The following is a 115,343-nucleotide window of genomic DNA, read 5'->3' on the forward strand; positions in this document are numbered from 1 at the left end:
CAAGCGCCCGATGATGGGGGAGGTGGCGGCGCGTTTGGCGGATGAGGCCATCGTGACCTCGGACAATCCGCGTTCGGAAGATGCCGAAGCCATCGCGCAGGAAATTCTGCTCGGAATGAAACAGGCCTCGCCGCGGGTTCAAGTAGACCGTGCTGCGGCCATCACCGATGCAATCCGGCGAGCTGGGGCAGGTGACCTGGTGGTGATTGCCGGCAAGGGCCACGAAACGACTCAAATTTTCAGCGACCGAACCGTTCACTTCGATGACCGGGAAGTGGCTCGCGCCGCCTTGGCGGAGCTGTCTGCCGCGGGCGTTTGAGCGTCCGGCCCCCGCGCCGCCGATTCCATTTGCCGCCTCGGACCTCTCGGACCGGTGGGGGGCATCACCGAATTTTGTGGCATAACGCTGGTAATCTTGTGACGGTTAACGCGTATCGGAGCTGCCATGAGCAACGACCGCCTATCGACGCCAGAGGCATCGAAGGCCCTCGGCATCCCCGTTCACGTCATCTCCTACTGGCTCGGACAAATTCCCTACCCGGCGGAGCAGGACGAGAATGGTGAATGGCGCCTCACCCCTGAGGCGCTATCGGTGCTGCAAACCGTCAAGGAACTCAAAGAGCAAAACCATTCGATGGAGACCATCCGTCGAATGGTGCGGGAACTCGTTGATACGCCCCCGCCCCCTCCGCCCTCGCCCGAGCGGCCATCTTCACGCCATTCGGCCTCGTCCCCGGCGCCACGCCTTGAGAAGCCCGCTGCTCGCTCGGCGCCACTCGAGTCACCGTTGCCTCGAGTGGAATCCCCATCGGGGGGGGCGCCTACCACCCAGGCTCCCGCGGCGCAGGCCGAGTCCACCGCTTCGGCCGCTGCCTCCCGGAAGCCGGCGGCCCCGCGACAGCAGACGGCTGCCGTGCCGCAGAAATCGCCCGCTCCCCTGGCGCCTCCCACCATCCCTGCGGGGGATGCCGGAGCGATCGCCTCTTACGTGGCCCGCGCCGTGGCGGAGGCCGTACGCCAGGAGACGGTGCTTTCCCATCGCTACGCGCACGCCGCTCACCAGATCGGCAAGCTTGAAGCGGAGAACGAGCACCTACGGACGATGCTCAACAATGCCCAGCGCCGCCATCAACGGGAGATGGAGGATGCGCGTCAGCGCATCGCCGACCTGCAGGACCGCCAGCCCGAGCGAAAAGGCTGGGGGGCGTGGTGGACCTGGCTGGCGGCGATCGCCCTGCTCTGAAGCCGACAGGCGACGCGGCGGGCCCAGGGCCAGCACGGCTGGTCTTGCCAGGCGGCTGACCCTCCTGTCAGGGGCGGTTCTTGACGGTGATACGACCGATCTCAGGCGTCACGGTGCCCTTGGCACGAATGTGGTCGATCAGGGCGTCCCGTTGCAGCACGGTGGTGTTTTGCCGCGGGCATCCCGGCAACATGGTGAAGCCGCTGCTTCCATCGGCCATGTAGTCGTTCACGGCCACCCAGTACTTGGCATTCGGGTCGATGGGCTGACCTCCGATGCGGGCATCCTCAATGGGGCCGGCGTTGCGCAGCAACGTATAGCTCGCGTTGGCGATCGCGTGGCGCTTGTGGTCGGTGGGGCGGCGCTGGATGGTCAGCATGTCGATGGCTTGCTTGCCCGTGACCTGCATCAGCACAATCCGGTTGTCGAACGGCAGGGCGTAGAAACAATCCTCGACTTTCAAGCGGCCTTGTGGCAGCGGGTTGCGCGGGGTGCCGCTGCTCATCACCGCGAACGCAGTCTCGGCCTTGAGCTTGCGAGCGGCTGCAAGGCAAGCGTCGGCAATCAGGTTGTTGAGGCTGCTCTCGACATCATTGGTCCCATAACGCTTGAAGACGCCAGTGGCCTCCCCGATTTCCTGCCCGATCGAGCGGTTCACCACCTCCCGGTAAGGCGTGATGATTCGCTCCACGTCCGGTGCCGCCGGCACATTGCCGGTGAGTGGCAACATGGCGTTGACGAGACGGGTGACGCGGCCACGTTCGAGGGTGAGCGTGGCCTGGCCCAGATATCCGCCGCCCATGCCGGACGAGATGATATGCGTGGCGCCTCCCCCGGGCTGGCGAACCACCAGGGGGCGTTTGATCATCACGTGGGTATGTCCCGAGATGATCACATCGATGCCGGGCACGCGCTTGGCGAGCACCTCATCGGTGATTTGCTCAGGTTCCACTTCGTGGTCATGAGCCAGTTCCGTCTCGGGTGCTCGCGTGTCTGATTCGCTCCACGGCGGGGTTGACCCCATGTGCGAGAGCAGAACCACCGCATCGGCTTCCTTGCGCAGTTTGGCGACTGCGGCCGCGGCGGTCTTGACCGGGTCGTAGTAGCGTGCCCCCTGGAAGTTGGGAGCGGAGACCAGGCCGTTCACCTCCGTGATCAGGGCGAACATCCCCACGCGCACCGCGCCGACTTTCTTGACGGCATAGCGGATACCGAGTTCCCGATCGAACGTCATGTTGGTGGTGATCAGTGCCCCCTTGTAGTGCGGCAGCACCGCTTGCAACTGGGTGACGCCGTTGTCGAATTCGTGGTTTCCAATCGTGATGGCATCGAAGCCGGCCGCGTCCATCAGGCGCATTTCGGCTTCTCCCTTGAAAAAATTGAAATAAGGAGTGCCTTGGAGGTAGTCTCCGGAGTCGACGGCCAGCGTGTTGGGAAACCGACTCTTGAAGTCGCGGATGGCGGTCGTCAGACGCCCGAAACCACCCTTCCCGGCATAAAAACTGTAATAAAAGTTTTGCGGAAAAGGGTCGATGCGGGAGTGGATGTCGTTGGTGTACAGCAGGTTGAACTGGACGGTGCCATCCAGCGCCGGGTCACGCGGCAAAACGGCCTGTTGGCCAAGCTCGGGCACGCCCGGCGTGAGCGGAATCTCGCGTTTCTCCGCTTGCTTGGCCCCCCAGGCAGCTGGAACTCGTCCTGCTCCCAGGATGGGGCCCGAAGTCCGGCCACATCCCACGCCCACCAGCGTGAAAGCGGTGGTCATCGCCACGCTGAGAGCCAGGCTCACGCGGCGAACCAGGACCGTCTTGCGCCCCGGTTGCGTGTTCGAATCGGCCGCCATACCCACACACCTTCCCACTGAAGACATGGCCCCACCCGGGGCCCTTGATATTATCTATAGATAGCCCCGTGTTAATCTTGTGTGAAATTGGCAATCTCGAGGACAATTTTGGTTTAAGCCCTGTGCAACGATCTGGTGATGATGAGGGAGGCCTGGCGGAGGCCCTGCGCAATCTCCTTGAAACCATCGGGGTCCGGCCTTCTGGTGGCCCGATTCTGGTGGGATTGAGTGGCGGTTCCGATTCGATGGCGCTGACGTTGGCACTGCGGGAGGCGGGATATTCGCTCCAGGCGGCGCATCTGGATCACGGCTGTGCTCCTTCGTCGGCGCGGGATGCCGACTGGGTTGAGGACTGGTGTCAGCAGCAGAACATCCGTTTGTTTCGCGCACGGATGGCGTTCGACCCGGGGGTCGGCTTCGAGACGCGAGCGCGAGAAGCACGTTTGGCCTGGCTTGCAAATTGCGCCCGGATGCACGGATGTCCGTGGGTGGCGCTCGGCCACCAGCGTGAGGACCAGGCCGAAACCCTGATCTTCCGCCTGGCGCGGGGCACGGGCCCGGAGGGGCTGCGGGGCATCCTCCCCGTGCGGCCGCTCGCGGAGGGCGTTCAGCTCTTGCATCCGCTGCTCGGATTTTCTCGCGATCGCCTGCAGCATTATTTATCCGCGGCCGGTCACACCTGGTTGTCCGACCCCAGCAATGACTGGCGCGAACGCAGCCGGAATCGGATCCGCCATGAGGTGTTACCGGCGTTGAGGCAGATTCATCCCGAGGCCGTTGCGAAGGTGGCCGAACTGGCCGCCTTGGTGCGGGAGGAGGAGGCAGAGGCCGCTGGACGGACGGCGCGCTGGCTCTCGTACTGTGTCGAGCCACTTGATTCGGAGACCTTTCTGCTGGATCGACTGGCTTGGCTGAGGCTATCGCCCCTCGAGCGTGCCCGAGCCTTGCGGTTCCTCTCCGCCCGCGCCGCGGGGCGCGTGTTGGGTCGCGAGGCGCTGCGGCGCGCGGAATGGGCTTTTCAGCAGGGGCTCCGAGCAGACCTCGGTGGTGGCTGGTCGCTGTCGGCGTGTCGAGAGGGCTTGCTCCTGGCCAGGCAGTCAGGTGATTCCCTCTCGATACCTTTCTCCCCGGAGGTTGAATGGCAGCCGACGGAGCGATGGGGCTGGCGGGTGCGTCGCATCCTAGAGCCGTCCGCGGCGTCCACAGGGCTTGGCCTGCGCTTGGCAGCGACCACCGCCAGCGGGGCTGAATTGGCGTGGCGGAGTGCTCGCCCGGATGAAGACCAGTTCTGTCCGGGTCAGGGGCGGCGCCTGCGTCGTCTGAAGCACTGGTTGACCCGACGGGGGATTCCGCGCTACCGGCAGGCACACTTGCTGGTGCTGGCCGAAGGGAGTCGGGTGCTGTGGGTGGTCGGGTATGCCGTTGCCTGGTCGGAAGGCTCCCCGGCAGCGGCTGCGGATTGCTTTGAAATGCAGGCGACACCCTGTTTTCAGGTTTGACATTCACCTGGGGGTTGGCTAAGATTCTGAGGCGATCGCCGGCGTTTGCGCCGGCGTGCGGTGTTCTGAGGAGAGGCCTGTTGAGCAAAATTTTTAAAAACGCTGGGGTGTATTTTCTATTCATCCTGCTCGGGGCTTCTTTCCTCCTCTCGGTTTTCTTCAACAAGCCGGAAGAGACGACCAAGCCCGACTATAGCTCCTTCCTTCGTCAGGTGGAGGCGCGCGAGGTTCTCAGTGTCGAGCTCTCGAGCACGTCGAATCAGGTGCGCTACAAGACCAAGGATGGGGAACGCAGCGTCTTCGTGCCGGAAGACCCCCAACTCATCCCGACCTTGAAGGCCCGCAACATTCCGATCGTGGTCAAGGCCCCGGACCAATCGAGCTGGTGGGCCTCGGTCATCTCCAGCATCCTGCTGCCCGTGCTCATCATCGTGGGCTTGTGGATCTTCATGCTGCGTCAGGCCCAGTCCGGCTCCAGTCAGGCCATGAGCTTCGGCAAGAGCCGCGCCAAGATGATGGTGGAGAACAAGACCAGGGTCACCTTTGCCGACGTGGCCGGTGTGGAGGAAGCGAAGGTCGAATTGGCGGAAATTGTCGACTTCCTGAAGGCGCCTGAGAAGTATCAGGCCCTCGGTGCGCACATCCCCAAGGGCGTGCTGCTGGTGGGACCGCCCGGAACGGGCAAGACCTTGCTGGCTCGGGCGGTGGCGGGCGAAGCTGGGGTGCCGTTTTTCAATATTTCGGGCTCTGACTTTGTCGAGATGTTCGTGGGCGTCGGCGCGAGCCGCGTGCGCGATCTGTTCGAGCAGGCGAAGAAGCATTCACCGTGCATCGTTTTCGTGGATGAAATCGATGCCGTGGGGCGTCAACGCGGCGCGGGCATGGGCGGCGGCCACGACGAACGTGAGCAGACCTTGAACCAGCTGCTGGTCGAGATGGATGGCTTTGAGGCCAATGTGAGCGTCGTGGTGATCGCCGCCACCAACCGTCCAGACATTCTCGACTCGGCCTTGCTGCGACCGGGTCGGTTTGACCGCCAGGTGGTCGTGGATGCGCCAGATGTGGCCGGACGGGAGCAGATCCTCAAGGTCCACACGAAGAACAAACCGCTCGGCAACGACGTGGACCTGAAGATTCTGGCGCGTCGTACGCCTGGTTTTACAGGCGCTGACCTCATGAACCTGTCCAACGAGGCGGCCTTGATTGCCGCGCGCCACGACCGCAAGGAAGTCTCCATGTCGGACTGCGAAGCGGCGATCGACCGCGTTATTGCTGGTCCAGAGCGCAAGAGCCGACTGATCTCGGATCAGGAAAAGAAGGTGATTGCTTTCCACGAGGTGGGGCACGCGCTGATCGCCAAGCTGCTGCCGAACTGCGACCCCCTCCACAAGGTGACGATCGTGTCGCGTGGCATGGCGCTGGGCCTCACCATGACCCTTCCCACCGAAGACCGGGTGTTGACCAGCCGTTCCCAGATGATGGACCGCATCACCATGATGCTGGGAGGTCGGGTGGCGGAAGCCCTGGCGTTCAACGAGATCACCACGGGGGCCAGCAACGACCTCGAACGGGCCACCGGGTTGGCCCGGCGGATGGTCACGGAGTTTGGTATGAGTGATCAGGTGGGGCCCGTGACCTTTGGAAAGCGGCACGAGCACATCTTTCTGGGGCGAGATTTTGGCGAGGACCGAAACTTCTCCAATGAGATTGCCAGTCTGATCGATCACGAGATCAAGGCGATTGTGCAGGACTGCTACCAACGTGCGCAGACGCTGTTGACCCAGCATCGGGAGCAATTGGATCTGATTAGCTACGAACTGATGGCGCGGGAAACCTTGGACGCCGATGAATTCGACGACCTGTTCAACCGCGGTTCCGAGGCCGTTCAGGGCGTAGCCGTCTGACCGTATGCGCGTGAGAGGACGCCGGACAGGGGCGTCCTTGGATGCGAGCGACGCTGCGAATGACCGACGGGCCTTAGAGCGTCAGTCGCTCAGGCGTGATGGCGACTCGCCCGTTCTGGTCGACATCGACGCGGACCCAGTGGTGGAATCCACCGCGATGGGTTGGGAGGGAGGGGCGTGCGCCTCCTCCCCCGGTGGTCACCAGGCGAATGCCCTTCCTCGTCTCGCTTCCGAAAAAGCGCAGATGGCCACCAAAGACGCTGTGGACGCGATGTTTCGCAAACAACGCCAGCAATCGGCGGACCTGGGTGCGGTCCTGCATCGCTAGGCTCTTGCCGGGGCGGATGTCCACCAGGGGCCGATTGGCAAACACAAAGATGTTGCGAGCTCCGCTCCGTCGACCTTCTGCCAGGGTCGTGGAAAGCCACTTTTCCTGGGAGGGTGACAGCACGCCTGACCCGTTTGCGATGGTCACGAAGCGGTCCGGTCCCACACGAAAACTGAACTGGGGCTCGCCGAAGTGTTGTGACCACGCCTTCAGCCCACCGTTTCGCTCCTCTGCTTCGCCCGGCAGGCAATAGGTCGGAAACTTGAAGGTGCTCAGATTTTGGCGAAACTCGGCCAATTTCGCCGCTTCTGGCTCGCGAACTCCATCGCCCAAGTGCATCAGAAACAGGGTATTGCGTGCGGCGATCCCTCGGGCCAGGCGATTGAACACCGCTTCCCCTGGAAGGGGTGCGTAAGTGCTGGCGATCACCCCGAAACGATAGGCACCGGTGACATTTGGACGCGCTCCCCAGCTTTGGCGCTCGCCGGGTTGCAGGGTCACCGAAGCCGTGATCGGCGACCCGTCACGACTCGTGCCAATGACCACCCCTTCGGGTGTTGAAACGAAGGATCCTGCCAGGCAGTTTTCCCAGCGGAGGTGCCACGTGAAGAATCCGCGACTCTTGCCGTTGTCGATCGCCACGGACACTTCGGGGCTATTGGCCCAGATGCGCAGGCGGTCATGGGCCAGTTGTTCGCTGCTGCCCTCCGCCGTGGAGATGGCAGCCGTCTCCGCGAAGACCTGTGTGGGAGACAGCCCGAACGCCAGGGCCACAAGCAGCAGGGTCGTGACGCGGACCATGGACTTGGCCGGCGGGCGCACGGGGGACCTGGACCTCTCCGGTGATGGGGGCCGAACGGCTGAGTTCGGGGCGGACGTGGCGTGACAAGTGACGCGCAAGGGAAGGGCTTTCCTCTCCTGGAAGGCCCCCATTCTATCACCACTCCGATGAGTCAGCCGGTGATCTGATCCATGGCCCTGCCCGATCAGGGGGCCAATGCTTTCTGTGCGTTGATGCGCCCCCAACCGAAGCGTTCGTCAAACCCTTTGGCACCGAGGTCGTCTGCGGAGCGTTCGATGCGTACCTTCACCTGAGGCGCCGTCAACTGGGGATAGGCGGAGCGGACCAGCGCGGCGAGCCCCGCGACGAATGGGGCAGCCATGCTGGTGCCGTCCATGAGGTCCTGGTTGCGCGACTTGCCCTCGTTTCGGTTCACGCTCACCGTTTGGGTTGGCAATGTCGACAGGATGGCGACCCCCGGTGCCGCGACGGAGATCCAGGAGCCGTAATTGGAGAAATCGGCCAGGCGGTCCGCATCGTCCGTCGCCCCGACGGCCATCACGCCCGGGTATCCGGCTGGGTATTCCTGGGCATTTTCTCCCTCATTGCCCATGGCGGCCACCACCAGCACGTCCTTGCTTTGGGCGTATCGCACGGCCTCCATGAGCGCTCGTGACCCCCCCGTGCCGCCCAGGCTCATGTTGACCACCTTGGCTCCGTGGTTGACCGCCCAGATGAGGCCCGCCACGATATCCCCGGTGTCACCCTTCCCCTCGTGATTCAGCACCTTGACCGGCATGATCCGGCAAGCAGGCGCCACGCCGTAGACGCCCCTGCCATCCATCCGGTTGGCGGCTATCACGCCGGCCACGTGGGTGCCGTGGCCGTGGTCGTCCTGCGGGCCCGTGCTTCCGCCAATCAGGCTCGTGCCAGGAACAATGGTCCCAGCCAGGTCGGGGTGCATGGCGTCTACCCCGGTGTCGATCACGGCGACGGTGACCGCTGGGTGGCCCGAGTGTGCGTTCCAGACGGCTGGCAGGCTAATCTTACCCAGCCCCCACAAATCGCCGAAAGGGCTCAGGGCTGAGGCGCCCACGGCGCTGAGGCTCCGTCGGATGCTGGCAGCCCTGCGGGTTGCGGGACGATTCGGCAGGCTGTAGAGATAATCTGGCTCAACGAAGTCGACGGCTGGATGACCTTGGAGCTTGCCGATGGCCGCCTCCGCTGTCAGCTGCGAGGGCAGGGCCAGCACGCCCAGGGCAAGGGTCCCGATTTCGCGCTGAGAGGTCAGCGAAAAGCGCTGGTGCAAGGAGCGAATGGCACTGCTGCTGGCTGACGCTTTGTAGCGAATCACCAACCGGTTGGCGTAGCGCGGGGCCGAGGCCGCGCTGGTCGAGATGGTACGGATTGGCGCACTTGCGGCATGCGGCGAGGTGGCGATGGGGTGGTTGCCGCAACCCGACAGCAGCCAGGAGGAGCCCAGCGAGATGCAAATGGCGCGGCGCAAGGACAACCTCCTTTCCAGGGACTTGGGGGCAGACCGACCTGGTCAGGCCACCACTGACTCAAGCTGGTTATAGGGAGCTCCGCTTCAAAGTTGAGGTAAGGTTGGTTTAAACCCTGGTGTTGAACTTCGATGGTAGTGAAAACACTTATGGAGAGTTAAATCGAAATTAAGCCAGGTCGGGAAGGCCTGTCCGTGGCCTATAAAGGGAAGAGGAACTTGGAGCACCGCACCGCGGTTCAAGTTGCTGGCCGAGGCGTTCGGCCTTCTCCCGCGCACTGGAGCATCGGTTCATGCGTGTCAGGATGAAGATCGCACACAAGTTGGGGGGCACCTTTGCCGCGTTGACCCTTGTCATCGTGGCCTTGGTGACGGTGATCGTGTCCGTGGTGGTGGCCAACAAGCTCAAGGCCGAAGCGTTCAAGCGCCTGAACAACGACCTGGACGTCACCCTCCACACGTTCGCTTACTTTTCAAACGATGCCTTGAAGACCGCCAGCATGCTGGCTGAGAATCCAACCCTGGTCACCGACCTCTCGCAGCGCGAGTCCGCGCGGGTGGCGCTGGTGTCTCATCATTTGCATGGCCTCGCCCAGGACTCCATCGTCAGCGTTTACGACCGGGAGGGGCGCGTGCTCTATGACGGCGGAGACGTCGCCACGCTGCATAACCCCCGGCGGCATCCGGCCGCGCTGGGGCTGGCGCTGGCAGGTGAACCCTCCAAAGGGGTCTGCGTGCTACCGACCGGGGCGCTGGCCATCGAGGCCACGGTTCCTGTCGTGCGCGGTCAGACGATCGTTGGCGCTGTCCGGGTCGGAACCAAACTGGACAACCGCTTCGTCGACCAGCTGAAGGGCATCACTGGGATCGAAGTCGGTATCGCAGAGGGCGTGGAGGTCGGCATCGCCGAAGGGAACTCCCTCAAGGCGCGCTGGCTGGCGCAGACCATCGAACTATCGCCGGGACAGCGAGTCCAGGGCGAGGTTCCCACCGACCTGGTTCGTGAGGCACGCCAGCAGGCTGAACCCGTCAGGCGCACCGTCGTGATCGGGGGTAAGGAATTTTTGGCCGCGATGGCGCCGCTCTATGGTCCCCTGGGCGACTTCGTCGGGACTCTGTTCGTGGCTGAGCCCAGCACGCCCTTGCTGCAGGCAGTCCAGGACACGGTCGGAATGATCGTGGCAACCGCCCTGAGTCTTGGCCTGCTGGGGGCCTTGGCGGTCAAGTCTCTGGCGAAGGCCATCACGGAACCGATCCGGCAGCTCGCGCAGCAGAGTCATGACATCGCCAAAGGCCACCTGGACCGGCGGGTCGAGATCAGCAGCGGGGATGAACTGGAGCAACTTTCTCACAGCTTCAACAAGATGTGTGATGCCTTGGTCGAGATGCAGTTCCGCGACCAGAACGCCAATCCGCTGACCAAATTGCCCGGCAATCTCATGATCGAGTCGGAGGTCAACCGGCGTATCGGGGCCGGGGAAGGCCTGGCCGTGCTGTACCTTGACCTGGATCATTTCAAGGCTTTCAACGATAAATATGGATTCGAGCAGGGCGACCGCGTGCTGCGCTTGACGGCAGACATCCTCAAGAGCATTTGTGGCGAGAACGCCCCTCACAATGCGACCTTCACCGGACACATCGGCGGCGACGACTTCATTGTGGTGTGTCGCCTCGAGCGGGCCGAGGAACTTTGCCAGCTGGTGTGCTCGGAGTTCGATCGCCGCATCAAGGAGCTGTATCCGACCGAGGATCGCGACCGTGGTTACATCGTGAGCGTGGACCGGCAAGGCAAACGTCAGCAATTTCCGCTGTGCTCCGTCTCGATCGCCTGGGTGGACAACGAGGCCCGCGCGATCGCCGACTTCCTGGAGCTCTCAAGCCTGGCGGCTGACGTGAAGAAGTATGCCAAGAGCCTCGCTGGCAGTTCCTACGCGCGCGATCGCCGTGGGGACCGCGACGCCGCCTTCTTGAAGGACTGGTAACGCCGTCAGAGGGCGAGCCTCGGGCGGGTCAGGCCTGGTCCCGTGCGTGCAGGTGCGCGGGGGGATGGGTCGCTTCCACGGCGCTGAAGTTTTCCAGAATCCGATAGCGATGCAGGGCCCCGCGCGGCACCACCCAGGAATCGCCTGGCGAAAGGTGCAGGTGCTGGCCCTCCACCTCGAGTTCGGCCTCTCCCGCCAGCACATAGCCGACCGTCTCGTAGTCACGTCGGCTGTATGGCTTCTCGAAGCCTGCTTGCTCCTGTTCCCACAGTCGCATCGCGATCCCGACTCCTGAAGCCAGATATTTCTGACCGTGTTCGCCGCGAGGCGAATAGGCGGCACAGACTTTGGTCACGCTGGTGTCTGCCATGGGGCGTCTCCTTCTCCCGACACCTCTCATCGTGGGGAACGGCACGACGTGACACAAGCATCGAGCCTCCGTTTGGGCACATCGTTTCCCCGGATGGGTACAAAAAATAGGTGACGCGGCGTTCCGTTTTTACCAGAGGGGCGTTCTGGAAGCTGGTATTACCTGGCCTCCTGCTGTGCGGCTTGGCGGCGTGCGCAGCCTCTCGGCAGACCGCCTCTTCGCAGGCCGAATCGCTGGGCGGTGTCCTGCCAGGCTTGGATGAGGTCAGGCAGGCCCGTTTTGCGATGGGCAAGACCAAGTTTGCCAGGCCATTCAGCCCGCAAACGGGTCTGGGCCCTTTGTTCAACGACAATTCGTGCCTGGCCTGTCACGGGGATGGCGCCTCTGGGGGCCACTCCGAGCGCACGGTGTTGTTGGCGGGCGCCATGCTGAATGGTGGACCGAGCCTGCTCGAGCACGTCGGTGGTCCGATGATCCAGGACAAGGTCCTCACCGGCTTCGCGCCCGAACGGGTGCCGGCCGAGGCGACGGCTCTGACCCGACGCATCTCACCACCCGTCTGGGGGCTCGGCCTGATCGAAGCCATTCCGAAGGAGGCCATCCTCGCTCAGATGCGGCCCGACGAAACCAAGCGGGCGTTGGGCATTCGCGGGCTGGCCAACTGGGAAAAGGGGGAGTTGGGGCGGTTCGGCTGGAAGGCCCAGAAGTCCAGTGTGGTGACCTTCACCGAGCAGGCCTTCAGTTGGGAACTGGGGATCTCCACGCCGGGGCGCTTGGAGGAACCGGTGCCCAACGCGCCGCCCCGACAGGTCGCCAAGCCTGATATCTCCCGCGCCGAATTCGAAGATGTGGTGGCCTACCAGCGGTACCTCGGAGCGCCGCCCCGGGGAGAGGTCTCCTGGAAGGCCCAGCGTGGTGAGACGCTGTTTTCCGGGGTCGGGTGCGTCCATTGCCACGTTCCCAGCCACACCACGGGGCCCAATGCCTGGGGCATTCCCACGGGGCTGACGGTCGAACTGTATTCTGACCTGCTGTTACATCAGATGGATGAAGCCTTGGCCGATCACATGGTCCAGGGGGCCGCGACCGGTCAGATGTTTCGCACCCCACCGCTCTGGGGCCTGCGCCTGCGGAAGCGCTTTCTTCACGATGGTCGGACGACGGACCTGGCCGAGGCGGTTGCGCTCCACGGCGGCGAGGCGGCGCAGGTGGTGGCTAACTGGCGTCGCTTGTCGGATGACGAAAAACGAAGTTTGGAGACTTTCCTGCGGACGCTGTAGCAGGCGCTCTTCGGTGAGAGCGCCGTTTTTGGGGACATGCCAGCACCACGCTCAAGCGAGTGGCGTGCGCGTTTCCTTCAGCACCCAGTTGGCGTAAGCGGCAGACACGTGGGTAGGCTCGACCACGAGCAATTCCGGGACCTCGTAGGGATGCGCCTCCTGCAGATGGGTCAGCAAGGCGTCGAGCCGATCATCCGCCGACTTGAACAGCAGCAAGCATTCCTCATCGCTGATCAGTTCGCCCTGCCACCAGTAGGTGCTGGTCACCGGTAGGCGGCTGCAGCAGGCAGCCAAGCGACGTTCCAGTGCTCCACGCGCCAAGTCATCTGCGACGGAACCAGGGCAAGTCGTCAGCAAGACCTTCACGGCGCCTCCCCAGTGAACCAGGTCCGGCTATTCGTCAGACCGTCGCGGAGGCGCCAGCCAGCGCGTAATTCTGAAAGACATAACCCGTGCCGCGGGCCGTCAGGATGAGTTCCGGCGACGAGGGGTCGTCCTCCAATTTGCTGCGCAAGCGGGAAATGTGCACGTCGACGACGCGTGTGTCGCTGTACTGACTGAGTCGATATCCCCACACCTGATGCAAAATTTCGCTGCGGCTGTAAGCGCGGCCCGGATTGGTCGCCAGTAACTCCAACAGATTGAATTCCATCTCGGTGAGTTTGACCTTCTCGCCGGCTTTGAACACCTGCCGCTTGCCGGTGTCGATGGTCAGGCGTTCCACCTGAATCAGCGTTTGCTTGGCCTGGTCCGTCTGGGTCCGACGCAGCACGGCCTTGATCCGGGCTTCCAGTTCCCGCGGACTGAAAGGCTTCACCACGTAATCATCGGCTCCCAGTTCGAGGGCGGCGATGCGGTCGGTGATGTCTCCCTTGGCCGTCAACATGATGATGGGCGTGGTCATGTTTTTGCGGAGTTCGCGGCAGACCTCGAATCCATCCATCTTGGGCATCATCACATCCAGCACAATCAAGCTGGGGTTGTGGGTCGCCGCCTGTTCCAGGGCCTCGACGCCGTCCGCCGCAGTCAGCACCTCGTAACCCGCCAGTTTCAGGCGCGTTTCCACGATCTGACGAATGCTGGCTTCATCGTCGATGACGAGAATTTTTTGCCTGTCCATGTCACACCTTTGGTGGGTTAAAAACCAGCTTCCACACCCAATTCCGGCCCGGCTGAGCGGATGGTGGAATTGCCCTCCCAGCCTCGCCACCGGAGGGCGACGGCCGTGAACGGGATCAAGCTTATCTTGGCCCCGACCGAATAGGGAAGCGCCAAGCTGTTGTTGATCCAGGCTGCGCCCGCTTGAGCCTCGAACGCGAACGGCAGCAGGAAGGGGGCAAAGCGACCTGTCACGGACGCCATGGGGCCCAGGGCCGTCTGAGTGGGGCCGCCGAGCCCAGCAACGCCGACTCCGGGCATGATGGATATCATCGGAATGGGAGACACATTTTTGCGGACTTGCAACGCCAACCAGTGGTCCGGCGTGGTGCTGAGACGCCGCCAGAAATGGCCCGCGACGCCCCAGCCGAACGCGTCTGCCGAGCCCCAGAGCGACCCTGCCAGGCCGTCTGAGGGCGCATGGATGCCGGCCCCAGCCGCGACCGTGACCCCCATCAGGGCATGGGCCGGTTTAACCGGCAGGAGCAGGCTTCCTGCCAGAACCAGGGCGAAGAGACTGGTTCGGGAGGCGCGGCGCGAGCAGATCATCGAGGAACTCCTTTGCGGCAAGGGCCGTGGCAGCTTGGTCTTGTTGGTCGACCGCGAGCGCGGGACCGGTTCGTCCATCGGCAGTCCGGGACCATATGATAGACCCTCGATTTGCGTCCAGCAAGCGCAGGGCCACGACCAGCTCACAGCCGACGACCGGGTCCGCCCGTCGAAAGGCCAGAACCTGTCCCGTGAGCAGGGCATCCACGTGGTGTTGCGCCCCCAGGCGTCTGGCCTGGTGGATGCCGAGGAGCCCCACATCGGGGCCTTGGCCGGCGATCGCCACGACCGCGAAGGGACCGAACGCCTGTCGCAGTTCATCGGCAAACCCCGCGGCCACCCGGGCACCCATCCCCTGAAAGGTGGCATCGGCAAAGTCCACCACGGCCAGTCGGTTCAGCCCCCATTGACTCACGCGCGTGTTGGCGTGGGGGTGAAAGGGCAGGACGCGCAGCCACCAGCAGCCGCTCAAGAGCAGTGGCAGCGCCACTGCGCAGGCGGCCCGAAAGCCCGTGCGACCCAGGAACCCAGAGCCTCGTGAGGTGATCATCCTCGCCCTCTTCCCGTCACGTGCGCCGGATCACCTCGATCGGATCAAGGCGTATCGCTCGCCAGGCCGGCATGAGGCTGGCCACCGGACTGAGCGCCAGCGTGGCGAGGCCGACCAGCAGAAAGTCTCGCGGCTGCATATCGACCGGCAGGCGGGAGAGAAAATAAACTTCCCCCGCCAATTTGAGGGGAAACCAGTGAAGCAGGGTGGAAAGCAGCACGCCTCCCAACGAACCGAGCATGACGCCCGTGGCGCTGATCAGGGTGCCGAGCAGCACAAACAGGCGCCCCGTGTCCCTGGCAGGGGTGCCTAGCGCTCTCAGCAGGGCGATTTCCCGGTTTTTTTCGATCACCCACATGGCCATCGTACTGCCGATTCCCATCATGGCGACGAGCACGATGAACAGGATCACGATAAAGATCACCACCCGCTCCAGGAACATGGCATCCAGCAGGGGGCGATTCTGGTCCATCCAGGGGCTCGCTGCCAGTTGGGTTTTCCGGGTCACATCAGACGCCACGGCTTTCGCGGCGAACGCGTCGTCCAGGGTCAGGCCGAGGCCCGAGACGGTTGGTCCAAAGCCCAGGGCCCGACGCGCGACGTCGAGTTTCAGGAAGGCGATGTGGGCGTCGAACTCATACAGGCCACTCTCGAAGAGACCCACCACGGTCAGGGGATGTCGTTTCCCCACGCCGGTGAGCAGGTCAACCCGGTCCCCCAGGGTCAAGCCCAGCTTGCGCGCCACCGCGGTGCCCAGCACCACCCCCGGTCCCATCGTCTGGATGCCCAGGTCACCCTGGACCATGTAGCGACGCCAGGCTGGGTGGCGGGCCTCCTGAACCGGGTCGACCCCGCGCACCAGAACGCCCACCGTGCGATGGGCCTCGGTCGTCATCAATCCCTGCCCCTGCACGAAAGGGGACACGGCCCGCACGCCGGGGATCGCGCGCAGGCGCTCGGCTTCCTTCTCGTAGGCAGGCAGCCGTCCCCCCAGTGGCTCATACACCGAGACGTGCGGGGCTGTGCCCAGCAGGCGTTCGACCAGGTCCTTTTCAAAACCGTTGGTCAGGGACAGGGCGGTCGTGAGAATGGCGACACCCAGGCTGACCGAAGCCACCAGCAAGGTGCTTTGCCAGGGACGGGAGCGCAGTTGGCGAAGCGCCAGAAACAGGAGGTAGCCCACGCGATGACCGTCCCTCGGAATCAGTAGCGTTCCAGGCGAATCGGCAGTTTGCGGGCCGGGTCTCCCATGTGAACGGTGTCAATGAAGCGCACGAAGCGGGTCGAGGCGCCCATCACGATCGAGTAGGTCCGGGCACCGGCCCCGAAGAAGCGCACGCCTTTGAGGATCTCGCCATCGGTGATGCCGGTGGCGGCAAACAGAATTTCCTGACCCGGCGCCAGGTCTTGGGTGGTGTAGACCTTGTCCAGGTCGATGCCCATCGCCCGCGCCCGTTCCGCCTCGTGTTCGTTGCGCGGCCGGATGATGGCCTGGATCTCCCCCCCCAGGCAGCGCATGGCTGCGGCGGTCAACACGCCCTCCGGGGCTCCTCCGATGCCCATGACGGCGTGAACACCCGAGCCGGCGATCGCCGCAGCCAGGCCACCCGTCACATCACCATCGCCGATCAACCGGATGCGCGCGCCGGCGTCCCTCACCTGCGACATCAACTCGGCGTGCCGTGGCCGATCCAGAATGACCACCGTGAGGTCGGAAATTTCCCGGTTGAGGGACATCGCGATGATGGCCAGATTCGATTTCACAGGCGCCGTGATGTCCACCTTGCCGGCCGCCGAGGGGCCGACGATCAGCTTCTCCATGTACGTGTCAGGGGCGTGCAGCAGGCCCCCCGCCTCCGCCATGGCCATCACGGCGATGGAGTTGTTGGCACCGGTGGCCACCAGGTTGGTGCCTTCCAGCGGATCCACCGCGATGTCGACCTTGAAGGCGCCTTCGCCCGCACGGCCCACCTTTTCGCCGATGTACAGCATCGGGGCCTCGTCGCGTTCGCCTTCGCCAATCACGATGGTGCCGTCGATGTCGAGGTTGTTGAAGGCCAGCCGCATGGCCTCGACGGCCTCATGGTCCGCACCGTCGCGGTCGCCGCGGCCCATCAGGCGGCTGGCTCCGAGAGCCGCTGCCTCCACCACCTGCACCACGTCCAGGGCCAGGGCACGCTCCATGCCCACGTTGACCGTGCTTTGTTTGTTGCTCGACACAGAAGGGTTGGGCATCGCGTTTCGGCTCCTTGACCGTGCATCAGCCGCGCCATTGCGGCAGAGGGATCCACCTGACAGGCGCGAGAGGGGGCTGGCCGTTCACGCGGGGGCGTTTGCACGCACGATTCAGGGTATCGGACGGAGGTCCAGGCCTGCAGGGGGTTCGGGTGACGCCTGGCCCAGCAGCACGGGGATGCGTTCGATCACGTCTGTCGCCAACAAGCTTACCATGCCCGCGTCTCGGGCGAGGTCGGCTGCTCGCCCGTGCATCCAGGCGGCGGTGGCGGCGGCCTCGAACGGCTCCAGCCCGCGGCCCAGCAGGCCTCCGAGCAGGCCTGCCAACACATCGCCGCTGCCCGCCGTGGCCAGCAGGGGAGAGCCGGTGGCGTTGATGCTGTAACTACCGTCCGGACGGGCAATGACCGTGCGCGCGCCTTTGAGCAGCACCACTGCGCGCTGCCGACGGGCGGTCTCCAGGGCCAGGCGCAGCCGGTTTTTCTGGACCTCGTCGGCGCGGGCGCCCGCCATGCGGGCCAGCTCGCCGGGGTGAGGGGTCAGCACCACCGGGGCCTGGCGATGCGGCAGGACCTCCTCACCTCGCGGCAGGGCGTCTGCGTCCAGCACCACGGGACCCTCATATTCACGCAGCAGCGTATGTACCAGTTCCTTGACCCGGTTGGACTGGCCCAGCCCGGGCCCGATCACCACCGCCCGACAGCGCTTGAGCTGGGGCTCCAGGACGGCCACGGCTTCAGGCCCCAGGCTGGCGTCCAGTTCCGGCAGGGGCAGGACGATCGCCTCGGGCAACCCGGTGGCCACGGCATCGCGCTGGCCGGCCGGAACCCCCACGTAGGCCAGGCCAATGCCCGCCCTGGCGGCCGCTTTGGCGGCCAGCACGGCGGCCCCCGTCATCGTCTTGGAACCAGCGATGACCAGCACGGTGCCCATGTTGCCCTTGTGCGCATCCGGATCCGGTCGTGGCAAGGGCACGGGCAGGTTCAGGCGTCCAGGAATCTGCTCCGCCATGGTGGGCGGAAAGCCGATGTCCGCCAGCCACAGCTGGCCGATGCGCAGCAGGGCCTGGTCGGTCATCAGCCCGGTTTTCAGCAAGCCCAGGGTGATCGTGTGGGTCGCCCGAACGCAAGCCCCCAGGGTCTCCCCGCTGTCGGCATTCAAGCCACTGGGAACGTCCACGGAAATCACGGCTCGCCAGGGGCTGCGGTTGATCCAGTCGATCGCCAGGGTGGCGTCACTTTTGAGCGTGCGGTTCAGGCCGATGCCGAAAAGGGCATCCACCAGGACCCATTCCGGCCCGAACGTTTCGGCCCCGGCAAAGGAGCGCGCCTGCAAGCCTCGACGCGCCAGCCAGGCCATCTGGCGGGTCGCCAGCTCGCCGAGGGAACTGCCCACGGTCATGACCCGCACCTGGCGACCACGGTCGAGCAGCACGCGGGCCACCGCGAGCCCGTCCGCGCCATTGTTGCCCGTTCCTGCGAGCACCAGCACGGGCGAGTGGGGGAATTGGCGATCGATGAAATTGGCGATGCTCAGCGCGGCGCGCTCCATCAACGCCAGGGCTGGGAATCCCCACTCGTCGATGAGTTTGCGCTCCAGAGTTTGAATCTGTTCAACCGTGCCAATGGCGGGCACGAGCTCGGATGCCATGGTCGAAGCCCCTGAGGGAACGGGTCATGACCGGTATAGCACGCTGAGAAGCGCCCCGCCGTGCTAGATGCCACGGCGGAGCCGGCTAGCCGAGATCGAACGTCCCGGCCTGGCCCGTCAGTTCGTGGGAGCAGGTCCTCCCGCGGCAGAGCCTGTTCCGGAGACGCTGGAGCTCAGGAACCTTTGCGCCGGCGGGTCAGACGCCAGCCGACAAACCCAGCGCCGAACAGCGCAAAGGCCAGGCCGTCGTCGCTGCTGCCCTGGCTGCTCCGCACCGGGTTCCCGAAACAGCCAAATCCGCCCGAACCGGACGATTTGGCCGAGCCAGCGGGTCTGGCGGGCCCCAGCGTGCCCATGCCCACACCGGGCGCCCCGATGTCGCTGCCGGCGGCTGCCGCGTCCGCGCGGATGGCCGCGTTCATCTTTCCGAGGATCGATTGCACCTGGGGCATCACGTTGCTGATCAGCGCGGCCGCCCCGACGGTCGAGAATTGCTCCACGCGCAAGGCCGCCGGCATGGGCGCGGGCGAGGACAGGGGCGTGTTGCCGCGCAAGAAGCCGCCCTGCACGATGAACTTGAGCCCATTTTTCAAGGTCAGTTCGACGGGGGCCGTCATTGGATTGTATGCCTTGCTGCAAAGACGCGTGCCCGTGGCCACATGCTGGTTGGAGACGTCGCCCGCATCCGGGTTCAGCACGAAGGTCGGGTCCTGGGTCATTTCCTCCGGGGACATCGTGGTGTACAGGCGGGTCAGGTAGGGATGTGCTTTCAGCATGGCCTGAATGTCGCGTGCCGGAGCCACCACGGTGTCTTCAAGTTCTTTGAGGACCTTGGGACCATTGATGCTCAGTTGGGCCTTCTGGATGACCGCCCGATGATCCTCGATCTGATAATAAAATTCGTCATCCGTCAGGTTTGTCAGCGCCGGAGGTTTGGGCAGGTGTCGACGCAAGAAGGCCATCTGCTGGTCCCGATCGCCGCCAAAGGATGGGGCGGGGGCGATGCCAATCGTGGGGCGTTGCTTCAGAAAGTACTGGCCATTGCCCAGCACCTTGCGGGTGAATTCCACCGGGTCGGTGGTTTCCGAAAGTTCCCTGGCGAAGGTCGCCAGCGGGGCCGGGTCGAAACGACTGGCCTCGACGATGCTGCTCTTGCCGGCATAGTCCGTCACGAAGGCCTGCCCACCCGCTTCGTTCATGGCCTCGGTCACGACCTCGGAATAGTTGCCGCCGCCGCTGGTCCAGTCGATGCGCGCCTCGTTGATCTCCGCGTGTTTGAAGTTGTCGGGCACGGCACGATGCTGAGCGAACAGCCAGACATAGACGCCCATGTCGGGCGTGGCCGCCACCCCTGTCAGGCGGATCGGAATGCCGGGCTTGGTGGCGGCGTAGGTGAAGGCGATCGGCTGCATGTCGCCCACCTCGCGGTCCTTGCGCAGCTTCAGGGCGATGAAGTAGTACTTGCCGGCCACGTAGGGGTCGAGCAAGGGGTCGATTTTCTCCGGCAGCACGTAGCCGTTGTCCGTCAGCCACGACTTGAGGGCGGAGGAGTCATTCGCCTGCAGCACCGCCGTGTCGAAGGGGCCCACCGGGGCTTCCGAGACGACGTTCACGGGGGCGGCCGGGGCAGGTGCACGTGCTGCGACAGCCCCCCGGGTCATCATCATGGTCTCGTCACATTCGCCCAGGGTTTTGGTGATGTTGACCTGGAAGCGCGGTTGGGTCGCATCGCGAAGCATCTGAAATAGCTGCTCGGAGCCGACCCGCAGGGTGGGTTTGGTGGGCGTCGGCACGATCCAGGAGAAGTCCTTTGCTGCGCCCTGATACTGGATCTGCACGTGGGTGGTGACTTGCTGGCCGTCGAAGGCAAAGATGATTCGCTCGCCAGCCTGCTCGACCGGTATCCGCTGACAAAACAGCCCGCCGCAGGCGTGGGCGGGCGGGACGGAGATGGCGAGGGGCAGCACGGACAGGCAGGCCGCAGCCAGGCAGGTCTGAAAACGCACGTTCGTTTCTCCTTAGAATGCTTCTCTGTTGCTTCTTACCTCAGCCGGCCTTTGCTAACCGGTTTTTTGGCATCATCTACAAAAAAAGACACGCGCCGAAGCGCGTGTCTGTTATGCGGGGGGCGTCTTTTCAGGTGCGGGCCTTGCCCTGGAACACCACGCCGCGAGAAGGGTCCATCGTGACCATGGCGCCGTCCGGCAGGTCCTGCCAGTTGGCAACCTCCAGCAACAGGGGGATTCCCAGCTGCAGGCAGACGATCGCCGCGTGCGAGGTGAGCCCGCCCATCTCGACGATCACGCCGGCCGCGCGGCGCATGGCCGGCACGTGGTCCTTGGTGGTTTCGCTCGCCACCATGATGTCGCCCGGCTGGATCTTCTCGTCGGCTTCGGCCGCCGAGCGTACCAAGCGCGCGATGCCCTGGACCGGCTTCTTGCCGAGCCCCTGACCCCGCGCGATGACGGTGCTGGCCATTTCCACCTTGATGAAGTTGGTGTTGCCCGGCACCCCGATCGGGAAGCCGGCTGTCACGACGACCAGTTCGCCATCCTGCACCAGGCCCTCGCGTTGCAGCAGGGCCATGGCGTTGTGGACCATCTCCTCGTCATTCAACGCGTGGGGAACCAGGCGTGGAATCACGCCCCAGGTGAGCGCCAGCTTGCGGCAGATCTCGTCGTTGGCCGCCAGCGCCACGATCGGCGCCAGCGGACGGTAACGGGCCACCATGCGGGCAGATGAACCCGACGCGGTGGCCGTGATGATCGAGGCGGCTCCGAGCTTGTCCGACAGCTGGGCTGTCGCCAGGCTGATGGCGTCCACCACCGGCGCGCCGGGGCGCAGGTCCCGTTCGCGCTTGTGCGCGAGGGCGGCCCGTTCGGCTTCCCGCACGATCCGCACCATGGTCTCCACCGCTTCGATCGGGTAGGCGCCCGCAGCGGTCTCGTTCGACAGCATCACGGCGTCCGTTCCGTCGAGCACGGCGTTGGCCACGTCGGAGGCCTCGGCCCGGGTCGGGCGCGGGTTGTGGATCATCGAGTCGAGCATCTGGGTGGCCGTGATGACCGGCTTGCCGATCGCATTGCAGTGGGCAATGATGCGCTTCTGCGCCATCGGAACCTCTTCCGGCGCGGTCTCCACGCCGAGGTCGCCCCGGGCCACCATCACGCCGTCCGAGACGGCTGCGATGTCGCTGATCTGTTCCACCGCATCGCGGCGTTCAATCTTGGAAATCACGTGGGCCCGGGAGCCCTGCGCCGCCAGGAAGTCCTTGATGCGCAGCACGTCCGAGGCTTGCTGCACGAACGAGGCGGCCACGAAGTCAACGCCCATCTGGGCCCCAAAAACGAGGTCTTCGCGGTCCTTGTCCGTCAGCACGTCCACGTCCATGACGACGGACGGGAAGTTGACGCCCTTGTTGGGACGGAGTGGGCCTCCCACCACCACCTCGCAATGGAGGCCTTCAGGGGTGGTTTCCAGCACCTTCAGTTCCAGCAGGCCATCGTCCATGAGCACCATGGCCCCGACGGGCACGTCCTTTTCCAGGTTTTCATAGGACACGCTGGCGCCATTCGCATCGGCCACCCGCTCCTTGCTCTGCAGGAAGAAACGGGTCCCCGGCACCAGGGTGACCTGGCCACCTTCCACCTGACCAATGCGGATCTTGGGTCCCTGGATGTCTTGCAGGATCGCCACAAAGCGACCCAGTTCCGCGGCGATGGCCCGGATGTGGTGGATGCGCTTCTCGTGGTCGGCATGGGTGCCGTGCGAGAAGTTCAGCCGGAACACATCCACACCTGCCAGGACCAGCTTGCGGATGATTTCGGGGTCACTGGAGGAGGGTCCCAGCGTGGCCACGATCTTGGCTCGCTTGAGCCCGGCTCGCGCACCAGTCAGAAATTCCGGCGAGAGAGGGCCGGTGATGGCATTAGGCATGAATCACGCTCTCAGACTGCTTGCGCAGGTTGTAGAAGGCTGCCGTCCCGGGATACTGGCTGCTGTCACCCAGTTCTTCCTGGATGCGCAGGAGCTGGTTGTACTTCGCGATGCGGTCCGAACGAGAGGCCGAGCCGGTCTTGATGAAGCCACAGTTGGTGGCCACCGCGATGTCCGCGATGGTGGAATCTTCGGTCTCGCCGGAGCGATGCGATAGCACGGCCGTGTAGCCGGCCCGCTTCGCCATCTCGACCGCTTCCAGCGTTTCCGTCAGGGTGCCGATCTGATTGACCTTCACCAGGATGCTGTTGGCCGTGGCCTGCGCGATGCCCTTCGAGAGGCGGGTCGGGTTGGTGACGAACAGGTCATCGCCGACCAGCTGGACCCGTTGCCCCAGCTTGCGCGTCAGGGCCGCCCAGCCGTCCCAGTCGTCCTCGGCCAGGCCGTCCTCGATCGAGACGATCGGGAAGGCGTCACACAGCGAGGCCAGGTAGTCGACCATCTCGCTCGGACTCAGCACGCGGCCCTCACCCTCCAGATGGTAGTTGCCGTCCTTGTAAAACTCCGTGGCGGCCACGTCGAGGCCCAGCATGATGTCCTTGCCGGGGTGATAGCCGGCTGATTCAATCGCCTCACAGATGGTCTGAAGCGCCTCGGTCGGGGTCGCAATGTCCGGGGCGAAGCCGCCTTCATCGCCCACGGCCGTATTGAGCCCCCGACTCTTGAGCAACTTCTTCAGGTGGTGGAAGATCTCGGCCCCGGCTCGCAGCGCTTCCGCGAAGTCCTTGGCGGCGACGGGCAGGATCATGAATTCCTGGAAGTCGATGGTGTTGTCAGCGTGCGCCCCGCCATTCAGGATGTTCATCATCGGCACCGGCAACGTGCGTGCCGACACCCCGCCCAGGTAGCGGTACAGCGGCAGTTCGAGCTGGTTGGCGGCGGCCTTCGCCACGGCCAGCGACACCGCCAGAATGGCGTTGGCACCCAGCTTGGCCTTGTTGGGCGTGCCGTCGAGGCGGAGCATGTGGGTGTCGATGCCCACCTGGTCGAGGGCATCCATCCCGATCAGTTCGTCGGCAATGACTTCGTTGACGTTGTCGACGGCTTGCGTGACGCCCTTCCCGAGGTAGCGGGTGCCGCCGTCGCGAAGCTCGACCGCCTCATGGGCGCCCGTGCTGGCGCCGGAGGGCACGGCGGCCCGGCCGACAGCGCCACCCTGCAAAAAGACGTCCACCTCAACGGTGGGGTTGCCCCGGGAATCAAGGATTTCGCGGGCGTAAATCTCTTCGATGATCGTACTCATCGTGCTTGCTCCTTCCGCTTGGCGATCGCGCGATCGTTGCTTGTGGCCATCAGTGTACCCGATCCAAAGGCTTGCTTGGGGAGGTGAGAGCAGGGAGTGGCCTCAGCGCTCATCTTCCACGTCTTGCAGGCGCACTTCACCCAGCGGGCGATAAAGCTCCTGAGCCATCTTGGCGCTCACCGCCCCTGGGGGAACCATCAGCACCTCCAAGGTCACCAGGCGCTGGCCGAAACGCAGTTCGAGGCGATCGCCCGGTTTGACCTCCACGCTGGCGCGAGCGGGCCGACCATTGATGGTGACCCGCCCCTGGTCGCAGATTTCATTGGCGACCGGGCGCCGTTTGATCACCCGCGATACTTTCAACCATTTGTCGAGTCTCACAAGGCCCTCCCTCCGACGTCCCGAACGGGCGGGATCATAGCACGGCCAAAAGGGGGTCTTCGCCGCGGCGACGCCGGTTCTCCTTGCAAGGGCGCTGGAACGACTGGTCCGTCTCGCCGACCTCCCTGCCCAAGGCCGCCTCCCATCCGCCCCCTGCCTTCCGGCAGCGGGCGCTCGAGGTTCCGTGCAGTCATTTCTTCGGCATGGCAGACTATTCCGGTCATGATGATCTATCTGGACCACGCCGCGTCGTCTCCCCTGCGCCCAGCCGCGCGGGTCGCCTGGAACGAAGCGGTTGACCTGCCCGGCAATGCGGCAAGTCCCCATGCCTTCGGGCGTCGGGCCGCCCAACGCGTTGCTGAGGCTCGCCAGGCCGTGGCCCAGTTGGTGGCCCGAGATGCCCAGGAAGTCTACTTCACGGCGAGTGGCACCGAGGCCAACAATCTGGCCATTCTGGGGCTGGCCGCGGCTGTGGAGCGCAACGGGGGGATCCGTCGCGCCGCCCACAGCGCCCTGGAACACAGCTGCGTGCGGGGGCCGATGGCCAGCCTGGCCGCCCGGGGATGGGACATCGAAGTTCTGCCGGTTTCGCCGGATGGGCAGCTGCTCATCCCCCCCCTCCAGGCGGCCTTGGCGCGGGGCCTGGCCTGGGTGTCGGTCATGGCGGTCAGCAATGAGGTGGGCGCGCTGCAGCGCTTTTCGGAGTGGCGCGACGACGTCCGCCGCGCCGGGAGCTTGTTGCACGTCGATGCGGTGCAGGGGGTGGGCTTGCTCGACCCGCGCCCCTGGGACGCGGATTTGCTGAGCGTGTCCGCCCACAAACTGGGCGGTGGCCAGGGGGTGGGGGCCCTGGTCCTGCGGGAGGGGGTGAGGCTCGAGCCCGTCCTGCGTGGGGGACCGCACGAGCGGGGGGTGCGCCCTGGCACGCTGGCGGTGGCGGCGATCGCCGCCTTCGGAGCGGCGGCTTCTGAGGCTTTTGCCCTGCGGGATACCGAAGCGCAGCGTCTGACTGAGTGGCGAGAGCGCCTCGAGCGCCAGTTGCTGGTCGCTGTGCCGGGACTGCGGGTGCTGGGGGCGGGCGGGCCTCGGGCGCCACACATCTTATCGCTGACGCTGCCGGGGGCCACCGGACGTCATCTGGTTGAACAGTTGGACCTGGTCGGCGTGGCTGTCTCGACGGGGGCAGCCTGCACCAGTTTGAAGCAGACGCCGAATCCCACCCTGCAGGCGCTCGGCTTGACCGAGGCCGAAGCCCAGGGGAGCTTGCGAATCAGCCTGGGCTGGACGACCACCGCAGACGAACTGGAACGAGCGGGCGACGCGATCGCCTCAACCCTCCGGGCCATGACGGCGACAAAACCCATGCGTGTTGACCACGATTGAGTCGCTTCGCCACGCGTTGCCAGCGCTGTCGCTCCAACCGAGGGGCGTTGCCTCAGCGGGCCCCGCCAGAGCTGGCCGCAAGCGGGATGGCCACCATGCCTGAACGAGCCTCTTCGTATTCCCTCACGATTTCCTGCACGATGGTGGCACAGGGCTTGACCGCCTCGATCAGGCCCACCGTTTGCCCGGCGCTCCAGACGTCTCGCCAGCGCTTGAGGTCTGATTCTCCCGCCGCTTGGCTCTCGCGCCATTGCAGCAGACTGTCCCGTAAAAAGTTGGCCGGGTGCCCCGTGACCTCGGGCGTGTATTCGATGTCCTCCGGGGAGGCGGCGCAGATGGCTTGCTTGAAGGCGGCTTCCACGGGCGCCTCCTCGCTGGCAATGAAGCGAGTCCCGAAATAGCCTGCATCAGCGCCAAGGGCCAGGGCGCCCGCCAGACTCACGCCATCCGCCAGCCCACCCGCGGCGATCACTGGCAGCTGCGTTTCGCGCTTCAACCAGGGAATCAGCACGAACGGCGTGATGACGCCGGCATGCCCTCCCGCCCCCGCAGATACAGCCACCAGGGCGTCCGCACCGGCGGCCTTGGCCTTCTGCGCGTGCCGGACGTTCACCACATCACAGAAGACGTGAATGCCGTGACGGTGAGCTTCCTGGATCAAGCGCGAAGGGTCCCCCAAACTGGTGATCAGAACGGGGACTTTTTCCTCCAGGCAGATGCGCATGTCGTCTTCCAGGCGCGGGTTGTTGAGCAGGATCAGGTTGACCCCGAAGGGCGCGTTGGTTCGCTGTTTGATGGCACGCACCATCTCTCGGAACATGTCGGAGTTTCGCGCGTTCAAGGCCGGGAACGTGCCAAGCCCACCGGCTTCGCTGACGGCCACCACCATCTCCACGTTGGACACCAGAAACATCGGCGCCGCGATGATGGGGTAACGAATACCGAGCAACTGCGTGATGGTCGTCTGTCCCAAGTCTGGGTCCTGTTCAGATGTGACCGTCACGGTCGGACGGTGTGGGGGGGAGAGTGGGTTCTGGCGTCTCGTTTTCGGGGTGGAGGAGGGGAGGGCCAGCACGCCTGGTGGCAAGCCAATCACGCACCCCCTGCGTCAAACGGGGGGAGAGCTTGACCAGGCGTTCCTGGAGCTCACTTCGGGCAGCCTTGGCCTCCGACACGCCCGGCAACCGTTGCAGTCCTTGGGGAATGCGCCGGCCCGCCTCGGAGGCACGTCGTCGCAGCAGCCCGCGCACTTCCCTGCCGGCCATCGGGGCGGCCAGCAGGCCGATGACCGTCCCAATCGCGGTCCCCAACAAGACGGAGCCCGCCAGGTAGGATGCCGGTTTCTTCGACACGATTCCCTCCCGCCCCGGGGGCCAACCGCTCAGGGGGTTTCCTGCTCGATCAATTCCGCGCGCTTGTACTCCGCCGCTTTCTTGCCCGCTTCAACGGCTTCGTTGAGCAAGTTGATCCGCTCCTCGATGGCGATGCGGGTTTGATTCAGCAGGGCTTCCGTGTTGCCACGCAGGTTTTCCAGCACGTCGCGGGTCCGGTCGCGCACGTCGGTCAGGGTATCGGCCACGCCGTCCGGCGCGGTGTCGCGTGTCCGCGGCGAAAGCATGACACCGAGCAAGAATCCTCCCAGTGCTCCCACTGCAAGGCCACCGAGGACGTCCCAGCCGCTGCTTCCCTGCGGTGCGTCGCGTTCATCCCGAGCCATCTGGAACCCCCTCGTGCAGGGCACGTTGCCGGATCTGTTGAGCCACTGCGACCGGGCTCGCGCCGAGCTTTCGTCGCGCCATGACCGTCGCATTGTGACACGTCCATGACATTATACCACTGAAGCCATTCGGATACAGCGTCCGACCCCCTCGCGGGACGGCGAGGCCTGTCGTCACTGCTTCCTTCGGATGGCGCGCTGAACGGCCTCCCTTGCCTCGTGGTACAATCCCCGGGCGGGGGCTCGTCCCTCGAAAATCGTTTTTTGCCTCGCCAGACCGTGCGACGCGACCTGACCTCGACTTGCTTTGCTGCCAAGCGCTGTTGACCCCGCGATGTTCAGACGGAATCTTTACTCCCGTCCACTCGGAGTGGTCCTGATGGCGGTATTCAATGGGAGGTGCACGCGGTGGTGCGCCCGGCCGGCCTGGCCATCCCGACCCGGCCACGCGTTAGCTGATTGCGCAGGGGTCGAAAGGACCGACCGAATTGACGCAGAATTTTGAAGACTTCGCCCTGCACCCGGCTTTGCTGGCGCGCCTCACCGAACGGGAGATGCCCGCGCCCACTGAAGTCCAGGCCCAGGTGATTCCAACCATGTTGGAGGGGCGAGACCTGCTGGTTCACGCGGGCCCTCACTCGGGCGAGACCCTGGCCTACGGTCTTCCCTTGCTTTCGATGTACGACCCTCAAGCGCGAGTTCAAGCGCTGGTGCTGGTGCCGTCGGCCGAACGGGCACAGCGCGTGTATCAGCGCCTGGCTCCGCTGGCGCAGGGGATTCTTAAAATCGCTGCGCTCTATGAGACTGGCGGCCAGCAGGAACAGGCCATCCGGCGGGGCGTCGACATCCTGGTCGGCACGCCCTTTCTGATCAAGGATTTGTTTGCGATCAAGCAGCTCGACCTGAACACGGTGCGTACCCTGGTGCTTGATGGGGCGGACCGCTTGATGACGACCATTCAGCGTCGTGACGTGGAGTACTTGATGGACCGCCTGCCTCGCCTGGACCAGACGGCCCTCTTTTTCTGGAACATCACGGAAGGGGTGGAGGCCATGGCGCCCCAACTGAGAAATCCGGTCCGCATCCGTGTCGCCGAGCGGCCGGCCCCGAATGCTCTGCCCGAGCCATCCGCCCCCGCGCCCGCGGCACCATCTGCAGTTGCGCCGGCCCGGACGTCCCGCCGGGGGGCGCCGGAGGTCTCCACCAGGCTACCCGAGAAGGCGCCACCCGCTGAGACGACGGCGGAGCCGGTCACGCTGTCCCATCGTTACGCGCGCATCACCACGGAGCAGAGAACCGACTTTCTGCTTCAGGCGATCGAGCACGACGCACCGGCGAGGGCCCTGATCCTCGCCCGCAACAAGCACGAGGCACGGCGCCTGGTGCAGCGCTTGGAACGCTGGGGACGGGCGAACGTTGATTCCTTCAATGCCGATACCTCCGCCGCTCAGCGGCAAGCCGCGCTCAAGCGCTTCCTCGCTGGAGAGCTGAAGTTCCTCGTCGTTCCGGAACCGGCCACGGAAGGCGTCGACCTGGGGGCGCCACCCGCCCTCTACCTCACCGGTGTGGCAGCCAATGTGGCGCTTTACCGCCGATATGCAGAGGCGGCGGAGGCAGCCAAGCTGAACTTCCAGAGCCTTTCCCTGGTGACCCCGGAAGCGCAAACGGTGTTCAGCGAAAACCAGAAGTCCTTGCCCTTCAGTCGCCATCCGCTCGACCCGGGACCCGACGAACAGACCATTCCGGCTGTCGCCACGGCCACCGAGGAGGCGACAGGTGCCCCTGGCAAGCGCACCCGGGGCCGGACCGGCGCGACCAAGCAGCCCAAGGGCGCGGCGACCCTGCTCAATGAATCGATGCGTGAATCCAGGGCCGCCACGGGGCCCCTGGCTCCGTTGCCCCGGATGATGACGATGTGGCAGACCTTCAAGGTGGCCCTGCCTTCAGGCCAGCGCCCTACGCGCGACGCTTTTCACGGCTGGCTTTCCACCACCACGGGGATTGCGCGGAGCGCCTTGCGGTCGATTCAGTTCCATCGCGACCACGCCACCGTCGATGTGGATGAGCGGCAAGTCACGCGCTTCCAGGAAACCCTGAAGGGCCATCTGTTGGGCTGACGTGCTCCCCTCCGCGCTCAAGCGGCGAGGCCCCGGTCCCTGCGCGAGAGACCGGGGCCGTTCAGTCCCGGAGCAAGCCCCGGACCGCGAAGGTCAGGCGACCGGGACGCCCGCTTCGGGAGCAGCTCCCTCAGCGGCTTCCGGGTACAGCGCTCCCTTGTAACGGTCAAGCAGCGCCTTGGCAGCGGCGATGCCGTTACCTTCTTTCTCGAAGGGCGTCAGACGGACCTCAAGCCACTCGACCTGTTCGACCCGACTCTCGGGGAAGCTCATCATGATCAGGTCTTCCTGGGCCTGCGGATACGTGATGAGATGAACCCATCCCGGCGTGTGCAGCGAGACGACCCCGCGGCTCCAGCTGTTCTCATTGGCATACTTGACTTGGGCCACGCCCCACATAAGTTTATCCTCCTCATCCTCGCCGGCACATTGCGCGCTTCTCGGGCGCGCGAGTCCCGCGATTCGCGTTCCAGAATACCCGTTCGTCCTCCAAGGGGCAACGTGAGGCGCGCTCAGGAGACCCGCCATAGGTCTTGAGCATTGTAAAATGGGGGAATGGGAAAAAAGCAGCTCGCCCACGAGTATTTTCAGGCGCCTCCCTACGACGTCCTGCTGGACCCACGTCGTTTTGCGGAACGTTGGGAACGAACTTTTGGTCGGGTGGCGCCCCTGCACGTTGAAATAGGCATGGGGCTCGGACATCATTTGCTGGCGTTCGCGGCGGCCAATCCTGAGATGAACCACCTCGGACTTGAAATCAAGATGCACCGAATTTATTCGGCGCGACAGGCGTCTTTACGGGCCGGGATTACGAATCTCAGATTCATCCCCGGAGACGCCCGACGAACGCTGGAAGCCTTGGCGCCTCGTTCCGTCAGCCGTCTCACCCTGCTATTTCCTGACCCCTGGCCTCGTCATCCAGACCGCCGCTTGACCTCGCCGGACTACCTGGCGCTGTATGCCGATGTACTCGCCCCTCAGGGGGTGATGCATTTTCGGACCGATGACCCTGCCTTGTTCGAATATTCCCTCGCGCAGTTCAGGTCGGCCCGTTTTCTGTTGACCGTGGCCGTGCCCCGAGAACGAGTCCTGACTGCCTTCGAACGGCGCTGGTTGGGCGAAGGAAAGGCCATTTTCGGGGTGGATGCCCGCCTGCCTTCGATCTGAAGGGGCCGGGCCAGCTTCCCGCTGTAATCCATGACCGCCGTCACAGGCAGCAGTTGGCGGGCTGATTATGATGTCGAGATAGCAGCCTGATGTATCAGATTCGCTGCGCACACCCGTCAGACCGGGGAGACGTGATGCAGTCCGCGAAAAAACGCGAGAAACAGCCGGAGCATGCCCTGAGGGGACGCCCACAGCGTCCCGAATCAGCGCTCCTGCCTGCGCCGATTTCCTCGATCACGCTGGAGCCGCCTCACCCCAAGGAGGTTCGCTACAAGCTCCAGTTCGTATCGGCTCAGTCTTACAAGAAGGCCGTGACCTTGGCCGACCGCTACTACTGGCAGGCTCAGATGGCGGTGGAGCGGCGGGAAGCCAGCCTCGCGAAGTTCGACAAGCAGGCGCAACTCGACCAAGCTGAAACCCAGGCCACTTATCACCGCCAGGTGGCAGCTGCTCAGCAGCGATACCGCGCCTTCATCGAGCAGGCGCATGCACGCCAACGTCAGGCCCTGCACCAGGCGCGTCAGCGGGCCCGGCAGGCTGAGGATGTCTACAAGGCTGTGCTGGAAAATGTTCCAGGTTATGGAGAGTTGCAGTTGAAGGCGCTTGCGCTGGCGGATGCCCGTGCTCTCACGTCTTCGTTCATTCAGAGTTATCGCAGCTCGCTCGGTCCGGATGGACTGGGAGACCTCTTCTCCTTCCTGCGCGCTTTCGATCGGGTGCTCGACCACGCCCGCGACCGTCAGATGGTGGTGCCGGTTCAGTTTGCCGAAGCCGTTTTGAAGGGGATTCTGCAGCGTCAGTTGCGGCATCTCATCTCGAACTCCGGCAAGGAAGTGGATGCGCGCTCCGAGGGCGAGCGGCTCAAGCAGGCGACTCAGACTCGCCTGTCAGCCATTTCGGAGTTTCTGAGCGAAGACACACGGGATGCGACGCCACCTTCCATTCGGGCGATTTTCTTTGCCGTGGGTGACTGGTTGGCCAAATCGCCTGGAACACCTTTTGACCTGGCGCTGGACCGCTTGAAACTTGACGTGGAAGCCACGGCGCGGCGGGAGCAACGGAGCCTGGAAGACCAGATGAAGGTTGCCATTCAGACGTGTCCCCAAGCTCAACAGATTCGTCCCGCCGCCGAGGCCTACCAGGCCGCCCAGCGCATCATGTCCAGTTCCGAACAGGCCGCCCGCAACGTGTTGCAGAGCGAACTCGTGCGGATTGAAAGCGCCCTTGAACGGGAACTTCAGATGGCCGAGGCGATGGTGCTGGGTATGTCTCAGAAGCAGACGACCCGCATCGAGCAGGCCAAACGCGACATCGCCAAGGCCAAAAAGCTGGTTCGTCGCTGGCACCTGGAAATGACCCGGATGCAGGAAGTTGGGACCTTTCAGCGGTTGCGCTGGCGCTTCCTCGAGGGATTCCATCTCGAAGAATTCTGGGACGAACTCCAGCATCGTCAAGGCTCGCGCTGAGGCTGCCCGCGCATCTTCGCGCGCCGGCGTGGCCTTGACTCGTGCTCTCGCCTGCCACCGTTGGGTCTTCCGGTAAACCCCAGCATTGCTGCGACGCGGGCGTGGAGGTCAGGACTGGTATCGTCGTCTCCCCGAGTGGAACGAAGCCCGGGGAGGCGGCCGATCGGCCATCGCGCGGCTGCAGCCTGGCTCGCTGGACGCCGGTTCCCTGGCTTGCGGTCCCGCTGCTGAGAGGAGGGGCGGCGTGGGACTGGCGGCCAGCGGGCGGCGCTTGGCACCGCCTGAGTTAAGACCACGATAAGAGCAACTCGCCAACCCTGGCTCTGCCCCCGTGCCTGTCTGAGAGTCTTCACTCCCTGGAACGGTTTTCAGGCATGTCTTCAATAAAGTTTACAAAAGTCGGTCGTTTATCGTTAATTTTATCTTAACCATATGCTATGATGAAACGGTCAACCGGTGGCCCGCGGGTCAGGTCGACAAGTGCGTGTGGAGTTCCAGGCAGCATTCCGATGATGAACACATCTCACCCTGATACGGTCCTTGAAAGGCTTTGTCCGTTGGCCTTGCTGGAGCGGGACTCCGAGCGATTGATTGCTCGGGGGGAACGCGTCCAGGTCATATTCGACCTGGATGACACGCTCTTCCTGGTGCGCTCACGGAAGCGGAAGATCTTTCAAGAGATGGCGGTGGAGCAGGCCGCACTTCCGGAGGTGGCCGCCTCCCTTTCTCGGTTGGCAAGCGCTTCGATTCCCTTTGATGTGGGCCAGGCACTGGACAGTGTCGGCATTGCCCGGATGCATCACGGCCGTCTCATCTCCGAATTTTTCAACCGGTTCTTTGATGGGGCCTACCTGGTTCACGACACCTTGAATCTGGGGGCGGCTGACTTCGTGGCTCGCCTGGGGGACCTGGGGGTCGGGATTGTTTACCTGTCCGGCCGCCCCGCCAATATGCTGCCTCAGACCGCGCAGATTTTAGCGGATGCTGGTTTCCCGGTTCATGCTGCCCGGACCAAATTTTTGCTCAAGGGGCAGGCCGAGGCGCACCTCGGCGACGTGGAGTTCAAGGCCCGGAAGGCCGAGGAACTGGTGGAGGCCGGACGTTGCGTGGGCGTCTTCGATAACGAGCCGGCCAATCTGAACGCCGTTCATCAGGTCTTCCCCGGTGCCCACTATTATTTGCTGGAAACCGATTGCGCCCCGGCCCCGCCGCCGTTGGCCATGACAGCTCACCGGCTGGTTGATTTTACCCGCGGCCGCGCCCGCCTGAGTGCGGCGGTTGGTCCCTCCATCAGCCGTCCCGACCACCGCTGGGAAATCACGGTACAGGATGGTCCAGCGGTCAGCTAAGGCCCTGCACCTGTTGGTCCGCGGTCTGCTCACGCGCTGAGTCGAAAGTCTTCAACCACCTTCTGGTACAGGTTCTCCACCAGCACGCCCAGCTTCAGCCGAAGCAGGCTGTCGGCAGTGGATTGAATCACGGGCCGAGGGACCAGGACCAGCGGGCCCTGAACCGTGAAGTCGAAGGAGATGTCGAAGAAGAAATCCAGCGCGGTACGTCCGCTGGCGATTTCTCGCGCCTCCAATGCCCCGTCGATAAAGCCTTTCAGAAGCTGATGCTCACTGCTCAGCTTGGTCTCGTCGAAGTCCAAGCCCGTCAGCCGCAGACCGCTGGGCGTGGGCTCGGCCTGAACCGCCGTGACCACCGTGACGTAGTAATTCAGGGCTCCGATGGGATGATGGCTCATCAGGTAGGCCTTGGGCAGTGCGAGATCGCGCACCTCCTTGACGTCCTCGATTTTCTGTATGAAGGCTTTGACGTCGCTGAAGTAGGCCAGTGCGTCTGCCAGCCCGACCGGGATTTCGCCCTGGCGCGCTGCCCGGCCCTTGAAGGTCATTTTCATTGGGGTTTCTCGCTTCGTGGTTCACGCAGGCCCGCCACGAAGTGGGGGCCCGTTTTGTTCTACCCTGCGGGTGTCAGCACACCACCCCGAATGCATTTCTGAAAGGGGCTCGCCAAGCGCTTGTCTGGTTGACAGCAGGGCGAAAAATCCCTATGGTGAGAGCACACCACGGGGATGTCACGGTTTCGACCGGGAGTCGACGGTGGTGGTTGCGTGTCGTGGATGCCGACGTTACACGTTAAACCAGCGGCAAACCAACAAGTGCCAAGAAGCCTACCTTCTTGACCGCTGTTACCCCCAAGTCCACCCGGGCCGCCGCAATCGCGGCCTAGGTTTGACCTCAGGATAACAGACTCTGATAAGGCCGCACCGGCCGGCCTTATCGGCAAATCAGTCGGTTGCTCCCGTCAGATGCGTCTGCTGTCTGCGGGCTAAGATTCAGGAGACTCGCGTCAGCTTCCTTGCGCCGAGGAGAGGTGGCTGGCGTTAACCAATTCCCAGGCTACACACGTAGACGCTGCCATGGTTTGCTTTCGGGACGCGAGTTCAATTCTCGCCATCTCCACCTGAAAGGCTCAGGCCCGTGAAAACCGCCCGCTCCAATTGCGGGCGGTTTTTCTTCGTTGCCGGGTCCAATCTGATCGCACCACGTGACAGCTTCTCGTCGCCTGGGCATATTGGAGGCGGTTCGATGGCGCTGCGCGGCAGCGTTCAGCAGTCAGGCGAGTGAGCCTTTGTCCAGTTTGAGGAGAACCGATGAGCACCACGGCGCGAATTCAAATTCCCGTTTTGAATATGCAGCACTACACCCAGGGCGATGCCAACCAGAAGGCAGAGTTCGTCAGAACCTGGGGCGAGGGCCTGCGTGAACTCGGCTTTGTGGCCATCGAGAATCACCAGGTGGACCCTGCCTTGATTCGACAGACTTACCAGCTGTTCGAATCGTTTTTTCAATTGCCCAAGGAAGCCAAGGAACGCTATGCAGGCGTGGGGGGGCAACGGGGCTTCACCGGCTTCATGAAGGAGCACGCCAAGGACAATGCCGTGGGGGATCTCAAGGAGTTCTGGCACGTGGGGCGGGAACTGCAGCCGGGGCATCCGATGCAAGGCCAGTATCCCGACAACGTCTGGCCTGACGAGTTGCCGGCGCTACGCTCCGTCACCTTGACCCTGTTTGAACAGCTCGAGGCCAATGCCCGCATTCTTCTGCGCGCCTTGGGGGATTACTTCGAATTGGCTGACCGTGATTACTTTGTGGGCGCCATTGAAAATGGCAACCACATCTTACGGGCGATTCATTACCCGCCGCTCCAGCCTGGTATGCCCCCCAACGCGGTCCGGGCGGCCGCTCACGAAGACATCAACATGATCACCATTCTGTGCGAGTCGACGGCTGCCGGCCTGGAAATCTTGACACGCGACAACGAGTGGGTCGCCATCGATGCGCTTGCCGGCCAATTGGTGGTGGATGCGGGCGATATGTTGAGCCGCTTGACCAACGGCGTGATACCCGCCACCACCCACCGCGTCGTCAACCCGGCCGGTGAGAACACCGTGCGCTATTCGTTGCCCTACTTCGTTCATCCTTACAGCGAGTTCAACATCGAATGCCTGCCCTGTTGTGACACCGCCGACAATCCCAGCCGCTTTCCTGCCATCACGGCCGGCGCTTTCTTGAACCAGCGGTTGCGCGAGATCGGCCTGTTGAAGTAGCCTTCGGGGCCGGGGGGGGGCGGGCGAGGCGCTCGTCGCGTTCCGACTCGCCGTGGCGGCCTGCTTGTGACGTTAGTCACAAGTTAACCGTCGTCAGCTTGCTTCTTTGAACCCCACACCAAGGCCCCTCGCGATTTTGCGCCGACGTGATCGCTTCCATTAATTTCTCAACAAATATTCGTATAAACCCATTTTAAACTCGCAAGTTTTCATGACCGGGCCCGATACACCATCATGTGAACCGCGCCCATCGGCCTCAGTGGACGGCTGGAAGCGCCTGCGGTGAAACGGGAAGTAGCACAGAGGGACAAACCATGACCATGATCAATTCCAACAGCGGAACGCACGTCAACGGCCTGACCAAGCGCGTGGCTGCCGGCGCTGCCCCCGACAGTTCCAAGGACGCGGCCCGCTCCGGCTCTGCCAGTGCGGCATTCTCAAGCGATTCTCTGGTTCGCTCTACGGCCACGTCGGCCACCAATGCGTCAGTCGCGGCTGCTTCGACTGCGGCGCTGGATCGTCTGGCTGCAGCCTACCACGATGATCCTGCCGTCTTTGCGCGCAACCTCGCCGTGCAATCGCTCAACGATGTGGTTTCGCTGGTCGGTTGAAGACCATGACCGACCCATCCAAGGGGAATGCTTCGAAATCAACCCGGCAACTCTCCGACTCGCCGGCGACCGAAAGGCACGTTGAGGGCTTGGCGAAGCGCATCATGGAAGATCCATCGTTTGCACTTCTGCACGAGACGGCACGGAAGGCTCGCGCCAGGAAAGATCGTCAGAAGGACACTTGAGAGGAGGGTGGCGTGCTTGAACGGGCGAATGAAACCAGTCCACGCAATTACTCCAGGGATGACGAATCGGCCAGGCGCCTCTGGTTGACGCAACGTCTGCGCGCCAATCCCTGGGAGGGGCGCAAGAGCAAGGATGAGGACGACCTGGCGCGCGCGCGGGGGGAGGTCGGACCGGCGGAGGGCCGCCCTGTGGCAGCCGTCATCGCGCAAGGGGACAAGTTGTCTCTCGACGCCAAGGGCGAGTCGACCAGCGATCCTTTTTTCGCTCTGATTGAACGCCGTCTGCTGACTGATCACGAATAAAAACCAGGCCCGCGGGGCCTGGTCATGCGGATGGACTCTTCAGCGCTGCCTTCCAGCAGCGCTGTTCCTTTTAGAATTTGACCTTGATGTCGTTCAGGGTCATGACGAGGTCCTGGATGCTGTCCTGCACCCGGTGCCCCAGGGCCAGGAAGCCGCACGCGTCCTCACGCTTGTCCCACATGGCGCATTGCTCGCGGGCACACGGAACCTGATTGGCAGCGTAACTCATCAACGGGCAGATCATGAAGGTTCCTTGCTGCAGGGGGCGGGGAATCGATGACGCCACGACATCGGGTCTGGCGCCCTTCACGTACCCTTGCAAGCCGGCTCTGTAACCGGTGCTTTCCAGCCCACCCGCTTTCGATTACGCTGGTGACATCATGCCTTCTCGCTCCCATCCTGTTCCCGTCTATGTGCTGATTGGTGACCCGGTGGCCCACAGCCTTTCCCCAGTGCTTCACCACGCCGCGCTTGCCCAGGCTTCACTTCCTGGACGCTATGAGGCGGTCACCCTCTCCACCGAACATTTTGCGGAGGGATTGCGCGCCATGCGGGCTTTCCGTCCGCAAGGCGTGAATGTCACGATCCCGCACAAGGTGGCCGTGATGGCCCACCTCGATGGGCTCACGGAGGTGGCTCGCCAAATCGGTGCGGTCAACACGATTTTTTGGGAAGGCGATCGCTGGATCGGGGATAACACAGACTACCTGGGTTTTCTCAGGACCCTGCCGGAGTCGCTGGGAAATGGCTCCACCGCCTTGATCCTGGGGGCTGGTGGTGCAGCGCGGGCGGTGGCCTTGGCCCTGCGAGAACGGGGGGTGACCACCATTCACGTGGCGGCTCGCAACGAGGACGCTGCCGCCGGGTTCCGCCGACAGATTCTGCCTGACCGCCTGGGTGAAGCCCAGAGCCTGACTGACCTTCCGACGGCTGGGGCCCTCCTGTCAGGCTGTGATCTGGTGGTCAATGCGACCCCGCTGGGCACGCGGGGAGAGGGGTGTCCGCTGACCGTCGAGGCGGTCGCGGCTCTCCCTGACCACGCCATCGTCTATGACCTGGTCTACCGACCTCGCGTCACTCCCCTGATTCGGCGCGCCCGCCATCGGGGCTTGCTAGCGCTGGATGGCTTGGACATGTTGATCGAACAGGCTGCCCTTTCCTTCGAACGCTGGACCGGGCATTCTCCGTCGCGGCAAGCCATGCGGGACGCGGTGCTGCCTCACGCGTTGCTGACGGAGGTGGCGGTGTCGGAGTCCAGACCGTGACGCGCCTGCGGATGCTGACGGCGGGTGAGTCTCACGGTCCCGCGCTGACGGTGATCGTGGAAGGTCTGCCGGCCGGTCTGTGCCTGGAAGCGGAGGTGCTCAATCGCGCGCTGCGACGTCGCCAGGCCGGTTACGGCCGTGGGGGCCGCATGAAAATTGAGTCCGACGCGGTCGAGTTCACGGGGGGAGTGCGCCTGGGCTTGACGTCAGGGGCCCCGGTGGCTTTGCAGATTCAGAATCGTGACCACGCCAACTGGCTGGGCGCCATGAGCGCATTGCCACGTGACCCTGAGGATGCCGAGCGGGAGGCCCAGCTGGCTTTGCGCCGGGTCACGCGGGTGCGACCCGGTCATGCCGACTTTGCGGGGGCCTTGAAGTATGGGGTGGACGATGTGAGGGACGTGCTGGAGCGGGCCAGCGCGCGCGAGACGGCGGCGCGGGTGGCCGCGGGGGCGATCGCCGCCCGCTTGCTGGCCTCGCTGGGGGTCGAGGTGGTGGGCCATGTGGTGCAGATAGGCGACGTCAAGGCGACGGTTGAAGAGGGCTTCTGGAGCGATTGGCCGGCTGCCTGCGCCGCCCTGGAGGCCTCCCCTGTCCGCTGCGGCGACGGCGAGGCGAGTGTCGCCATGGTGGCCGCGATTGATGAGGCCAAACGTCAGGGTACCTCGCTGGGGGGCGTGATCGCGGTTCGCACGACTCCCTTGCCGGTGGGTCTGGGCTCCCACGTGCAGTGGGATCGTCGGCTGGACGGGAGATTGGCACAGGCGGTCATGAGCATTCCTGCCATCAAAGGGGTCGCGATCGGCGATGCCTTCGAACTGGCGTCACGCACCGGTCACCAGGCCCACGACGGCTTTGCGCAAGGCTACGCGCGTGGGTCGAATCGCGCCGGCGGGCTGGAGGGGGGCATGACCAATGGCCAACCGCTGGTGCTCCTGGCGGCCAAAAAGCCCATTTCGACCTTGCCGCGGCCGTTGCCCGCTGTGGACCTCTCGTCGGGCGAACCGGCGCCGGCCCATTTCGAACGCACGGATGCCTGTGCCGTGCCGGCGGCCAGTGTGGTGGCCGAGGCCATGGTCGCTTGGGTGCTGGCCGAAGCGTGCCTCGAGAAGTTCGGAGGCGATTCGCTCGCGGAGTTCATGGCTCACTTCGAGGTGGGCCAGGACCTTCAATCCCGGCGATTGGGGCCGCGCGGCGTCGAGGAGAGGGGTTCCACGTGATTTCCTTGTGGGTGCTGCACGGTCCCAACCTCAATATGCTCGGCGTGCGAGAACCGGACGTCTACGGGACGACGAGTCTGGTGGACCTCGATGCGATGCTGCACAGTCGGGGTGCCGCGATGGGGGCGGAGGTCACCTGCCTGCAATCGAATCACGAAGGGGCGCTGGTTGAATGGGTCCACGGGGCGGTGGCCCAGGGGGTGTCGGCCATCGTGATCAATCCGGCGGGGCTGACCCACACGTCCGTCTCCCTTCGCGATGCGCTGGCGATTTTTCAAGGGGTCAAGATCGAGGTTCATCTCTCGAACATCTGGCAGCGAGAGGACTTTCGTGCCCGTTCCCTGGTGGCTCCGGTGGTGGACGGCGTGGTGGCAGGGCTGGGCACGGAGAGCTACACGCTGGGCTTGCAAGCGGCCGTCAAATTGGTGCGTCGTCGAGATGGAGGCCACGCCACGTGATCCTGGGCATCGTTCTCACCGGCTACATGGGGTCCGGCAAGACCAGCGTGGGCCGTGCCCTGGCAGCGCAACTGGGCTGGGATTTCGTCGATACCGACGATCTGGTGGAGCAGATGGCGGGCCGTACCGTCAGTGACCTGTTCGCCGAGGGGGAGAACCTGTTTCGCCTGTGGGAGCGTCAGGCGATCGCCACCCTCGTACCGCGAACCCGCCTGGTGGTAGCGACAGGAGCCGGCGCCATGATCGAGGAGGAGACCCGCGCGCTGCTGGCTGGGCTGGGCACCGTCGTTTGCCTGGACGCCCCCTTGGAGGTTCTGTGGGAGCGGGTCCAGCGCAGTCAGGAGCGTCCGCTCGCGAGAGACCGGGAGCTGTTCGCCGCCAGGCTCGCGGTCAGACGTCTTCAGTACGATCGCTTTGCGCTCGCCTATGACACCAGTGCGGGAGATCCCGCCGCGCTGGCGGCGCACATCGTGCAGGACCTCTTCGGGCACGAGCAGGCGATTCCGGTGGCGCTGGGGGATCGTCAGTATCAGGTGACGGTCGCACCGGGCGAATTGGTGCGCCTCCCCGCCTATTTGCCCGGTGCCCCAGGGCCTTGCCTGCTGGTCTCGGATGACGGCGTCCCCTCCTGGTACCTGGAATTGGCGCTGGCGACGTTGACCCTGGCGGGCTGGCGACCGGCCTTGCGCGTGGTGCCCGCGGGGGAAGCGAGCAAATCCTGGGAAGTGTCCCAACAACTGGTGGATGCCGCCTTACGGGCCGGCCTGCATCGCGAAAGCCCGATCATCAGTCTCGGGGGCGGAATGGTGGGCGATCTGGCCGGCTTCGTGGCGGCCACCTACATGCGGGGGATCCCGTTCATGCAAGTCCCGACCACCTTGCTGGCCCAGGTGGATGCCTCCGTCGGGGGAAAGGTGGCCATCAATCACCGTCATCTGAAAAACCTCGTGGGCGCTTTCCACCAGCCTGCTGCGGTGCTGGTTGATCCCGCCACCTTGCTGACCCTGCCCGCTCGCGAGTTCACTGCCGGACTGGGAGAGGTGGTCAAGTATGCCCTCCTGACAAACGATGGTTTGCTGGAGTTTCTGGAAGCAGAGGCGGTGGCGATCGCCGCGCGTTCCCTGCCGGTGTTGACTACCTTGGTGGCTCGCTGTATCGCGATCAAGGCGCGAATCGTGGCGGAAGATGAACGGGAGCGGCCCGATGGTCCGCGCGCTGGCCTTAATCTGGGCCACACCCTGGCGCACGCCATCGAAAGCGTGCAGGCCTTCGGGGGACTGCTGCACGGAGAGGCCGTCGGCCTGGGGCTCTTGCTCGAGGCCCGTCTGGCCGTCGCCAGAGGGGAATACGAGGCCCGCCTGTGCGAACGTCTGGAAGCCCTCTTGCAGCGTTTCGCGCTACCGACCCAGTGTCCGCCGGTTGATGGGCAAGCGCTGATCGAGGCCATGGGCCATGACAAGAAGAATCGCGGCGAGGGCATCCGAATGGCGTTGCCGCGCGCGGGCGGCGGGGCTTCGCTTGCGATTGTGTCCGAGGCGGAGGTGTGGGCCACCCTGCGGGCCTGACTCGGGACGGTCACCCGTCGTATAGCCGGCCTGAGTCAGGTTCAGGCCGGCTATACCTCTAGGACCTCTGTGTCAGGTCTCGTCCTTCTTGGCTCGCGTCGTGGCCCGTCGCGGGGCGCTTCGACGCGGTGTCGCCGCAGTCCCCTCCGGCTGCGCCTTGGACTTTTTCCCGGCCTTGGGGGGAACTTTCTGCGGCCCGTCGGACGGTTCCGTCGAGGAGGCTGCGCTGGGCTCCAGCGTCGGCTCCGGCAATTCGGGTCGTGGACGCGGCGGCGCCTTGAATACCACGGTGGACAAAGGCGGGAGCATCACGTTCAGGCTGTGGGAGTGGCCGTGCCAGGCAATGTCCTCGGCCTGAACCTGCCCCATGTTCCCCAGCCCACTGCCACCATAGACCTGCGCATCCGAATTGAGCACCTCGGTCCAGGGCCCCTCCCAGGGCACGCCCAGGCGATAGGCCGAACGGGGCACCGGGGTGAAGTTGGAGACAAACAGCAAGGCCTGTTCTGGGTCTTCCTGGTCATAACGGAGAAAACTCACGATGCTGTGGTCGGCGTCGTGACAATCGACCCACTTGAAGCCCCAGGGATGATAGTCTCCCGCTGAGAGGGCCTTTTCTGCCGTGAGCAGCCGGTTCAGGTCGCGTGACCAGTTGGAGAGCCCCAGGTGGGCGGGTTCTTGCAGCAGGTGCCAGGCCAGGGAGGTGTCGTGGTTCCATTCCCACCACTGGCCGAATTCCTGTCCCATGAAGAGCAGCTTTTTGCCGGGGTGGCCCGTCATATAACCAAGTAACAGGCGTAGATTGGCGAGCTTTTGCCAGTCGTCGCCCGGCATCTTGCCAGACATCGAGCGTTTCAGGTGGACGACCTCGTCGTGCGAGAAGGACAGCACGTACCGCTCCGAGTAGGCGTACATCATCGAGAAGGTCAGCCGGTTGTGGTGGTAGCGACGGTAGACCGGGTCGGTGGCCATGTAGTCGAGCATGTCGTGCATCCAGCCCATGTTCCACTTGAAGGTGAAGCCCAGTCCGCCTTCGGCCGGTGAACCCGTCACGCGCGGCCAGGCCGTGCTTTCTTCGGCGATGGTGATCGCTCCGGGACATTGCTGCGCGATGACCTCGTTGAAATGTCTCAGGAAGCCAATCGCATCCAGGTTCTCGCGTCCCCCGAAGGCGTTCGGCACCCAATCTCCCTCGGAGCGGCCGTAATCCAGGTACAGCATCGAAGCCACCGCATCGACCCGCAACCCATCGATGTGATACTCACGGAGCCAGAACATGGCGCTGGCGATCAGGAAATTCGCGACCTCGCGACGCCCGTAGTTGAAGATGAACGTATTCCAGTGCGCGTGGAGCCCTTGGCGGGGATCCTGGTGCTCGTAAAGGTGGGTCCCGTCGAAATAGGCCAGACCGTGCTCGTCCCGAGGGAAATGGGCGGGCACCCAGTCGAGGATGACCCCCACGCCGGCTTGATGCAGCGTGTCGATCAGGTACTTGAGATCGTGAGGGCTTCCAAAGCGGGCCGTGGGGGCAAAGTAGGCCGTGGTTTGGTAGCCCCACGACCCGTAGAAGGGATGTTCCGTGATGGGCAAGAGTTCGACGTGGGTGTAGCCCATCTCGGCCGCGTAAGCGGCCAATTGGGGGGCCATATCTCGATAGCTCAGCCAATTGCCATCGGCGCCACGTCGCCACGAACCCAGATGAACCTCGTAGATGGAGATGGGGGCCTCGGGGGCCTGTCTGGCGGCTCGTCCCTCCATCCAGGCGCCATCGCCCCAGGCATAGCCTGCCAGGTCCGTGAGCACGGAGGCGGTTCCCGGAGGTTGCTCGGTGGCGAAAGCGTAAGGGTCGGCCTTGGCCACATAGTGGTTGCTGGCGCCTGAGATGATGGAGAATTTGTAGCGGGCTCCAGCGCTTGGAGCCGTGAAGAAGCCACTCCAGATGCCAGCCGCCGGATCGAAGCTCAGCGCGTGCTGGCCGTGCTGCCAGAGGTTCCAATCGCCGATCACCGAAACTTCCCGCGCATTGGGGGCCCACACGGCGAAGTACCACCCGCGCTCCCCGTCCCGTTCCATCGGGTGGGCGCCCATCTTCTCGTAGGCGAGATAGTGGCAGCCCTGGTTCAACAGGTAGAGATCGAATGGGGTCAGTTCCGGGCTCACCGGAACGACGGATTCAGCAGGCTTGGGGGTCTTCTTGCGGGACTTGGTGGTCATGGTTGGTTATCCTCGGCGGCGCGACGGGCATTGAGCAGCACCAGAGACCGTTCTGACAGATCGTAACGGTCTCCAGGCCTTCTCAGCAATGGAGCAGGAGACTCGACGGCGGTGTCGAGCAACACCTCCCAGGCGCCATAGCCGGGAGCGACGGGCAAAGCGAAGGGAATCGCATCGTGGTGAGCGTTCAGCATCAGGAAAAGCGAATCTCCGCGGATGGGACGACCTTCGGGGTCCGTTTCTGAGATGGCATCCCCCATGAGGCGCAACCCCAGGCAGCGGACGAAATCTTGTTTCCAACTGGAGGTGGTCATTTCGCGGCCGGACGGCTCGAACCAGGTCATATCCTTGACGTTCGAGCCAGGGATGACCCGACCCTTCCAGAAACGCCGACGGCGCAAAACCGGGTGCTCGCGACGCAAGGCGAGACAGCGACAGACGAAGTCGAAGAAGCGGCGCTGCTCATCTGAAACCAGCCAGGGCTGCCAGGCCAGTTCATTGTCCTGGCAATAGGCGTTGTTGTTCCCGCGCTGGGAGCGTGCATACTCGTCGCCCCCGCTGATCATGGGAACCCCCTGGGAGAGCAGCAGACTGGCCATCAGGTTACGCATCTGTTGGCCGCGCAGCGCCAGGATCGCTTCTTCCAGCGTTTCGCCTTCTACCCCGCAATTCCAGCTATTGTTGTGGTTTTCACCGTCGCGATTGTCTTCCCGGTTGGCGGCATTGTGCTTGTGGTTGTAGGTCACCAGGTCGCGCATGGTGAAACCGTCGTGGCAGGTGATGAAGTTGATGCTGGCGTGGGGCGCCCGGCCGTCGTCCTGGTAGAGGTCCGGGCTGCCGGCCAATCGCAAGGCCAACTGCGGCGCCAGACCGCCGTCCCCTTTCCAGAACCGTCGAAGGGTGTCGCGATACTGCCCGTTCCATTCCGTCCAGCCGACCGGAAAGTTGCCCACCATGTATCCGCCCTCTCCGAGATCCCACGGTTCTGCGATCAGCTTGACCTGCGAGAGCACCGGGTCCTGGTGAATGATGTCGAAGAAGGACGACAGACGGTCGACGGCAAAGAGTTCTCGCGCCAACGCACTGGCCAGGTCGAAGCGGAATCCGTCGACATGCATCTCCTGCACCCAGTAGCGCAACGAGTCCATGATGAGTTGCAACACGCGAGGGTGTTGCATGTTCAGCGTGTTGCCACAGCCCGTAAAGTCCTGGTAGTAGCGGCGATTCCCGTCTACCAGGCGGTAATAGCACGCGTTGTCGATGCCGCGCAGCGAAAGCGTCGGGCCCAGTTCGCTGCCTTCGCAGGTGTGGTTGTAGACGACGTCCAAGATCACTTCGATGTTCGCGGCGTGCAGCCGTTTGACCATGGCTTTGAATTCGTTCACCGCGTCCTGCGGCGTTGCGCCGCTGGCGTAGCGCACATCTGGAGCGAAGTAGCCCAGCGTGTTGTAGCCCCAGTAATTGCTCAGGCCATGTTTGACCAGATGTCCATCGATGGCATGCTGATGCACCGGAAGCAATTCCACGGCCGTCACGCCAAGCTGCTTCAGGTGGGCGATCGCCGCATCAGAGGCCACCCCGAGGTAGGTTCCTCGCTCGGCCACAGGCACCTGCGGGTTCAGGCGGGTGAACCCGCGCACGTGGGTTTCATAGATGACGGTGTCGTGCCAGGGCACCTGGGGAGGGCGATCGCCCTCCCAGTCGAAGTGGGGATCGACCACCACCGCCAGCGGCGCAAACGGGGCGTTGTCCCGTTTGTCGAAGGCCAGATCGACCTCGGCGTGGCCGAGCGGATAAGAGAAGATTTCATCGGACCAGCACAACGATCTCCCAACAGCCCGCGCGTAGGGGTCGATCATCACCTTGTTGGCATTGAAGCGGTGCCCCTGCTTGGGCTTGAAGGGGCCGTGGACGCGGTAACCGTATAGTTGCCCCGGCCGGACGTCCGGCAGGTAGGCGTGCCAGACCATATCCGTGCGTTCGGTCAGCGGGATGCGGCTCGTCTCACGCAGGGCCTGAGGGCTGTCAAACAGGCAGAGGTCAACGCCCGTAGCATATTCCGAGAAGATGGCGAAATTGGTGCCTCGCCCATCCCAGGTGGCCCCCAGGGGATATGATTTACCGGGCCAAACGCGCACGCAGGAGTCTCCCCGCCAGAGGCCGGCACGGTCCCCACCTGCGCCAGCCGGGCGTTCATGTATACCACGACGCCCGGCCACCCGCATGCGGACTAAAACGGAAGCGCCGATTCCGGACGGGCGTCACGCGCGCGTGGGCGCGGCAGGTAGCTGAATTCTCGCAGGGTCAGTTCGATGCCTTGGCGCATCACGGGGCTGCCGTCCGCCAAACTCAGGTCACGCAGCGCGTAACTGTGGGTCGTCGGGATCGCGTGTTCCAGCAAGAATCGCTCGCCTTTCTCCAGATTGGCGAGGCTCTCGGCCGTTCCACCGAACGCCACCAGGTCATAGAAGTCGGCTTGCGCTTCGCTTTCGTGGGGACGCTTGAAATGGTTGTAGGCCACTCTGACCCGGAGGTACGGGAGGCCGGCGGCACTCTGGCGCAGGCCTTCGCGCGTGTCCACCACGCTCACCAGGCCGTGGGCGTAAAGGAGGTCGCCCTCATCGTGCCACTCCACCCGGCGAGCCTCACGAACTTCCAGGGACAGTTGGGGTTGGGTCACTTCCTTGCCCTGGCTTCCTGTGACCGGCGCCCGGGTGGCGGGATCGAGCAGCGGCACTTGCTGCAGGCGGAGCAGGCCCGTCAGGAGCAAGTGTGTGCCTTTGGTGTGGCGGGAAGCAAAGGCGGTGAAGGCCTCTGGCGAATGGAAGCGCAGTTGCACCGAGTCGCTTTGTGGCGCGTCTTTGCCACGACGACGGACCGTCAGGGTGGCCGTTTGCCGTTTGGTGTTGAGCGTGTCGAGCATCCCGGAGAGCACAATCTTCATGGTCTATCCCTTCGGAGCGTCCCAGTGGCGAACAGAGTCACCAGACCTGGGGGAGGATCACGCATTCAGAGATAGAACGGATGTTTGATTGGCTTGCGCGGGTCAAAAAGCGACCGAAAACTGGTGAAACCCTGACACCGACAGGTTTTTTTCGACTTGGGGCTGGTTGCGTGTCAAGGTAGCGTTACGCGGCCCATGGGCCGCGAGCAGAGCGGTCTGCCGCGATGGGGGGCGCAAGTTTCAAACGGGCCAAACGGAGGCGATCAGTTGACGGGCGGCCACTTCCGGGGTCAGGCGGCGGGAGAGAATGTCATCGAGGAGCGATTCCTCGCCAGACTTGCTCACCCGGGCGCGCAACTGCGCTTGGAGCAGGCGATCGGCCTCGCGCCAAAGTGATCGCCTGGCCCGGACTTGCCGGGCGGTCGCCAGACGGGCGTCCTGCTGGAGCCATTCCCGATGACGCAGCATCGCCGCACAGGCCTCGTCAACGCCCAGTGCTTCGGCCGAGGTTGCGCTGACCAGCACCACCGGCGGGCGCCAGGTTTGGGCGCTCCAAGAGACCAGATCGAGATAACCCTCGATTTCCGCCGCCGCCTGCCGGGCACCCGGCAGATCAGCCTTGTTCAAGAGAAAGACCTGCGGCACCTCCATGATGCCGGCCTTCACGGCCTGAATGCCGTCCCCGAGGTGGGGTGGTTGAACGAGCACGGTGGTGTCCGCGAGTTCCGCGATCTCGATCTCAGATTGGCCCACCCCGACCGTCTCGATCACGATCACGTCGAAGCCCGCCGCATCAAGCACGTGGATGGCCGATTCCGTGGCCGTCGCGACCCCACCGAGGTGCCCCCGATTGCTCATCGAGCGCACATACACGCCGGGGTCAGCGGCCAACCCCGCCATGCGGATGCGATCCCCCAGAATCGCCCCTCCGCTGAAGGGGCTGGCGGGATCGACGGCGACCACAGCAAGGGTGAAGCCGCGCTGGCGTATGGCCTCTGCCAAGCGATCCACCAGGGTGCTCTTGCCAGCGCCTGGAGGTCCCGTGATCCCGATCGTCCAGGCCTTGCCCGTGTGAGGGAAGAGCAGGGCCAGCAGTTCACCAGCCTGAGGATGGCCATCCTCCAAGTAAGAGATGGCGCGGGCGATCGCACGCGGTCGGGCGGCGAGCACCGCCGTTGCGATCGCCCCCAGGTCTGTCATCGCACGCCCAGATAGTTCGACCCGATCACGAGCCGTTGGATTTCGCTGGTGCCTTCGTACAGTTCCGTGATCTTGGCATCGCGCATGTAGCGTTCGACCTCGTATTCCCGCACGAATCCGTAACCACCGTGCAACTGGACGGCGCGGTTGGCTGCCCAGGAGGCCACCTCCGAGGCAAGCAATTTGCCCATGGACGCCACCATGTTGAACTTCTCGCCGGCGTCTTTCAGCTCCGCGCCGTAGCGCACCAGCAAGCGGGCGGCTTCGATCTCGGTGGCCATTTCGGCCAGCATGAACTGGACGCCTTGGAAGTCGGCGATTTTCTGCTTGAACTGCTCTCGTTCCTGCGTGTACTTCAAGGCCTTGATGAAGGCGCCGTGCGCGATCCCGATGGCCTGTGCGCCAATGCCGATGCGGCCGCCGTCAAGGGTGGCGAGGGCAACCTTGAAGCCCTGACCCTCTTCACCCAGCCGGTTGGCGGCCGGCACGCGGAGGTTTTCGAAGAACAGGGCCCGCGTGTCAGAGGCGCGAATGCCCATCTTTTCTTCCTTCTTGCCGACCACGAAGCCGGGAGAGGCGGTGTCGACAATAAAAGCACTGATGCCCTTGTTGCCCTTGGACAGATCGGTGGAGGCAAAGACGATCGCGACCTTGGAGAAGGAACCGTTCGTGATGAAGACCTTGCCGCCATTCAGGATGTAGTCATCGCCGTCGCGGACCGCCGTGGTGCGCAAGGAGCCGGCATCCGACCCGCTGTTGGGTTCGGTCAGGGCGAAGCAACCGAGCCATTCCCCGGTCGCCATCCGAGGCAGCCAGGCCTGCTTTTGCGCTTCCGTCCCGAACAGGGCGATCGGCTTCATCGCCAGCGAGATGTGGGCGTCCATGATCACGCTGGTGGTGGCACAGGTTTCGGCGAACACCTCGCTCATGATGGCGAACGAGACGTAATCGGAGCCGCCCCCGCCGTAGGCTTCCTCGATGGGAAGGCCGAGCACACCAGCGTCGCGCATCGCCTGGATGTTGTCCCAGGGGATCTCCTCGGTATGGTCGATCTCCATGGCCCGGCCGGCAAACTGTCCGTAGGCCAGCTCCGCCATCATGTCGCGGGCCATGCGCTGTTCTTCATTGAGGTAGCTGTCGGCCAGTTTTTCAAAGTGGTCCGTCATCGACTGAATGTTGCGCCAGATGACCAGCTTCTGGATTTCACTGGTGCCCTCGTAAATCTCGGTGATCTTGGCGTCCCGGTAATGGCGTTCGACGGGGAATTCATCCGTGTATCCGTAGCCCCCGTGGATCTGCACCGCCTCGTTGCAGATCTCCCGGCAGGTCTTGGAGGCATACAGCTTGGCCATGGAGCCCGCCAGGGTGTGAGGCCGGCCGTCATTGCGCAGCTGGGCGGCCTTTTGAACCAGCAATCGGGCGGCCTGAAGACGGGTGGCCCCATCCGCGAACTTCCACTGGATGGCCTGGAACTTGGCGATCGACTGGCCGAATGACTCCCGCTCCAGCGCAAACCGCTTGGCCGCCTCCAGCGCGGCGGTGGCAATGCCGACGGCCTGGGCCGCGATGCCGATCCGGCCGGAATCCAGCGCCCGCATCGCGATGGTGAACCCACCTCCCAGGCTCCCGAGGATCTGGGCGTCTGTCACCCGCACCTGATTCAGGACCAGGTCACGCGTGTCACTGCTGCGCACACCCATCTTGTGCGTGACGCGACCCACCTCGAGCCCCGGCGTGCCGGCTTCCACGATGAAGCACGTGATGCCCTTGGGGCCAGGCTCGTCGGCGTTGGTTCGGGCAAACACCAGGAAGGCCTGGGCATAGCCTGCGTTGGTGATCCACTGCTTGGTGCCGCTCAAGACCCATCCATCCCCGTCACGGACCGCTTTGGCTTGCAGATGGCCCGCATCCGAACCATGACCGGGTTCCGTCAGCGCGTAGGCGCCGATCCACTCGCCGGTGGCCATCTTGGGGAGGTAACGGGCTTTTTGCTCCTCGCTGCCGAAGGCTGCGATCGTCATGGCCACGGCGGAGACGTGCACGGAATAGGCACAGCCGACCCCCGCGTCTGCCTTGGCAATTTCCTCGACCGCCAGGATGTAGTCCTGAACCGACCCGCCGCCCCCGCCGTACTGTTCGGGCAGAGGAATTCCGAGCAGTCCCAGCCGACCCATTTCCCGGAAAGTGTCCACCGGGAAGACGGCTTCGCGGTCCCAGCGGGCGGCATGAGGGGCCAGTTCGCGTTCTGCGAACGAGCGAACCATTTCAATCAAAGCGTTCGAGTGACTTTCAACAGCGGTGGCGCACATCGGCTAGACCTCGCGATCGTGAGACGTCCGCTTCGTTGCGGCGTGTCTCCCCAAGGGGAATGCGGGGGCGACGCCTGAACCCGAAGACCAGGCACCGCCGACGCGCCAGGTAAGCCACAGGGGGCTGGACCCGGAAAGTAGCGTCCAACTGCATTATACCGCAGTCTGCCGGTGTTCGGACGGCGACCCGGCCAGCACTTTCTCGCGCTGGACGGGAAAAAGAATCGGCCGAAGGGGTAGGCTTCGGGTGCTTGGGGTAAGAACATGAAAACGGCGCTTGATTGGGATCGCAGGCGGTCGTCGCCACGTGGCTTGAAGAAGCGTGGCCAAGGGCCGTGTCCGGAGGCACTTCCGCTTGGTGCAGCATACGGGGCCTGGCACACAGATCGAGGAGATCCGCTCCCTGCTGAAGCAGCTCGAGGGGCATCTGGATCGGCTTGACCCCGTGGCGTCGGAATTTGCGTCGAGCGGCGCCCCCTCAGCGGAAGACCGCGTGGCTCAGGTGACCGAGTTTGCCGCGTCTGTGGGCGGGGCCTTGGACATCTCGCAGGTGCTGGATCGGGCCTTGACGGCCTTGCTGCCGATCGCGGGGGCGGAGCGGGCTTTCTTGACACTGCGGGACTCCGACAAGACCTTTGTCGACCGTCTGCGCGCCAGCAACCAGGCTGACGGCAACGCCTGGATCTATCAAAAGATTGCGCGCTTGGTCGTGGACCGGGTGTTTGAGCATGGCCAGATGGTCCTGCTCGACGACGTGTCGCAGCAGGCCGACATTGCCGAGGAGGCTGCGGCCTACGATGTTCCCCTGTCGAGTCTGCTGGCCCTGCCCCTGAGGGAAGGCGATCGCCTCGATGGCGTGCTGTACTTCGACCGCTCGGACGGGGTTCCCTTTCCTCGGCGCGACCTCAAGCTCTTTCAGGCGCTGGGGCAGATCATCACGCGGGCCGGGCAAGCCGTGCGCAGCATGGCCGAACAGACGGCCAGGCGCCAGAACCTGGAATTGCTGAACAAACTCTACCAGGCCATTTCCCGCACGCTGGAACTGGACCAGTTGTTGGATCAGGTGGCCGCCATCACGATGGACGTCACGCAGTCTGAGCGTGCCTTCATTCTGCTGATGAACAACGGTCAGCTGCGCTTCGGGGCAGGACGCGATCATGGGGGGCCGTTGAACGCTCAGGCCAGCCGCGAGATCTCCCGCAGCGTCTGCCAGAAGGTACTTCAGACCCAAGAAGGCGTCTATGTCCTGGATACCGCCTCTGATGAGGAGTTCTCCAGCAAGTTGTCGGTGGTCAGCTTGAAGCTGAACTCGGTGGTGGCCGTGCCGTTGAAGGGCCAGCAGGGACTGTCCGGCATTCTCTACATCGACGCCAAGTCCACCGCCATGCAATCCCTTGAAAAGGAGATGGCGATTCTCACCAACATCGCCAATGTGGCCAGCCTCGCCATCGACAATGCGAGGCTTTATCGCCAGGCCACCACGGATGGCCTGACCTCCTTGTACGTGCGCTCCTTCTTCATGGTCCGGATGGAGGAGGAGGCCAACCGTTCCGCTCGGTACGGGCGGATGTTTTCGCTGCTGGTGCTCGATATCGACCATTTCAAGCGGTTCAACGACACCTACGGGCATCAGACGGGCGATGAGGTGATCAAGCTGGTGGCCCACATCATCAAGCGAGCGATCCGACAGGGGCTCGACATCCCAGGCCGCTACGGTGGGGAGGAATTGGTGTTGATGTTGCCGGAAACCAATGCCGACGGCGCGATGATCGTGGCAGAACGGATTCGGCAAAATATTGAAAACACGCCATTGCCCGGCCCCAACGGCGAGAGCTTGCGCGTGACCGTGTCGGTCGGTGTGGGGGTCTTCCCGGTCCACGGGGGCACGGCCACCCAACTGTTCGAGCGCGCCGACCAGGCGCTTTATCACAGCAAGCAGAACGGCCGCAATCGTTGTTCGCTTGCGGCCGTTCCTCCTCCCACCGCCTGACGGCGGCCCGTGTCTCAGCGCCCGGCTGCTACCGGGGCCGCGTCGTAGCGGAACACACCTTCGCCGGTTTTGCGACCAAACAGGCCTGCTCGCACGTATTTGCGCAGCAACGGGCAGGGGCGATATTTGTCATCGCCCAGTTCCGCGTGTAGCACCTCCATGATCGACAGGCAGGTGTCGAGGCCGATAAAGTCCGCCAGGGTGAGCGGGCCCATCGGGTGGTTCATGCCCAACTTCATCACCGTGTCGATGTCCTCGGCATTCGCCACCCCTTCGTGAAGGGCGAAAAACGCCTCATTGATCATCGGCAGCAAGACCCGGTTGCTGACGAACCCCGCGGCGTCGTTGACCGTCACCGGGGTTTTTCCGAGTTCCCTTGCCAGCCTCATCACCGTGGCATGCACCTCGTCAGAGGTTTTGAGGCCCCGGATGACTTCCACCAGCTGCATCAGGGGCACCGGGTTCATGAAGTGCATGCCGATGAAGCGACTCGGATGGGCCACGACCGCGGCCATTTGGGTGATCGGGAGTGAGCTGGTATTGGACGCCAGAATGGCGTCGGGCCGGACCAGGTCGCTGAGTTCCCGGAATAAGGCCAGTTTCACGTCCAGATTCTCGACGATGGCTTCCACGACCAGATCGCAGCTGGCCAGAGCGCTGAGGTCCTGGCTGTAGCTCAACCGCGCAATCGCCGCGTCCCGTTGTTCCGGAGCCAGCTTTCCCTTATCGACGAATTTGCCCAGGCTTCCGGCGATGCCCTTGGCTGCGCGTTCCAGCTGTCCCGCGTGCGCGTCGTAGACGGTGACACGGAAACCGCTGGTCGCGAAGACCTGGGCGATCCCTGAACCCATTTGCCCGGCCCCGATGAGGCCCACGTGGTCGATCGTCATGTTGCACGTACTCCTAGCGTTGAAGGTTTTCGAGGATGACCGCGTCGCCTTGCGCGGCCCCGGAACAGATGGCGGCCGCCCCGTAGCGGCCCTTGCTGGCAATCAACTGGTGGGTCAGGGTGGCCACGATGCGGGCGCCACTGGCTCCGATGGGGTGCCCCATGGCCACGGCCCCGCCGTTCACATTGACGCGTTCGGGGTCTGCTCCGAGCAACTTGGTGCTGGTCAGGGCGACGGCCGCGAAGGCCTCATTGATCTCGATCCGGTCGAGGGCGTCCAGGCCCAGACCGGCCTTGGACAGCGCCTTCTGAATGGCCAGGGCCGGCACCGTGTGGAGGTAGGGCGCTTCCTGGCCGACCATGGCGTGGGCGACGATCGCCGCCAGCGGGGTGAGCCCGCGCCGAGCGGCTTCCTCTTCGGACATGAGAACCAACGCGCCGGCGCCGTCATTCACGCCCGGGGCGTTGCCCGCCGTGATCGTCCCATCGGCGCCGAAGGCCGGCTTGAGCTTGGCCAGTTTCTCGGCGGTTGTGTCGGCCCGGATGCTCTCATCTCGTGTGAACGCCACCGTTTCACCCTTGCCGGCGGGCACGGCCACCGAGATGACCTCGTTGGCAAATGCACCCGCCTCCCACGCCGCGTGAGCCCGCTGATGTGAGCGAGCGGCCCAGGCGTCCTGGGCTTCGCGACTGATCTCGTATTCTCGCGCCACCGTGGAGCCGTGTACCCCCATGTGAACGTCGTGGAAAGCGCACCAGAGCCCATCGCTGATCATCGAATCAAGCAACTCGCCGTGACCCATGCGGTAACCGCCCCGAGCCTTCTTCAGCAGGTAGGGGGCGTGGGTCATGGATTCCATCCCACCGGCGACCATGACGCGGCCTTCATCGGCTCTCAGGAGGGTGTCCGCCAGCGTGACAGCGCGCAGACCGCTGGCGCACACCTTGTTGATGGTCAAGGCTGACGCGGTGACCGGGATGCCCGCCTTGATGGCGGCCTGGCGGGCGGGAATTTGGCCCACGCCGGCCTGCAGCACGGTACCCATCAGGACGTTGTCGACATCCGCGGGGGCGACGCCGGCACGCCGAAGGGCTTCCTGGATGACCATCGAACCGAGGTCCACGGCGGTCAAAGGGGACAACGCGCCCGATAATTTGGCGAAGGGGGTGCGGATGGCACTGACGATGACGGTACGGCCCATGGTGTGCTCCTGGTCTGTGGCGTCGGGTTCAAGACTGGCTTCCGGCCGACGCCGAAGGGGACGTGGGGGGGGATGCGGTGGCGGCTCGCGAGAGGCGCAACCAGGTCTCGATCCGGGCCTGGGTGGCTCCGGATGCAAAGCAAGCGGCAAAGGCGCGCTGCTCCGCCTCGAAGTTGAAAGGGGCATGCGCGCGAATGGCCGCCTTGATCGCGCCCAGCGCCGTGACGTCCAGGCGAACCAGGCGCGCCAACCAATCGGTCAAGGCGGCGTCCAGCTCCGGTCCGGCGGCCACGCCGTGAGCCAGGCCCCATTCCGCCGCACGGATGGCGGGGACAGGCTCGCAGGCCATCATCATCCAGCTCGCCCGGCCTTCCCCGACCAAACGGGGCAAGCGTTGTGTCCCACCCCAGCCGGGTAACAGACCCAGCTCAGCCGCGCGGTAGTGTAACTGGGCGCGCGTTTCCAGCAAGCGAAAATCGCAGGCCAAGGCCAGTTCCACGCCGCCGCCGAAGGCGGGGCCCGGCAGCACCGCGATCGTCGGGACCTCCAGCTGGGCCAGCGCGAGGGTGGTGGCCTGGCCGGCCTGGCTGAAGGCGATCGCCGCCTCCGGCTGCAAGCGGGCCAGTTCGCGGAGGTCGGCTCCCGCCGAGAAGGCGCGCGACCCCTCGGCCGTCAACACGACGGCCCGCAGCGCCGGTTGCCCCGCCAATTGTTGGAGCACCTCGCGCAGCTCAGCCATCGCTTGGAGCGACAGCACGTGGAGACCGTCCGAGCTGGACAGGGTCAAGAATGCCACGTCATCCCGGTGGCTGACCTTCGTACGCGTAGCCATGCTCTGCCTTTGAGCGGTGGGGCCGACGCCGAATTATACCAGGTCGGAACGAAGGGCCGGGGAAGGGTCAGGGCTTGGGGGATGCCGGCAGCTCGGCGCCCCGCGTGGCCTTCAACCGGATGGCCTTGGCGTAGACCGTCACCGTGGTGGTGGTGAGGATACCGGGCGCGCCCCAGGTCTGCACCTCATAGCGCGGCGCGACCAGCGCATCTGCTCCCGCCGCGCTCTTGATGGCTTGAAAATGCGCCATGCGGTAGGCCGAGTTCAGGAACCAGTCCTTGAACCCCCAACCTCCTGGCAGGAATTCGCCTTCATATTGCGTCTGGTTGTTGAGTTCAAAAAACAGAAAGTAGGTGGCCTTCCCGGAGCCTTTGACGTCCCCGACGATTTCGTACTGGTCGGGCGTCAACGGGGCCAGCTGGAGGTGGCCGATCTGCGCCTCGCGCATGGCGCTGTAATTGAACGTGCAGCCGGCGCTGAACGCGACGGTGGTCAGCAGGGCGAACGCGCGAAGCTGGGAAAGGAAGGACACGACACTCACCTCGTCACCCGAGCTGTCGGTGGGCGAAATTGCCGATGACGCCAGGCCGGGCCCCCGATCCTGGACAATCCTGCCACGTTCGTCAAGGTCGGCGCCTTTTGCTATCATAAGCGCGGTCTCGCCAGGCGCGGCGTCATCCCGCGCCATTGTTTGGAAGTTGCCGATGGTGCTGCCCGATTCCTGCCTCAAAGGCGCGCTCGCGCTCTCGATTTTCCTGGCCTCGCTGAGCGGGGTGTCAGAGGTGAGGGCGGAGACGGTCTACAAGAAGGACGGCACCCAGGTGCGCGGCAAGATCGTCAAGGAGGATGACAGCACCTTGGTGGTCGATACGCCGGAGGGCAAGCGCAAGGTACTGAAAAAAGACATCGAGTTGCTGCCCCCCGTTTCACCGGAAATGGCCATGATGCTCGGGTTGCTATTGTCCGGCGGAGGGCACCTGTACCTCGGCACCAACGACAAGGCGCTGATGTACCTGGGATTGGGGGCGGTGGTCGGGGGATTGACCGCGGCCTCGATCCGGATGATTCGCCCGGTGACTTCCACCGGTCCACAACTGGCTGTTGGCGCCTTGATCGGCTATTCGATTCCGTGTCTGCTGGGCGCGTTCGATGCCATGGGGGCGGCCCGCATCCGCCAGGACCAGCCGCGCTTTCACATCGACTATTGACGCGCGGGCGGTCACGGACGCACTTCGGCAAGAAAGGCGTGCGCAGATGTTTCTGACGGTCACCCTGAACGCAGCCATCGACAAGACGCTCACCTTATCGGCCCTGACGCCGGGTGGGTTGCATCGTCCCGTGTCGGCCGTTTCCCTGGCGGGCGGAAAAGGCATCAACGTGTCTCGTGCCCTGCGAACGCTGGGCGAAGCCACGCTCGCCACCGGGTTGGTGGCCGGCGTGACGGGGGAGGCGATCGTCACCCTGTTGTTGCGAGAAGGAATCCCGCAGGCCTTTCACGCCGTCAGTTCGGGCGAAAGCCGGACTTGCATTGCCCTGCTCCACCATCGCGATGCGCATCCCTTCACCGAAATCAACGAGGTGGGCCCACCGGTCGCGGAAGCCGACTATGAGGCCTTCGTGCAGTATCTGGCCCCGCTTGTTCGCAACTGTGAATGGCTGGTGTTGAGTGGCAGCCTGCCTCCCGGCCTGGGCCCAGAGGCTTACACGCGCCTGATCCGGGCGGCCAAGGCCGGCGGCAAGCGGGTTTCGTTGGACACCAGCGGACCGGAACTGCCAGCGCTGCTCACGTCCGAGCTGGACGTCTTGAAACCCAATCAGGCCGAGGCGGAGGGCATCGTGGGCCGTTCGTTCGACCTGGCGGAGGTCCCCGGCGTGGTCGCCGAACTGCTCGACCGTGGTCCTCGCCTGGTGGCGCTGACCATGGGGGCCGCGGGCGCTGCCTTTGCCACCCACGACGAGGCCTGGTGGCTGCCGGCGCCGGCCGTCGAGGTGGTCAACCCGATCGGCTCTGGGGATGCGTGTCTGGCGGCACTGCTGTCGCGCTTGCAGCGTGGCGAGGCACTGGCAGAGGCGGCCCGTTGGGGGGTGGCGGCTGGTTCCGCCAATGCGATGGTGTCCGGTGCCGCCGCCTGCTACCTGTCCGACGTGGAGGCCTTGCTGCCCCGGATCCGACCCGTTCCCCTGGATGCGCTGGTGCTTCCAACGGGAGCGCGCGCTTGAAGGCCGTGATCAGATTCGGTGGTCCTGCCCTTGGTGCGACCCCGCAGCGTGCGACGCGGTGAGGCCGAGAGTGGCCCTTGAGAGGAGGCGGAGATGCTCGCGACGGTGACTTTGAACCCCAGTCTGGACAAGACCATTTATGTGGACGAACTCGGACTGGACGACACCAATCGGGCCCTGGGTTTTCGCCTAGACCCCGGCGGTAAAGGCCTGAACGTTTCGCGAGTCCTTTGGGAATTGGGACAGTCCTCGTTGCTGTTCGGCTTTCTCGGCGGAGACACGGGACGACGCTTGGAGAAGTTTCTGCAGGACGAGGGCTTACGCTGCGACTTCAACTGGACGGTGGGCGAGACCCGAGAGAACCTGATTCTGCAACGAACCGGGCAGCATCTGCAGACCAAGATCTCGATGCCCGGTCCGAGCATCCGCGAGGATGAGTTCCATCGACTCAAACGCAAGATTGCCGGCCGCTCAGACGATTACAGCTGGATCGTGTTCAGTGGCTCGATTCCGCCGGGGCTGAACAAGGGGGCTTACAAGGAGCTGGCCGAAGAGGCGACCTTGCGGCACGACCACGTGGTGCTCGATGCAGATGGCGAAGCCCTGCGGTACGGCCTGGAAGCCAAGCCCTTCATGATCAAACCCAACCTTCACGAGTTGCAGCGCATGGTCGGGCGGGAGCTCTCGGGAGAGGCGGCGATTCACGCTGCGCTCGATGAGATTCTCGCGGGGGGCCGGGTCGAGCTGATCCTCCTGAGCAACGGACCCAAGCAGGTCATCGCGGCCACGCGCAAGGAACGCTGGTTGGCCACGCCCCCGCCTGTGCAGGTCCGCAGCACGGTCGGGGCGGGCGATTCGATGGTGGCGGGTTTTCTGCACAAGTTCGTGCACGGCGAGACCTTGCCGGAAAGCCTGCGCTGGGCCGTGGCCTCCGGCACGGCCTGCGTGGCCGCCGAGGGGACCGAACTCGCGCATTACCGGGACGTGCTGCAGTTTTTGCCGCAGGTGGTTGTGACGCCTTGTGCCGGGCGAGCGGGGGCGTGATGGCGCGCGATGGGCGACGGGCGGCCGAACGCTCGGGGGAGCAATCATCGTGACGATCCAGCTGCCGGACCACCGGCAACTCTTCCCCGCGGTCGGGCTTTACCTGCATTTCCCGTTCTGTGCGCGCAAATGCCTGTATTGTGACTTTCCCTCGTTTGCCGGCCAGGATCACCAGATGGAGGCCTACGTGGCGGCTCTCTGCGCCGAGATCGCGGGGGCGCCGGCCGTGTCGTTGCGCAGCCTGTTTCTCGGCGGAGGAACACCCTCATACTTGCCGCTGGACGGCATGCAACGGGTGCTCGACGCCGTGCGGTCGCGCTTCGATTGGTCTGACCAGGTCGAGGCCACCATGGAGGCCAATCCGGGTAATGAGCGTCTCACCGACGCCTCTGCCGTCGATACCTGGCAGCGCTACCGGGCCATGGGCATCAATCGGGTCTCCCTGGGGGTGCAGAGTTTCGATGCCGAGATGCTTCAGGCGCTTGGTCGGATTCACGCCCCGGAGGATGCCGAGGCAGCGGTTCGGGCGCTTCGGCAGGCGGGCTTCGACAACATCAGCATCGACCTGATGTACGGCCTGCCTGGACAGACACTGGCGATCTGGCGTCGAACGCTCGAACGGGCGATCGCCCTGGAGTTGCCTCACCTGTCCGCTTACAGCCTGATCGTTGAGCCCCATACGCCGTTCGAGACGGCCGCCCGTCAAGGGCGCTTGAACTTGCCGAGCGAAGGGGTCGAGCGAGAGATGGCCGATCTGGCCGAGGCCCTATTGGGACGGGCGGGTTATCGGCAGTACGAGGTCTCGAACTGGGCGCAACCGGGCCGAGAGAGTGTCCACAACCGCGTGTACTGGCACAACGAGAGCTGGTTGGGCCTCGGTTCAGGCGCCCACTCCTATTTTGAACGGCGACGCTGGGCCAACCCCGCGGCGATCGCCACCTATCTCGCCCAGGGGCCAGCGACGCCGCCAGAGGAACCCCAGACCCTGCAGGAAGAACTGGAAGACACGATGTTCATGGGCTTGCGCCTGACCCAGGAGGGGGTTTCCGAGGCCCGATTCTCGGCGCGCTTCGGCGTCTCGCTGGCGTCTCGCTACGGTCCTCTGCTGAACGATCTGGTGGCGCGGGACCTGGTGAGCTGGGACGGCCAGATCCTCAGGCTGACGCGGACGGGCTTGCCGCTGGCGAACGAGGTGTTCGCGGCCTTTCTGGGCGCGTGAACCTCGCCATCAGGAATCAGCGATCGCCTGGATGCGCTGAAACTCTTCGCGATAGCGGGCCACCAGGTCCGGGGCGTTGCGGAAAATCAGCATGTTCTCGGCGTTGTCGGACTGAGCCGAATCCGAGAAGTTGAAGGAGCCCATCACGAGGGTGCTGTCATCGATCAGGATGACCTTGTGGTGCATGAGCGAGGGGTTGGTGTCGAGGCGGACATCCAGACGCCCAGCAAGCTCGCTTTCGCGCGGATTCATGCGCTGATATTCACTGTAACGCGAGGCCGCCTGCCCCTTCTCGAAGACCCCTTGGACCGTCACGCCGGCGGCTGCCCGGGCGAGCATCGCGTCCGCGATGGCATCGTCGGTGAAGCTGAAGGCCAGAAACTCGATGCGCTGGCGCGCCTGGGCCAGCTCATCCAGCAACGCCTGCCGGGCCCCGCCCTGGGTGGCCAGGTAAGGGGAGAAGAAGGGGATCACCTCGGCTTGCCCCAGCTGAATGCGGCGCGGTGCCGGGTGATCATCCCAGGGCGTCGCGTTATCGGGACGGTCAGGACCGAAATTGCGCCAATTGAACATTTTTTCGAATTCGTGGCTGTAGACGCTGGCCAGTTCGGGCGACTCGATGCGCATGGCGTTGTTGTTCTCGTGGTAAGAGCCACTTTCCGTCACGTTGTACGAGCCGGTCCAGACCGTGCTGCCGTTGGCCACCAGGAACTTGTTGTGCATCAAGGCTCCGCGATCATCGGGAACCACCTGGATGCCAGCCGCGAGGAGCCGGGCGATCGCCGGCCGCGGGGCGCCCAGGCGGTCCTGGTAATAGTCCTTCTCGGTCACCAGGCGCACGCGCACCCCCCGTTGGGCGGCGCGGATGAAGGCCGCCGTGACGTTCTCGACACCGATGGAGAAGAAGGCGCCATCCAGCGTGCCACCGGCCGGAACGGCATCGATCAGGGCGACCAGCCGTTGGTCCGGGTTGTCGGGATGAGCCCGCGCTGTGGCCTCATTGCGCTGCCTGACCTGCTCGTTGGTGAGCCCCTGTCGTGGGCTGGCATAGGTTTGGGTGAAGTGAACGCTGACGCCAGGCGTGACCTGTCCGGGCGGCGCTGGGTTCGGGGGGACCGGGCCGGGGGATGGGGGCTGTGGGCCTGGCGTGGGGGGAGCTGGCTGGGGGGGCAGTGGCGTGGGGGGGCCAAAGATGCGCCGCAGCCACTCTCGAACACGCTGCCAGAGCGATTCCAGGGAGCCGACCTGGGGCTGACCAGCGGGGGCAGTGACAGGTCTCGGTGGCGTCACGGGCCAGGCTGCCCAAGTGCTGGGTGTGGTGGCTTGCGCCGGCCATCCCCCGGGGAGGGCCGGCCCTACCGGTTGCATGGGCCAGGCCGCAGGGGGCTGAACGGCGGGGGGGGACGGCGGGGGCGCGATGGGCCAGCTCAGCGGGGGGGGGACGGGCGGCCAGGCGGGCGATGCGGGCGGAGTGGCCGGTGGGAGAGGCCAGGCCGCCGGCGGAGGGGGGGCCTGCCGCGCTGGCGGCAAGGAGGGGGGGGCGGGCTGGGCAGGCGCCTGGGACCAAAGGGTGGCTGGACCGGCGTACACGTCCGCGCGATAGACCGCTGGGGGAACGGGCGGCAGCGGGCGAGCGCCATCGCTGGCCGGTGAGGCCGGGCCCACGCGGGACGCGATCGACCGGTAATCGCCGATGCGGGCGACGCGAGCGGGAACACCTTGGGGGCCGGCGGACATGACGCACTCCAAGCGCAGACAGGGATGGGACAGTTGTCGGTCGCCCGGGGCATCCTCTCGATAAAGCGCCCGTGAAGCCTTGGTTAAAAATGAGCAACCGGCTGTGGGCCGGCCTGCCTGTCCGCGCGGCGGGCAGACCAGCGTTGGCGGCGGCCGGGACAAACCTTAGGATGGCCAGGGGTGACAGAGGGGGCGATCGTCGTGGGCGCAGAATCCGAAGACGGCAGCCTGGACCTGGCGGGGGAGTCGTTTACCCCCGCCGCCGACCTTGACTGCCTGCTGCGTGATGGCATGCCGGCGGTGCTCGAAACCTGTCGACACCAGCGCCAGGTGATCTCTCAGACCGGAATGTTTCTCGTGTCGGATGAGGCCGGTGGCCTCTATGAGGGTTGTCGCTGCGGGACGGGTCTGTATTTTCAAGACACGCGATTTCTGAGTGGCTGGCGTTGGCAATTGGAGGGAACCATGCCGACCCTGCTCTCCTTCTCAGCCGACCGAAATTTTCAGGCCCGCATTGAACTGATGAATGGTCACCTCGTGCTGCCTGACGGGCGTCAGATTCCCCAGGAGAGCATCTACGTGTCGGTCAATCGTCTGATCCAGGAGGTCGTTCACGAGCGACTCGAGGTGGTGAATTTCAATCCCGATGCGGTGACCTTGCGGCTCAGCTGTACGTTCAGTGCCGATTTTTCGGACATGTTCGAGGTGCGGGGTGCCTTTCGGGGGGAGCGCGGCCGCTACTTCAAGCCCAAGATCGCGGGGGAGGAGGCCGTGCTCGCCTACCAGGGGGCGGACGGGGTCTTTCGCAGCACGCGGGTGCGCTTCAGCCAGGTTCCCCAGTCGCTGGAGCTGCCTGCTGGTCTGCGGGCGCCCGGCTTCATCGCCACCTTCGACCTGTCGATTCCTGGCCGCGGCGGCCATGCGTGTCTCGAAACCGTCATCGCTCCGCGTCTGGGGGGCCAGGAAAGTCCCGATCTGTCGGCCACGTTTCAGGATCGCCATCATCAGCTGAGTGAGGCCCAAAGAGAGCGACTGGCCCGCCACACGCACCTTTCCAGCGACCACGAAATTTACGACCTGGTCCTCCGGCGCAGCGTGCTCGACCTCGAGACCTTGACCAGTGCGCAGCCGCTGAGTGGCCCCCTGATCGCGGCCGGTATCCCCTGGTTCGCCTGTCCCTTTGGTCGCGACGCCTTGATCGCGGCCTATCAGACGCTCCTGCTCGGGCCTGAACTGGCTCAGGGAACGCTACGTTTCCTGGCCCGCCACCAGGGGCGCGAGGTCAATGACTTTCGGGATGAAGAGCCCGGCAAGATCTTGCATGAGTTGCGACACGGGGAACTGACCAACCTGGCCCAGGTGCCTCACGCGCCCTATTTCGGGGCGATCGATTCGACCCCGCTGTTTCTGATCCTGCTGTCGGAAACCTACCGCTGGACCGGGGACCTCGATTTCGTGCGGGAGCTCTGGGAGCCGGTCGAGCAGGCGCTGATGTGGATTGATGCTTACGGTGATCTCGATGGGGATGGCTTCCTGGAATACGCCACGCGCTCACGCCTGGGTCTGTACAACCAGAACTGGAAGGACTCCTCCAACAGCAACATTACGCCCGATTTTCGGATTGCCACGCTGCCGATTGCGGTGGCGGAGGTGCAGGGCTACGTGTATGACGCCAAGCGGCGCATTGCCGAACTCTGCTACGCCCTGGAACTGCGCGTGATGGGCGATCGCCTCGTGCGAGAGGCGGAGGAACTGAAACAGGCCTTCAATCACGCCTTCTGGCTGGAAGCCGATGATTTCTATGCGCTGGCCCTTGATGGGGCCAAGCGCCCGGTGCGCACCCTGACCTCCAATGTCGCCCACGGGGTGTGGAGCGGCATCATTGATGAGGAGCGCCTCCCGGACATGGTGCGACGGCTTTTTTCCCCGGACATGTTCAGCGGCTGGGGGATTCGCACGATGAGTAGCGCGATGCCGCCCTACAATCCGTTGAGTTACCACAACGGCTCGGTCTGGCCTCACGACAACAGCCTGATCGCGAAAGGTCTGGCGGATCACGGCTTCAAGCGGGAAGCCCTCTGCCTGATGGAATCCCTGTTCGACGCGGCGCAGAAATTCGAGTACTTTCGGCTGCCGGAGTTGTTTTGTGGGTTTCCCAAGCAGGGTGACCTGGACAAGCCGGTGCCGTATCCCGTGGCCTGTGCCCCCCAGGCGTGGGCGGCCGGGGCCAGTCTGCTGCTGTTGCAAGCCGTGCTGGGCTTGACCCCGGATGCAGGCCGTGGCCAGCTCTTGATCCGACGTCCCATCTTGCCGACCTGGCTGCAGGATGTGACCCTGCGCGGGTTGCGGGTCGGTTCCACTCGCCTCGATCTGCAGTTTTTGCAGCAGCACGGCGTCACCACCACCCGCGTGCTGCGCAAAGAGGGGGGGGCCATGCGGATTCTGATCGAGGGGTGAGCTGACGGTCGCTAGCAGTCGGCGCAGGGACGGGTCAGAGGTTGCCTGGCGGGAGTGCGGCGAACGTCCCCAGGCAACGTCGCATGCGTCGGTGCGGAACGCCGGCCTCGTCGAACTCGTCGCCCACCACGACAAAATCCAGCTTGGCATAAAAAGGGATCGCGCTGACCTGGCTGTCCAGCACGAGTTCCGGGAGGTCCGCTTGCTGGGCGGCCGAGATGATCGCGGCCATCAGTTGCCGCCCCAACCCCAGACCACGATGGGATCGCTTCACCGCCACGCGGCCGACTTTCCAGCCGCCGCCGGCCAGGTCGAGGGTACGAGCCGTGGCGATCGCCGCGCCCCCGGCATCGCTCAGCAGCCAGTGTCGCGCAGACGCGTCATGCGCATCGAGTTCGTCGGCCGCCGGAAAACCCTGCTCGTCGACGAAGACCTCGAACCGGATGCTCCTGGCCGCTTGCCATTGCGCCTCGTTCGTCACCGACTGAATCACGAAGGTGGGAGCCGTTGGCGACGCGGCCTCGCCGGGATTCGACTCGACTGCCAAGGCCGCTATCCTTCGTTCCGTCGTCCTTTGCGCGGGCCGCCTTTGGCGTTCAGCCAGTCTTGGAGGGCCTGAACGGGGGAGAAGTACTTGCGGCTGCTGAGGGCGCAAAACAGCATCGCATCCCCCTTGACCTTGCGCGCCTCATCTACCGTGAACCACTGCAACTCGACATGGTGAGGTTCACATTCCGGGCAGGTGCAGAGCAATTCGGGGTGGATTCCCTTGATCTGCTCGCGAGGACGTTCCGGCGCGCTGCCAGCCTCCTCCCCAGCAGGGCCCGCCTCGGCCGTACCAGCCTCAGGCCCTTCTTCGGTGACCGTTAAAGCCTCGTCCGGGAGGAGCGCTTCAGGGGTGGTGGTCAATTCATGTTCCATACCGAGGCATCCGATCTTCGAGGGCACGGGTGGCGATGGCCCGGAACAGGGTGTGCGAGCACGAGGAGAGAAACTCGACACCCCAGGCGGTCTGAGAGGGGTGCAGCCGCAAAGAACCGTGCTCAGGCCGCGTGGACAGCAGCAGGGAGTCAAAGAGGCTGACGGCGCGGACCAACGGGTCTTCCAAGCGTTCCGGTGCGCCCCAGGGTTGTACCATTTCCGCCAGCAAGGCCGCCACTTCTTCGCGTTCGCCTCGCCAAGCCCCATCCCGCACTCCAGCGCGCCAGACGCGACTCAGGTCGGCACACACCTGACGGGCCGCTCGCAACTGCGTCACATCGTCGCCTTGCGGCGGCAGTCCGCTGCGGGCGGTGCGCGAGAGGATGGCCGCGGCGCGGTCCAGCCTGAGGGCAGTTTGAAACACCACGTTCGGATGGCTCATCCAGACACCTCCGTGCGTGAAACCGGTCCGTTTCACGGCTAAAGAATAACATAATCAGGGTCAGCCACCCAACATGTTCGCCAGACGACGTTTCGTTTCTGCTTGTGCGGCACGCCATGGTGTTCCCGTTCGCTCCGGGCTACAATGGGCGCCACAGGCGATGGGGCCTGCAGTGTCCACGCGTAGCCAGCAGGAACGGAACACAGAAGCACCATGTCGCTCAAATCCAAAATTTTTCAGCGTAAAGCCGTCGATGCCGTCGCGAGACCCGGTGAGTCGGGTTTGAAACGCACCCTGAGTGCCTTCGACCTGACGGTCCTGGGGGTCGGCGCCATCATTGGCGCGGGCATCTTCGTGATTGCCGGGAAGGGCGCCCAGGTGGCCGGACCCGCGATCATGCTGTCTTTCGTGCTGGTGGGCCTGGCCTGCCTGTGCGCGGCCCTGTGCTACGCCGAGCTGGCCTCGATGATCCCCACGGCCGGCAGTGCCTATGCCTACACCTACACGACCTTGGGGGAGTTCCCAGCCTGGCTGATTGGCTGGTTCCTGGTGCTGGAATATACCGTGGCCAGCGCCGCAGTGGCGGCCGGATGGTCCGGCTATTGTGCCAAAATTTTTCAGATGGTCGGCATCGAGCTGCCGGGGATGCTGACGCGCAGCCCGCTTGAACACGTCAATCCCGGTTTGTTCAATCTGCCCGCGGCGGCGATCGCCTTGCTGGTCACGGGGTTGCTGGTGCTGGGCGTGCGCGAGAGTGTCAAGGTCAATACGGCCTTCGTCCTCTTGAAGGTGTCGGTGCTGCTCACGTTCATCTTCGTGGCGCTGCCGGCCGTGAAACCAGGAAACTGGGACCCCTTCATGCCATTCGGCTGGAGCGGTGTGATCACCGGCGGGGCCCTGATCTTCTTCGCCTACATCGGGTTCGACGCCGTGGCCACCACCGCCGAGGAGGCCAAGAACCCGCAACGCGACCTGCCCATTGGCATCATTGGTTCCTTGCTGGTGTGTACCGTCTTTTACATCACGGTGGCCGCGGTCATGACCGGCATGGTCCCGTTCCCGACGCTGAATTCACCCGCCCCCCTTGCCACGGCCCTCTCCGCGGTCGGCCAGGAGAAATGGGCGGCGTTGATCTCCTTTGGCGCCGTGTTTGGCCTGACCAGCGTCTTGATGGTGCTGATGATGGGCATGCCGCGAATCTGGTTTGCCATGAGCCGGGACGGCTTGCTGCCACCGTTTTTCGGCAAGGTTCACGAGCGATTCGGAACGCCTTGGGTCGCGACCTTGATCAACGGCCTCTCCGTGGCTCTGATCACGGGCTTCCTGCGACTGGATGAGATTGCCGAGATGACCAACATCGGCACGCTTTCGGCTTTCATCGTGGTGGCTGTGGGCGTGTGGATCCTGCGCAAGCGTGAGCCTGACCTGCCTCGCTCCTTCAAGGCGCCCGCCTTGCCGCTGGTGGCCGGCTTCACGATCGTGTCCTGCGCCGGCATGATGCTGAGCCTGTCCAAGACCACGTGGTGGTTGTTTGCGATCTGGTCAGCCATCGGGGTGCTGGTCTATTTCAACTACAGCATCCGTCACAGCGTGCTCCAGCAACATCTCGAGGCGGTGGCAGCTCGTTTCCGGGCTGCCCAGCGGCATTGAGGTTCCTCCGGGAACTGTCCGCCGGGGGGCGGTCCCCGGAGCGTGACGAGGGTGCCTGGCCGCGCGTTCCCGCCCGGCGAGGCGCCCTGATCGGGTTGTGCTTGGCTCTGGCCTGGCTGCTGCTGGCGCTCACGGGCTTTCCCGCCAAGGCCCAATGGGCTGCCTACCACGCCCTGTTTGAAGCGCGCGGGCCCCTGCCGCAACCGGAGCACGTCGTCGTGGTGGCGATCGATGAGGCAAGCCTGGCCGAACTGGGCAGCTGGCCCGTGGACCGGGCCATCTGGGGGCAACTGCTCGACGGCCTCTTCGGGGCTGGCGCCCGGGTGGTGGGCCTGGATATCGCCTTCGTGCAACCGGCCACGAATCCCGCCGCAGACCGCCGCTTTGCGCAGTCCCTGGCGCGCTGGCGTGGGCGTGTCGTGCTGGCGGCCAATTTTCAGCCGGGGACGGTCCGTCAGGTGGAGAGCCGGCAGCTGATTTTACCGACTGCCACCCTGCGCGCCGCCGCCGAGGTGGGCGTGGTCGACCTGCCCTTCGACGCCGATGGATCGATTCACCGCTTCCCACGGCTTCTGCTCGGGGTGGACCCGACCGGCCGCGACGCGTCGGCGGCCTACGAGGGGTTCGCCCTCGCGCTCGCCAGGCGCTTCAACCCTGACCTTCGCTTGGAGGGAGACGACTGGCTGATCAACTATTCAGGTCCGCCGGGTCATGTCCGGACCCTCAGCCTGGTGTCGGTTCTGGACGCCCTTGAACGCCGGGATGGGCGCTTGCTGGGCGCGCTTCGGGACCGTGTGGTGCTGGTGGGCGCCTCCGCGCTGCGCCTGCAGGACCAGTACCCGACCCCGTTCAGTGCGACCCTGACCGGCCAGGGGGCCGAAACCTACATGGCGGGCGTTGAAATTCACGCCCAGGCGGTGGCGACCCTGCTGCGCGGGGATGCCGTGCGACCGCTTCCTGCAAGCTTGGAAGCGGCAGCGCTGCTCAGCCTCGGGGTGCTGACCGGCTGGCTGGGCGTGCGCCTACGTCCGCTGCCGGCGGCGCTCGCTGGCGCCGCCGGGGTGTTGGGCCTGTGTTGGGCCAGCGTGGGGGTGTTCACGGCGTATCACCTGTGGATCGACCCGGTGGGCCCCTTGCTACTGGTCGGGCTTTCCTTCGTCGTGGGGCTGGGCTTTCAGTATCTGTTTTCCGAACAGCGCAGGCGGCTGACCCGGCAGACCTTTGCCCGCTATGTCGATCGGGAGATCGTCGAGATGCTGCTGGCCAAGCCGTCGCTGGCCCCTCGGCTGGGGGGCGAGCAACGCGAGGTGACCGTGCTGTTCTCCGACATCCGTTCTTTCACCAGCATTTCAGAGCAACGCACGCCTGAGCAGGTGGTGGCCTTTTTGAATGCCTACCTCACTGAAATGGCGGCGGTGATTCGCGCTGAACGCGGCTGCATCGACAAGTACATCGGCGATGCGATTCTGGCGGTCTGGGGAAATGTGGTCCCCATGCCCCCTGAGGAGGCCGCCCGGCGGGGCGTGCGGGCCGCCCTCGGGATGTTGCGGCGCCTGGAGGCCAAGCGAATGGAGTGGGCCGAGCAGGGGTTCCCGGAGCTGGCCATCGGCATCGGTCTGAACACCGGGGAGGCCGTGGTCGGCAACATCGGTTCACCAGAAAAGATGGAATTCGGCGTGATCGGCGACGCCGTCAACGTCGCGAGTCGCCTGGAGGGTCTGACCAAGGAGCACGGCGCCTTGCTGGTGAGTGCCCGAACCCGCGAGCTGCTCGGGGAAGCCTTCGTCTGCGAACCGGTGGGGCCGATCGCCGTGAAGGGGCGGGTGCAGGCGGTGGAGGTCTGGCGAGTCCTCCGAGAGGCGGACCACGTGATAAAATAGGCAGCGACGCACGCCTCGCCCCCGGACACCATCTTGCAAGCCGCCCTTCGAAACAGCCTGCATACCCTCGGCCAGCTGGGCTCGTTCACGGCGGAAATTCTGCACGGTTTCCTGCAACCCCCTGTGTATCGCTCGGAAATCGTCCTCAATTCCCGCAAGGTAGCCTTCCAGTGCATCCTACCGGTGGTGGCGATCCTGTTCCCGACCGGCATGATCTCGGCGCTGATGGGACTCAAGATCATGGCGCTGTTCGGGACCGAGCGGATGCTCTCCAGTTTGCTGGCTCAAGGCATCGTGAAGGAGATGGCGCCCTCGCTGGCGGGGATCATGATCGCCTCACAGGCCGGTTCGGCGATCGCCGGAGAAATCGGCACGATGCGGGTCAAGGAAGAGATTGACGCGCTGGGGGTCATGGCCATCAACCCCATCAAATACCTGGTCATTCCTCGCTTGATCGCGCTGGCGTTCGTCTGCCCCCTGATCGCCGTGATTGCCACCGCCAGTGGCATGTTGGGCGGTTTCACCGTGGCGGTGCTGCTCAAGGGCCAGAACATGGGGGTGTTCATCGCCAACCTGCTGGCCTTCGTCACCCTGGCGGATATCTATGCGGGCCTGCTCAAAGCCGCCGTCTTCGGCGTGGCGGTGGGCTTGATTGCCTGCTTCTACGGCTATCACGTCAGTGGCGGGGCCGTCGGCGTCGGCAAGGCGGCCAACAACACGGTGGTGCACTCGATCGTGGCCGTGGCCGTCCTGAATTATCTGCTGACCACTTTCCTCATGCGGGTGCTGGGCGTATGACCGCCACGCTCGACTTGATGGGGGCCATCGGACGCTTGGCGATCGCCCTGGTGCAGTGGCTCGGCCAGCTTGGCTTTTTTGCGGCCGAGGTGCTGCAGTGGCTGTTGACGCGGCGCCCTTTGCTGTCTGAAGTGGTCACGCAGGCCGTCCGCGTGGGCATCCACACGGTGGGCATCCTGATGTGCGTGCTGTTCTTCATCGGTGCCAACGTGGCGCTGGTGGGGCACGCCATTTTCCGGCAATTCGGCGGACAGGACCTGGTGGGAATCTATGTCGGGTTGTCCTGCGTGATCGGCCTGGCGCCCCTGATCGTGGGGGCCATGCTGGCGGCCAAGCCCGGTACCGAGATTGCCGCGACGATCGCCTCGATGCGCGTCAAGGAGCAGATTGACGCGTTAGAGGTGATGGCGGTGAACCCTTACTGGTACCTGATGGTGCCGCGCTTCCTGGCTTACGTCCTGGTCACTCCGGCGCTGTTTGCCTTCGCGGTGGTGGCCAGCGTGGGGGGCGGCTATGTGGCGGCTGTATTCCAGCTCGGATTGAATCCTGGGGTCTTCATGTCGGACGTGTTGCGCTTTCTGAGCATGGCCGATTTGTGGAAGGGCCTGCTGCGGGCTGAGGTGTTTGCCGTTCTGATTTGCCTGCTGTCCTGCTTCTACGGCTACAACAGCCGGCCTGGACCGGCCGGCGTGAGTCGGGCCATCAATCTGGCCGTGGTCGTGGGCAGCACGACCATCATCGTCGTCAACTACTTCCTCACGGAACTCATGTACGGATGATACAGTTTCGCCACGTTCACAAGCGCTTTGGCGCCCAAGTCGTCCTCGACGATGTCTCCCTGGAGATTCCCAGGGGGCAGACCACCGTGATCATCGGTCCGTCCGGTACGGGGAAGAGTGTCTTCATCAAGCTGCTGGTCGGCTTGTTGAAGCCTGAAGCGGGTGAAATCTGGATTGGTGACCAGGAGATCACCCGACTGCGTGAGCGTGACCTCTACCAAGTGCGCAAGCGCTTTGGCATGCTGTTTCAGGACGGCGCGTTGTTCGATTCCATGAATGTGGCGGACAACATTGCGTTTCCACTCCGTCAGCACACGCGCAAGACCGAAAAAGAGATTGCCGCTGTGGTCCGCGCCAAACTGGCCCAGGTGGGATTGCCCAACGTGGAACACAAGTACCCCGGAGAACTCAGCGGCGGCATGCGCAAACGCGTCGGCATCGCTCGCGCGCTCGCGCTGGAGCCCGAAATCGTCCTGTTCGACGAGCCCAACAGTGGCCTCGACCCGGTGATGAGTGACGCCATCGACAAGTTGATCCTGCGCATGCAGCGCGAACTGGGCCTGACCTTTGTGGTCATCTCCCACGACCTCGAAGGCACCTTTCAGATCGCGGACCGCATTGCCATGCTCTACAAGAGCAAGCTGATCGCGGCCGACGAAGCTTCCCGTATCCGAAGTTCCGATAATCCGGTTATCCGGCAATTTTTCAGTCGCAGCGCCGACGGCCCGATCCAGGTGGTCTAGGCCGCACGTAGAGAGTGGATCCGATGAGCAAGTACACCAACGAAATCATGCTGGGAGGTTTCATCCTCCTGTCCGTGGGCCTGCTGGCCGCGATGTCGGTGGCCGTGGGTGGCTTCAACCTGCAGTCCGGCGTGCATGTGACCGCCCGTTTCAGCAATGCGACCGGTCTGGTCAAGGACGCTGCCGTGACCGTGGCTGGGGTGCAGGTGGGCCATGTCGAGCGACTGGCGGTGGACCACGACAAGGCGGTGGTGGCGCTTTTCCTGCGCAAGGATGCAGGCATCCGGGATGACGTTTGGGCGGCCATTCGGGCCAAGAGTTTGCTGGGCGAGAAGTACCTGGAACTGGTGCCCCAGAGTCGGGATGCCAAGCTGTTGCAAGATGGCGATACCATCGCACAAACGCGTTCGACGGTCGAAATTGACGAGTTGCTGGCCAATCTGGCGCCGCTGGTCAAGGAAGTCGACCCGAAGGATGTGGCGCGGGTTGTCAAGGGGCTGGCAGCCACCATCGACGGCGAGCAGGAGAGCCTGGCCAAGGTGCTCCGGAATGCCGGCACGGTCAGCGAACAGCTGGCCGATGCCTTGAAAACCAACCGGGCTCACCTCGACAAGACGGCGGCTCACCTGGCCAGCCTGACCGAACAAGGCGACGCTTTGCTCAAGCAGCATCGCCCCTCGATCGATCGCACGGTCGCCCAGGTGGACCGGATCACGGGCGTCTGGAGTGCGGAATCGCCGGCGCTGGCCGCCCGCGCCCAGCGCGTGGTGGGCCAGGTCGATCGCCTGACCCGAGCGGTGGAACCGCAGCAGGTCTCCCGGACGATGCAGAAGTTGCCCGTCTTGCTCGAAAAGGCAGACAAGGTCTCCGAAGGGGACGTCAAGGCCTTGGCCAAAGAGGTGCTGATGCGCAACGGCTTGCGGGTCTACCTGCACCCCTTCACCAATCCGGATGAACCCCAGCGTCCGCTGCCCGCCGCCACCCTGAAGCCCTGAAAGAACGCCTGCCGTGCCTGAAATCGTCGACTTTATCCTGCACATCGACAAGCATCTCGCCACCATGATCGCTCAGTACGGGACGGCCACCCTGTACCTCCTGGCGGGCATCATTTTCTGCGAGACGGGCTTCGTCGTGACGCCCTTCCTGCCCGGTGACTCATTGCTGTTCGCTGCTGGGGCCTTTGCGGCTCAGGGGGCCTTCCCCGTGTGGCACCTGTGGGGAATGCTCTGGTTGGCGGCCGTGGCGGGCGACAACGTCAATTACTGGGCCGGGCGGTTTGTGGGACCGAAGGTGTTTCACTACGAAGATTCGCGCTTTTTCCGCAAGGCCCACCTGGAGAAGACCCACGCCTATTTTGAAAAATATGGTGGCAAGACGTTGGTCATCGGCCGTTTCATGCCGATCATTCGCACCTTCGCGCCCTTCGTCGCCGGCGTCGGGGCCATGACCTACCGCCGCTTTCTGGCCTACAGCGTGCTGGGCGGTTTCCTCTGGATGTCCTGTTTCATCGGAGCGGGCTTCTACTTTGGCAACCTGCCGATGGTGCAAAAAAACTTCAAGCTGGTGATTCTGGCGGTGATTCTGGTCTCCCTGATGCCCATGGTGGTCGAGGCGGTGCGTCACCGGCGCGAGGCGCGAGCCCTTGGCTTGCAGGCGGCTTCGGCCAACGAGGCCTCCTGACGCGGCGATGCCCCTTGCCCTGACGGCGGCTTGCGCCTAGAATGACGCGTCGCCGCTCGGTCCTTGTTCGCGTGAAAGGCAGTTCATGGAAAAGCTGACGGGTCTTCTTGGTATCGCCGTCATCCTCGGACTCGCCTACGCCCTGTCGACCGACCGGCGGGCGATTCGCTGGGCGCAGATCGGTTGGGGCCTCGCGCTGCAGGTGGCTCTGGCGGTGTTCATCCTGTGGACGCCGCTGGGACGTGCCTTCTTCGAAGCGCTCGGCGCTGGCGTGACTCGGCTGCTCGACTTCTCCAACCTCGGGGCAGCCTTCGTGTTCGGATCGCTGGTCACGAGGCCGGAGATGGGCTTCATCTTCGCCTTCAAGGTGTTGCCTGCGATCGTGTTCGTGGGCAGCTTGATGGGCATCGCGTACTATCTCGGCATCATGCAGGCCGTGGTCAGCTTCATCGCCAAGATCATGGTCAAGACGATGAAAACCAGTGGCGCTGAGAGCCTGTCGGCCGCGGGCACGGTGTTCGTGGGCCAGAGTGAGGCACCTTTGCTGATTCGGCCCTATCTGGCGTCCATGACCCGCTCGGAGTTGAACGCCATCATGACGGGCGGAATGGCCACCATTGCGGGCTCCGTGATGGCGGCCTACATCGGCATGTTGGGTGCTGAATGGGCGCCCCATCTGCTGGCCGCGTCGATCATGGGCGCCCCGGCCGGCTTGGTGATGGCCAAGCTGCTCTGCCCCGAAACCGAACAACCTCAGACCGGTGGTGACGTGAAGCTGGAGGTGGCGGTGCAGGAAAGCTCCGTGATCGAGGCCGCGGCCAAAGGGGCCAGCGAGGGCATGCACCTCGCCTTCATCGTGGCCGCCATGCTGATCGGCTTCATCTCCCTGCTGGCGCTGGTCAATGCGGGGTTCGGATATCTGGGAGGGCTCGTCGGCTACCCCAACCTCACCCTCGAATTGATGCTGGGTTATGCGTTCATGCCGCTGGCGCTGGCGATGGGGACCCCTTGGGCGGACGCGCAGACGGTCGGGGGCCTGTTGGGGCAGAAAATTATCCTGAACGAGTTCGTGGCCTACGGGAATCTGGCTGAGATCCTGAAACCGGGCGGGGTGGAACTGTCCACCAAAGCCATCACGATTGCCACCTTCGCCCTGTGCGGCTTCGCCAACGTGTCCTCCATCGCCATCAATATCGGCTGCATCGGCGGTCTGGTGCCGGAACGGCGCGGTGAACTCGCGCGGCTGGGCTTGCGGGCCATGACGGGTGGCGCGCTGGCGTCGTGTATGACGGCGACGATCGCCGGCATCCTGGTCTAGGAGGCCCCTGGTGCCGATTCAACTCGTGAGCGTCTGCGGGATCGGGTTGCTGGTGGCGATCGCCTGGCTGCTCTCCACTTCGCGTCGAGACATCGCCTGGAAGACCGTGGGCGTTGGCTTTGCGATTCAATTCGCGCTGGCGCTCTTCATCCTCAAATTTCCCTGGGGGCAGTGGCTGTTTCAGAAGGCCGGGGCCGGCGTGACGGCGTTGCTGGATTTCTCCAAGCAGGGCGCCGGCTTTGTGTTCGGCAAGCTGATGGACACGTCTTCCTTTGGCTTCATTTTTGCCTTTCAGGTGCTGCCCACGATTGTCTTCATGGCTTCGGTCATTTCGGTGCTCTACTACCTGGGGGTGGTGCAGCGAATGGTGGCGGCGCTGGCCTGGGTGATGCGCAAGCTGATGGGCACGAGCGGCCCGGAAAGCCTCTCGGCCGCGGCCTGCGTCTTCGTCGGTCAGGTGGAAGGCCCCTTGCTGGTGCGTCCTTACATCGCTTCGATGTCGCGTTCCGAGTTGATGGCCCTCATGACCGGCGGGATGGCCACCATCGCAGGCGGCGTGATGGCGGCTTACATTGGCCTGCTGGGCGGCCAGTGGGCGCCGGCGTTGCTGGCCGCCTCCCTGATGGGCGCGCCCGGGGGCCTGGCGATGGCCAAGTTGATCGTTCCGGAAACGGAAAAAACGGCGGCGGCCGGGGGCGATTCGGTCGCCACCCTGCACGTCGTCAGTCAGGAAAGCTCGGTGATCGAGGCGGCGGCCAAGGGGGCGTCTGATGGGATGCATCTGGCCTTCACCGTCGCCGCCATGCTGCTCGCCTTCGTGTCGCTGGTGGCGATGCTCAACGGGGGCCTGGCTCTGCTGGGTGGTTTTGTCGGCCATCCGACGATGTCGCTGGAAAAGATTCTGGGTTGGGCCTTTTTTCCACTGGCCCTCGCCTTGGGAGCGCCGTGGGCGGATGCCTCGGCGGTGGCCCACATGATTGGCACGAAGCTGGTGCTGAATGAGTTCCTGAGCTATGCCGCATTGGCTGACACGGTCAAGAATCACACGATGTCCGACCGCGGCGTCATGATTGCCACCTTTGCCCTGTGTGGCTTCGCAAACCTCAGTTCAGTCGCTCAGAACGTCGGCGGCATCGGTTCCATGGCGCCGGAACGGCGTGGGGACCTGGCGCGGCTGGGGCCCCGGGCCATGCTGGCCGGGGCACTGGCTTCCTGCATGTCGGCGGCGATGGCGGGTGTGTTGATTCCGTGATGGCCGCACCGACCGTGGAACTCAGCGGCTGGGGACGCCGACCGAGAGCCCTCTGTTCCTTGTATCGCCCGGAGAAGCGTCAGCACCTGGTCAGCTTGCTTACCACCGGGGAGGGCACCCGGATCGCGCGAGGGCTGGGGCGTAGCTACGGCGATCAGGCGCTCAACCCGCAAGGCGTGATCAGCTTGGAACGCCTCGACCGCATGCTCAGTTTCGACGACGAATCCGGCGTGCTGGTGTGTGAGGCCGGCGTGTCGCTGGCTGACATCCTGTCCGTTTTCCTTCCCCGGGGCTGGTTTCCCGGCGTCACGCCTGGCACCAAGCACGTGACGGTGGGGGGGGCCATTGCCAATGACGTGCATGGCAAAAACCACCACGTGGACGGGAGTTTTGCGGCCTGGACCCTTGGCTTCACGCTCCTGACGCCAGCCGGCGAGGTGCTGGAATGTTCGCGTGAACTGAATCCCGAGGTTTTCTGGGCGACCCTGGGGGGCGCGGGCCTGACGGGGGTGGTGCTCCTGGCTGCCATTCGGCTGCGCCGGGTGACTTCCGCTTTCATGAAAGTCGATTACCGCCAGGTGGCCAACCTGGATGATCTGATGGGGACTTTGGAGGTTCATGACCCCCGACATACCTATTCCGTCGCCTGGGTGGATGCCCTGGCGCGCGGGCGCTCGCTCGGGCGTGGCGTCACCATGCACGGGGACCACCTCGAGGCGGAGTTTCTGCCCGCCCGCTGGGGGCCGCCTCTGGCGACGCGTCCGCGTGGGACGATCGCCGTTCCCTGCGACATGCCGGCTGGTCTCATGAATCGCGCCACGGTGGGTGCGTTCAATGAGGTCTTCTGGCGGGTTCATCGGACTCGCTATGCCTGCGTGGTCCCGCTTGAACCTTATTTCTATCCCCTGGACCGCTTGCACGCCTGGAATCGCCTGTACGGGGCTGGGGGCTTCGTGCAGTATCAGGTGGCCTTTCCCTTTGCCACCGCTCGGCGCGGGCTGGCGAGGGTCCTGGAACGCCTCTCCAGCGTGGGGGCGGCCTCCTTTCTGGCCGTCATCAAGCGCTTTGGCGATGCCACGCCGGGCCCCTTGTCGTTTCCCATGCCTGGCTACACCCTGGCGCTGGACCTTCCGTTTCAACGGGAAACCCCAGGCCTGCTGGCGCAGTTGGATGCTGCGGTGCTGGAACACGGCGGCCGACTGTATCTGGCCAAGGACTCGCAAACCGATGCCCGCACCCTGCGGGCCATGTATCCGGACCTGGATGCCTTTCGTGACCTGCGTGAACGCCTCGACCCGGATCGGCGTCTCAGTTCGTTGCAGGCGGTTCGGTTGGGGTTGGTGTGATGCAGGCGGCGACGCTGGACCCCGTCCTCATTCTGGGCGCGACCTCCGGGATGGCACGGGCCGTGGCGGGCTTGCTGGCGCGACGTGGACATCCACTCCGCTTGGCTGCGCGCGACGCGGTCGAGGTGAGGGCCTTGGCGGCGGACCTGGCCATCCGGCATCAGGTGGAGGTGCTTGCCTACGTTTATGATGCTGCCTCTCCGGAGGCTGAGGCCCAATTGCGCTTGGCCGCGGAGGGGACGCTGGCCGGGGTGCTGGTCGCCTTCGGGGTGCTGGATGACCAGCGCGAGGCCGAGCGGTCTCGCGAACGGGCGGCCCAGCTGCTACACGTCAACTTTACCGCCTGCGCGCTGGCGTGTGAGACGGTGGCGGAAGCCCTGCAGGCGCAAGGCCACGGCTGGCTTTGCGTGATTGGCTCGGTGGCGGGGGATCGTGGACGGCAGTCGAACTATCTCTATGGGGCAGCCAAGGGAGGCTTGGCGGTTTACACGCAAGGCTTGCGACATCGTCTCAAAGCGTTTGGTGTGGCGGTCATCACGATCAAGCCAGGATTTGTCGACACCGCCATGACCTGGGGCAAACCGGGTATGTTCCTGGTGGCCACCCCGGAACAAGCGGCTGAGGGCATTGTGCGCGCGATCGACGCCCGGCGTGCCGTGGCTTACGTGCCTGGTTTTTGGCGCCTGGTGATGGCGCTGATTCGCGGAATCCCCGGCCCCCTCTTTGAAAGATCCAAGCTCTGAACCGTGTCTGACGCCGCGTCCTCGTCTGAATCGATGCCGTCTTCGGCCGGATCCGACGCTCACCCGCCCCTTCCGAGGGGGGAGCAGATGGCCCGGGTGCCGCAGGCCGTGGCTGGCTGGCAGGCTTTGCTGGCGCTGTTGCGTCCGCGCCAGTGGATCAAAAACGGCTTCGTGCTGGCCCCTTTGATCTTCACGGGCCTGTTCGTCCGTCCGGACGCGCTCGGGCAGGCTGGCCTGGCGGCCTTTCTGTTCTGTCTCGCCTCGTCGGCGGTGTATGTTTTCAATGATCGCGTGGACGTCGAACGCGATCGCCGGCATCCGCTCAAGCGTCTCAGCCGGCCCCTGGCGGCCGGTACCGTCTCTGTCAGGTCTGCCGACGGCCTGCTGGGGGTGCTGCTGCTGCCCGTGCTGCTGGCGTTGTGGCTGTGGCCTCAGGTCGGAGCCCTGATCGGGGCGTATCTTGGATTGAACGTCGCCTATTCGTTACGCCTGAAACACGTTCCGGTGGTGGACATCTTCTGTGTCGCGACGGGCTTCTTGCTGCGGGTCGCGGCCGGTGCAGCCGCCCTGTCGGTGCCGCTTTCCAACTGGATGCTGGTCACGACGCTCTGCCTGGCGTTGTATCTCGCCGCTGTGAAGCGCCGCCAGGAACTGGCCCTGACCGATGGCGGGGCGCGTGGCGTGCTTGGCGCCTATACCGTCTCCCTGCTCGACCGTTATGCTCAGATGGCCGCGACAGCCGCCATTCTGTTCTATGCCCTCTTCACCAGCACGGTGCGACCTCAACTGGCCCTGACCGTCGTGCTGGTGTTGTTTGGCTTCTTTCGCTATAGCTATCTGGTGGAGGCTCGCCAGGCCGGCGAGAACCCCACCGAAGTGGTCTGGCAAGACGCTCCCTTGCTGCTGACCTTGGCGCTCTGGGTGGCGGGCTGCAGCTGGGTCATGTGGCTGGGTTGACCCACACGACTGGAGCTATCAGCTTGCAGCGGGAAAATCGGGCTGAGGGACCATCGGCTCCCGGCGGGTTTCCGACCGGTCTTTGGCGATGATTTCCTTGAGCCGGGCGATGGCGTCTTCTTTGGAAGGCGTGGTGGCCATGACGACACTCCTTGGGCGTTGGCTCGGTGCGATGCCACGACGGGGCACGCCCTCATCCTATCGCCGGGCGCGGCGGCGTCGATGTGATCAGCGTTCCGTTTCCCGCATGTTGATGTCGAGTTCGACGCGTTCCTTGGGGGCAGGCTTGGGAGAGGCTTGTTTATCGGGAGGAGCGAACTCGGTCTGGACCTGGGTCTGTCCGCCGCTGAAGGCTTCGAAGACCTCGGTTTTTGTGTTGAAGACGGCGCGGGAGGCGGTCAACCAATCGCCATTGGCCTGCTGCACCCGGACCTGGTCCGTCAGGGTGATCAGATTTTGCCGGTCGGAGAAGACAGCCTTCTTGCCGGTGGCCACCTTGCCCTTCTGTTCGATGCGAACCACTTCACCGGTGGCCACGGCGTCGCTCGTGCGGTTGTCGATCACCAGCTTGTCACACCACAAGGTGGCCCGCTCCCGCAGGGCTTCGTCTCGGGCCTCGTCCGGGCTATCCGCCTCGACGATGCCCTCCTTGACGAGCCAGTTGCCGTTGATCTGGACGACCTTCACGTTGCCCTCGAGGCGGGTTTCGTCCCGGGCCCGGTCCATGAAGGCGGAGTCGCCCCAGGCCTTTTTCTTGCCATTGATGATCGCCACGTTGCGCTTGAAGTGGGCGTCCTTTTTCTGGGTCCAGTATTCCAGTTCGTCGGCGTCGATGACGGTGTCTTCTTTCTTGATGGCGGCCTGAATCTTATCTCGCTTGGCCGACGTGAGCGCCCGGGCCAGCGGGTTGCGCTTGCGCACGAAGCGGACCTTGCCCTCCGCCACCAGGCGTTTCTCCTTATGAAAGGTGGTCATGCGGTCGGCGTTCAGCAGGGTGGGAGGCTCTCCCTCTTTGGCCTGGGTCACCTTGACCGGCTTGGTCATGTAGGAGACCTTGTTGGCCTGGTCGAACTGGACCTCCTCCGTCCGGATGGTGGTGTCGTCCTGCACAATCTTGACGTTGCCCGTGGCCAGGGCCATTCGCGCCTTGCGGTCATATTTCAGGTAGTCCGAGGTGATGTGGATGCGTTCGTCGGATTTGCCCTTCTTACCCTTGGTCGGCTTGGTCAGAGCCCGGGAGACGCGGCGCGGAGCAGGCTTGGGGTTGGTTTTGACGGCGGCGGGTGTCGGTAGCGGCACCGTCCGTACGGAGGGCAGCACCAGTGGCGGCGGGGGAACTTCATTCTCGGCGACAGCCGGAGATGCCGAGATGGTGATCGCAAGGGCGGCCACCCAGGACCAGACGCGGGACATCACAAACGCTCCTCGTCCTGTGCCTTGGCACGGAAATCCACGTGACCTTTGAGTTCGAAGACCTCCGCGTCGGCGTTGGCCTCGAGCGCATCGCCGCGGGCCTCGGTGCCATCCGTCATGGTGATGGTCACGGGCTTGGGCATTTCGACCCGTTTGGTGCGCGCCCGATAGGCCAGTTCCTCGGTCTTGATGATGTCCTTGTCGTCCGTGGTCAGCACCACGTGTCCCGACATGTGGAGGTCCTCACTGAACGAGTCAAAGCGGGCCTGGTCGGCGGTCCAATCGAGGGCGCGCACCTTCTCGCTCGGGCTGGCATCCTGATTTTTCCAATCCTTCAAGTTCAGGAACCGACCCTTGGGTTTGGGTTCGAAGGTGGTGTAGCGACCGTCCCGGCTGAGCGAAACGGTCGGGGCCTCGATCAGCCAACGCTGGACGCCTTTTTGTCGCCCTTGCATGGTGACGTCGGAGAACTTGACCTCGATGTTCTGTTCCAGACTGATGGCCTTCGGCAAGACCGGGTCTGCCAGGCCGGCCTGCTGTCGCGCGCGCGTGACGTAAATGGTTCCCGCGACCACCAACACCGTGAGCAGGTAGATGGGCCAGGGCGCCAGCCAGTTTGGCCTCGCCCGGGCAGGCTTCGCCGGCGGCCCGGGCGGAGCGCTCGCCACCTCCGCTGGCTGGTTCAGGTTTTCCTTGTGCGGATCCATCCGACCCCCAAGGCTCCCAGCACCCAGAGGGTGCACAGGGCACTCAACCAGTCCCCAAAGCGGACGTAAGGTGTGATGTCGTCACGAATCCCGGCCTGCGCGGTCAGGGCCGCGTCCACGAAAACAGGCGTCTGGGAGGCCACCCGGCCGGTCGGGTCAATCACCGCGCTGATGCCGGTGTTGGCCGCTCGCAGCACCCAGCGTCGGCTTTCGATCGCGCGGAGGGCGGCGTGAGCCAGTAACACCCTGGGCGCCGCGGTGTCCTTGTACCAAGCGTCGTTGGTCACGATCGCCAGCACCTGGGCCCCGCCTTGCACCACCGGCCGCATCGCGTCCGGAAAGATGCCATCGTAGCAAACGCCTGCGCCGACCTTTCCGAAGGGAAATTCAAACAGATGGGGCACCTGGCCGGGGTAGTAGTCGTGCCCGACGATGTTCATCGACATCAGGAAGGCGGGCATCCAGTCGCGCGCCGGGACGTATTCTCCGTAGGGCACCAGGTGGCGCTTGTAGTCGAAGCCGAGCAGGCGACCTGTGCCGTCGATGGCCGTGACCGCATTGTACAGCTTGAGGCTCTCCCGCTCGCCCTCCCAATCAAGGGTGCCGAACATGTAGGCCCGTCCCTCCCGCACAGCCGCCGCCCGGAGGCGCTCCAGCAGGGTCGGATTGTTGCGCAGGAATTCGGGCATGGCGGTTTCCGGCCACAGCACCAAATTGGAATTGGGTTGTTCCGAACTCAGACCCAGGTACTTGTCGGCCATGCGATGGATGGCGCCGCGCTCACGCGTCCACTTGTCGGAACCGGCAATGTTGCCCTGAACGATGCTGACGGAGAAGGTTCCGGAGGGAATCGGGCGGGTCGTTTGCCAGACGCCGTATCCGCCCAGCGCACAAACGAGCAGCAGGGCGGCTGTCACGGGACGCCAGGCTTGCCGGTCGGGGGCCCCGACCACGGCCGGCACCACCGCCAGCGCCAGCAGGCCATTGACCGCGACCAGCACCCCGGCGATGGGGAAGGGGCCCACCAGGTCCGCCGCCTGGACGAACACCCGCCCCGCCACCTGCGTCAAGGCCAGGTTGCCCCAGGTGAAGCCGAAGGTTCCCAGGCTGGTCAGCCATTCCAAACTGACCCAAGCCGCCGCGAGGGCGGCCACGTGCCAGGCACCGGGCTTGCTCAGATGACGGGTCATTCCGCCGAAAATCAGGCCGAGCGCGGCAAGTTGGGTCACCAGGAGGCCCGAGGCGGCCAGCCAGGCCCCGCAGACAATGGCCAGACTGGCCCCTTCGGAAAAACCCAGCCAGGTCAGCGGGTGCATGGCGAGGAACCAGTAAAGCAAGCTCAGGTAGAATCCTGCGCCAAAGGCTGCGAACAGCTTGACCATGTCGCGACGACGCCGAGGCACGAACGTCAAGGCACACAGCGGGGTCAGCGCCAGCCAGGCCAGCAGGCTGGGAGCGTCGAAACCCGGAAATGCCAGACTCAGCAGAGCTCCGGAGAGGGCGGCGGTGACCAGTTCCTTCCACCCGAGAAGGACGGGCGAGCCCATTTCTGGACCACCCCGCCAGGCCGCTCGCCAGGTGGCGGCAGTCGACACACCCGGTGAGGGCGAGAGGGCGGACATGTCGGTCAGAGGAGTGGTCAAGTGACGCTTTCCAGGGTCCGCGCGGAGGGCGCAGGGGACAAGGCGAAAGAACCCTGCATTATAACATCCTCGGGGGACCCCGGCCGCGTGAGCGGGGTGTGCTAGCATGACCATCCGCGCCATGCTGAAGATTCTCGACCGTTACATCCTGCTGGAGCTGGTCAACCCGTTTTTGTTCGGGGTGTTCGGCTTTCTCATCGTGATGTTGCCGGCCTTGATGTTCAATCTTACGGACTTGATCATCAAGGCCGGCGCGCCCCTTCGGGCTGTGAGCAAGTTGTTCCTCTACAACCTGCCCTTCTTGACGGTACTGGCCTTTCCCGTGGCCTTTCTGTTCGCCACCTTGCTGGCGATCGGGCGCATGACCAAGGACTTCGAGGTCATCGCCATGCGCTCGGCCGGGATCAGCTTGAAGCGAATCATCACGCCGATCATGCTCACCTCCCTGGGCGTCTGCGGGGCGGCCTTCGTGCTGAATGAGACGGTCGTGCCCTATGCCAACAAACAGATCAACCAGACCATTCAGGACATGACGCGCAACCTGGCGCGGCCGCCCATCAAGGAGAACACGTTTTTCCAGGGCACCGACAACCGCTATTTCTACATCAAAGAGGTCCGCTCGGACGGTCAGATGAAGGACATTTTTATCTTCGATAAGACCAAGGACGGCCTACCGCAGGTGATTCAGGCGGAGCGGGCACGCTGGGTCGGTCAGGTTTGGCGCTTGGAGTTCGGCACGAATTACCGTTACGACCGCGACGGCTACATCGAAAACGAGATTGCTTTCAAGACGATGGACATCGCCATCAGCCTGAACACGTCGGAACTGATCCCGCCCGGTCTGAATGCCCAGGAAATGAGCACGGCTCAGTTACAAGGGCAGATCTCGGACCTGCGCAAGACCGGCGGGGCCACGAGGCAGATCGAGGTCCAGTATTGGAAGAAGTGGTCCCTGCCGCTGGCCAGTTTTTTTGCCGCGTTGATTGCCGCCCCTCTGGGCTTGATTTTTTCCCGCATGGGCGGCTACGTCGGGGTCGCCTTCTCGATTATCCTGGTGTTCATCTACTACGTGACCCTGCAGATCACCGAAGCGCTGGGGAACTTTGGCCACATTCCCCCGTTTTTCGGAGCCTGGACCTCCAATCTGATTTTCTTGTTGGTCGGTTCGGTGTTGGTCTGGCGAATGGACCTGCGATGAGCGACGCCTCCCATCAGGCGGCTGCGGCTTCAGCCCGCACACACTGGAACGAGGTCTATGCGCACAAGCCGCTAGGGCCCCATCCTGTTGACCATCCGGTGCTGGTGGCTGCCCTGGAACATTTTGGGGACGTGAGAGGCTTGCGGGTTTGCGACCTGGGCAGTGGCACGGGGGAGTATGCCCTGGCGTTCTTGCGAGCCGGTGCCAAGGTCACGGCCATCGACTACAGTCAGGAAGCCACGGCACGCTTGCGGGCGCATGCCCTGCAGGCGGGGCTGGAAGACCTGACGGTGATTTGTGGCGATGCGTTGCGGCTGGCTGAGTTTGGACCGTTCGATTGCGTTTTTGGAGCGATGATCCTGCATCACCTGGAGCCGTTCGAACAGGCGGTGGTGGCACTGCAGCAGGCCCTCACGCCCGATGGGCGGGCCTTCTTCCACGAGAACAATGCGGGCGTGGGACGCTTCGCCCTGGCGTTCCGCCGCTATCTGACCGGCCGCCTCTGGTTTCCCAAGTATGGAGATGACCAGGAGTTCCCGCTCACGAGCGATGAAGTGGCCAAACTGTCAGGCGCCTTCCACGTGCGGGTGGTCTACCCCGAACTGGCCTTGTTCCGGCTCGTCTCTCATTACGTGTTTCGCGAGCGTTTCGCGCCCGGGCTCTTCGCCTGGTTGGACCGAACGCTTTATCGCTGGCCGGCCTGGCGCCGCTTCAGTTACCTACAATACCTGTACCTGCTTCCGGCCCGGCGCGCCTGAGGTGGAGGCCCGCCGGCCTGACCGGAATCGGTTCAAACCTCTGTCCGATTCGGGTCAGAACGCCACGCCGGCGCCCAGCACGGGGCCGTTCATGTGAAGCAGCGGGTCCCGCTGGTTCTGATAGGAGAAGTGACGGAAGCCGATCTCCGCCACCATCGGGTCGAGTCGGAAACACAGCAGCGCCCGGGCATCCATAAAGTAGCTGCCAGCGAAATTGTGACCCACTTGCCCGCTGGCTTTGGTCCAGAGCCAGCTCCCCAGTACGGGGCGGTCCCAGACGCCGGCAACAGTGGCGAAATTGACGTTGGCCCGGCCAATGCCTCGGTAGCCGGCGTGAACCTGGTATTCCCCCGAATCAGAGCGCCACTTGCCGAGCACGTCGTACATGGCCGTGTTGGGCAAGAAGTAGGGGCCACCGACGGGGTCTCGGTAATTGACGTAGGTCAGCGCGAAGTTCGTCACCTCACCCCCGACACCCCAGTTGCCGAACCACGCGGACGCCTGACCGTTCCAGGTGGGGCGAGAGAAGCCCCAATCGTAACTACCGGCTCCCGCCGTCAGCGGCAGCATCCAGTTTCCGGCCTGGAGTTCGATGCTGGGGCGCCATTGGGGACCGCCCGCGACGGGAGCAGGCTGGCTGGGAGCAGCGGTCGGCACGGGGGTGGGGACCGGAGTGGGCGCCGGCGTGGGGACCGCGGTGGGCACCGGCGTGGGGGCCGGTGTGGGCGCGATGGTCGGTCGCGGTGTGGGGGACGGGGTGGCGCTGGGGGCCTGAGTGGGGGCCGCGCTCGGAGCTTCCGTCGGCACCGGGGTGGGTTCCGGCGTCGGTTCCGGCGTGAACATGGTCAACGGCGGCAGGGTGGCACCCGGCTCCGGCGTCGTCAGGATGGGCGGCTCGAGCCAGCTGCCCTGTCCCTGAGGAAACTGTCCGTCATAGGTCAGGGTGTCCCCGAAACCACCGTACCAGAATCCCGAGGCGGCCAGCGCCTGCTGCAGAATGTAGACGTCATTGCCGCCCATCCCACAGCGCAGCGTGCGGCGATATCGCAGGCCTAGCGCCTTGCAGGTTTCCGGGCCGGTCACGCCGTCGACCTTGATGCCCCGAATCTGCTGGAGGTTCTTGATGGCACGCGTGGTGTAGGGGCCGTACAGGCCATCGAAATTCCAGTTGGCCCGCGAGCTTTCGCAATCGAAAGACGATAGGCCCTTCCATTCCGCCCTTGCCGTGGAGGCCACGCCCAACACGCTGACACCCGCGAGAAGGGCAGTGGCAGCGAGAATGCGCGGGTTCATAGGTCCTCCAGGAACGCGCATCGCCGCGACGTTCTGTTTTCCCATCGGGGCCTGCACGGCCGCCTGATACAGCCTGAGATCATACCTCACCCACCTGGCGCCGGCGCGTGTGTCCGTCACACCGACAGCACGTGGACGTCAAGACGACCCTGTGTTCCCATGGGCGTGGGAGACGCTGGGGAGGATATACGATGCTCACTCTGGACCTGCAGCAGCAAATCATCGACTGGCGTCGCGACTTTCACCGCCATCCGGAACTCGGCTTCCAGGAACATCGCACGGCAGCCCGTCTGGCCGAGATTCTGGCAGGGTTGCCGCACCTGGAAGTCGAGACGGGGGTGGCCCAGACCGGCCTGGTGGCTTTGTTGCGTGGCGCCCATCCCGGGCCGACCCTGTTGGTGCGCGCCGACATGGATGCCCTGCCCATTCACGAACTCCACGACAGCGAATTCCGTTCGACCCGTGATGGGGTGATGCACGCCTGCGGTCACGACGGCCACATGGCCATGCAACTGGGGGCGATTCACCACCTGGTGGCCTGTCGGGAGCAACTGCACGGTCAGGTGAAGTTCATTTTCCAGCCCGCCGAGGAGGGCCCCGGTGGCGCCAAGCCGATGATCGAGGCCGGAGTGCTGCGGAATCCGACGGTCGATGCCGCGATCGGGTTTCACATCTGGAACAGCCTGCCCGTCGGGCAGATCGGCATCGCGGAAGGCCCCGTCATGGCCAACACCGATGAGTTCGAGATCCTGGTGCAAGGGAAGGGGGGCCACGGTGCGGCGCCGCACCTGTCGGTGGACTCGATCGTGGTGGCGGCTCACCTGGTGACGGCCTTGCAATCGATCGTGTCGCGTGCGGTCGACCCGCTGGAACGTGCGGTGGTGACGGTAGGCAAGCTGGTGGCGGGCGATCGCCACAACATCATCGCCCACACCGCGCGCCTGAACGGCACGGCGCGCACCTTCTCCCCGGAAGTGGCCAAGTTGATTCCGGAGCGGGTGGCGGCGATCGCCGAGCACACCTGCAAGGCGTTCGGTGCCCAGTGTCATCTGCACTATCAGACCGTCTACCCGGCCACCGTCAACGACGGGGCCATGTGTCGGCGGGTCTGGGATTCGGCGGTCAAGGCCGTTGGTCCTGAGAACGTGGTGGTGGCGCGTCCCAGCATGGGCGGCGAGGACATGAGCTTTTTCCTGCAGGCCGTGCCTGGCTGCTTCTTCTTCATCGGCTCGGCGAACGCCGAAAAGGGCGTCGATGTGCCGCACCATCACCCCGAGTTTCGAATCGACGAGGATGCCCTGGCCGTCGGCACCCGCGTGATCGTGCAGGCCGTGCTCGATTTCCTCGCGCCCGTGTCTGCCGAGCCTGCCGCAGCGCGCTGACCCGAGGCTTCCTACCGCCGGACGCTGAAGGCTCCCTCGACCACCCAGCGCTGGGTGGTCAAGGCGAGGGCGCCCATGGGGCCCCAGGCGTGCAGGCGAGTCGTGCTGATGCCAATTTCAGCCCCCAGGCCCAACTCCCCCCCGTCATTGAAGCGGGTGCTGGCATTCACCATGACGGCCGAGGCCTGAACCTCCTGCACGAACCGAGCCGCCGCCATCTCATCCCGAGTCAGAATCGCCTCGGTGTGGCCCGAACCGTGGCGGGCGATGTAGGCGATCGCCCCCGCCACGCCATCCACCGCTTGCAACGTCAGGTCCAGGCTCAGCCATTCGTGCCCGCAATGCTGGTCGCCATCAGGCAGAATGCGGGGGTCGCGGGCCGCCAATTCTGACGAACCGTGCAGGGTGACGCCGGCCGACGACAAGGCATCGACCAGGGGTTTCAGCAGGCGGTCGAGGGCGGCGCGGTCGATCAGCAGGCCCTCCGTGGCATTACAAACGCCAGGGCGCTGGACCTTGGCGTTGAGCACGACGGGCAACGCCTCCGCCAGGTCGACCGTCCCGTCCACATAGGTGTGACAAACTCCCAAGGCGTGCGCCAGCACCGGGACGCGCGCCTTTTCCTCCACGGCCCGGATCAAGGAGGCCCCGCCGCGAGGAATCAGAAGGTCGATCACGCCGGCGGCATTCAACATCGCTTCGAACCAGGCCCGGTCGGGATCTTCGACCACCATGACGGCTGACTCAGGCAGGTCTGCCTCGCGCAGGGCGGCGCCCAGTAACGCCCCGAGGGCCGCCGCCGAGCGGGCGATTTCTCGTCCCGGGCGAAGCACGATGGCATTGCCCGCGAACACAGCCAACGCGGCGGCGTCGATCGTCACGTTGGGTCGCGCCTCGTAGATCATTCCGATCAGGCCCAACGGCGAGCGCACCCGTTTGAGACGAATGCCGGAGGGGCGAACGCCCATTTCCTCCGTGTGGGCGAGTGGGTCGGGCTGGGCGGCGATTTCCGCGACCGCCTGGCAAAGGCCCGCCAGGCGATTCGAGTCCAGGCGCAGTCGGTCCAGGCGCGCGTCGTCTGCCCCGGCTGCCTGGGCCTGCAGGAAATCCTCCCGGTTGGCCGCGAGCAGCGTCGACTCACCTGCCTGAAGTTCACGTTGCAGGGCCTTCAGAAAGGCCTGGCGCTGTGCCAGCGGGGCGATCGCCACGCGCCCTCCCGCTGCGCGCACCTCCCGCAGGAGGTCGATTCGGTTGCCGAGGTTCATCGGGCTTGCTCCTTGGGTCACGCGCGTCAGCCCTTCGGGTCGGCCGTTGGAGGCGCGGGGGGGGATTCCGTTTCGAGCACTTGCTTGAGCCGTTGCCACGTCTGTCCTGCCGCGCGCCACAGGCCCTGCGCCATTTCCGGCAGCTTCTCCTTGAACGAATTCACCACCTGATTGCGCACCTGCTCTCCCTCGGCGGACAGCAGCCATCCGAGGGTGGGGCCGGCCACGTCGCTCACGCGCAGACGCCCGTCTGCCAGCAGCGGCTGCAAGGCTCTCCAGAGGGGCTCGATCCGCGGTGGCGCCTCGCTGCCACTGGCTTCCCCGTCGCGAAACCAGTGCAGCAGCAGATTCTGCCAGGGACGGCCTTCCGGGCCCGTGGCCAGCTGAAAGAACGCCTTGACCAGCGGGGCAATGTTGAGATGCGGGTGCTCGGCCGCGATCGAGACGAGCCGGAGCACCCGACCGTCAAAGCTGCGCGGGTCTTTCTCCAGTTGTTCACCCAGCTGTTGAAACCAGCGTCGCCCCGCAGGACTCTTCAACAGGGTGGCGGCTCGCTCCACCAGAGGCTGCAGGGTCAGGCCTGGGGCGGTGAGCACCCATTCCAAGGTGTCGAGCAGGCGAGCTTGGGCTTCGGGGGACAGCGAACGCTCCGCGAAAATGGCATCCCAGCCCCCTTGTCCCGTGCGCTCGGCGTGAAGCTCCAGGTCCGCCGCACGCCACAGGGCGGGTAACTCCATCAGGCGCTGCAGGTTATCCAGGCCCTCTGGGGTTCGCAGGAAGTCGAACACGGGGAGCAGCAGGTCATCCCAGCTCCAGCTCGGGTCCGCTGCCGCAAGCGCCATGTAGACACCCACCTGGTCCCGGGCTTCGTTGTGAAGGGTGCCGCTACTCCGCCGCGCCAACTCCAGAAGCCCCTCGCGCACCCGGCGGCCTGCCGGTGAGGTCAGGTAGCGCAGGACAGCGGGGGCCACCTCCCCGAAGCGAAAGGTGGGCTCGCGGGAAGCGGCCCCGAATAGCCGGCTGAGGCGGTCCGGACGAAATTCGCCGGCGACGAAGAGTTCGTCCACCAGTTTTTCGCGAATGGAGGCCTTGGCGTCCGTCAGCAGGATCTTGGCCGCGTAGGGCCCGGCCACCTCCAGGAAGCGGAAGTCTGGCCATAACTGGTGAATGATGCCCTCCAGCGTGATGATGGTACGCAGGATGAAGGCGATCTTTTCCGGAATCCGGAACGGATACTCGTAGAGCACCCGGGAGACCGAGGCAAAAATCTCCTTGACCGTCAGGCGTTCACCGGTCTCGCCATATTGCGACTTGAAGATGTGCTCGGCGACCGGCACCAGCGCCGCGCGGTCGACCTTCGGGGAGAGAAATTCCAGCGCGATGAAATCCTCGACCAGGGCATCGTATTGCCGATGCACGGAGTGGAGAAAGACATCGACAATCTTTTCCTGCACGAAGGGTGACAGCTCCCCCACCATGCCGAAGTCGATGTAGACCAGCTGGCCCGCGCGGTCGACGAACAGGTTGCCGGGGTGCACGTCGGCGTGGAAAAAGCCGTCCTCCAGCAGTTGCTTGATGGTGGCCCGCACCCCGGTACGGACCACGTCCTGAAAGGAGAGGCCGGCGTCGCTCAGGGCCACCAGGTCGGTCGGCTTGAAACCGTCCACGTAAGCCATGGTCATCACGCGCGCGGTGGTGAGCGACCAGTGAATCTGCGGGGTGTCGACGCCGGGAAAATGTGCGAAGTTTTCCCGAAAACGGTCCGCAAAACGTCCCTCCTGGCGGTAGTCGGCCTGAATGTAGAGGCTCTGGCCGAATTCGTCGAGGATGGCGGTATACGGCATGCCTCGCCCCAGCAGGGGATGACGCTCCACAAACTCCGCCAACTGGCGCAGGATGGCCAGGTCCAGGGCCAGGACCGGCAGCAGTCCGGGGCGTTGGACCTTGACGACCACGTCTTCCCCCGTGGTTCGCAGGCGCGCCTTGTAGACCTGACCGATGCTGGCGGCGGCGATCGGATAAGGGTTGAAGACGGAGAAGAGCGAGGGGAGAGGGTGGCCCAGTTCCGCTTCGATGATCTGATGGGCCAACGCGGAGTCGAAGGGGGGTACCTGGTCCTGGAGCGAGGCCATGACCTCCACATAGGGCAGCGGAACCAGGTCTGGCCGGGTCGAGAGAACCTGACCGATCTTGATGAAGGTGGCGCCCAGTTCGACGAAGCGGTCCTTCAGCCAGCCTGCCCGTCGGCGTTGGCGCGCTTCCCGATGTGGGGCCGGAAAAAGCGAATCGAGCCAGAACCCACCGCAAAAATGAAGCAAGATTTGCAGCAGGCGGAGGCGACGTTGCCAGCCTGTGCGCCCTGCGGCAGCCAAGGCTTCCGCCAGCACGCCCGGATCGTACACGGCCACCGGGGATCCGTGCAGAGCATCAAGAGAAGCGAGGGAGGCAGGTTTCACACGAATCGGCGCGAGGCGAACGGGGGGCGAGCAGGGCGGGCCTCATGTTGCGCGATCGGGCGGGGAAAGTCCACGGCCTCACACCGCCGATCGCTGCTTGAAGGGCCCCCGACTGCCGAACGCGCTCCCGTGCTGACCTTGCGCTTCCGCGGACCCGCCCGGTCCGCCCGCAGGGAGCCGAGGGGGCCATTCGATTCGCTCGGGGCCGGATTCCCCTATAATAATCGGGCGGAGGGCAAGTCTTGTCGGAGTCCGTTCGTCCCTGGGCCGCGTGGAAGCGCGAGTTTCTGATGTTCTTCGGGTCGCTCAAGCTGGCCATTGGTCTGCTGTTGGCGATCGCCGCGGCGTCGATCATCGGAACGGTTCTGCCCCAGGACCGGGGCCCGGAGGTCATCACCGAAGCCGCTTTTCCGGCCTGGCTCAAGCTGGTCCTTCAGGCCCTCGACGCGCATGACGTCTACCATGCCGGCTGGTTCGTGGCCTTGCTGGCGTTGCTGTTCATCAACTTGGCGGTCTGCACCTATCTGCGCTTTCCGCCGACCTGGCGTCGCTACCGCCTGGCGCTCCCCCCGGCCCCGAGTCCCAGCGGCTTGATGGAGGTTCAACGCCTGAGCGCTCCCCCCACCCCGTTGTTCCTCGATATGCTGCGCAAGCGGGGCTGGCGGGTGCAGTCTCAGGGTGAAGAGATCGTCTTTGCCGAGAAAAACAAATTCGTGCGCCTGGCTCCCACCTTCATCCATCTGAGTCTGTTCCTCGTGATTGCGGGTGCCATCTGGGGGGGGCTGGGTGGCATGAAGAACAGCCTGCCGATCGCGGTGGGGGAGAGCGTCTCCTCGCGTCGGGTGGTGGAGTCAGCCTTCCAGCGGGGGCGTTGGCACCAGCCAGGGAAGGCGTTTGACCTGCGGCTGGATGCCTTTCGTTTGGCCTTCCGGCCCGGCGGGATGGTCAAGCAGTATTACTCCGAAGTTACCATCACCCCGGAGGAGGGGGGGCCGCCCCAGCAACGCACCCTCTGGGTCAACGAGCCGCTGATTCACGAGGGCGTGTATTTCTACCAGTCGTTCTGGGGGGTGGCCGGGCTGACCTACACCTTGGACGGGGTCACCTCGCGTCACTCGCTGGCACAGGCGAAGACCGGGGGGTACATGTCCAGGCCCTTTCGCTTGGGCTCCCAGGAAGTGATGTTGTTCTTGCGGTCTCTGGAGGAGCCCGCCGTGCTGGTCGAGACCGCCCAATTCCAGCCCGTGGTGCAAGTTTATCCCGGCGTGCCCGTTGAAATGGGCGGCCACCGCTTCGAGGTCGAGACCTATCACCTCTTCAGCGGCCTCGAGACCAAGACGGACCCGGGCATTCCGCTGGTCTATCTCGGTTGTGGCATGATGATTGTGGGGTTGGCCCTGCTTCCTTTTCGTCATTGTGAGGCGTGGGTCCGGCGGGATGACGACGGCTGGCTCCTCGGGGGCCGCACCCACCGCGGCCGGGTGATCCTGAGGCGCGAGTTGACGGCCCTGGCGGCGGGCTGGAATCGTCTGGCCGAGGCACCGGCCGAACAAGCGGGAGAGGGGGCTGCGGCGTGAACTGGCTTGAATTGGAACAAACGGCGGTTTCGCTGACCTTCATCGGGGGGTTGGTGGCCTTGGTGGCATTCGTGATTCACCTGGGAACCCGCCGGGAGCTGTTCAAGGCGATGGGGCAGGGTGGCATGCTCCTGGCGTTGCTCGCCTCGGGCACGACCCTGGTCGCCAGAGGCTTGATCGCCCAGCACGCCCCGTGGTCGAACCTGTGGGAAAGCATGGTCACCATGCTGTTCGTTTCACTGGTGTTCTATTTTGTCGTGGAGTTCTGGTACAAACCACGCTACTTCGGTGTGGTGGTGTCGCCTTTGGTGATGATTCTGATCGGAGGGGCCTCCATCCTGCCGCCCCACTTCAAGGGCGCCGCTCCCCTGATGCCGGCGCTGCAAAGCTACTGGATCAAGATTCACGTGCTGCTGGTACTTTCCAGTTATGCGGCCTTCACCATGTCGTTTGCGGCTGCGCTGGCCTACTTTTACTTCGCCTGGCGGCAGCGCCGGGAGGAGGCCTTGCTGCTGGCTCCGGTCCACGCCGGTGGGGAACCTGGTACGGGCGCGCCGGGCTCCGGTCGCTCCCGTCACGATGAGTCGCTGGTCTTTTTTGATGAACTGACTTACCGCCTGATCTTGATGGGCTTTCCTCTGCTGATGATCGGCATCATCACGGGCGCGATGTGGGCCAACGGCGCCTGGGGAACCTACTGGAGCTGGGACCCGAAAGAGACGTGGTCACTGATCACCTGGTTCGTGTACGCGGCCTATCTCCACGCCCGATTGTCACACGATTGGACGGGGCAGCGGGCCGCCGGATTGGCCGCACTGGGCTTCGTGTCGATGGTGGTGACCTACATCGGCGTCAACTACCTCAGCAGCGGCCTGCACTCCTACGGCTTCATTCGCTGAGCGGCGGCGCCACGGCGGCTTCCAGGCCCCTGTGAATCTGATCGAGCAAGCTCGTGAGCATCACGCGCCAGGGAGAAGGCCGCACCAGTGGTCCGAGCGGGCCGCTCGCGACCAGCGTGATGCGGTCAAATACCCAGGTGCTGCCGGGCCCCTCCGGTTCGAGTCGGCGCTGCCATTCCAGCCAGGTGATGCCAGGCCCCGTCAGTCGCTCGACCCAGAAAAACGGCGGTTTGGCCACGAGCACGCGGGCCTGCCAGGTGGGTTCTCCCCCCCATACGGGGCAGAGCTGGTAGGCCACACCCTCGCGCAGCAGCGCGTCGGGGCATTCGCCGCGCAGGGGTAAGCTGGTATGGGCGAGCCAAGCGGCGGGTTGTTCCAAGGTGGCCGCGAGGGCTGGGGCACTGGCGCTGACCAGGCTCACACGCGCGATTCGCTCCTCACCTCTGACCACCTGACCTTCCTGCTGTTCCTGCTGCCACGCCGTGGCCCAGGCCAACTTGTCGTCGGGGAGCTCGGCGGGATTCCCTCCCCCGAGCCAGCCGGGGGCGGGCAGCGCGTTGCGGGTGGCCCGACCAAGGCTGGCCAGCAGTTGGGCCAGACGCAAGGCGTCGGCGGGTCGGTACCAGGCTGTGAGCGCCCCCAGTCCTTGATGGAGATCCTTCCAAGCTCCCAGCCATCCTTCCGGGACCGGCAGTCCCGCGGCTTTCAGAGCCCTCCAGCGGGCCTCGTTCTGCTGGACCGCCCGGCTGAGCCAGGCCTGGCCCAGACGATGCAACTCAGGGTCGTCCAGGTGGGGCAGGGTCCGCTCTATCACGGCCTGTACGGCCACGTCCGACAGAAAGGCACGGGCCGCGTGGCCACGTTGACTCAACTGGGTCGTGAAGTCTGGCAAGCAGCGGGGCGCCTCAGGCACGCGAAAACAATGACCGAAAAACGCTCAAAGCGTAACAAAAGCGCCCTTTGTCGTCGAGTGATAGGGGGGGCATTCGTCCTTGCCACGCCGCCTTCCGCGGTGTACCTTTTGTGGTAGGCAAGCGGTATCGGCCTACGGGAACCGGGTAAAGGCTCGATGTTGCTTTTCCCAAGGTGAACGCCAAGCGGCCCTCCCTCGGAACATTGACTCGAGGAAAAGCCGCGTCGGCAGAACGTTGTCGCCATCGACGCAGGAGATCTTCGTGTCCGATCACGCTCATCACGCCGCTTCCCAGCCTGTGCCTCCCGGCACGGATGTGGCTGCCCTCGACCCGCACGTGCTCGAGCACGAGATCGCGAGCATTTTTCCGGCCATCACCGGATTCTCGACCGGGCTGATGTTGTTTGGCGCCGCTTCGACCTGGAACCAGCTAGCCTTCGGGCCGGCAGCCATTGCGTTGGGTTTCTCCATTCTGATCTGCGCCCTGATCGGCTGGTGGTGGGAACTCGTCCGCGACAACAAACTGGAAGAGAACAGCCTGATTGGAACGCCGGACGATGCCCGCCGGGGTCTCCGCATCGGCTTTGGCTTTTTCATTGGGTCGGAAGTGATGTTCTTCGCGGCCTTCTTCGCGTACTTTTTCTACGCGCGGAACATGGCCCCCGTCTGGCCACCTGAGGGTTTCGCCAAATTGCCCTGGGATATCGCGCTGGTCAACACCGCCTTGCTGGTGGTGAGTGGCTTCTTCTACATGCGCGGAGAGCACCACATTGAACACGGGCAAGGGGGGCGTTCCCTCAAGCACATGGTGATGGCGCTGCTGCTCGGCTTCATCTTCCTGGGGGTGCAAGCGCAGGAGTGGGCCCACCTCATCCACGAAGGCTTCACCGTGCAGTCCGGTCCGATGGGCACCGCCTTTTTCTTGCTGACCGGTTTCCACGGTTTCCACGTGATCATCGGGGCCATCTTCATCACGGTGGTGACTTTCCGCATCTGGTTTCAGCACTTCACCCCGCACAAGCACTTCGCCATGACCGCCGCCGGCTGGTACTGGCATTTCGTCGACGTCGTCTGGATCGGCCTCGTGGTGTGCGTGTACCTCTACGACTATGTTCGCGATTGGGGCCACCCTGCCGCGAAGGACGCTTCAGTTTCCCTGGATTCCCTGCTCGCCATCGCGGCCAGCCTGGTTTAACGGAGTAGTTTCCCATGCACGCTGACCACGCGCACCCTCCCTCGACTGCCACCACGCACGGCGCTGACCACGCCCATGGCGCGGACCACGGTCACGGTGGTGGGCATGCCAAACGCCACCCGGTGCTCGACTGGCTGATGACCACCGACCACAAGAAGATCGGGGTGCTGTATCTCTGGACTTCGTTCATCTTTTTTCTGATTGGTGGTGCGATGGCGATGGCCATTCGCGTGCAGTTGATGCACCCCAACAATCAGGCCCTGACGCCCGACTTTTACAACCAGATGATGACCATGCACGCCACGGTCATGATCTTTCTGGCCATCATTCCGGCCGTGACGGGTTTCGGTAACCTGGCGCTGCCTCTCCATCTGGGCGCTCGTGACGTGGCCTTCCCTCGCCTGAATGCGCTCGGCTTCTGGCTGGTGCCGGCCGGCGGCTTGGTGTTCCTCTCGAGCTTCTTCCTCGGGGGAGCCAGCGCGAACGGCTGGACGGCTTACCCTCCCCTGGCGAATCAGACCTATTCACCTGGAATGGGCGTTGACCTCTGGATTTTCGGGGTTCACCTGGTGGGCACCAGTTCCATCACTGGCGGTTTGAATTTCATTGTCACCATTTTCAACATGCGCGCCCCTGGGGTCACCTTCCACAAGATGAGCCTCTTCGCTTGGGGCTGGTTGGTGACGTCGTGGCTACAGGTCATCGCGACCCCCGTGCTGGCCGGCGCCGTGACGATGCTGCTGCTCGACCGCAACATCGGCACCAGTTTCTTCCGGGCTGAAGCGGGTGGTGATCCCATCCTCTTCCAGCATCTCTTCTGGTTCTACTCGCATCCGGCTGTCTACATCATGATCCTGCCGGTCTTCGGGATCGTGTCGCAAATCATCCCCGCGTTCTCCAAGAAGCGGATCTTTGGTTATCTTCCGATTGCCTACTCCTCGGTCGCTATCGGGCTGTTCGGTCTGGTGGTGTGGGCCCACCATATGTTTGCGACCGGCATCAACCCCTGGATTCTGACCGTGTTCATGATTCTGACCCTGTTGATCGCCGTGCCCACGGGCATCAAGATCTTCTCCTGGATTGCCACCATGTGGGGCGGCGTCGTGGAGTTCAAGACTCCCATGCTCTTTTGCATCGGTTTTGTCGCCTTCTTCACGATTGGCGGCCTGTCCGGGATCATGCAGGGGTCGATTCCGTTCGACATCCAGGTCTCCGGCACGTACTTCATCGTGGCTCACATCCACTACGTCCTGTTCGCCGGCTCTGCGGTTGGCCTCATTGCCGGTTTCTATTACTGGCTGCCCAAGATGACCGGACGGATGTACCACGAGGGTCTCGGACAGCTTCATTTCTGGCTGACGATGATCGCGATGAACGTGTGTTTCTTCCCCATGCACTTCCTGGGTTTGCAGGGAATGCCCCGCCGCGTGGCCTACTACGCGCCTCACTTCGAGAGCCTCAACCAGCTGATCAGCTACGCTGGCTTCGTGATGGGCGCAGCTCAATTGCTCATCATTGCGCAGGTGATTTACACGCTGAAGTATGGTCAGAAGGTCGGCAACGATCCCTGGAACCATCATCCGGACACCCGGACCTTCGAGTGGGACATCCCCTCTCCGCCCCCGGCTTACAACTTCGAAAAACTGCCCGTCGCACGCTAGGAGTCGCACCCACCCATGCATCATCCTCCCTCATCGTGGCCCTTGGGCAGGTTCGCTCTGCTCTTTCTCGCCGCCCTGTTTCCTCTCTGCTTCACCGGAGCTGCCATCGCGGCGCCCTTCGGTTACGTCGATTCGGTGACGGTCTTCGGTGACATCAACAACTCCCTCTACCAACTCATGATGTGGATCTGTATCGGCATCCTGGTGGTGGTGGAAGTCGCGCTGGTCTATGCCCTGGTCAAGTTTCGCAAGAAGCCTGGTGAGAATCGGGAGCCGGCCTCCTGGTCGCACAACACGACGCTGGAAGTGGTCTGGACCATCATCCCCTTTGTGTTGCTGATCATCATCTGTGTGCCGACCTTTCAGGGTCTGATGTACATGGCCAACCTGCCCAAGAAGCCGGACCTGGTGCTTGAAGTGGTGGGGCGTCAGTTTTTCTGGGAGTATCGCTACCCCGAGCTGAACGCCACGTTCTCTTCCACCATGCGGACGGAGGCGGTGTCCAAGATTCAGAAGGGCACTAAGGAGTGGGATGATATCGCGCTCTACATTCCCACGGGTCGGAAGATTCTGGTGAAGTTCACGGCCGCTGACGTGATTCACTCCTGGTGGGTGCCGGCATTTGGCATGCAGCAGATGACCACGCCGGGCAACTTGGTCCAGTTTCCTTTGGAAGTCAAGCAAACGGGTAGCTGGGAAGGTGCCTGCGCTTACCTGTGCGGGGCGTTCCACGGCGCCATGGACATCAAGGTCAAGGGCGTGGACGCTCCCACCTTTGATGCGTGGGTGGCGGCGCACAAGGCGCCTTCTGCGATCGAGCCATTCGAGTCGGTCGGGAAGATCGGGGCCGTCTTCAAGAAACCGGCGCTGCCTGCCCACGGGGCTGGCGAACCCGCCGCGGGTGAACACGCCGCGGGTGAACACGCCGTCCCGGCCTCCGCGGCCCCTGCTGCGGCTCCGTCTGCGGTGACCGAGGCTCCCGCGGCGCCCGTCGATACCGCCGCTTTGGTCAAGGCTGGCGAGGCCGTTTACACCTCTCGTTGCGCGGGTTGCCATCAGCCGGCCGGGACGGGCATGGCCCCGATGTTCCCGCCGTTGGCGGGGGCTGAACAGGTCAACGGCTCCGATGATGAGGTGATCGACATCTTGCTCAAGGGCAAGGTGGGTCCGATGACCGTCAAGGGGACCCAGTACAACGGGCAGATGCCTGCCTTTGGCGGACAACTCTCGGACACCGAGATTGCTGCCGTTATCTCCTTCGTGAGAAGCAGTTGGGGGAACACGGCGAAGCCGATCACTCCCGACCAGGTCAAGGCCCGGCGTTGATTCGCCTCCCGCCCGCGGCCTCGGCCGCGGGCGTTGTGTTTAACCGAGTGGAATTCCCATGGCACTACCTCCAGACCCCTATGACCCTGAAGTGGCTCGGCGCAACCGACGCCTGGGGCTCGCCATTTTCGGCGTTGTGTTGTTCGTCATGTATCTGACCTATCTTCAGCGGGCGGCTTTGTTCCACACGCTGTTCAAGGTGGGGTGATCCCATGGTTTCCACATTCTTCTCTCGTTTCTTTCCCTTTGTGTGCCTGGCCGTCGGGCTGATCATCACCCAAATGGTGTTGGGTTCGACGGTTCGTGCCACGGGGGCTGGCATGGGCTGTCCTGACTGGCCGCTCTGTCACGGCAATTTCTGGCCGGCCATGAATTTCGAGTCGATTTTGGAGTACGCTCATCGCGCGGTGGGCGCACTGGTGTCGCTCACCTTGCTGGTGGGTAGCGCCTGGGTGCTGCGCTCTGCGCCGCTGCGTGCGGAATTGGGGCGTCTGGTCGCCTTTGGACTGCTGCTGTTGGTGGCAATCGTCTCCTTCGGGGCCGTGACGGTGGCCTATGACATGCCTCCCGCGGTCGTCGCCACGCACCTGGAACTGGCGGCGTTGCTGCTGATCACCTGGGTCACGATCCTGCTTCGGACGCGAGCCCAACTGCGGGGGCCGGAGGAACTGCCCCGGGCCGGCTTCTATCTGTTTTTGCTTCCCGTGGCCCTCGGGGCGGTGTTTTTTCAACTGTTTCTCGGGGCCATGGTGTCGGTTTCGCATTCCGGGGTGGCCTGTCCGGACTTTCCTACGTGCTACGGGATGTGGCTGCCACCCCTGGTGGGCAATGTGGGGATTCAGGTCATCCACCGCCTGGGGGCCGTGACGGTCGCTTCGGTTCTGATGCTCACGCTGTTGGCTGTCGAGTGGCAGGCTGGTGAGCGTGTCAGGAGTTGGATGCGCCTGTCCGCCGGTTTACTGGTGGCGCAAATTGGCCTGGGGGCTGCAACGGTTCTGTGGGAGATTCCTCCAGCCCTCTCAGTGGCTCACCTGGTCACGGGGCTTTCCCTCTTCCTGTGCGTCTTCCTGGCCAATTACCAGGCCTATCCCGTTCTCTGGGGCCGGCCACGCCCGGCATCCGAAGCGGTCTCGGCGGAGCGGCCTGCTCGCCGCATCCAGTGGCGCGCTTATTACCAGCTGACCAAACCCACCATTGTCATGTTGGTGGTGCTGACGGGTTTGCCCGCATTGCTGATTGCCACGCCTGGTGCGCTCGACTTCGGTCTTGCCTGTGCCGCTTTGCTGGGGACGGCCGGTTGCGCGGCTTCCGCGGCGGTCTTCAATCAGTACTTCGAGCGGGAACGTGACAAGCAGATGGCCCGGACCGCGGCCCGCCCCATCCCGAGCGGTCTGGTTTCGCCCCGTTCAGCTTTGGTCTTTGCGCTTGGCTTGGGGCTGGTTTCGTCCGCCGTGTTGCTGGTCTTCACGCACTGGCTGGCCACGGCGATCGCCGTGGGGAGCTTGTTGTTTTACGGCTTCTTCTACACCTTGGTGCTGAAGGGGACCTCCCCTCAGAACATTGTGATCGGAGGGGCTGCGGGCGCCAGTGCGCCGCTGATTTGCTGGGCCGCTGTGACCGGGGAGGTGGGTTGGCCGGCCTGGGTCATGTTTGCCATCATTTTCTTCTGGACGCCACCCCACTTCTGGGCGCTGGCCATCTTTCGCCTGGACGATTATGTGGCGGCCAAGGTGCCGATGTTTCCGGTGGTTTATGGCGTGCCCGCAACCACTCGCTGGATTCTGATCTACACCTTGGTGCTGGTGCCGCTGTCGCTCTTTCTGGTTCCGCTCGGAGCGGCCGGTCCTGTGTATTTCTTCTCTGCTGTCCTGCTTGGCCTGGGATTCTTGCTGCTGGCTGGTCGCGTCTTGATGACCGAGTCCAAGCGGGATGCCACCAAGTTGTTCGCCTATTCCATCGTGTACACCCTGGTCCTGTTCTCTTGCCTGACTTTGGATGCCGCGTTGGGAGGGCCTGAGTTCGCTACGAACTTGCTCGCGAGGCATTGAGCCATGGATCGCCAGTCGCCCAGTACCCCTGATGAGGATCCGACCGGGATCTCTCCGGCGCAGCCAGTCTCCCAGGACGCGGAGACCGATGCGAGGCTGTCCTCCAGGCACCGCCGCCTCACCATGCTGGTGCTGGCGGTGGTGGCCGTGACCGGCATCTTGCCCTGGGTTTACGCGCCCCTGTATCGGAAGGTGTGCGGTGTGCTGGGAATTCCAACCGCCAGAGAACAGAACCCGGCCGCGGTCCTTGCGCGCATCGCGCGCGAAGGGATCGGGAAAGAGCGGGCTGATGAGCAAACCTCTTTGGTGAACTTCATGGGCGTGAGTGGGCAGTTGCCCATCGACATCCGTCCCCTCGAGCGGCGCATGTGGGTCAAGACCGGTGATGTGGCGGTGGTCCGCTACCGTCTCACCAACCTCACGCAGCGCGACCTGGATTACCGGGCGGTTCACATGGTGGTGCCGAAAGAAGACAGCTCGTTTGAACTGATCAAGTGTTTTTGCGATGAGCACCGCATTCTCAAGGCCGGAATCAGCGAGGATCTTCCGCTGGTGTTTCGACTTTCCAAGGCTGTTCCGGGAGATGCCGGCTTGACCATCAATTACACGATTTTCGATTACGATCCGCTCAAGAACAAACCCCCGAGTTTGGCTCCCAAAGTCAGCAGTCTCTCCGCTTCCTGAGGGCGGCGGTTGAACGTTTCGCAGGGTGGGATCCCCGGTGAACGTCCATGGATTTTCCTTACTTCGAGTTTCCGTTGGTGGGCAATCGCTACTTGATTGCCTTCATCGCCACCTTGCATGTGCTGGTCAATCACAGCGCTGCCATTGGCGGCTCCTTGCTGGTGGTGCTGGCTGAGCGTGAAGCCATCCGGCTTGGTAGCTCCGATTGGGATGACTTGGCCTACCGGCTGGCTCGTCTGTTCTTCCTTCTGACCACCACGGTCGGGGCCCTGTCGGGCGTTGGAATCTGGTTCTCCGTCATGGTGGCGGCACCCGCCGGCATTGCGGCGATGTTGCATATCTTTTTCTGGGCCTGGTTTGTGGAATGGTTCGTGTTCATTGCCGAAGTGGCCATGGTCCTGGGGTACTTTCTCTCGTGGCGAACGTTCAGCGACCGACGCCGGCACCTCCAACTGGGCTGGGCCTATGTGCTGACCTCGTTCCTGACGTTGGCCATCATCACGGGAATTCTGGGAGCGATGTTGACACCGGGGGCCTGGCTCTCTGAGCGCGCCTTCTGGGGGGCTTTTTTCAATCCGAGTTATGGGCCACAACTGGTGTTCCGCACGGGACTGGCCCTGGCGCTGGCGGGCTGTCTCGGCTTGCTGCTGATGCGCTGGGTGGCGCCACCTTCCCTGCTGGTGCCCTTCCAGCGCTTGTGTGGGCGCTTTCTGCTCGCGGCGGTGCCCCTCATGGGGCTGGGCGGTTGTTGGTACCTGATGGTGTTGCCGGACCGGATGCGCGCGCTCTTGCCGACCGCCTTGATGACCACCCGCTTCGCGGACTGGAGTGCCCTGGCTGGTGTGCTGCACGCCCTGGTTTGCCTCGCCTTGTTCGGGCTTGGCTTGGCCTGCCTGCGCCTCGGCCGTGCGGCGCCACGGGCGGTGGTGTGGCTGACGGGGTTTGCCCTCGTGATGTTGCTCGGACATTTCGAGCGGGCCCGAGAATTCGTGCGGAAGCCATTTCTCATCCCTGGTTACATGTATGCCAACGGGATTCGGGTGGCGGACGTGCCACGCCTCAATCGGGAAGGTCTGTTGACCCATACCCGCTGGACCGGCATCAAGCGCCCTGAGCCAGGTCAGGAGAGGGCGGCGGGGCAGGCTTTGTTCCGTTTGCAGTGCGCCAGCTGTCACACGGTGGCGGGGCCGAACGGATTGGCTGTGCGACTGTCAGGGCAATCCCCTCAGGGGATTCACGCGTTTCTGGGGGTGCAGCATCAGGTTCATCCTTTCATGCCGCCGTTTGTCGGGACCGAGGCCGAGAAACATGCCCTTGCAGGGTACCTCTCCTCCTTGCGGCAATCGCCGGAGCGCGATGCCCGAGTGCCCGGGAGGACGCTCCCGTGATGATTCCAGCCATCGATCTGCCCTCGCCGTTGCCCCTGCCCATCGGCAAGGTTGCGCTGGTCGGCGCATTCTTGCTGCACATCGTCTTCGTCAACCTGATGCTGGGGGGAACACTGCTGGCGTTGTCGGCGCACTTCGTCGGTCGTCGTGATGCCTTGTTTTTACGTTTCGCTGGTCTGCTGATGGACACCGTCACGGTTCACAAGAGCGTGGCCGTGGTGCTCGGCATCGGTCCCTTGCTGCTGATCAGCGTGGTCTACCCGGTGGCCTTCTATTCCAGCAGTGCCCTGATCGCGCCGGCTTGGCTGTCAGTGCTCTGGCTGGTCACGCTGGCGTTCGCGCTGCTGTATGCCTATAAATTTGGCTGGGATGGCTGGATGCACCGGCATCCGGGCTGGCACGCCACCGTGGGGGGCTTGGCGGCGTTGACGCTGTTGGCGATTCCCTTCATCTACCTGACCAACACGCAGTTGATGTTGGATGCGGCCGCCATGGCCCGTCGGCCCGGTTTCTTCGAGGCGCTGTGGAGCGTCGGGAACGTGTTGCCACGCTATTTCCATTTCCTGCTGGCCAGTCTGGCGATCGCCGGGCTGTGGGTCATGGGGTGGTGGGGACGCGCCGGTTCGGTGCTCTCTGGAGAGGATCGCGCGCGTGTGGTGCGGTTCGGGGGACAATGGGCGATCGCCACCACGGCGCTTCAGTTCCTGGCAGGCCCGCTGGTGCTTTTCACGCTCCCTCGGGGCGCTCTGACTGCACCGGCCGTGCTGGTCTTGGCCGTCGGTATCGTGGCGGCGCTTGGGGCACTGTTTTCCTTGCTCGATACCCTGCGTGGGCAAAACCGTTACCGGCTCGCGTTGGCATTGCTGCTGCTCACGCTGCTCTGTATGGGCACCGCACGGCACCTGATCCGGGAGTCCCTGTTGGGGCATCCCGTGGTCAGTGGAGACCCCATCGGGTCCACCTTCGCCTGAGGCGGACCCGACCAGGCGCTCAGAAGATCACGTGTCGACCCTTTTGACGGCGGCTGAAGATGGCCACCGTTGTTTCGGCATCTCCCACGCCCATGTTGCCGGAGTCTCCGATGCCGGAGGCGCCAAATTCTTCCCAGTCCATGGCGGAATCGGTGCCGTCGTTTTCCTTCAGCATGCCGCCGATGATGCGGCGAGCGCGCTGAAGTTTGCGGTCATCCCGGCTCCAGATGGAACAGGCCAGGTCGTGAGAGTTCGTCAGCACGGCAAAGCGCAGGAAGTCTTCGAATTCCGCCAGCGGCATCAGGCACAGGATGGGCATGAAGAACTCGGTGGTGGTCAGGTTGAACGTCTCTTCGCCCTTGCCGTCCCAATCTGCCGTGACCACCGCATTGGGCACCAGATCAGCGATGACCACCGGGGCAATCACCTCCGCGTGGTTCGCATACTCTGAATGGCTGAGCTTGCCGCCTTCGCGGGCGATGCGGTAGCCAGCGCGCCGGGCCGCTTCCTGAATGTTGGTCACGGTCTGGGCCTTGTGCACCATGTTGGGGCCAATCGTTTTGGCGTTCTCCGTGAGGTGCGGATCACCCACCGTCCACTGGTCCATCTCCGCGTTGATCAGGCTTTCGAGCTTGGTCAGCACCGCCTGGCTGCCTGCGATGCCGTGCAGGGTGGTGCACTTGTGGCTGCTGAAACCCAACTTGGAGTAAACCAGCCGGACCGCGATGCGCTGGAGCTCGTCGTCGCTGAATCCCTCATCGACGTAAGCCCAATTGCATCCGCCGCCTTCGAACTTGAGCGTGCGCACGCCGCGCCCCGAGGCGATCGCCTTGGCGGTTTTCTCGGAGCCGGTCAAAGAGACCACGGCCACCTTCTCGTGGGTGGCCAGCCCCGCAATGCCACTGCCGAAGCCTTCTAGCTTGTGGATGGCGCGCGGATTGGCCCCGGCAGCCAGCAGCATGCGCATCATCACCGTGTTGCAGATGCCGCCGAACGGATGACCTTTGAAGACCATCACGGAGCCGGACATGTAGCACCCCACGATCTGGATGACCGGAATGCCGTAAATGAAATTCATCGGGGTGACGACCGCGCACACGCCCGCAGGCAGGAAGCCGTTTTTCCAGTAACTATGGCCTGGCACCATCGGGGGCACGATTTCCCCACGGAGCGCTTTCTCTGCGTTGCCGCCAATGTGATCAGCGGCCCGCTTCGCTTCCCAGAAGTCCTTCTCAGCTTCCATGCGCGTCTTGGGGATGACGTGGCGAATTTCGCGCATCACATCCTCTGAGAAGTATTCGAGCAGGCGGGAGAAGTTGTTCACCACCCACTTTCGGTACGAGGTGGTCTCTTCGGCCCACTCGAAGCTGCTCCAGTGCGACCAGGCTGCTTCCACCACTTCTTCCACGTCGGCAGGTTGGGAGTCGGCCACGGCCACCATCGGAATGCGGTTGTCCCACAGGGTGGGCAGCGTCACCAGCTGGCCTGAACTGGGTTTTTTCCACTCCCCAGCCACCAGGTTGTAGGCAGGGACAGGAGCGGCATCTGGTGCCGTGGGCAACTCGCGGTACGGGAAGATGTAGTCGCGCAGCGTCTCCATCTCGTCATCCCGCAGGCCCACGCTGAACAGATTCCACTGCTGGCGCCGGGCGCCATAGAGGGCCGCCAAGGGGTCCTGGCCCAGCTGGCCGCGTGAATTGAAGGCGCGAACGGCGGCCTGCAGGCTCGCCAGGTCGAAGCGGCCCCTGGCGTCGAGCGCTGCATCGGTTGCGGAAGACTGAATCGTCATGGCTACCTCCCCGTCATCGACCCAGCACAATGGGCCATCTGCGAGGCGCATTGTACCACCGACGAAAGGAGCGTCGCCACGCCATCAGGCGCCGGGGAATGGGAGATCTGAGGCGCCCATCCGCCGCGTCTTTGCAGACGTGGTGGATGGCTGGATGCGATGCTCCGGCGGGCTGGTGTGGAGCAGGTGGCGTGCATCGGCCAGCAGCTGCCGGGTGAAGCTGTTCAAGGGCAGCTGGTCTGCCTCTTCCGGGGTGACCCAGCGGTACGCTTGCGCTTCGTCGGAGAGCGTGACGGGGCCGCCATCACACCGGCAAACAAAATTGAGCAAGATCATGTGGGCATCGGGCTTGTAGAATTCGGCTGATTGAATGGCTTCATAGACCGCCACAAATTGCACGTCACGTACGTTCAGACCGGTCTCTTCAGCGAACTCCCGCACCAGTGCCTCAGCCATCGGCTCGCCCGGGTCGATCTTGCCACCGGGAACTCCCCAGGTATGTCGCCACTTGTGGGTCTGGACCACCAGAACATGCCCATCAGGATCGCAGGCCAGGGCGCCCACCGTCACAATGGGGCGCGACGCGGATATCGTTGAGTCGGTGGACAAGGTGTTCAAACTCCAGGGCGGGGCGTGACCGGGCGATCCGATGCGACGAGATGTCGCCCATCGTCCTCCGATGGTATCGCAAATGTCCCGGGTATGGACGGGTATAAGGGCAGGGCGTTCCATGCGGATGCCCGCCCTGTCCCGTTGTCTTCCCGGCTGAGGTTCAGCGCCCCATGATCAACCTAGCTCCTCGTTTTCAGACGCTCGAGTTGCTAGGCCGTGGAGGAATGGGCGAGGTCTGGCGAGTGCGCTGTGAGCGCACCGACCAGGAAGTGGCCTTGAAGGTGTGCCTGAGCCCCGATGAGACGGGGCGCTTGCAGTTCCGGCAGGAATTCTGGGTGATGTCGACCCTGCGTCATCCCTCCTTGATTCCGGCCCTCGAGGCGGGCGAAACCGAGGACGGGCGTCCCTTTTTCACGATGCCCATCGTGCGCGGGACAGATGCGTCGCCCGGGATGCCGGAGGCCCAGGTGCGTGCGTGGCTGCCGGGCGTGCTGTCGGCGCTGGACTTTCTCCACCAGCGTGGTTTCGTTCACGGGGACATCAAGCCGGAAAACATCCGCCTGACGGACGATGGCGGTGTGCGCTTGATGGACCTGGGCTTGTTGCGTCGCTCGGGGCGACCCGCTCCCATCAGTGGCACCTTGGCCTACGTTCCGCCTGAACTGGTCTTGGGGCGTGCGGTCGATGGGCGCAGCGACCTTTATATGTTGGGCGCCGTGCTCTACGAACTTCTGGCCGGTGTCGCCCCCTTCTCCTCGGCCCGGACGGATGCCCTTTTGCGCGCGCACGTCTCCCAACATCCGGCGCCCCTCCGCCAGGTGATACCAGCCGTCTCCCTCGAGATGGACTCCGTGGTGGCGCGGTTGCTGGAAAAAAATCCCGCTGACCGATTCGCCAGCGGGCAGGAGGTGCTGGCCGCGCTGGGCTTGGAGTCGGCGGACGATGAATCCGCCACGCTCTGGACGCCTCCCTTGCTCGGGCGGGAGGTCCTGCAACGAGACCTGGAGGCCTGGAGTGTGCAGGCGGCACCCGACCCGCCCCTGCGCGCCATTCAGGGGGGCGCGGGGTTCGGCAAGACCCGTCTCCTGGAGGAGTTGGTTGCCTTCGCGCGCCTGCAGGGTGAGGTCTGTGTGCTGGGGGCGGGCATGGGCAGCGAGGCGACCCCCTACCAGGCCCTGGCGCCGTGGGTCAGTCACCTCTGGGAACTGGCCGCGGCGGACGTGCGGGAGCGCCTGGGGCCTTTCCTCACCACCGTCTTGCCTCACCTGGCCGACCAGGCCGCCCGCTCGCTGGAGGGCTCTGCCGAGCGGACCCGCTTTTTCGATTCGGTGGCCCTCCTCGCCGAACATGTGGCGCCTCGCCTGACCTGGTGCCTGGATGATGTTGAACGACTCGACTCCGATTCGTCGGACCTCGTGTTGTTCCTCAAAAAGCGTGGTGAGACCCTGCAGTGGCGCTGGCTGGTGGCAGGTCGGGACTTACCGGAGAAAATGGTCGAGTCGGCGCCGGTGGCGACCCTGGCGGCCTTCAGCCCGGAACAGTCTCGGGGGCTGTTGGCCACGATGCTGGGTGGAAAGGTGCCCGAGGCCGTGGCACTCCAAGCGATTGCCCTGGCCGAAGGGGTGCCGGGCTCGGTGGAGTTGTTGGCCCGGCACTGGGCCCAACAGGGCATCTTGAAGAAGCGCCGGGGCCAGTGGTACGTGACCCGCGAAGGCGACCTCGTGGCCTCAGGTGGGATCGAGGGTCTGGCCGACTCCTCCTGGACCACGCTTGAATCGGCCGCCCGCTCCCTGCTCGACCTGGCTGCCGTGCTGGGGGAACGTGCCTCATTGGCCGATCTCGCCCAGCTCTCCGGTCTGGATGACACGGCCTTCTTCGCCGCGCGTTCCGCCCTTGAACAGGCTGGTTTGTTGCTGGCAGAGGATGGGGCGTATCGCTTTCTGCGGCCCGGGCAGATGCCTCGCATCCTGGCTGCGTGGGACCCCTCCGCGCGACGGGAACAGCACGCGCGGATCGCTGTGTTCTTCGAGGCGCGCACACCCCTGGCTGATTGCGTCCGCAGGCGCGACCTGGGCACGTTGCTGCGGATTGCCGGTCACTGGGTGGAGGCAGGGCGACTGGGGGAGGCGTGGCCTTGGGTCGAAGCCGCCACGCGCCTGTGTCTGACCCGCGGGACCACCACCACGGTGATTTCCCTGGTCAATGCGATGCACACCTCAAGCGACCTGCAACCGCGCGTGCTGCTCGCGTTGGCCGGCCTGGAGGTGTATATCCTGCGTCATCAGGGACAGTTGGATGAGGCCATCGCGCGCTATGACGACGGATTGCTCGACCGCTTCGTGGCGCAGAGCGATCGCGAGGCCGGGGAACACCTGATCACCTATGCCACGATGGTGCAGCAAAAGGGCCGCTATGACCAGGCAGCCGAGAAGACGCGCCTCGGTATCGAACGAGCGCGCCGCGTGCAGGACTGGGCGACTGTCGTCCGCGGGCAGTTCGGTCTTGGTCGCATGCATTATTTCCAGGGTGATTCCGTGCAGGCCGTGGCGCAGATTGAAGAGGCGATCGCCTTGGCCCGCCAGCACGGCTTGACCTCGAGCCTCCCGCCCATGTTGAGCCTGGCCGGTTATATTCTCTCGTCGGCGGGGGAGGCGGAGATGCCTCGCGCCATGGCCTTGATGACCGAGGGGTTGAAGCTGGCGCGAGAGGAGGACAATCTCTACGACTCCGCGGAAGCGCTCAACAACCTGGGCAATGTCTTGATGGCGGGCGGAAAATTCAGTGCGGCGAAGCGCTATTTCGAGGAGTATCTCGTTCTGTGCGAGCGAATGGCCCTGCCCGGCGAGGAAACCTTCGCGCACTTGAACGTGGCCTCCGTGGCGTTGGAGCTAGGTTATCTGGCCGATGCCACTTACCACACTGACGTTGCCCTGAAAATCTGTCGTCCCGCGGGCCGTCGCTTTCCGGAAGCCTTTGCCATGGTTACCCAGGGGGCCTTGAAGATTCAGGCCGGAGAGCCGGATGCCGGTTTGGCCCTGATCCAGGCGAGCCTCGATCTGACGCGGGAGATTTCCAATCGTTACCTGGAAAGTCAGGTATTGGCGTTTCAGGCGGAGGCGGCCATGTTGACCGGCCAGCTCGACTGGGCGGAAAGCTTGCTGGCGCAGCTAGAGGCTGACCCTGCCAATTCGGAACACAGTGAGCAGGCGGCTCGCCTGGCCCGCGTGCGGGCTGGGCTGGATTCCGTGCGTGATGCGGCGGCGTTTCTGCGCAGGGCGGAGGCGGCGGCTGGAAGCGATGCGCCCTTGCCCGGGGTCACGTTGCATGTGCTGCGCTGGGGGGGATGTGCTGCCCTGCGAGGCGGTGAAGCCGAACGGGCCGAGAGGTTGCTGCGGGCTGCGGCAGCCCTGGCAGAGGCCGAGCAGATCAAGGGAGTCGCCCTCGAAGTTGAAATCTTGCGGGCGCTGGCGGCCGAAGCCCAGGGAGCCTATGGCCGGATGGCGGATCGCTTGGCTCGGGCGACGGCGTTGGCGGAAGAGACCCGGGCGACGCACGCGCAGCAGTGGATCGCCCTGCTGCGGGCTTACATGCCCTCCGGCTCGTTGAGCCAGTCGCAAGCGGCCTTGGGGTATTTACATGCCTGGCGTCAGCGATTGCCGAGGGAATCTGTCTCGGCGGCCCTGCAACTGGAGTGTCGTGACCTGATATTGGCTCAGGAGGCCACCTGCGAGATGTCCCAACGCACCACCGGACTGGCTGCTGCCATGTGTGAGGTCTCCGCGGCGTCGACGCCCGAGGACGTCATTCGCGTCGCGTTGGGGGCGCTTCTGACGCTCTTCACGGCGCGCTCCGTTCATGTGGCCACCTTTCAAGGATCTGGCTTGAGCGGGCTCGAATCGGCGGGCACGCTGGTCGATAACGAGCGTGAGGCTATTCTGGCGGCGGCCTGGGACGTGCATGCCACCGGAGAGGAGAGACTGCTCCAACTGGAGGGTCAACACGGACACGAGCCGTCCGCGGTTCTGGCCGTTCCCTTGCCGGCTCAGGACCGCTTGCGCGTCTGGATCTTGCACGTGCCTCAACGTCCCGACCTTGAACCTGCTGCCGTGAGGCAGGCAGTGGCCTTCGTGGCACGCATGGCTGCCAACAAGCTGGATCTGGCTCATGCCGAATCGCGCGAGGGCGGCGGATCGGTGAGCGCAAGCTTGGCGCTGCAGGCGGCCAAGGCCGCGCTGGATGGCAACGACCCGATGGAGAGAGTCTCGGCGCTGGCCGCAGAAACCCTGCGTGCCTTCAACGCCCGTCGGTTGCTGCTGCTGGCGCAGGAGGGGGGCAGGATGCGCTGCGAGGTGGCCTTCGGCCCCGACGCGGAGGTCTTGAACCCGGAGTGGCAGATCTTCACCAAGGGGCTTGCGCGTCAGGTCTTCAACGAGAAGAAACCCCAATTTTTTGACGCCACCGAAGGCGATGCTGGCCCGACGCGTGCCAGTGTGCGGGCCTTGGATCTGCACTATGTGCTGGTCGCTCCCCTGAGCCAGGGTGATGTCACCCGGGGGGTGCTCTACCTCGACCTGGAGCACGGGGTGTCGTCCGAGGCGCATGCGCTTGAAACGCTCGAGGCCCTGGCCGGGGTGTGGGCCGCGATGAGCAAGGTCATTGCGGCGACGGCGCTCCCGCAAACCTGATGGAGACGAACCCGGATTGCCTGATTGTCGGGGCCGGGATGGCCGGGATCAGCGCGGCGCTCTGGTGTCATCGGCTCGGCCTCAGGTTCGCTTGGGTGGAAGCCGCGGGGCGCCCCGGTGGGCAGTTGTGGCGAATCCACGGTGGCATCCCGGATTATCCTGGCCTGGCGGCCCCGAACGGTGCCAGCTTTCTCGCGTCCTTGCAGCAACAATTGCAGGCCCTTGAACTCGCGCCTGCGCTGTCCACGGCGGTGGTGGCCCACGATTCGCTCACCAGGACGGTCAAATTGAGTGATGGCCGCTTTTGTCAGCCCCGAACGATTCTGATCGCGACGGGGGCTGAGCCACGCCGTCTGGTGATTCCGGGAGAGGAGACCTGGCGAGGACGTGGTGTCAGCGATTCTGCGACGCGCGATCGCGCATTCCTGGCCGGGCAGGTGGTGGCGGTGGTCGGAGGGGGAGACGCAGCGCTCGAAAATGCCCTGATCCTGTCAGAGGTTTGCCCCAAGGTGTATCTGCTCCATCGGGGGGCCTCCTTCCGAGCGCAGCCGGGTTTTCAGCAGGCGGTCTCGCAGCATCCCCGCATTGAAGTTCGTTTCCAGACTCGCGTGGTGGCTGTCCAGGGGAATGATTCCGTTCAGGCACTCGAGATCGAGACGGCCGATAGGGCGGAAACCCTCGCGGTCGGGGCGATGGTGGTCAAGGTCGGGGTGGCGGCCGCCTTGGGGCCTTGGGCGGGCTGCCTGCGTTGCAATGCCGATGGGCGACTGTGGGTGGACCTCGCCCAGCGAACCAGCGAGGAGGGAATCTGGGCGGCTGGGGACGTCTGCAATGCCGAGGCCTCCAGTTTGGTGGCTTCCGCCGGGCAAGCGATGGTGGCCGTCAAGCAGATTGCCCTGACCTTGGCAGATGCCTGATTCCCGTCCTTCTCAATAACGGAGCCTGGAGGGAGCGTTCGATTCGAACGCCCCACGTCCAGGCCTTGTCGAGATCTTCGTCCGTCTAGCCGGCGCATCACCCGCCCCAACAAAGGGCGGCGGGCGATGCGCTGAGGTGGGTTCTTTAGAAGGCCTCGTCTTCGAGGAGGTCTTCGTCTTCCTCGATTTCGGCTGGCGCTTCCGTGGTCAACTGCCCGGCTTGCTCTTGTTGAATGAGTGCCAGTTTGCGTCGGACGAGGCTCTCAATCTCTTGCGCCATGGCGGGATTGCCTTCCAAGAAGGCGACCGTGTTGTCTCTTCCCTGGCCGATCTTGTTGTCGCTATAAGAGAACCAAGCGCCACTCTTCTGGACGATGCTGTGCTCGACCGCCACATCCAGGATGCATCCCACGCGATTGATCCCTCGGCCGAACAGGATGTCGAACTCTGCGACCCGGAAAGGAGGCGAAACCTTGTTTTTGACGACTTTGACCTTTACTCGGTTGCCGAATTCGGCGCCGTCTTTTTTGAGCGTCTCAACCCGCCGCACCTCCAGACGTACACTGGCATAAAAGCGCAGCGCCCGCCCGCCCGTGGTGGTTTCCGGATTGCCGAACATGACCCCGATTTTCTCGCGGATCTGGTTGATGAAGATGACGGTACACTGGCTTCGCCCGATGGCGGCTGTCAGCTTCCGCAGCGCCTGGCTCATCAGGCGCGCTTGAAGTCCCACGTGACTGTCGCCCATCTCCCCTTCGATTTCAGCTTTGGGCACCAGGGCCGCGACCGAGTCCACGACCACGAGTTCCACCGCTCCCGACCGAACCAGGGCTTCCGTGATTTCAAGCGCCTGTTCCCCGGTATCAGGTTGGCTGACCAGCAGGTTGTCGATGTCGACTCCCAAGGCCTGCGCGTACGCTGGGTCCAGGGCATGCTCGGCGTCGACGAAGGCGGCAATACCACCCGCCTTCTGGACCTCGGCGACGGAATGCAGGGCGACCGTGGTTTTACCGCCTGACTCAGGTCCATAGACCTCGATGATGCGGCCCTTGGGCAGGCCCCCCACGCCAAGCGCCAGGTCCAGGGTCAATGCCCCGGTCGGAATGGCTTCGATGCGCATCTTGGCGGCATCACCCAGTTTCATGATGGCGCCCTTGCCGAACTGCTTTTCAATCTGGGCAATGGCGTTTTTGAGCGCTCCATCACGGTTGGCGTCAATCCGGGAACCGGTGGCATCCATTTTGGCCATGGCGAGTAGACTCCTTTGGGTTTGAAGCGGGGGCGCGGTGCGTCCGTTTGAAGGATTTGGATTCGAATATTTGTTCGACTCTCGGGGCAAGATTACCAAACATCTGTTCGATGCGCAAGTGCCCTGGCTCACATGCGGGCCTGCCTCATGTTTCTGGCTGGGATGCCCCCAGGGTATAGAAGGACCGGCAACTTGGAAACGTGCTTTGGGACGCCAGGGAGGATGATGGGCCGATGCCGGAAACGACAACCGAGACCAAGCGTTGGGTCTGTTCGCGCTGTGGTTACGTGGAGGAAGGGGAACACCCCCCGGATCTCTGTCCCTTTCCTGATTGTGGGGCCGGGCCCGAGGATTTCTATCTCGAAGATTGAGGTCAGCGGTTACCTTGCTTCGGTGGCCCCTGGCGCTGTGGCCGTGCTAGCATGAGTCGCTGCGGCACTGACGGCGCGCAGTCGGGCTGACGAGGGAGGACCCCCATGACGGCGGATCATCTGACGCAATCATCCGATCGTGTCGAGACCCACGGTTTGGATGAAGTGCGCCTTCATCACGCCTATCGGACCATGGTCATGATGCGCTTGCTTCACGACCGGGCAACGGCCTTGCAACGCACGGGGCGCATTCACTCCTGGCTGGGTTGCTACGGCCAGGAGGCGGCGATCGTCGGGAGTTCCCTGGCCTCTGAGCCCCAGGACTGGTTGTTTCCCTCTTATCGTGAGCACGCGGCCGCGCTCGTGCGGGGCATCCCCGTCGGCAAGCTGATGGATCATCTGTTCGCCAATGCGATCGACAACGCCAAGGGGCGTAACCTTCCGCCTGAGTACACCTTCAGGGAAATCAATTATGTCAGCATCAGCGCGCCGGTCGGCACCCAGGTGCCCCAGGCGGTCGGGACGGCCTATGCGGCCAAGCTGAAAGGCGACCCGGTGGCTGTGATGGCCTATTTTGGGGACGGCACCGCCTCCTCCGGGGATGTGCTGGTTTCGTTGAATTATGCAGGTGTCTGGAAGGTCCCGCTGGTGCTGTTCTGCCAGAACAACGGTTGGGCCATTTCCGTTCCCACGCACATGCAAACGGCCTCGCCGACCATTTCGGCGCGTGCGGCCGCCTTCGGCTTCGAGGGGGTCCAGGTGGACGGCAATGACCTGCTGGCGACCTATGGGGTCACCAAACGCGCGCTCGAGAAGGCGCGGCGTGGCGAGGGACCGACCCTGATCGAGGCCATGACTTATCGCGTCGGGCCACACTCCACCTCTGATGACCCCAGCGCGTACCGGGACGAAGCTGAGGTGGCACCGTGGCGAGACAAGGACCCGATCGCCCGATACGAGGCCCAGTTGGCCTCGCTCGGTCTGTGGGACGAGGCTTTTGGTAAGTCCGTACGTGACGCTTGTCATGCCGAATTGCTGGAAGCGGCCAAGGCTTCCGAGGAGGCCGGCCCCCCGGAGGTGTCCACGATTTTTGACGAAGTCTATGCCGAGATGCCCTGGCACATCCGGGAACAGTGGCAGGCCCACATCGGCCTGCGCCAGGAATGAGACGGTTCCTGGCGGCCCTTGGGCTGCTTCTCTCGCCTCAACTGCTGGCCCCGTGCCCCGCCAACGCGACTACCTTGCCCCTGATGGATCTCTCGCCGGGCGTTCGCTCGCTGAGCCTGGGCGGATCGGACCTGACGCTTCACCTTGCAGCTGATCTGGCCTTGAGTGGGGTGGCCAGTGGCTGGTTGCTGGGGTTCGCTGGGGGCCTCGATTGGGCCAATCCCTTGCGGCGCGATTCGAACCACATGCTGGCCTTGCGGGTGGGGCGTCGGATCTGGGGGGATCATCGCCTCAGTGTGGGGGCCTTGCTGAGTGGTGGCTTCAACTGGGTTGACCCCACCACGGCCCCCAGTGACCCCACCGAGCAGTTTTTCGACAGCAACCTGTTGCCCTGGTTGCAGCCAGCCCTGGTGGTTTCGTGGCAACTGCCCCTGTTGGAGCGTTGGTGGCTGCGGGCATCCCTGGGGCCCGTATTTGGTCGCTGGACGGCAGGACCCCTCATGATGCCCTGGATCGTACCGGCCGCAGAGTTGGCCTACCGCGTACAGCCCAACCAGGAACTGGTCGTGTCGGGTGGGTACGCCAGTCCGAACGGGGTGGCCTGGCGCGTCGCGTTCTGATCGCCGCGAAGAGCCTTTCCTGAGGACTTTAGCTTTTCTTCGGCTTCTTTCAGATAGCTGAGCCCCCAGGCGCGCGTGGTCGCTTGGGGGCTCCTTCGGTCTTCTTGTCAGACCCGACACACCACCGGAGGCGGAGCGAGGGGCTCGTGATGAGGCTTTTTGAAGAGCGTGATGGTCAACTTGGCCGGGTTGAAGACGTTGTGGTTGTGGGTCGTCGGGGTGGTGAGAATGAACTGCGCACGGGACGCCTTCAAAAAGTCGCCGACCTCGTCGATGCGCTCCACGGACAGATGCGCGAAAGGCTCGTCCAGAATGAAGAATCCGGGGCCCTGGCCACCATCGCCGTCCGTCAGGGCCATGAGCAACAACAAGCTGACGATCACCTTTTGACCGCCAGACAGGTCGGGGTCCGACAGGGGGCGAAGGTCTTTTCCGTCATAGGCCACCTGGACATGGACGCCGGCCTTCTCGATGCCATCGTCGTCCGCTGACAGTTTCGGCAGTTCCATCTGGAGCCTGATGTTGGCTTTCTCCGCCAGCCGCAGCGCGTTGCCACGATATTCTTCAAGAACCTGTTCCACCAGGCGGATGTAACTGCCTCGGCAAGCCTTCAGTTCGGCCTCACCTTCGTTGACTTCCCGCAGCCGACGCGTGACGAAGCTCTCCTGGGCCTGGACGTTTTCAGCCTGCTTTTCCCAGAGCGTCACGATGGCCGGGTCTGTGCAGCCCGCGTAGCGACCCAGCTCTCCTTCCATCTCGTGGATGCGCAGACGCACCACGTCGGGCAGCGGAATGCCTGCCAGCGCCTCTGGCGTGCGGCT

General features: G+C 64.2%; 100 protein-coding genes and 1 other RNA gene (1 of these 101 running past the window's edge). 55 read left to right on the forward strand and 46 right to left on the reverse strand.

Translation table 11 applies throughout. The annotated features are described in order from the left end of the window. Positions 1 to 319, forward strand: a 319-nt coding sequence (locus VKP62_02335) for a UDP-N-acetylmuramoyl-L-alanyl-D-glutamate--2,6-diaminopimelate ligase (protein ID MEB3196018.1), incomplete at its 5' end; no start/stop codon positions are given. A 126-nt stretch (positions 320 to 445) separates the two neighbouring features. Further along, a complete protein-coding gene (locus VKP62_02340; protein MEB3196019.1) occupies positions 446 to 1,243 on the forward strand; it encodes a MerR family transcriptional regulator in 798 nt (265 codons plus the stop codon). 67 nt (positions 1,244 to 1,310) lie between these two features. Here VKP62_02340 and VKP62_02345 read toward each other — a convergent pair whose 3' ends face one another. Continuing rightward, positions 1,311 to 3,086 carry a bifunctional UDP-sugar hydrolase/5'-nucleotidase gene (locus VKP62_02345; GenBank protein MEB3196020.1) on the reverse strand — a complete coding sequence of 592 codons (1,776 nt, stop codon included), beginning with the start codon at positions 3,084 to 3,086 and terminating at the stop codon, positions 1,311 to 1,313. Positions 3,087 to 3,208: 122 nt separating this feature from the next. Between VKP62_02345 and tilS the strand changes: the two genes are divergently transcribed. Continuing rightward, positions 3,209 to 4,585, forward strand: coding sequence for a tRNA lysidine(34) synthetase TilS (gene tilS, locus VKP62_02350; GenBank protein ID MEB3196021.1), 1,377 nt, complete (start codon positions 3,209 to 3,211; stop codon positions 4,583 to 4,585). A gap of 80 nt (positions 4,586 to 4,665) precedes the next feature. Next, positions 4,666 to 6,489: an ATP-dependent zinc metalloprotease FtsH gene (ftsH, locus tag VKP62_02355; protein MEB3196022.1), complete on the forward strand. Its 1,824-nt coding sequence runs from the start codon at positions 4,666 to 4,668 to the stop codon at positions 6,487 to 6,489. A 73-nt stretch (positions 6,490 to 6,562) separates the two neighbouring features. Here ftsH and VKP62_02360 read toward each other — a convergent pair whose 3' ends face one another. After that, entirely contained in the window at positions 6,563 to 7,639 is a 1,077-nt protein-coding gene (locus VKP62_02360; protein ID MEB3196023.1) for a hypothetical protein, read from the reverse strand. 164 nt (positions 7,640 to 7,803) lie between these two features. Beyond that, positions 7,804 to 9,105, reverse strand: coding sequence for a S8 family peptidase (locus VKP62_02365; protein MEB3196024.1), 1,302 nt, complete (start codon positions 9,103 to 9,105; stop codon positions 7,804 to 7,806). Positions 9,106 to 9,395: 290 nt separating this feature from the next. On the opposite strand from VKP62_02365, the gene VKP62_02370 reads away from it, so the two are divergent. Further along, entirely contained in the window at positions 9,396 to 11,084 is a 1,689-nt protein-coding gene (locus tag VKP62_02370) for a HAMP domain-containing protein (protein MEB3196025.1), read from the forward strand. 28 nt (positions 11,085 to 11,112) lie between these two features. Here VKP62_02370 and VKP62_02375 read toward each other — a convergent pair whose 3' ends face one another. Then, positions 11,113 to 11,454, reverse strand: coding sequence for a cupin domain-containing protein (locus VKP62_02375; protein ID MEB3196026.1), 342 nt, complete (start codon positions 11,452 to 11,454; stop codon positions 11,113 to 11,115). 254 nt (positions 11,455 to 11,708) lie between these two features. Here VKP62_02375 and VKP62_02380 point away from each other — a divergent pair, with 254 nt between their 5' ends. After that, positions 11,709 to 12,734 (forward strand): di-heme oxidoredictase family protein, encoded by a 1,026-nt coding sequence (locus VKP62_02380; GenBank protein ID MEB3196027.1) that lies wholly within the window; start codon positions 11,709 to 11,711, stop codon positions 12,732 to 12,734. 51 nt (positions 12,735 to 12,785) lie between these two features. Here the strand turns inward: VKP62_02380 and cutA are convergent, their stop codons facing one another. The 11 genes from cutA to VKP62_02435 form a co-directional block, all read right to left on the reverse strand. Beyond that, positions 12,786 to 13,100, reverse strand: a complete 315-nt coding sequence (cutA, locus tag VKP62_02385) for a divalent-cation tolerance protein CutA (protein ID MEB3196028.1) — start codon at positions 13,098 to 13,100, stop codon at positions 12,786 to 12,788. 34 nt (positions 13,101 to 13,134) lie between these two features. Further along, positions 13,135 to 13,854 (reverse strand): response regulator, encoded by a 720-nt coding sequence (locus VKP62_02390; protein MEB3196029.1) that lies wholly within the window; start codon positions 13,852 to 13,854, stop codon positions 13,135 to 13,137. A 17-nt stretch (positions 13,855 to 13,871) separates the two neighbouring features. After that, positions 13,872 to 14,441, reverse strand: coding sequence for a hypothetical protein (locus tag VKP62_02395; GenBank protein MEB3196030.1), 570 nt, complete (start codon positions 14,439 to 14,441; stop codon positions 13,872 to 13,874). Then, positions 14,365 to 14,991 carry a hypothetical protein gene (locus VKP62_02400; protein ID MEB3196031.1) on the reverse strand — a complete coding sequence of 209 codons (627 nt, stop codon included), beginning with the start codon at positions 14,989 to 14,991 and terminating at the stop codon, positions 14,365 to 14,367. Before VKP62_02400 ends, VKP62_02395 begins: the two co-directional genes overlap by 77 nt. Before the next feature lie 16 nt (positions 14,992 to 15,007). Next, entirely contained in the window at positions 15,008 to 16,174 is a 1,167-nt protein-coding gene (locus VKP62_02405; GenBank protein MEB3196032.1) for an ABC transporter permease, read from the reverse strand. A 20-nt stretch (positions 16,175 to 16,194) separates the two neighbouring features. After that, on the reverse strand, positions 16,195 to 17,181 hold the full coding sequence (glpX, locus tag VKP62_02410; GenBank protein ID MEB3196033.1) for a class II fructose-bisphosphatase: 987 nt from the start codon (positions 17,179 to 17,181) through the stop codon (positions 16,195 to 16,197). Between the two features lie 156 nt (positions 17,182 to 17,337). Beyond that, the gene (locus tag VKP62_02415) at positions 17,338 to 18,876 is read right to left on the reverse strand and encodes an NAD(P)H-hydrate dehydratase (protein MEB3196034.1); all 1,539 of its coding nucleotides are present in this window, start codon (positions 18,874 to 18,876) and stop codon (positions 17,338 to 17,340) included. A 173-nt stretch (positions 18,877 to 19,049) separates the two neighbouring features. Next, positions 19,050 to 20,882, reverse strand: a complete 1,833-nt coding sequence (locus VKP62_02420) for a DUF2330 domain-containing protein (GenBank protein MEB3196035.1) — start codon at positions 20,880 to 20,882, stop codon at positions 19,050 to 19,052. Between the two features lie 130 nt (positions 20,883 to 21,012). After that, positions 21,013 to 22,812 carry a pyruvate kinase gene (pyk, locus tag VKP62_02425; GenBank protein ID MEB3196036.1) on the reverse strand — a complete coding sequence of 600 codons (1,800 nt, stop codon included), beginning with the start codon at positions 22,810 to 22,812 and terminating at the stop codon, positions 21,013 to 21,015. Then, complete coding sequence (gene eno, locus VKP62_02430; protein ID MEB3196037.1) at positions 22,805 to 24,115, reverse strand: phosphopyruvate hydratase; 1,311 nt, start codon at positions 24,113 to 24,115, stop codon at positions 22,805 to 22,807. The genes pyk and eno overlap by 8 nt, the downstream gene beginning before the upstream one ends. A 102-nt stretch (positions 24,116 to 24,217) precedes the next feature. After that, positions 24,218 to 24,496 (reverse strand): RNA-binding S4 domain-containing protein, encoded by a 279-nt coding sequence (locus tag VKP62_02435; GenBank protein MEB3196038.1) that lies wholly within the window; start codon positions 24,494 to 24,496, stop codon positions 24,218 to 24,220. A 222-nt stretch (positions 24,497 to 24,718) separates the two neighbouring features. Here VKP62_02435 and VKP62_02440 point away from each other — a divergent pair, with 222 nt between their 5' ends. Next, a complete protein-coding gene (locus tag VKP62_02440; GenBank protein ID MEB3196039.1) occupies positions 24,719 to 25,879 on the forward strand; it encodes a cysteine desulfurase family protein in 1,161 nt (386 codons plus the stop codon). 52 nt (positions 25,880 to 25,931) lie between these two features. Here VKP62_02440 and VKP62_02445 read toward each other — a convergent pair whose 3' ends face one another. Genes VKP62_02445 through VKP62_02455 form a run of 3 tightly spaced genes read right to left on the reverse strand, consistent with a single transcriptional unit; the run spans position 25,932 to position 27,596 of the window. Continuing rightward, positions 25,932 to 26,852, reverse strand: a complete 921-nt coding sequence (locus VKP62_02445) for a nitronate monooxygenase (GenBank protein ID MEB3196040.1) — start codon at positions 26,850 to 26,852, stop codon at positions 25,932 to 25,934. A gap of 13 nt (positions 26,853 to 26,865) precedes the next feature. Then, positions 26,866 to 27,231, reverse strand: a complete 366-nt coding sequence (locus tag VKP62_02450) for a hypothetical protein (protein MEB3196041.1) — start codon at positions 27,229 to 27,231, stop codon at positions 26,866 to 26,868. Positions 27,232 to 27,260: 29 nt separating this feature from the next. Further along, positions 27,261 to 27,596, reverse strand: a complete 336-nt coding sequence (locus VKP62_02455; protein MEB3196042.1) for a hypothetical protein — start codon at positions 27,594 to 27,596, stop codon at positions 27,261 to 27,263. Between the two features lie 488 nt (positions 27,597 to 28,084). On the opposite strand from VKP62_02455, the gene VKP62_02460 reads away from it, so the two are divergent. Further along, on the forward strand, positions 28,085 to 29,713 hold the full coding sequence (locus tag VKP62_02460; GenBank protein MEB3196043.1) for a DEAD/DEAH box helicase: 1,629 nt from the start codon (positions 28,085 to 28,087) through the stop codon (positions 29,711 to 29,713). Positions 29,714 to 29,806: 93 nt separating this feature from the next. On the opposite strand, the gene VKP62_02465 is transcribed toward VKP62_02460, so the two are convergent. Beyond that, positions 29,807 to 30,112 carry a hypothetical protein gene (locus tag VKP62_02465; GenBank protein ID MEB3196044.1) on the reverse strand — a complete coding sequence of 102 codons (306 nt, stop codon included), beginning with the start codon at positions 30,110 to 30,112 and terminating at the stop codon, positions 29,807 to 29,809. A gap of 156 nt (positions 30,113 to 30,268) precedes the next feature. On the opposite strand from VKP62_02465, the gene trmB reads away from it, so the two are divergent. From trmB to VKP62_02480, 3 genes are all read left to right on the forward strand, one after another. Further along, positions 30,269 to 30,880, forward strand: coding sequence for a tRNA (guanosine(46)-N7)-methyltransferase TrmB (gene trmB, locus VKP62_02470; protein MEB3196045.1), 612 nt, complete (start codon positions 30,269 to 30,271; stop codon positions 30,878 to 30,880). A gap of 134 nt (positions 30,881 to 31,014) precedes the next feature. Next, positions 31,015 to 32,346 carry a hypothetical protein gene (locus tag VKP62_02475; GenBank protein ID MEB3196046.1) on the forward strand — a complete coding sequence of 444 codons (1,332 nt, stop codon included), beginning with the start codon at positions 31,015 to 31,017 and terminating at the stop codon, positions 32,344 to 32,346. A gap of 509 nt (positions 32,347 to 32,855) precedes the next feature. Further along, positions 32,856 to 33,695 (forward strand): HAD family hydrolase, encoded by an 840-nt coding sequence (locus VKP62_02480; protein MEB3196047.1) that lies wholly within the window; start codon positions 32,856 to 32,858, stop codon positions 33,693 to 33,695. Between the two features lie 29 nt (positions 33,696 to 33,724). Here the strand turns inward: VKP62_02480 and VKP62_02485 are convergent, their stop codons facing one another. Further along, positions 33,725 to 34,243: a DUF1997 domain-containing protein gene (locus tag VKP62_02485; protein ID MEB3196048.1), complete on the reverse strand. Its 519-nt coding sequence runs from the start codon at positions 34,241 to 34,243 to the stop codon at positions 33,725 to 33,727. A gap of 176 nt (positions 34,244 to 34,419) precedes the next feature. Between VKP62_02485 and ssrA the strand changes: the two genes are divergently transcribed. The 4 genes from ssrA (at position 34,420) to VKP62_02505 (ending at position 37,061) form a co-directional block, all read left to right on the forward strand. Further along, positions 34,420 to 34,817: a transfer-messenger RNA gene (ssrA, locus tag VKP62_02490) on the forward strand. A 188-nt stretch (positions 34,818 to 35,005) separates the two neighbouring features. Beyond that, complete coding sequence (locus tag VKP62_02495; GenBank protein MEB3196049.1) at positions 35,006 to 35,962, forward strand: 2-oxoglutarate and iron-dependent oxygenase domain-containing protein; 957 nt, start codon at positions 35,006 to 35,008, stop codon at positions 35,960 to 35,962. A gap of 314 nt (positions 35,963 to 36,276) precedes the next feature. Next, a complete protein-coding gene (locus VKP62_02500) occupies positions 36,277 to 36,573 on the forward strand; it encodes a hypothetical protein (GenBank protein MEB3196050.1) in 297 nt (98 codons plus the stop codon). Positions 36,574 to 36,770: 197 nt separating this feature from the next. Next, positions 36,771 to 37,061, forward strand: a complete 291-nt coding sequence (locus tag VKP62_02505; protein ID MEB3196051.1) for a hypothetical protein — start codon at positions 36,771 to 36,773, stop codon at positions 37,059 to 37,061. Between the two features lie 70 nt (positions 37,062 to 37,131). Here VKP62_02505 and VKP62_02510 read toward each other — a convergent pair whose 3' ends face one another. Next, positions 37,132 to 37,290, reverse strand: coding sequence for a hypothetical protein (locus VKP62_02510; protein ID MEB3196052.1), 159 nt, complete (start codon positions 37,288 to 37,290; stop codon positions 37,132 to 37,134). 151 nt (positions 37,291 to 37,441) lie between these two features. Here VKP62_02510 and aroE point away from each other — a divergent pair, with 151 nt between their 5' ends. The 4 genes from aroE to aroB are packed head-to-tail and all read left to right on the forward strand — an operon-like array spanning position 37,442 to position 41,569. Beyond that, the gene (gene aroE / locus VKP62_02515; GenBank protein MEB3196053.1) at positions 37,442 to 38,326 is read left to right on the forward strand and encodes a shikimate dehydrogenase; all 885 of its coding nucleotides are present in this window, start codon (positions 37,442 to 37,444) and stop codon (positions 38,324 to 38,326) included. A gap of 11 nt (positions 38,327 to 38,337) precedes the next feature. Then, positions 38,338 to 39,546 carry a chorismate synthase gene (aroC, locus tag VKP62_02520; protein MEB3196054.1) on the forward strand — a complete coding sequence of 403 codons (1,209 nt, stop codon included), beginning with the start codon at positions 38,338 to 38,340 and terminating at the stop codon, positions 39,544 to 39,546. Beyond that, positions 39,543 to 40,004 (forward strand): type II 3-dehydroquinate dehydratase, encoded by a 462-nt coding sequence (gene aroQ, locus VKP62_02525; protein MEB3196055.1) that lies wholly within the window; start codon positions 39,543 to 39,545, stop codon positions 40,002 to 40,004. Before aroC ends, aroQ begins: the two co-directional genes overlap by 4 nt. Further along, positions 40,001 to 41,569: a 3-dehydroquinate synthase gene (aroB, locus tag VKP62_02530; GenBank protein MEB3196056.1), complete on the forward strand. Its 1,569-nt coding sequence runs from the start codon at positions 40,001 to 40,003 to the stop codon at positions 41,567 to 41,569. Before aroQ ends, aroB begins: the two co-directional genes overlap by 4 nt. Positions 41,570 to 41,641: 72 nt before the next feature. On the opposite strand, the gene glgB is transcribed toward aroB, so the two are convergent. The 5 genes from glgB to VKP62_02555 form a co-directional block, all read right to left on the reverse strand. Further along, positions 41,642 to 43,783: a 1,4-alpha-glucan branching protein GlgB gene (gene glgB, locus VKP62_02535; GenBank protein ID MEB3196057.1), complete on the reverse strand. Its 2,142-nt coding sequence runs from the start codon at positions 43,781 to 43,783 to the stop codon at positions 41,642 to 41,644. Then, complete coding sequence (gene glgX, locus VKP62_02540; GenBank protein MEB3196058.1) at positions 43,780 to 45,921, reverse strand: glycogen debranching protein GlgX; 2,142 nt, start codon at positions 45,919 to 45,921, stop codon at positions 43,780 to 43,782. The genes glgB and glgX overlap by 4 nt, the downstream gene beginning before the upstream one ends. Positions 45,922 to 46,013: 92 nt before the next feature. After that, positions 46,014 to 46,727 carry a hypothetical protein gene (locus VKP62_02545; GenBank protein MEB3196059.1) on the reverse strand — a complete coding sequence of 238 codons (714 nt, stop codon included), beginning with the start codon at positions 46,725 to 46,727 and terminating at the stop codon, positions 46,014 to 46,016. Positions 46,728 to 46,967: 240 nt separating this feature from the next. Further along, positions 46,968 to 47,927 (reverse strand): methylmalonyl Co-A mutase-associated GTPase MeaB, encoded by a 960-nt coding sequence (meaB, locus tag VKP62_02550; GenBank protein ID MEB3196060.1) that lies wholly within the window; start codon positions 47,925 to 47,927, stop codon positions 46,968 to 46,970. Continuing rightward, the gene (locus tag VKP62_02555) at positions 47,924 to 50,236 is read right to left on the reverse strand and encodes an acyl-CoA dehydrogenase family protein (protein ID MEB3196061.1); all 2,313 of its coding nucleotides are present in this window, start codon (positions 50,234 to 50,236) and stop codon (positions 47,924 to 47,926) included. The genes meaB and VKP62_02555 overlap by 4 nt, the downstream gene beginning before the upstream one ends. A gap of 358 nt (positions 50,237 to 50,594) precedes the next feature. Here VKP62_02555 and VKP62_02560 point away from each other — a divergent pair, with 358 nt between their 5' ends. Next, the gene (locus VKP62_02560) at positions 50,595 to 52,226 is read left to right on the forward strand and encodes a diguanylate cyclase (protein ID MEB3196062.1); all 1,632 of its coding nucleotides are present in this window, start codon (positions 50,595 to 50,597) and stop codon (positions 52,224 to 52,226) included. Positions 52,227 to 52,240: 14 nt separating this feature from the next. Here the strand turns inward: VKP62_02560 and VKP62_02565 are convergent, their stop codons facing one another. From VKP62_02565 to VKP62_02580, 4 genes are all read right to left on the reverse strand, one after another. Then, a complete protein-coding gene (locus tag VKP62_02565) occupies positions 52,241 to 53,116 on the reverse strand; it encodes a 3-hydroxybutyryl-CoA dehydrogenase (GenBank protein ID MEB3196063.1) in 876 nt (291 codons plus the stop codon). Positions 53,117 to 53,129: 13 nt separating this feature from the next. Next, positions 53,130 to 54,317, reverse strand: coding sequence for an acetyl-CoA C-acetyltransferase (locus VKP62_02570; GenBank protein ID MEB3196064.1), 1,188 nt, complete (start codon positions 54,315 to 54,317; stop codon positions 53,130 to 53,132). Positions 54,318 to 54,345: 28 nt separating this feature from the next. Beyond that, a complete protein-coding gene (locus VKP62_02575; protein ID MEB3196065.1) occupies positions 54,346 to 55,149 on the reverse strand; it encodes an enoyl-CoA hydratase/isomerase family protein in 804 nt (267 codons plus the stop codon). A gap of 67 nt (positions 55,150 to 55,216) precedes the next feature. Next, positions 55,217 to 55,681, reverse strand: a complete 465-nt coding sequence (locus VKP62_02580) for a hypothetical protein (GenBank protein ID MEB3196066.1) — start codon at positions 55,679 to 55,681, stop codon at positions 55,217 to 55,219. A gap of 172 nt (positions 55,682 to 55,853) precedes the next feature. On the opposite strand from VKP62_02580, the gene VKP62_02585 reads away from it, so the two are divergent. From VKP62_02585 to hemW, 4 genes are all read left to right on the forward strand, one after another. Further along, positions 55,854 to 56,357, forward strand: coding sequence for a hypothetical protein (locus VKP62_02585; protein ID MEB3196067.1), 504 nt, complete (start codon positions 55,854 to 55,856; stop codon positions 56,355 to 56,357). 46 nt (positions 56,358 to 56,403) lie between these two features. Further along, positions 56,404 to 57,369, forward strand: coding sequence for a 1-phosphofructokinase family hexose kinase (locus tag VKP62_02590; protein MEB3196068.1), 966 nt, complete (start codon positions 56,404 to 56,406; stop codon positions 57,367 to 57,369). A 93-nt stretch (positions 57,370 to 57,462) separates the two neighbouring features. Beyond that, on the forward strand, positions 57,463 to 58,413 hold the full coding sequence (gene pfkB, locus VKP62_02595) for a 1-phosphofructokinase (protein ID MEB3196069.1): 951 nt from the start codon (positions 57,463 to 57,465) through the stop codon (positions 58,411 to 58,413). 49 nt (positions 58,414 to 58,462) lie between these two features. Beyond that, positions 58,463 to 59,632, forward strand: a complete 1,170-nt coding sequence (gene hemW, locus VKP62_02600; GenBank protein ID MEB3196070.1) for a radical SAM family heme chaperone HemW — start codon at positions 58,463 to 58,465, stop codon at positions 59,630 to 59,632. 9 nt (positions 59,633 to 59,641) lie between these two features. Here the strand turns inward: hemW and VKP62_02605 are convergent, their stop codons facing one another. Then, the gene (locus tag VKP62_02605) at positions 59,642 to 61,369 is read right to left on the reverse strand and encodes a phospholipase D-like domain-containing protein (GenBank protein ID MEB3196071.1); all 1,728 of its coding nucleotides are present in this window, start codon (positions 61,367 to 61,369) and stop codon (positions 59,642 to 59,644) included. 180 nt (positions 61,370 to 61,549) lie between these two features. Here VKP62_02605 and VKP62_02610 point away from each other — a divergent pair, with 180 nt between their 5' ends. After that, positions 61,550 to 63,826, forward strand: a complete 2,277-nt coding sequence (locus VKP62_02610; GenBank protein ID MEB3196072.1) for an amylo-alpha-1,6-glucosidase — start codon at positions 61,550 to 61,552, stop codon at positions 63,824 to 63,826. Between the two features lie 34 nt (positions 63,827 to 63,860). Here the strand turns inward: VKP62_02610 and VKP62_02615 are convergent, their stop codons facing one another. The 3 genes from VKP62_02615 to VKP62_02625 are packed head-to-tail and all read right to left on the reverse strand — an operon-like array spanning position 63,861 to position 65,189. Further along, the gene (locus tag VKP62_02615) at positions 63,861 to 64,373 is read right to left on the reverse strand and encodes a GNAT family N-acetyltransferase (GenBank protein MEB3196073.1); all 513 of its coding nucleotides are present in this window, start codon (positions 64,371 to 64,373) and stop codon (positions 63,861 to 63,863) included. 5 nt (positions 64,374 to 64,378) lie between these two features. Beyond that, positions 64,379 to 64,747 (reverse strand): hypothetical protein, encoded by a 369-nt coding sequence (locus VKP62_02620; GenBank protein ID MEB3196074.1) that lies wholly within the window; start codon positions 64,745 to 64,747, stop codon positions 64,379 to 64,381. Beyond that, the gene (locus tag VKP62_02625) at positions 64,737 to 65,189 is read right to left on the reverse strand and encodes a hypothetical protein (GenBank protein MEB3196075.1); all 453 of its coding nucleotides are present in this window, start codon (positions 65,187 to 65,189) and stop codon (positions 64,737 to 64,739) included. The genes VKP62_02620 and VKP62_02625 overlap by 11 nt, the downstream gene beginning before the upstream one ends. A gap of 213 nt (positions 65,190 to 65,402) precedes the next feature. Here VKP62_02625 and VKP62_02630 point away from each other — a divergent pair, with 213 nt between their 5' ends. The 12 genes from VKP62_02630 to VKP62_02685 all read left to right on the forward strand — a co-directional run bounded on the left by VKP62_02630 (position 65,403) and on the right by VKP62_02685 (position 78,335). After that, entirely contained in the window at positions 65,403 to 66,839 is a 1,437-nt protein-coding gene (locus VKP62_02630; protein ID MEB3196076.1) for an amino acid permease, read from the forward strand. Between the two features lie 101 nt (positions 66,840 to 66,940). Continuing rightward, positions 66,941 to 68,719, forward strand: a complete 1,779-nt coding sequence (locus VKP62_02635; GenBank protein MEB3196077.1) for an adenylate/guanylate cyclase domain-containing protein — start codon at positions 66,941 to 66,943, stop codon at positions 68,717 to 68,719. Positions 68,720 to 68,752: 33 nt separating this feature from the next. After that, entirely contained in the window at positions 68,753 to 69,517 is a 765-nt protein-coding gene (locus VKP62_02640) for an ABC transporter permease (protein ID MEB3196078.1), read from the forward strand. Then, positions 69,514 to 70,296 (forward strand): ABC transporter permease, encoded by a 783-nt coding sequence (locus VKP62_02645; GenBank protein MEB3196079.1) that lies wholly within the window; start codon positions 69,514 to 69,516, stop codon positions 70,294 to 70,296. Before VKP62_02640 ends, VKP62_02645 begins: the two co-directional genes overlap by 4 nt. Beyond that, positions 70,293 to 71,039 carry an ABC transporter ATP-binding protein gene (locus VKP62_02650; protein MEB3196080.1) on the forward strand — a complete coding sequence of 249 codons (747 nt, stop codon included), beginning with the start codon at positions 70,293 to 70,295 and terminating at the stop codon, positions 71,037 to 71,039. Before VKP62_02645 ends, VKP62_02650 begins: the two co-directional genes overlap by 4 nt. A 23-nt stretch (positions 71,040 to 71,062) precedes the next feature. Next, positions 71,063 to 72,034, forward strand: a complete 972-nt coding sequence (locus tag VKP62_02655) for an MlaD family protein (GenBank protein ID MEB3196081.1) — start codon at positions 71,063 to 71,065, stop codon at positions 72,032 to 72,034. Positions 72,035 to 72,047: 13 nt separating this feature from the next. Next, positions 72,048 to 72,719: a DedA family protein gene (locus VKP62_02660; protein ID MEB3196082.1), complete on the forward strand. Its 672-nt coding sequence runs from the start codon at positions 72,048 to 72,050 to the stop codon at positions 72,717 to 72,719. A gap of 85 nt (positions 72,720 to 72,804) precedes the next feature. Continuing rightward, positions 72,805 to 74,037 (forward strand): NupC/NupG family nucleoside CNT transporter, encoded by a 1,233-nt coding sequence (locus VKP62_02665; GenBank protein MEB3196083.1) that lies wholly within the window; start codon positions 72,805 to 72,807, stop codon positions 74,035 to 74,037. Between the two features lie 10 nt (positions 74,038 to 74,047). Then, positions 74,048 to 75,289 carry a nucleoside transporter C-terminal domain-containing protein gene (locus VKP62_02670; GenBank protein MEB3196084.1) on the forward strand — a complete coding sequence of 414 codons (1,242 nt, stop codon included), beginning with the start codon at positions 74,048 to 74,050 and terminating at the stop codon, positions 75,287 to 75,289. Beyond that, a complete protein-coding gene (locus VKP62_02675; protein ID MEB3196085.1) occupies positions 75,289 to 76,635 on the forward strand; it encodes an FAD-binding oxidoreductase in 1,347 nt (448 codons plus the stop codon). The genes VKP62_02670 and VKP62_02675 overlap by 1 nt, the downstream gene beginning before the upstream one ends. Next, positions 76,635 to 77,378 (forward strand): SDR family NAD(P)-dependent oxidoreductase, encoded by a 744-nt coding sequence (locus VKP62_02680; protein MEB3196086.1) that lies wholly within the window; start codon positions 76,635 to 76,637, stop codon positions 77,376 to 77,378. The genes VKP62_02675 and VKP62_02680 overlap by 1 nt, the downstream gene beginning before the upstream one ends. 87 nt (positions 77,379 to 77,465) lie before the next feature. After that, the gene (locus VKP62_02685) at positions 77,466 to 78,335 is read left to right on the forward strand and encodes a decaprenyl-phosphate phosphoribosyltransferase (protein MEB3196087.1); all 870 of its coding nucleotides are present in this window, start codon (positions 77,466 to 77,468) and stop codon (positions 78,333 to 78,335) included. A gap of 18 nt (positions 78,336 to 78,353) precedes the next feature. On the opposite strand, the gene VKP62_02690 is transcribed toward VKP62_02685, so the two are convergent. From VKP62_02690 to lnt, 4 genes are all read right to left on the reverse strand, one after another. Further along, entirely contained in the window at positions 78,354 to 78,476 is a 123-nt protein-coding gene (locus VKP62_02690) for a hypothetical protein (protein MEB3196088.1), read from the reverse strand. A gap of 87 nt (positions 78,477 to 78,563) precedes the next feature. Further along, complete coding sequence (locus VKP62_02695; GenBank protein ID MEB3196089.1) at positions 78,564 to 79,748, reverse strand: LptA/OstA family protein; 1,185 nt, start codon at positions 79,746 to 79,748, stop codon at positions 78,564 to 78,566. Beyond that, complete coding sequence (gene lptC / locus VKP62_02700) at positions 79,748 to 80,455, reverse strand: LPS export ABC transporter periplasmic protein LptC (protein MEB3196090.1); 708 nt, start codon at positions 80,453 to 80,455, stop codon at positions 79,748 to 79,750. Before lptC ends, VKP62_02695 begins: the two co-directional genes overlap by 1 nt. Further along, positions 80,431 to 82,098, reverse strand: a complete 1,668-nt coding sequence (gene lnt, locus VKP62_02705; GenBank protein ID MEB3196091.1) for an apolipoprotein N-acyltransferase — start codon at positions 82,096 to 82,098, stop codon at positions 80,431 to 80,433. The genes lptC and lnt overlap by 25 nt, the downstream gene beginning before the upstream one ends. Before the next feature lie 106 nt (positions 82,099 to 82,204). On the opposite strand from lnt, the gene VKP62_02710 reads away from it, so the two are divergent. Both VKP62_02710 and VKP62_02715 read left to right on the forward strand, forming a co-directional pair. After that, entirely contained in the window at positions 82,205 to 83,296 is a 1,092-nt protein-coding gene (locus tag VKP62_02710; GenBank protein ID MEB3196092.1) for an LptF/LptG family permease, read from the forward strand. Further along, positions 83,293 to 84,054 carry a methyltransferase domain-containing protein gene (locus VKP62_02715; GenBank protein MEB3196093.1) on the forward strand — a complete coding sequence of 254 codons (762 nt, stop codon included), beginning with the start codon at positions 83,293 to 83,295 and terminating at the stop codon, positions 84,052 to 84,054. The genes VKP62_02710 and VKP62_02715 overlap by 4 nt, the downstream gene beginning before the upstream one ends. Positions 84,055 to 84,108: 54 nt before the next feature. Here the strand turns inward: VKP62_02715 and VKP62_02720 are convergent, their stop codons facing one another. After that, positions 84,109 to 85,347 carry a peptidoglycan-binding protein gene (locus VKP62_02720; protein ID MEB3196094.1) on the reverse strand — a complete coding sequence of 413 codons (1,239 nt, stop codon included), beginning with the start codon at positions 85,345 to 85,347 and terminating at the stop codon, positions 84,109 to 84,111. Between the two features lie 191 nt (positions 85,348 to 85,538). Here VKP62_02720 and VKP62_02725 point away from each other — a divergent pair, with 191 nt between their 5' ends. Further along, complete coding sequence (locus VKP62_02725) at positions 85,539 to 86,729, forward strand: amidohydrolase (GenBank protein ID MEB3196095.1); 1,191 nt, start codon at positions 85,539 to 85,541, stop codon at positions 86,727 to 86,729. Positions 86,730 to 86,740: 11 nt separating this feature from the next. Here VKP62_02725 and VKP62_02730 read toward each other — a convergent pair whose 3' ends face one another. Together VKP62_02730 and VKP62_02735 are read right to left on the reverse strand one after the other, a co-directional pair. Further along, positions 86,741 to 87,994, reverse strand: coding sequence for a glutamate-5-semialdehyde dehydrogenase (locus VKP62_02730; GenBank protein MEB3196096.1), 1,254 nt, complete (start codon positions 87,992 to 87,994; stop codon positions 86,741 to 86,743). A 26-nt stretch (positions 87,995 to 88,020) separates the two neighbouring features. Then, a complete protein-coding gene (locus VKP62_02735) occupies positions 88,021 to 90,402 on the reverse strand; it encodes an AarF/ABC1/UbiB kinase family protein (protein ID MEB3196097.1) in 2,382 nt (793 codons plus the stop codon). A 290-nt stretch (positions 90,403 to 90,692) separates the two neighbouring features. Between VKP62_02735 and VKP62_02740 the strand changes: the two genes are divergently transcribed. After that, positions 90,693 to 92,027, forward strand: coding sequence for a cytochrome c biogenesis protein ResB (locus VKP62_02740; protein ID MEB3196098.1), 1,335 nt, complete (start codon positions 90,693 to 90,695; stop codon positions 92,025 to 92,027). Continuing rightward, a complete protein-coding gene (gene ccsB / locus VKP62_02745; GenBank protein MEB3196099.1) occupies positions 92,024 to 92,926 on the forward strand; it encodes a c-type cytochrome biogenesis protein CcsB in 903 nt (300 codons plus the stop codon). Before VKP62_02740 ends, ccsB begins: the two co-directional genes overlap by 4 nt. Here ccsB and VKP62_02750 read toward each other — a convergent pair. Further along, entirely contained in the window at positions 92,916 to 93,818 is a 903-nt protein-coding gene (locus VKP62_02750) for a hypothetical protein (protein ID MEB3196100.1), read from the reverse strand. The two genes, ccsB and VKP62_02750, sit on opposite strands and share 11 nt — an antisense overlap. A gap of 283 nt (positions 93,819 to 94,101) precedes the next feature. On the opposite strand from VKP62_02750, the gene VKP62_02755 reads away from it, so the two are divergent. Genes VKP62_02755 through VKP62_02790 form a run of 8 tightly spaced genes read left to right on the forward strand, consistent with a single transcriptional unit; the run spans position 94,102 to position 103,112 of the window. Next, complete coding sequence (locus tag VKP62_02755; protein MEB3196101.1) at positions 94,102 to 95,034, forward strand: cytochrome c oxidase subunit 3; 933 nt, start codon at positions 94,102 to 94,104, stop codon at positions 95,032 to 95,034. A gap of 14 nt (positions 95,035 to 95,048) precedes the next feature. Next, a complete protein-coding gene (gene ctaD, locus VKP62_02760) occupies positions 95,049 to 96,695 on the forward strand; it encodes a cytochrome c oxidase subunit I (protein MEB3196102.1) in 1,647 nt (548 codons plus the stop codon). A 15-nt stretch (positions 96,696 to 96,710) separates the two neighbouring features. Beyond that, positions 96,711 to 98,021, forward strand: coding sequence for a cytochrome c oxidase subunit II (gene coxB, locus VKP62_02765; protein MEB3196103.1), 1,311 nt, complete (start codon positions 96,711 to 96,713; stop codon positions 98,019 to 98,021). A 58-nt stretch (positions 98,022 to 98,079) separates the two neighbouring features. Then, positions 98,080 to 98,229 (forward strand): hypothetical protein, encoded by a 150-nt coding sequence (locus VKP62_02770; GenBank protein MEB3196104.1) that lies wholly within the window; start codon positions 98,080 to 98,082, stop codon positions 98,227 to 98,229. 4 nt (positions 98,230 to 98,233) lie between these two features. Further along, positions 98,234 to 100,069, forward strand: a complete 1,836-nt coding sequence (locus VKP62_02775; GenBank protein MEB3196105.1) for a heme o synthase — start codon at positions 98,234 to 98,236, stop codon at positions 100,067 to 100,069. A 3-nt stretch (positions 100,070 to 100,072) separates the two neighbouring features. Further along, positions 100,073 to 100,753 carry a cytochrome c oxidase assembly protein gene (locus VKP62_02780; GenBank protein MEB3196106.1) on the forward strand — a complete coding sequence of 227 codons (681 nt, stop codon included), beginning with the start codon at positions 100,073 to 100,075 and terminating at the stop codon, positions 100,751 to 100,753. 47 nt (positions 100,754 to 100,800) lie between these two features. Continuing rightward, the gene (locus tag VKP62_02785; protein MEB3196107.1) at positions 100,801 to 102,141 is read left to right on the forward strand and encodes a cytochrome c; all 1,341 of its coding nucleotides are present in this window, start codon (positions 100,801 to 100,803) and stop codon (positions 102,139 to 102,141) included. Then, complete coding sequence (locus tag VKP62_02790; GenBank protein ID MEB3196108.1) at positions 102,138 to 103,112, forward strand: hypothetical protein; 975 nt, start codon at positions 102,138 to 102,140, stop codon at positions 103,110 to 103,112. The genes VKP62_02785 and VKP62_02790 overlap by 4 nt, the downstream gene beginning before the upstream one ends. Before the next feature lie 19 nt (positions 103,113 to 103,131). Here the strand turns inward: VKP62_02790 and VKP62_02795 are convergent, their stop codons facing one another. Both VKP62_02795 and VKP62_02800 read right to left on the reverse strand, forming a co-directional pair. Further along, positions 103,132 to 104,901 (reverse strand): aldehyde dehydrogenase family protein, encoded by a 1,770-nt coding sequence (locus tag VKP62_02795; GenBank protein ID MEB3196109.1) that lies wholly within the window; start codon positions 104,899 to 104,901, stop codon positions 103,132 to 103,134. 84 nt (positions 104,902 to 104,985) lie between these two features. After that, positions 104,986 to 105,510: an NUDIX domain-containing protein gene (locus VKP62_02800; protein MEB3196110.1), complete on the reverse strand. Its 525-nt coding sequence runs from the start codon at positions 105,508 to 105,510 to the stop codon at positions 104,986 to 104,988. 173 nt (positions 105,511 to 105,683) lie between these two features. Here VKP62_02800 and VKP62_02805 point away from each other — a divergent pair, with 173 nt between their 5' ends. Together VKP62_02805 and VKP62_02810 are read left to right on the forward strand one after the other, a co-directional pair. Continuing rightward, positions 105,684 to 110,198 (forward strand): protein kinase, encoded by a 4,515-nt coding sequence (locus VKP62_02805; GenBank protein MEB3196111.1) that lies wholly within the window; start codon positions 105,684 to 105,686, stop codon positions 110,196 to 110,198. Further along, positions 110,198 to 111,115, forward strand: a complete 918-nt coding sequence (locus VKP62_02810; GenBank protein MEB3196112.1) for an NAD(P)/FAD-dependent oxidoreductase — start codon at positions 110,198 to 110,200, stop codon at positions 111,113 to 111,115. The genes VKP62_02805 and VKP62_02810 overlap by 1 nt, the downstream gene beginning before the upstream one ends. A gap of 145 nt (positions 111,116 to 111,260) precedes the next feature. On the opposite strand, the gene recA is transcribed toward VKP62_02810, so the two are convergent. After that, entirely contained in the window at positions 111,261 to 112,364 is a 1,104-nt protein-coding gene (gene recA / locus VKP62_02815; GenBank protein MEB3196113.1) for a recombinase RecA, read from the reverse strand. A 233-nt stretch (positions 112,365 to 112,597) separates the two neighbouring features. On the opposite strand from recA, the gene VKP62_02820 reads away from it, so the two are divergent. The 3 genes from VKP62_02820 to VKP62_02830 all read left to right on the forward strand — a co-directional run bounded on the left by VKP62_02820 (position 112,598) and on the right by VKP62_02830 (position 114,522). Next, positions 112,598 to 112,735 carry a hypothetical protein gene (locus VKP62_02820; protein MEB3196114.1) on the forward strand — a complete coding sequence of 46 codons (138 nt, stop codon included), beginning with the start codon at positions 112,598 to 112,600 and terminating at the stop codon, positions 112,733 to 112,735. A gap of 105 nt (positions 112,736 to 112,840) precedes the next feature. Next, positions 112,841 to 113,902 (forward strand): thiamine pyrophosphate-dependent dehydrogenase E1 component subunit alpha, encoded by a 1,062-nt coding sequence (locus VKP62_02825; GenBank protein ID MEB3196115.1) that lies wholly within the window; start codon positions 112,841 to 112,843, stop codon positions 113,900 to 113,902. A gap of 74 nt (positions 113,903 to 113,976) precedes the next feature. Next, positions 113,977 to 114,522, forward strand: coding sequence for a hypothetical protein (locus tag VKP62_02830; GenBank protein ID MEB3196116.1), 546 nt, complete (start codon positions 113,977 to 113,979; stop codon positions 114,520 to 114,522). A 107-nt stretch (positions 114,523 to 114,629) separates the two neighbouring features. On the opposite strand, the gene VKP62_02835 is transcribed toward VKP62_02830, so the two are convergent. Beyond that, on the reverse strand, positions 114,630 to 115,343 hold the end of the coding sequence (locus VKP62_02835) for an AAA family ATPase (protein ID MEB3196117.1). It continues 2,079 nt past the right edge of the window; only the last 714 of its 2,793 coding nucleotides appear in the window; its start codon lies beyond the right edge, outside the window; its stop codon occupies positions 114,630 to 114,632.

Source organism: Candidatus Sericytochromatia bacterium (assembly GCA_035285325.1).
Classification (GTDB): Bacteria; Cyanobacteriota; Sericytochromatia; order S15B-MN24; family JAQBPE01; genus JAYKJB01.

Bases quoted from the DNA above. Each gene is read 5' to 3' on its own strand.
- ctaD (MEB3196102.1), top strand. From the start codon at position 95,049: ATGCACGCTGACCACGCGCACCCTCCCTCGACTGCCACCACGCACGGC.
- VKP62_02795 (MEB3196109.1), bottom strand. From the start codon at position 104,901: ATGACGATTCAGTCTTCCGCAACCGATGCAGCGCTCGACGCCAGGGGC.
- VKP62_02775 (MEB3196105.1), top strand. From the start codon at position 98,234: ATGGTTTCCACATTCTTCTCTCGTTTCTTTCCCTTTGTGTGCCTGGCC.
- coxB (MEB3196103.1), top strand. From the start codon at position 96,711: ATGCATCATCCTCCCTCATCGTGGCCCTTGGGCAGGTTCGCTCTGCTC.
- VKP62_02630 (MEB3196076.1), top strand. From the start codon at position 65,403: ATGTCGCTCAAATCCAAAATTTTTCAGCGTAAAGCCGTCGATGCCGTC.
- VKP62_02510 (MEB3196052.1), bottom strand. From the start codon at position 37,290: ATGAGTTACGCTGCCAATCAGGTTCCGTGTGCCCGCGAGCAATGCGCC.
- VKP62_02570 (MEB3196064.1), bottom strand. From the start codon at position 54,317: ATGGGCCGTACCGTCATCGTCAGTGCCATCCGCACCCCCTTCGCCAAA.
- VKP62_02665 (MEB3196083.1), top strand. From the start codon at position 72,805: ATGGAAAAGCTGACGGGTCTTCTTGGTATCGCCGTCATCCTCGGACTC.
- VKP62_02680 (MEB3196086.1), top strand. From the start codon at position 76,635: ATGCAGGCGGCGACGCTGGACCCCGTCCTCATTCTGGGCGCGACCTCC.
- VKP62_02825 (MEB3196115.1), top strand. From the start codon at position 112,841: ATGACGGCGGATCATCTGACGCAATCATCCGATCGTGTCGAGACCCAC.
- VKP62_02395 (MEB3196030.1), bottom strand. From the start codon at position 14,441: ATGATCTGCTCGCGCCGCGCCTCCCGAACCAGTCTCTTCGCCCTGGTT.
- VKP62_02780 (MEB3196106.1), top strand. From the start codon at position 100,073: ATGGATCGCCAGTCGCCCAGTACCCCTGATGAGGATCCGACCGGGATC.
- VKP62_02390 (MEB3196029.1), bottom strand. From the start codon at position 13,854: ATGGACAGGCAAAAAATTCTCGTCATCGACGATGAAGCCAGCATTCGT.
- VKP62_02695 (MEB3196089.1), bottom strand. From the start codon at position 79,748: ATGTCCCGCGTCTGGTCCTGGGTGGCCGCCCTTGCGATCACCATCTCG.
- VKP62_02340 (MEB3196019.1), top strand. From the start codon at position 446: ATGAGCAACGACCGCCTATCGACGCCAGAGGCATCGAAGGCCCTCGGC.
- VKP62_02480 (MEB3196047.1), top strand. From the start codon at position 32,856: ATGATGAACACATCTCACCCTGATACGGTCCTTGAAAGGCTTTGTCCG.
- VKP62_02625 (MEB3196075.1), bottom strand. From the start codon at position 65,189: ATGAGCCATCCGAACGTGGTGTTTCAAACTGCCCTCAGGCTGGACCGC.
- eno (MEB3196037.1), bottom strand. From the start codon at position 24,115: ATGAGTACGATCATCGAAGAGATTTACGCCCGCGAAATCCTTGATTCC.
- VKP62_02645 (MEB3196079.1), top strand. From the start codon at position 69,514: ATGACCGCCACGCTCGACTTGATGGGGGCCATCGGACGCTTGGCGATC.
- pfkB (MEB3196069.1), top strand. From the start codon at position 57,463: ATGCTCGCGACGGTGACTTTGAACCCCAGTCTGGACAAGACCATTTAT.
- VKP62_02685 (MEB3196087.1), top strand. From the start codon at position 77,466: ATGGCCCGGGTGCCGCAGGCCGTGGCTGGCTGGCAGGCTTTGCTGGCG.
- VKP62_02400 (MEB3196031.1), bottom strand. From the start codon at position 14,991: ATGATCACCTCACGAGGCTCTGGGTTCCTGGGTCGCACGGGCTTTCGG.
- VKP62_02485 (MEB3196048.1), bottom strand. From the start codon at position 34,243: ATGACCTTCAAGGGCCGGGCAGCGCGCCAGGGCGAAATCCCGGTCGGG.
- trmB (MEB3196045.1), top strand. From the start codon at position 30,269: ATGGGAAAAAAGCAGCTCGCCCACGAGTATTTTCAGGCGCCTCCCTAC.
- VKP62_02710 (MEB3196092.1), top strand. From the start codon at position 82,205: ATGACCATCCGCGCCATGCTGAAGATTCTCGACCGTTACATCCTGCTG.
- VKP62_02720 (MEB3196094.1), bottom strand. From the start codon at position 85,347: ATGAACCCGCGCATTCTCGCTGCCACTGCCCTTCTCGCGGGTGTCAGC.
- VKP62_02620 (MEB3196074.1), bottom strand. From the start codon at position 64,747: ATGGAACATGAATTGACCACCACCCCTGAAGCGCTCCTCCCGGACGAG.
- VKP62_02590 (MEB3196068.1), top strand. From the start codon at position 56,404: ATGTTTCTGACGGTCACCCTGAACGCAGCCATCGACAAGACGCTCACC.
- pyk (MEB3196036.1), bottom strand. From the start codon at position 22,812: ATGCCTAATGCCATCACCGGCCCTCTCTCGCCGGAATTTCTGACTGGT.
- aroC (MEB3196054.1), top strand. From the start codon at position 38,338: ATGCTGACGGCGGGTGAGTCTCACGGTCCCGCGCTGACGGTGATCGTG.
- VKP62_02690 (MEB3196088.1), bottom strand. From the start codon at position 78,476: ATGGCCACCACGCCTTCCAAAGAAGACGCCATCGCCCGGCTCAAGGAA.
- meaB (MEB3196060.1), bottom strand. From the start codon at position 47,927: ATGACAGACCTGGGGGCGATCGCAACGGCGGTGCTCGCCGCCCGACCG.
- VKP62_02500 (MEB3196050.1), top strand. From the start codon at position 36,277: ATGACCATGATCAATTCCAACAGCGGAACGCACGTCAACGGCCTGACC.
- aroE (MEB3196053.1), top strand. From the start codon at position 37,442: ATGCCTTCTCGCTCCCATCCTGTTCCCGTCTATGTGCTGATTGGTGAC.
- VKP62_02820 (MEB3196114.1), top strand. From the start codon at position 112,598: ATGCCGGAAACGACAACCGAGACCAAGCGTTGGGTCTGTTCGCGCTGT.
- glgB (MEB3196057.1), bottom strand. From the start codon at position 43,783: ATGACCACCAAGTCCCGCAAGAAGACCCCCAAGCCTGCTGAATCCGTC.
- VKP62_02725 (MEB3196095.1), top strand. From the start codon at position 85,539: ATGCTCACTCTGGACCTGCAGCAGCAAATCATCGACTGGCGTCGCGAC.
- VKP62_02375 (MEB3196026.1), bottom strand. From the start codon at position 11,454: ATGGCAGACACCAGCGTGACCAAAGTCTGTGCCGCCTATTCGCCTCGC.
- VKP62_02715 (MEB3196093.1), top strand. From the start codon at position 83,293: ATGAGCGACGCCTCCCATCAGGCGGCTGCGGCTTCAGCCCGCACACAC.
- VKP62_02770 (MEB3196104.1), top strand. From the start codon at position 98,080: ATGGCACTACCTCCAGACCCCTATGACCCTGAAGTGGCTCGGCGCAAC.
- VKP62_02495 (MEB3196049.1), top strand. From the start codon at position 35,006: ATGAGCACCACGGCGCGAATTCAAATTCCCGTTTTGAATATGCAGCAC.
- VKP62_02650 (MEB3196080.1), top strand. From the start codon at position 70,293: ATGATACAGTTTCGCCACGTTCACAAGCGCTTTGGCGCCCAAGTCGTC.
- lptC (MEB3196090.1), bottom strand. From the start codon at position 80,455: ATGGATCCGCACAAGGAAAACCTGAACCAGCCAGCGGAGGTGGCGAGC.
- VKP62_02605 (MEB3196071.1), bottom strand. From the start codon at position 61,369: ATGTCCGCCGGCCCCCAAGGTGTTCCCGCTCGCGTCGCCCGCATCGGC.
- VKP62_02730 (MEB3196096.1), bottom strand. From the start codon at position 87,994: ATGAACCTCGGCAACCGAATCGACCTCCTGCGGGAGGTGCGCGCAGCG.
- VKP62_02475 (MEB3196046.1), top strand. From the start codon at position 31,015: ATGCAGTCCGCGAAAAAACGCGAGAAACAGCCGGAGCATGCCCTGAGG.
- VKP62_02810 (MEB3196112.1), top strand. From the start codon at position 110,198: ATGGAGACGAACCCGGATTGCCTGATTGTCGGGGCCGGGATGGCCGGG.
- VKP62_02455 (MEB3196042.1), bottom strand. From the start codon at position 27,596: ATGGCTCGGGATGAACGCGACGCACCGCAGGGAAGCAGCGGCTGGGAC.
- VKP62_02575 (MEB3196065.1), bottom strand. From the start codon at position 55,149: ATGGCTACGCGTACGAAGGTCAGCCACCGGGATGACGTGGCATTCTTG.
- VKP62_02465 (MEB3196044.1), bottom strand. From the start codon at position 30,112: ATGTGGGGCGTGGCCCAAGTCAAGTATGCCAATGAGAACAGCTGGAGC.
- VKP62_02785 (MEB3196107.1), top strand. From the start codon at position 100,801: ATGGATTTTCCTTACTTCGAGTTTCCGTTGGTGGGCAATCGCTACTTG.
- VKP62_02655 (MEB3196081.1), top strand. From the start codon at position 71,063: ATGAGCAAGTACACCAACGAAATCATGCTGGGAGGTTTCATCCTCCTG.
- VKP62_02805 (MEB3196111.1), top strand. From the start codon at position 105,684: ATGATCAACCTAGCTCCTCGTTTTCAGACGCTCGAGTTGCTAGGCCGT.
- VKP62_02345 (MEB3196020.1), bottom strand. From the start codon at position 3,086: ATGGCGGCCGATTCGAACACGCAACCGGGGCGCAAGACGGTCCTGGTT.
- VKP62_02415 (MEB3196034.1), bottom strand. From the start codon at position 18,876: ATGGCATCCGAGCTCGTGCCCGCCATTGGCACGGTTGAACAGATTCAA.
- VKP62_02555 (MEB3196061.1), bottom strand. From the start codon at position 50,236: ATGTGCGCCACCGCTGTTGAAAGTCACTCGAACGCTTTGATTGAAATG.
- VKP62_02675 (MEB3196085.1), top strand. From the start codon at position 75,289: ATGGCCGCACCGACCGTGGAACTCAGCGGCTGGGGACGCCGACCGAGA.
- VKP62_02565 (MEB3196063.1), bottom strand. From the start codon at position 53,116: ATGACGATCGACCACGTGGGCCTCATCGGGGCCGGGCAAATGGGTTCA.
- VKP62_02545 (MEB3196059.1), bottom strand. From the start codon at position 46,727: ATGAAGATTGTGCTCTCCGGGATGCTCGACACGCTCAACACCAAACGG.
- VKP62_02585 (MEB3196067.1), top strand. From the start codon at position 55,854: ATGGTGCTGCCCGATTCCTGCCTCAAAGGCGCGCTCGCGCTCTCGATT.
- VKP62_02440 (MEB3196039.1), top strand. From the start codon at position 24,719: ATGATGATCTATCTGGACCACGCCGCGTCGTCTCCCCTGCGCCCAGCC.
- recA (MEB3196113.1), bottom strand. From the start codon at position 112,364: ATGGCCAAAATGGATGCCACCGGTTCCCGGATTGACGCCAACCGTGAT.
- VKP62_02370 (MEB3196025.1), top strand. From the start codon at position 9,396: ATGCGTGTCAGGATGAAGATCGCACACAAGTTGGGGGGCACCTTTGCC.